This is a genomic window from Paraburkholderia ginsengisoli NBRC 100965 (genome assembly GCF_000739735.1).
GTDB lineage: Bacteria > Pseudomonadota > Gammaproteobacteria > Burkholderiales > Burkholderiaceae > Paraburkholderia > Paraburkholderia ginsengisoli.
This window is the reverse complement of sequence record NZ_BBJF01000005.1, coordinates 740,191-851,389: the sequence shown is the minus strand read 5'-3', so window position 1 is coordinate 851,389 and position 111,199 is coordinate 740,191. Positions and strand designations below refer to the sequence as shown.

90 protein-coding genes and 1 pseudogene (1 of these 91 cut by a window edge) are annotated in these 111,199 nt (G+C 62.4%); 56 read left to right on the top strand and 35 right to left on the bottom strand.

What is annotated here, in order from left to right:
- Window positions 1–2: 2 nt before the first annotated feature.
- Genes BGI01S_RS12995 through BGI01S_RS12985 form a run of 3 tightly spaced genes read right to left on the bottom strand, consistent with a single transcriptional unit; the run spans window position 3 to window position 4,679 of the window.
- Window positions 3–1,370 (bottom strand): lipocalin-like domain-containing protein, encoded by a 1,368-nt coding sequence (locus BGI01S_RS12995; protein WP_232624464.1) that lies wholly within the window; start codon window positions 1,368–1,370, stop codon window positions 3–5.
- The gene (locus tag BGI01S_RS12990) at window positions 1,370–3,940 is read right to left on the bottom strand and encodes an FtsX-like permease family protein (RefSeq protein WP_042325873.1); all 2,571 of its coding nucleotides are present in this window, start codon (window positions 3,938–3,940) and stop codon (window positions 1,370–1,372) included. Before BGI01S_RS12990 ends, BGI01S_RS12995 begins: the two co-directional genes overlap by 1 nt.
- On the bottom strand, window positions 3,930–4,679 hold the full coding sequence (locus BGI01S_RS12985) for an ABC transporter ATP-binding protein (protein WP_042325872.1): 750 nt from the start codon (window positions 4,677–4,679) through the stop codon (window positions 3,930–3,932). Before BGI01S_RS12985 ends, BGI01S_RS12990 begins: the two co-directional genes overlap by 11 nt.
- A 685-nt stretch (window positions 4,680–5,364) precedes the next feature.
- On the opposite strand from BGI01S_RS12985, the gene BGI01S_RS12980 reads away from it, so the two are divergent.
- The 5 genes from BGI01S_RS12980 (at window position 5,365) to cyoD (ending at window position 11,133) form a co-directional block, all read left to right on the top strand.
- The gene (locus BGI01S_RS12980; protein ID WP_042326040.1) at window positions 5,365–6,924 is read left to right on the top strand and encodes an NADH-quinone oxidoreductase subunit M; all 1,560 of its coding nucleotides are present in this window, start codon (window positions 5,365–5,367) and stop codon (window positions 6,922–6,924) included.
- A gap of 368 nt (window positions 6,925–7,292) precedes the next feature.
- On the top strand, window positions 7,293–8,186 hold the full coding sequence (cyoA, locus tag BGI01S_RS12975) for a ubiquinol oxidase subunit II (RefSeq protein ID WP_042326038.1): 894 nt from the start codon (window positions 7,293–7,295) through the stop codon (window positions 8,184–8,186).
- A 2-nt stretch (window positions 8,187–8,188) separates the two neighbouring features.
- Entirely contained in the window at window positions 8,189–10,174 is a 1,986-nt protein-coding gene (gene cyoB / locus BGI01S_RS12970) for a cytochrome o ubiquinol oxidase subunit I (protein WP_042325870.1), read from the top strand.
- Entirely contained in the window at window positions 10,174–10,791 is a 618-nt protein-coding gene (gene cyoC / locus BGI01S_RS12965) for a cytochrome o ubiquinol oxidase subunit III (RefSeq protein ID WP_042325869.1), read from the top strand. Before cyoB ends, cyoC begins: the two co-directional genes overlap by 1 nt.
- Window positions 10,792–11,133 (top strand): cytochrome o ubiquinol oxidase subunit IV, encoded by a 342-nt coding sequence (gene cyoD, locus BGI01S_RS12960; protein ID WP_042325866.1) that lies wholly within the window; start codon window positions 10,792–10,794, stop codon window positions 11,131–11,133. It begins immediately after the preceding gene.
- A 150-nt stretch (window positions 11,134–11,283) separates the two neighbouring features.
- Here cyoD and BGI01S_RS12955 read toward each other — a convergent pair whose 3' ends face one another.
- Both BGI01S_RS12955 and BGI01S_RS12950 read right to left on the bottom strand, forming a co-directional pair.
- Window positions 11,284–13,341, bottom strand: a complete 2,058-nt coding sequence (locus BGI01S_RS12955) for a capsular polysaccharide export protein, LipB/KpsS family (protein ID WP_042325864.1) — start codon at window positions 13,339–13,341, stop codon at window positions 11,284–11,286.
- 5 nt (window positions 13,342–13,346) lie between these two features.
- Entirely contained in the window at window positions 13,347–14,495 is a 1,149-nt protein-coding gene (locus BGI01S_RS12950) for a glycosyltransferase family 4 protein (RefSeq protein ID WP_042325863.1), read from the bottom strand.
- Window positions 14,496–15,010: 515 nt separating this feature from the next.
- On the opposite strand from BGI01S_RS12950, the pseudogene cysC reads away from it, so the two are divergent.
- Window positions 15,011–15,604: pseudogene (cysC, locus tag BGI01S_RS12945) on the top strand (adenylyl-sulfate kinase); the annotation flags it as partial.
- 278 nt (window positions 15,605–15,882) lie between these two features.
- Window positions 15,883–17,043 (top strand): polysaccharide biosynthesis/export family protein, encoded by a 1,161-nt coding sequence (locus BGI01S_RS12940; protein WP_042325861.1) that lies wholly within the window; start codon window positions 15,883–15,885, stop codon window positions 17,041–17,043.
- 329 nt (window positions 17,044–17,372) lie between these two features.
- Here BGI01S_RS12940 and BGI01S_RS12935 read toward each other — a convergent pair whose 3' ends face one another.
- The 8 genes from BGI01S_RS12935 to BGI01S_RS12900 form a co-directional block, all read right to left on the bottom strand.
- Window positions 17,373–18,410, bottom strand: a complete 1,038-nt coding sequence (locus BGI01S_RS12935; protein WP_157004159.1) for a sulfotransferase family 2 domain-containing protein — start codon at window positions 18,408–18,410, stop codon at window positions 17,373–17,375.
- A 68-nt stretch (window positions 18,411–18,478) separates the two neighbouring features.
- On the bottom strand, window positions 18,479–19,498 hold the full coding sequence (locus tag BGI01S_RS29550; protein ID WP_084585350.1) for a WavE lipopolysaccharide synthesis family protein: 1,020 nt from the start codon (window positions 19,496–19,498) through the stop codon (window positions 18,479–18,481).
- Window positions 19,499–19,590: 92 nt separating this feature from the next.
- On the bottom strand, window positions 19,591–20,307 hold the full coding sequence (locus BGI01S_RS12925) for a glycosyltransferase family 2 protein (RefSeq protein ID WP_042325858.1): 717 nt from the start codon (window positions 20,305–20,307) through the stop codon (window positions 19,591–19,593).
- Window positions 20,264–21,877, bottom strand: coding sequence for a glycosyltransferase family protein (locus BGI01S_RS12920; RefSeq protein ID WP_042325856.1), 1,614 nt, complete (start codon window positions 21,875–21,877; stop codon window positions 20,264–20,266). Before BGI01S_RS12920 ends, BGI01S_RS12925 begins: the two co-directional genes overlap by 44 nt.
- Complete coding sequence (locus BGI01S_RS12915) at window positions 21,871–22,245, bottom strand: HAD family hydrolase (RefSeq protein WP_042325854.1); 375 nt, start codon at window positions 22,243–22,245, stop codon at window positions 21,871–21,873. The genes BGI01S_RS12920 and BGI01S_RS12915 overlap by 7 nt, the downstream gene beginning before the upstream one ends.
- A gap of 151 nt (window positions 22,246–22,396) precedes the next feature.
- Window positions 22,397–23,047, bottom strand: coding sequence for an ABC transporter ATP-binding protein (locus BGI01S_RS12910; RefSeq protein WP_042325851.1), 651 nt, complete (start codon window positions 23,045–23,047; stop codon window positions 22,397–22,399).
- A complete protein-coding gene (locus tag BGI01S_RS12905; protein ID WP_042325850.1) occupies window positions 23,044–23,835 on the bottom strand; it encodes an ABC transporter permease in 792 nt (263 codons plus the stop codon). The genes BGI01S_RS12910 and BGI01S_RS12905 overlap by 4 nt, the downstream gene beginning before the upstream one ends.
- Before the next feature lies 1 nt (window position 23,836).
- Window positions 23,837–24,967 carry a hypothetical protein gene (locus BGI01S_RS12900; RefSeq protein ID WP_174447406.1) on the bottom strand — a complete coding sequence of 377 codons (1,131 nt, stop codon included), beginning with the start codon at window positions 24,965–24,967 and terminating at the stop codon, window positions 23,837–23,839.
- A gap of 489 nt (window positions 24,968–25,456) precedes the next feature.
- Between BGI01S_RS12900 and BGI01S_RS12895 the strand changes: the two genes are divergently transcribed.
- The 8 genes from BGI01S_RS12895 to BGI01S_RS12860 all read left to right on the top strand — a co-directional run bounded on the left by BGI01S_RS12895 (window position 25,457) and on the right by BGI01S_RS12860 (window position 40,187).
- Window positions 25,457–26,665 carry a capsule biosynthesis protein gene (locus BGI01S_RS12895; protein ID WP_042325846.1) on the top strand — a complete coding sequence of 403 codons (1,209 nt, stop codon included), beginning with the start codon at window positions 25,457–25,459 and terminating at the stop codon, window positions 26,663–26,665.
- On the top strand, window positions 26,658–27,443 hold the full coding sequence (locus tag BGI01S_RS12890; RefSeq protein WP_042325844.1) for an SDR family NAD(P)-dependent oxidoreductase: 786 nt from the start codon (window positions 26,658–26,660) through the stop codon (window positions 27,441–27,443). Before BGI01S_RS12895 ends, BGI01S_RS12890 begins: the two co-directional genes overlap by 8 nt.
- Window positions 27,444–28,976, top strand: coding sequence for an LTA synthase family protein (locus BGI01S_RS12885; protein WP_042325842.1), 1,533 nt, complete (start codon window positions 27,444–27,446; stop codon window positions 28,974–28,976).
- Window positions 28,976–36,691, top strand: coding sequence for a type I polyketide synthase (locus BGI01S_RS12880; protein ID WP_042326029.1), 7,716 nt, complete (start codon window positions 28,976–28,978; stop codon window positions 36,689–36,691). The genes BGI01S_RS12885 and BGI01S_RS12880 overlap by 1 nt, the downstream gene beginning before the upstream one ends.
- Complete coding sequence (locus tag BGI01S_RS12875) at window positions 36,691–37,605, top strand: UDP-3-O-acyl N-acetylglycosamine deacetylase (protein ID WP_042325841.1); 915 nt, start codon at window positions 36,691–36,693, stop codon at window positions 37,603–37,605. The genes BGI01S_RS12880 and BGI01S_RS12875 overlap by 1 nt, the downstream gene beginning before the upstream one ends.
- Window positions 37,606–37,645: 40 nt before the next feature.
- The gene (locus BGI01S_RS12870; protein ID WP_042325839.1) at window positions 37,646–38,983 is read left to right on the top strand and encodes an aminotransferase class I/II-fold pyridoxal phosphate-dependent enzyme; all 1,338 of its coding nucleotides are present in this window, start codon (window positions 37,646–37,648) and stop codon (window positions 38,981–38,983) included.
- A 27-nt stretch (window positions 38,984–39,010) separates the two neighbouring features.
- Complete coding sequence (locus tag BGI01S_RS12865; RefSeq protein ID WP_042325837.1) at window positions 39,011–39,694, top strand: GNAT family N-acetyltransferase; 684 nt, start codon at window positions 39,011–39,013, stop codon at window positions 39,692–39,694.
- A gap of 100 nt (window positions 39,695–39,794) precedes the next feature.
- Window positions 39,795–40,187, top strand: coding sequence for a carboxymuconolactone decarboxylase family protein (locus BGI01S_RS12860; RefSeq protein WP_042325836.1), 393 nt, complete (start codon window positions 39,795–39,797; stop codon window positions 40,185–40,187).
- Window positions 40,188–40,278: 91 nt separating this feature from the next.
- Here BGI01S_RS12860 and BGI01S_RS29545 read toward each other — a convergent pair whose 3' ends face one another.
- From BGI01S_RS29545 to BGI01S_RS12845, 4 genes are all read right to left on the bottom strand, one after another.
- Window positions 40,279–40,551: a hypothetical protein gene (locus BGI01S_RS29545; protein ID WP_084585349.1), complete on the bottom strand. Its 273-nt coding sequence runs from the start codon at window positions 40,549–40,551 to the stop codon at window positions 40,279–40,281.
- 264 nt (window positions 40,552–40,815) lie between these two features.
- The gene (locus BGI01S_RS12855) at window positions 40,816–41,508 is read right to left on the bottom strand and encodes an HAD family hydrolase (RefSeq protein WP_042325834.1); all 693 of its coding nucleotides are present in this window, start codon (window positions 41,506–41,508) and stop codon (window positions 40,816–40,818) included.
- A gap of 104 nt (window positions 41,509–41,612) precedes the next feature.
- Window positions 41,613–43,055: a cytochrome-c peroxidase gene (locus BGI01S_RS12850; protein WP_042326027.1), complete on the bottom strand. Its 1,443-nt coding sequence runs from the start codon at window positions 43,053–43,055 to the stop codon at window positions 41,613–41,615.
- A 188-nt stretch (window positions 43,056–43,243) separates the two neighbouring features.
- Complete coding sequence (locus tag BGI01S_RS12845) at window positions 43,244–45,052, bottom strand: phospholipase C (protein ID WP_042326025.1); 1,809 nt, start codon at window positions 45,050–45,052, stop codon at window positions 43,244–43,246.
- 430 nt (window positions 45,053–45,482) lie between these two features.
- On the opposite strand from BGI01S_RS12845, the gene BGI01S_RS12840 reads away from it, so the two are divergent.
- Complete coding sequence (locus BGI01S_RS12840) at window positions 45,483–46,448, top strand: ribose-phosphate pyrophosphokinase (protein ID WP_042325832.1); 966 nt, start codon at window positions 45,483–45,485, stop codon at window positions 46,446–46,448.
- A 261-nt stretch (window positions 46,449–46,709) separates the two neighbouring features.
- Here BGI01S_RS12840 and BGI01S_RS30550 read toward each other — a convergent pair whose 3' ends face one another.
- Window positions 46,710–46,937: a hypothetical protein gene (locus BGI01S_RS30550; RefSeq protein WP_167335646.1), complete on the bottom strand. Its 228-nt coding sequence runs from the start codon at window positions 46,935–46,937 to the stop codon at window positions 46,710–46,712.
- Window positions 46,938–46,958: 21 nt separating this feature from the next.
- Here BGI01S_RS30550 and BGI01S_RS12835 point away from each other — a divergent pair, with 21 nt between their 5' ends.
- From BGI01S_RS12835 to BGI01S_RS29540, 6 genes are all read left to right on the top strand, one after another.
- The gene (locus tag BGI01S_RS12835; protein ID WP_167335645.1) at window positions 46,959–48,542 is read left to right on the top strand and encodes an HAD-IIIC family phosphatase; all 1,584 of its coding nucleotides are present in this window, start codon (window positions 46,959–46,961) and stop codon (window positions 48,540–48,542) included.
- Complete coding sequence (locus BGI01S_RS12830) at window positions 48,539–48,796, top strand: acyl carrier protein (protein WP_042325830.1); 258 nt, start codon at window positions 48,539–48,541, stop codon at window positions 48,794–48,796. The genes BGI01S_RS12835 and BGI01S_RS12830 overlap by 4 nt, the downstream gene beginning before the upstream one ends.
- A gap of 41 nt (window positions 48,797–48,837) precedes the next feature.
- Entirely contained in the window at window positions 48,838–50,391 is a 1,554-nt protein-coding gene (locus tag BGI01S_RS12825; RefSeq protein WP_042325828.1) for an MBOAT family O-acyltransferase, read from the top strand.
- 19 nt (window positions 50,392–50,410) lie between these two features.
- Window positions 50,411–51,427, top strand: coding sequence for a hypothetical protein (locus tag BGI01S_RS28975; protein WP_052400462.1), 1,017 nt, complete (start codon window positions 50,411–50,413; stop codon window positions 51,425–51,427).
- 140 nt (window positions 51,428–51,567) lie between these two features.
- Window positions 51,568–52,932, top strand: a complete 1,365-nt coding sequence (locus BGI01S_RS12815) for a glycosyltransferase family 87 protein (RefSeq protein ID WP_042325826.1) — start codon at window positions 51,568–51,570, stop codon at window positions 52,930–52,932.
- 30 nt (window positions 52,933–52,962) lie between these two features.
- A complete protein-coding gene (locus BGI01S_RS29540; protein WP_084585347.1) occupies window positions 52,963–54,513 on the top strand; it encodes an SDR family NAD(P)-dependent oxidoreductase in 1,551 nt (516 codons plus the stop codon).
- A 122-nt stretch (window positions 54,514–54,635) separates the two neighbouring features.
- Here the strand turns inward: BGI01S_RS29540 and BGI01S_RS12805 are convergent, their stop codons facing one another.
- The gene (locus BGI01S_RS12805; protein WP_042325825.1) at window positions 54,636–55,178 is read right to left on the bottom strand and encodes a flavin reductase; all 543 of its coding nucleotides are present in this window, start codon (window positions 55,176–55,178) and stop codon (window positions 54,636–54,638) included.
- An 81-nt stretch (window positions 55,179–55,259) separates the two neighbouring features.
- Window positions 55,260–56,654 (bottom strand): LLM class flavin-dependent oxidoreductase, encoded by a 1,395-nt coding sequence (locus tag BGI01S_RS12800; RefSeq protein WP_042325823.1) that lies wholly within the window; start codon window positions 56,652–56,654, stop codon window positions 55,260–55,262.
- Between the two features lie 184 nt (window positions 56,655–56,838).
- Here BGI01S_RS12800 and BGI01S_RS12795 point away from each other — a divergent pair, with 184 nt between their 5' ends.
- On the top strand, window positions 56,839–57,408 hold the full coding sequence (locus BGI01S_RS12795; protein WP_042325821.1) for a helix-turn-helix domain-containing protein: 570 nt from the start codon (window positions 56,839–56,841) through the stop codon (window positions 57,406–57,408).
- A 115-nt stretch (window positions 57,409–57,523) separates the two neighbouring features.
- Here the strand turns inward: BGI01S_RS12795 and BGI01S_RS12790 are convergent, their stop codons facing one another.
- Window positions 57,524–57,895, bottom strand: a complete 372-nt coding sequence (locus BGI01S_RS12790; protein WP_042325819.1) for a BON domain-containing protein — start codon at window positions 57,893–57,895, stop codon at window positions 57,524–57,526.
- Between the two features lie 438 nt (window positions 57,896–58,333).
- Here BGI01S_RS12790 and BGI01S_RS12785 point away from each other — a divergent pair, with 438 nt between their 5' ends.
- Window positions 58,334–59,128 (top strand): IclR family transcriptional regulator, encoded by a 795-nt coding sequence (locus tag BGI01S_RS12785; protein WP_042326016.1) that lies wholly within the window; start codon window positions 58,334–58,336, stop codon window positions 59,126–59,128.
- A gap of 18 nt (window positions 59,129–59,146) precedes the next feature.
- Here BGI01S_RS12785 and BGI01S_RS12780 read toward each other — a convergent pair whose 3' ends face one another.
- Window positions 59,147–60,952 carry an acyl-CoA dehydrogenase gene (locus tag BGI01S_RS12780; protein WP_042325816.1) on the bottom strand — a complete coding sequence of 602 codons (1,806 nt, stop codon included), beginning with the start codon at window positions 60,950–60,952 and terminating at the stop codon, window positions 59,147–59,149.
- Between the two features lie 263 nt (window positions 60,953–61,215).
- Here BGI01S_RS12780 and BGI01S_RS12775 point away from each other — a divergent pair, with 263 nt between their 5' ends.
- From BGI01S_RS12775 to BGI01S_RS12755, 5 genes are all read left to right on the top strand, one after another.
- On the top strand, window positions 61,216–61,989 hold the full coding sequence (locus BGI01S_RS12775; RefSeq protein ID WP_042325814.1) for an SDR family oxidoreductase: 774 nt from the start codon (window positions 61,216–61,218) through the stop codon (window positions 61,987–61,989).
- Between the two features lie 99 nt (window positions 61,990–62,088).
- Window positions 62,089–63,312 (top strand): acyl-CoA dehydrogenase family protein, encoded by a 1,224-nt coding sequence (locus BGI01S_RS12770; protein ID WP_042325813.1) that lies wholly within the window; start codon window positions 62,089–62,091, stop codon window positions 63,310–63,312.
- A 184-nt stretch (window positions 63,313–63,496) separates the two neighbouring features.
- Complete coding sequence (locus BGI01S_RS12765; RefSeq protein WP_042325811.1) at window positions 63,497–65,230, top strand: long-chain fatty acid--CoA ligase; 1,734 nt, start codon at window positions 63,497–63,499, stop codon at window positions 65,228–65,230.
- Window positions 65,214–66,770, top strand: coding sequence for a class I adenylate-forming enzyme family protein (locus tag BGI01S_RS12760; RefSeq protein ID WP_042325808.1), 1,557 nt, complete (start codon window positions 65,214–65,216; stop codon window positions 66,768–66,770). Before BGI01S_RS12765 ends, BGI01S_RS12760 begins: the two co-directional genes overlap by 17 nt.
- Before the next feature lie 39 nt (window positions 66,771–66,809).
- Window positions 66,810–67,715: an SDR family oxidoreductase gene (locus BGI01S_RS12755; RefSeq protein WP_042325805.1), complete on the top strand. Its 906-nt coding sequence runs from the start codon at window positions 66,810–66,812 to the stop codon at window positions 67,713–67,715.
- Between the two features lie 182 nt (window positions 67,716–67,897).
- Here the strand turns inward: BGI01S_RS12755 and BGI01S_RS12750 are convergent, their stop codons facing one another.
- The 6 genes from BGI01S_RS12750 to BGI01S_RS12725 form a co-directional block, all read right to left on the bottom strand.
- Window positions 67,898–68,095: a hypothetical protein gene (locus BGI01S_RS12750; protein WP_042325803.1), complete on the bottom strand. Its 198-nt coding sequence runs from the start codon at window positions 68,093–68,095 to the stop codon at window positions 67,898–67,900.
- 363 nt (window positions 68,096–68,458) lie between these two features.
- Window positions 68,459–69,643 (bottom strand): ABC transporter substrate-binding protein, encoded by a 1,185-nt coding sequence (locus tag BGI01S_RS12745; protein WP_042325801.1) that lies wholly within the window; start codon window positions 69,641–69,643, stop codon window positions 68,459–68,461.
- A 93-nt stretch (window positions 69,644–69,736) separates the two neighbouring features.
- Window positions 69,737–70,444 carry an ABC transporter ATP-binding protein gene (locus tag BGI01S_RS12740; protein WP_042326014.1) on the bottom strand — a complete coding sequence of 236 codons (708 nt, stop codon included), beginning with the start codon at window positions 70,442–70,444 and terminating at the stop codon, window positions 69,737–69,739.
- Window positions 70,431–71,195 (bottom strand): ABC transporter ATP-binding protein, encoded by a 765-nt coding sequence (locus BGI01S_RS12735; RefSeq protein ID WP_042325799.1) that lies wholly within the window; start codon window positions 71,193–71,195, stop codon window positions 70,431–70,433. Before BGI01S_RS12735 ends, BGI01S_RS12740 begins: the two co-directional genes overlap by 14 nt.
- Entirely contained in the window at window positions 71,188–72,204 is a 1,017-nt protein-coding gene (locus tag BGI01S_RS12730) for a branched-chain amino acid ABC transporter permease (RefSeq protein ID WP_042325797.1), read from the bottom strand. The genes BGI01S_RS12735 and BGI01S_RS12730 overlap by 8 nt, the downstream gene beginning before the upstream one ends.
- 8 nt (window positions 72,205–72,212) lie before the next feature.
- Window positions 72,213–73,076, bottom strand: coding sequence for a branched-chain amino acid ABC transporter permease (locus tag BGI01S_RS12725; RefSeq protein WP_408638639.1), 864 nt, complete (start codon window positions 73,074–73,076; stop codon window positions 72,213–72,215).
- 551 nt (window positions 73,077–73,627) lie between these two features.
- On the opposite strand from BGI01S_RS12725, the gene BGI01S_RS12720 reads away from it, so the two are divergent.
- The gene (locus BGI01S_RS12720; RefSeq protein ID WP_042325794.1) at window positions 73,628–74,395 is read left to right on the top strand and encodes a class II aldolase/adducin family protein; all 768 of its coding nucleotides are present in this window, start codon (window positions 73,628–73,630) and stop codon (window positions 74,393–74,395) included.
- A gap of 113 nt (window positions 74,396–74,508) precedes the next feature.
- On the opposite strand, the gene BGI01S_RS12715 is transcribed toward BGI01S_RS12720, so the two are convergent.
- Entirely contained in the window at window positions 74,509–75,600 is a 1,092-nt protein-coding gene (locus BGI01S_RS12715) for a porin (RefSeq protein ID WP_052400460.1), read from the bottom strand.
- 698 nt (window positions 75,601–76,298) lie between these two features.
- On the opposite strand from BGI01S_RS12715, the gene BGI01S_RS12710 reads away from it, so the two are divergent.
- A complete protein-coding gene (locus tag BGI01S_RS12710) occupies window positions 76,299–76,598 on the top strand; it encodes a hypothetical protein (protein WP_174447405.1) in 300 nt (99 codons plus the stop codon).
- Between the two features lie 43 nt (window positions 76,599–76,641).
- On the opposite strand, the gene BGI01S_RS12705 is transcribed toward BGI01S_RS12710, so the two are convergent.
- Complete coding sequence (locus tag BGI01S_RS12705; protein WP_042325788.1) at window positions 76,642–77,553, bottom strand: LysR family transcriptional regulator; 912 nt, start codon at window positions 77,551–77,553, stop codon at window positions 76,642–76,644.
- A gap of 114 nt (window positions 77,554–77,667) precedes the next feature.
- On the opposite strand from BGI01S_RS12705, the gene BGI01S_RS12700 reads away from it, so the two are divergent.
- The 5 genes from BGI01S_RS12700 to BGI01S_RS12680 all read left to right on the top strand — a co-directional run bounded on the left by BGI01S_RS12700 (window position 77,668) and on the right by BGI01S_RS12680 (window position 83,574).
- The gene (locus tag BGI01S_RS12700) at window positions 77,668–78,765 is read left to right on the top strand and encodes a tartrate dehydrogenase (RefSeq protein WP_042325784.1); all 1,098 of its coding nucleotides are present in this window, start codon (window positions 77,668–77,670) and stop codon (window positions 78,763–78,765) included.
- Window positions 78,766–78,863: 98 nt separating this feature from the next.
- The gene (locus BGI01S_RS12695; RefSeq protein WP_042325781.1) at window positions 78,864–80,159 is read left to right on the top strand and encodes an MFS transporter; all 1,296 of its coding nucleotides are present in this window, start codon (window positions 78,864–78,866) and stop codon (window positions 80,157–80,159) included.
- Between the two features lie 335 nt (window positions 80,160–80,494).
- A complete protein-coding gene (locus BGI01S_RS12690; protein WP_042325779.1) occupies window positions 80,495–81,673 on the top strand; it encodes a quaternary amine ABC transporter ATP-binding protein in 1,179 nt (392 codons plus the stop codon).
- A complete protein-coding gene (choW, locus tag BGI01S_RS12685) occupies window positions 81,666–82,568 on the top strand; it encodes a choline ABC transporter permease subunit (RefSeq protein ID WP_042325777.1) in 903 nt (300 codons plus the stop codon). Before BGI01S_RS12690 ends, choW begins: the two co-directional genes overlap by 8 nt.
- Before the next feature lie 7 nt (window positions 82,569–82,575).
- Window positions 82,576–83,574 carry a GlxA family transcriptional regulator gene (locus BGI01S_RS12680; protein ID WP_042325775.1) on the top strand — a complete coding sequence of 333 codons (999 nt, stop codon included), beginning with the start codon at window positions 82,576–82,578 and terminating at the stop codon, window positions 83,572–83,574.
- Between the two features lie 31 nt (window positions 83,575–83,605).
- Here the strand turns inward: BGI01S_RS12680 and BGI01S_RS12675 are convergent, their stop codons facing one another.
- Window positions 83,606–84,688 (bottom strand): GlxA family transcriptional regulator, encoded by a 1,083-nt coding sequence (locus BGI01S_RS12675; RefSeq protein WP_042325773.1) that lies wholly within the window; start codon window positions 84,686–84,688, stop codon window positions 83,606–83,608.
- A gap of 332 nt (window positions 84,689–85,020) precedes the next feature.
- On the opposite strand from BGI01S_RS12675, the gene BGI01S_RS12670 reads away from it, so the two are divergent.
- From BGI01S_RS12670 to BGI01S_RS12640, 7 genes are all read left to right on the top strand, one after another.
- Complete coding sequence (locus BGI01S_RS12670) at window positions 85,021–86,442, top strand: L-serine ammonia-lyase (protein WP_042325772.1); 1,422 nt, start codon at window positions 85,021–85,023, stop codon at window positions 86,440–86,442.
- 16 nt (window positions 86,443–86,458) lie between these two features.
- Entirely contained in the window at window positions 86,459–87,703 is a 1,245-nt protein-coding gene (locus tag BGI01S_RS12665) for a sarcosine oxidase subunit beta family protein (protein WP_042325770.1), read from the top strand.
- Between the two features lie 12 nt (window positions 87,704–87,715).
- Window positions 87,716–88,027 (top strand): sarcosine oxidase subunit delta, encoded by a 312-nt coding sequence (locus BGI01S_RS12660; RefSeq protein ID WP_042325768.1) that lies wholly within the window; start codon window positions 87,716–87,718, stop codon window positions 88,025–88,027.
- Window positions 88,024–91,026, top strand: coding sequence for a sarcosine oxidase subunit alpha family protein (locus BGI01S_RS12655; RefSeq protein ID WP_042325765.1), 3,003 nt, complete (start codon window positions 88,024–88,026; stop codon window positions 91,024–91,026). Before BGI01S_RS12660 ends, BGI01S_RS12655 begins: the two co-directional genes overlap by 4 nt.
- The gene (locus BGI01S_RS12650; protein WP_042325763.1) at window positions 91,016–91,672 is read left to right on the top strand and encodes a sarcosine oxidase subunit gamma; all 657 of its coding nucleotides are present in this window, start codon (window positions 91,016–91,018) and stop codon (window positions 91,670–91,672) included. Before BGI01S_RS12655 ends, BGI01S_RS12650 begins: the two co-directional genes overlap by 11 nt.
- Window positions 91,673–91,754: 82 nt before the next feature.
- Window positions 91,755–92,018 (top strand): hypothetical protein, encoded by a 264-nt coding sequence (locus tag BGI01S_RS12645; RefSeq protein ID WP_042326011.1) that lies wholly within the window; start codon window positions 91,755–91,757, stop codon window positions 92,016–92,018.
- A gap of 151 nt (window positions 92,019–92,169) precedes the next feature.
- On the top strand, window positions 92,170–93,588 hold the full coding sequence (locus tag BGI01S_RS12640; protein ID WP_042325761.1) for an MFS transporter: 1,419 nt from the start codon (window positions 92,170–92,172) through the stop codon (window positions 93,586–93,588).
- Window positions 93,589–93,656: 68 nt separating this feature from the next.
- Here BGI01S_RS12640 and ampC read toward each other — a convergent pair whose 3' ends face one another.
- From ampC to BGI01S_RS12625, 3 genes are all read right to left on the bottom strand, one after another.
- A complete protein-coding gene (gene ampC / locus BGI01S_RS12635) occupies window positions 93,657–94,829 on the bottom strand; it encodes a class C beta-lactamase (RefSeq protein WP_042325759.1) in 1,173 nt (390 codons plus the stop codon).
- A gap of 153 nt (window positions 94,830–94,982) precedes the next feature.
- Window positions 94,983–95,624: a DUF1109 domain-containing protein gene (locus BGI01S_RS12630; RefSeq protein ID WP_042325757.1), complete on the bottom strand. Its 642-nt coding sequence runs from the start codon at window positions 95,622–95,624 to the stop codon at window positions 94,983–94,985.
- Window positions 95,621–96,193, bottom strand: a complete 573-nt coding sequence (locus BGI01S_RS12625; RefSeq protein ID WP_042325755.1) for a sigma-70 family RNA polymerase sigma factor — start codon at window positions 96,191–96,193, stop codon at window positions 95,621–95,623. The genes BGI01S_RS12630 and BGI01S_RS12625 overlap by 4 nt, the downstream gene beginning before the upstream one ends.
- 266 nt (window positions 96,194–96,459) lie before the next feature.
- Between BGI01S_RS12625 and BGI01S_RS12620 the strand changes: the two genes are divergently transcribed.
- The 4 genes from BGI01S_RS12620 to BGI01S_RS12605 all read left to right on the top strand — a co-directional run bounded on the left by BGI01S_RS12620 (window position 96,460) and on the right by BGI01S_RS12605 (window position 98,729).
- Window positions 96,460–96,711, top strand: coding sequence for a pentapeptide MXKDX repeat protein (locus BGI01S_RS12620; protein ID WP_042325753.1), 252 nt, complete (start codon window positions 96,460–96,462; stop codon window positions 96,709–96,711).
- A gap of 71 nt (window positions 96,712–96,782) precedes the next feature.
- Entirely contained in the window at window positions 96,783–97,409 is a 627-nt protein-coding gene (locus BGI01S_RS12615; RefSeq protein WP_042325751.1) for a cytochrome b/b6 domain-containing protein, read from the top strand.
- Between the two features lie 17 nt (window positions 97,410–97,426).
- Complete coding sequence (locus BGI01S_RS12610; protein WP_042325749.1) at window positions 97,427–98,203, top strand: molybdopterin-dependent oxidoreductase; 777 nt, start codon at window positions 97,427–97,429, stop codon at window positions 98,201–98,203.
- Window positions 98,204–98,327: 124 nt separating this feature from the next.
- Window positions 98,328–98,729 carry a hypothetical protein gene (locus tag BGI01S_RS12605; protein WP_042325746.1) on the top strand — a complete coding sequence of 134 codons (402 nt, stop codon included), beginning with the start codon at window positions 98,328–98,330 and terminating at the stop codon, window positions 98,727–98,729.
- Window positions 98,730–98,913: 184 nt separating this feature from the next.
- Here BGI01S_RS12605 and BGI01S_RS12600 read toward each other — a convergent pair whose 3' ends face one another.
- Window positions 98,914–99,909: a GlxA family transcriptional regulator gene (locus BGI01S_RS12600; RefSeq protein ID WP_042325745.1), complete on the bottom strand. Its 996-nt coding sequence runs from the start codon at window positions 99,907–99,909 to the stop codon at window positions 98,914–98,916.
- Window positions 99,910–100,355: 446 nt separating this feature from the next.
- Here BGI01S_RS12600 and BGI01S_RS12595 point away from each other — a divergent pair, with 446 nt between their 5' ends.
- From BGI01S_RS12595 to BGI01S_RS12555, 9 genes are all read left to right on the top strand, one after another.
- On the top strand, window positions 100,356–101,630 hold the full coding sequence (locus BGI01S_RS12595; protein WP_042325743.1) for a serine hydroxymethyltransferase: 1,275 nt from the start codon (window positions 100,356–100,358) through the stop codon (window positions 101,628–101,630).
- Between the two features lie 18 nt (window positions 101,631–101,648).
- The gene (locus BGI01S_RS12590) at window positions 101,649–102,620 is read left to right on the top strand and encodes a dipeptidase (RefSeq protein ID WP_042325741.1); all 972 of its coding nucleotides are present in this window, start codon (window positions 101,649–101,651) and stop codon (window positions 102,618–102,620) included.
- Window positions 102,621–102,662: 42 nt separating this feature from the next.
- Window positions 102,663–103,205 (top strand): DUF5943 domain-containing protein, encoded by a 543-nt coding sequence (locus tag BGI01S_RS12585; RefSeq protein ID WP_042325738.1) that lies wholly within the window; start codon window positions 102,663–102,665, stop codon window positions 103,203–103,205.
- Between the two features lie 51 nt (window positions 103,206–103,256).
- Window positions 103,257–105,320 carry an NADH:flavin oxidoreductase gene (locus tag BGI01S_RS12580; protein ID WP_042325736.1) on the top strand — a complete coding sequence of 688 codons (2,064 nt, stop codon included), beginning with the start codon at window positions 103,257–103,259 and terminating at the stop codon, window positions 105,318–105,320.
- A 2-nt stretch (window positions 105,321–105,322) separates the two neighbouring features.
- Window positions 105,323–107,236 (top strand): (Fe-S)-binding protein, encoded by a 1,914-nt coding sequence (locus BGI01S_RS12575; protein WP_042325734.1) that lies wholly within the window; start codon window positions 105,323–105,325, stop codon window positions 107,234–107,236.
- A gap of 4 nt (window positions 107,237–107,240) precedes the next feature.
- The gene (locus tag BGI01S_RS12570) at window positions 107,241–108,410 is read left to right on the top strand and encodes an electron transfer flavoprotein subunit alpha/FixB family protein (protein ID WP_042325732.1); all 1,170 of its coding nucleotides are present in this window, start codon (window positions 107,241–107,243) and stop codon (window positions 108,408–108,410) included.
- Window positions 108,407–109,207: a drug:proton antiporter gene (locus tag BGI01S_RS12565; RefSeq protein WP_042325729.1), complete on the top strand. Its 801-nt coding sequence runs from the start codon at window positions 108,407–108,409 to the stop codon at window positions 109,205–109,207. The genes BGI01S_RS12570 and BGI01S_RS12565 overlap by 4 nt, the downstream gene beginning before the upstream one ends.
- Window positions 109,208–109,280: 73 nt before the next feature.
- Window positions 109,281–110,594 carry an aromatic ring-hydroxylating oxygenase subunit alpha gene (locus tag BGI01S_RS12560; protein ID WP_042325726.1) on the top strand — a complete coding sequence of 438 codons (1,314 nt, stop codon included), beginning with the start codon at window positions 109,281–109,283 and terminating at the stop codon, window positions 110,592–110,594.
- A gap of 33 nt (window positions 110,595–110,627) precedes the next feature.
- Window positions 110,628–111,199, top strand: the 5' portion of a protein-coding gene (locus tag BGI01S_RS12555; protein WP_042325724.1) for an FAD-binding oxidoreductase. The gene runs 682 nt beyond the window's last position; only the first 572 of its 1,254 coding nucleotides appear in the window; its start codon is at window positions 110,628–110,630; its stop codon lies beyond the right edge, outside the window.

The window sequence follows — 111,199 nt, the reverse complement described above, 5'->3', positions numbered from 1 at the left end:
CTTCAGCGCCTGCCGGTCCGCAACGCGTCCGCGTAACCCGTCAGCTCCAGATAACCCCGTCCCACCTCAGCCCCTTCGCGATTCACCCGCACCGCGCCTTCCCAGTACACCGCCCCCGTTGATTGCCGCGAATCGAGCTCCTGATCGTCCATTAACGGATCGAGTCGCCACATCAGCGCGCCCGTTTTAACGCTCATCGATACGGGATACGACGTGTTCGTGCGCGGAGAGCGCCATGTGCGAACCGGCGTAAAGTCGACCTGATTGGGGTCGAACGTAGTCACCCGACCCATAGCGTCGCGAAGGGCTGCATGCGCCCACATCGAGTGTCCGTTGCGTCCGCGTACCTTGAATGCCATCAGGGCCGAGCCGTCGACGAGGTTGGCGCCCAGCCAGTCCCATCCGACCGCATCGGCGTCGAGCAGCGTGCTCGACCACTCATGATCCAGCCACGCCATTCCGGTCACAGTGGTCTCTCCATGCGACGATGAACTCCCTCCGGCATTCGGGCGCACCACATTGCCACTCACGCGCAATTGGGGTTCGCTGTAGTAATAGCTCGCCTGTTCCGGTCGCGGACCTTTGCGCGAATAGCCACGCTCGCCCTGGATCAGCGGCGCTTGCGTTGGCGTCAGTGTGAGATGTAGCGAGAATCCGTTCGTATCGACATTGACGTTGTAGTGGCCGTCCGCAGCGCGAATGATTTTCCATGCGTCGAGCTTGACGTCGGTATTGGCCGGCTGCGCATAAGCGAGCCCAAATCCTTGGCGGCCGATGCGCTGATCATGGGCCAGGTGCCCAACCACGGGATCGCTCAACGCGGCGTGCGCAATGATCAACTGCGACGGCGCGAAAGCGCTCGGATCGGCGGCGTCGTGGCCCGTTGCAGAGCGAAAAAAAGTGATCTGGAAGCCCAGCGGCTGATGGTCCGGTGTCGTGAGCCAACCCGTCGCATACCACCACTCGGTGCGAAAAGCCGCATGTGCGCCGCTGTCTTGCGACAACGTGATCGGATGGTCCGGCGTGACAGCGGCGAATCCGGCGGCCTCGCCGAATGCGGACACGGACCCGGCCGACGCAGCGAGCACGCCGATGCCAAGCAAGCGGCGAAGGCGAGGGCTGAACCGGTGCAGATCCCTCGCACTCGCGCGAACAATCGACGTCCCGTACGCGGGGATCGCCTTCGCAGCGCAAGACGCACTCATCTTCCGCATCACAATTGCAAACGGAGGCACAAGTCGGCGCAGCACGACGCTAGGCGCACCGGCCGCATCAAGGCGCGCTACTGCCGCGCAGGTCGCCTCCTGTGCTGACTCAAGCACCGATTCCCGTACCGCCTCCTGCGCCGACTCATGCACTAACTCCCCCATCACCAATCCTCCTTCACCGCACGCACCGCATCCACCGACACCGCGCTGCGACCCGCGATCACTGCCGTCGAGCACGACGAAGCCAGCATGACGAGCGCAACCGTGCCCAGCACCGTCCAAGGCACGTGCAGCGACATGCTCCAATGGAACGACTGCGGATTGACGACGAACACCAGAATCAGACTGATCGCAAAACCGAGCACGAAGCCCAGCGCGATGCCGCACGCCGTGAGCATGCCGCCTTCGAGCGCGAGAATGGCGAGAACCTGCGCGCGGGTCACGCCGACATGCCGCAGCATGCCGAACTCGCGGGCTCGCGCGAGAGTCTGCGCGGAGAACGTCGCCGCGACGCCGAACAGTCCGATGACGATAGCGACCGCTTCGAGCAGATAAGTGACCGCGAAACTCCGATCGAAGATCACCAGAGTTCGCGCGCGAATCTCGCCCGGTTCGGACAGATCCAGCGACGCGCCGAAGGGCAGCGCGCGCAGCGCGGCAATCACACTTTCGACGCGCGTCCCCGGCACGACGGTCACGGCGACATCCGTCGCGCCCGTATCCGCGCTCAGGCGCCGGTAATCGGCGAGCCGTATCTGGATCGCGCCGCTCTGCCGCACATAATCGCGCCATACGCCGGCCACGACGAACACATGGGCATCACCACCGAGCGGCAACTTCACACGCTGACCGAGCCGGTATCCGTACAGGTCGACCATGGCTTCGGATACCCAAACAGGTATTTCACCGCTGCGCAATTCGGAAGGCGGCAATACCGCGCCGGTCATCTGCAGATTCGCGCCCGGATCGGCAGCGTCGATTTCGCGCGCGAGCACGGCGATCTCGGGCCGTGCCGGATCGAGCGTCAGATGCGAGGTACGGGCAAACGCGGCGCTCCGGATACCCGGCACGGCGGCCAGCAGGCGTTGCTCGTCGGGCCGCAAGCCGGCCGTGTCGCCGTTCGGCGCCACGCGCACATAGAGATCGGCGGAAAGCAGATGGACCAGCCAGTCTTCAACCGACACCCGGAAGCTCGCCACCATGATCGCCATCGCGACGATCAGCGCGAAGCTCGACAACACGCCGCCCATGGCAATCGACGCGTGACCCGGCGCATTCGCCAGACGCGCCAGTGCGAGCGTGCTCGCGGCGCCCGCGTGCCGGCGCCTCGCGAACAGACGGTCCGCCGCGCCGAATATCAGCGCGGTGACGCGCGGCATGAGCGCGATCCCGCCGACCAGCAGTAACGCGACGGCGCAATAGCCGCCAATCGGCGCGTCGAACAAGGGCGGCAACTGCGTGAGCACGCCGGCGGCCGCGAGGCATAGCAGCGCAGGCCAGGGCGTGGCCAGCCGCGCCAGCGCGCCTTCTTCCGCGCCCGCCTTGAGCGCCGCCGCGGGCCGCGCGCGCGCCGCTTCCAGTGCGGGCGCGAGACTTCCCAACACCGCCACCGCAATGCCGAGCGTCAGAAACAACGCACTAGCCAGCGGTTCGAGACCGACTTGCGGCTGCACGCCGGGAAAATAACCGCCGCCGAGATCGCTGCCGAAAAAATGCAGCGCGCCGCTCGCCATCGCATAGCCAATCGCGAGCCCCGACAACGAACCGAGCAGCCCCAGCAGTGCGCCTTCAAGCAGGATCTGTCGCAACAGTTGGCCGCGTGTCAGTCCAAGCACGCGCAACATGGCAAACTGCGCGCGACGCCGCACGACGCCCAGCGCCTGCGTCGAAAACACGAGGAAAGCGCCGGTAAAGAGCGCCACCAGCGCGAGCACGTTCATGTTGATCCGATAGGCTCGCGACAGGCGATCGGTGCGGCTTTCAGCGTCGCGCGTTTCGGCGACCACCCACTGGTCGCCAAGCTGCGACTGAAGTTCGCGCTTGAAGCGTTGCCGGTCGATGCCGCGCTCGAGTTGCACGTCGACCCGCGACAGCTTGCCGACCTTGTCGAACTTCCACTGCGCGGCGGCAATATCCATCACCGCGATTCGCTGGCCCGGACGGGTTCTCACGAGGCCGCCCGCCACGCGCAGATGCACGATGGACGTGCCGCTTTGGAGCGCGACGTCGTCGCCGGCTTTGACGTTCAGCCATTGCTGCGCGGCCGACGATAGGAACACGGTGTCGGATGCGAGCGTATCGAAAGGCCGATCCGGCGACGGCACGCCGGTCAGGTCCGGCGCGATCCGGCTTGCCTTGAACACGTCGATGCCGAGGACCGGCAACGCCGCGTTGCGGCCCGGCACGCTGACATCGAGGGCGAGCACGGGGCTCGCCAGCGTCACGCCGGCTTGCGTCGCGAGGCGCGGATAGACGGACTCGTCGAACACAGGCTGCGCGCCGCGCACTTGCAGATCGGCTTCGCCCGAGAGACTGCGAGCCGCCGCCGAGAATTCGTTGAAGGCCGCGCTGTTGATCAGCTGCACCGCGTAACCGAGCGCGACGCCGAGCGTGATCGTCGCAACGGCGACCAGTGCGCGTCCGCGATGGCTGCGCCATTCGGCGCCCAGAAGCCAGCGCGCAAGCACGCGCTGTCCGCGCATGCGCAGCAGGGGGCGGACATCAGCGCGCATTGTCGGCCGAGCGGGCGGGGGTGTCGCGCGAGAAAGGATCGGCGGAAAGCGCGTGCTTCGCGGGCGACGCATGCAAGCCGCCGTCGCTCAGGATCAGGATGCGGTCGGCCACGGCCGCCGCGGCTTCCGAGTGCGTCACCATGATCGTGGCCGCACCGGTCGCCTTGCTTTGCGTGCGGAACAGGCTGAGCACTTCGTGCGCGGTATCGGGATCGAGGTTGCCGGTCGGTTCGTCGGCGAGAATCAGTTTCGGACGATGCACGAGCGCTCGCGCAATCGCCACGCGTTGCAGTTCGCCGCCCGAGAGTTGGCGCGGAAAGTCGTCGCCGCGACCGCCGAGGCCGACCGCCGCGAGCATGTCGAGCGCGCCGGCAGTCGGCAATTCATTGAGCAGCAGCGGCAGCGCAACGTTCTGGGCGAGTGTCAGATGGGGCAGCACGTGAAAAGCCTGGAACACGAAGCCGAGTTTTTGCCGGCGCAGACGCGTTGCCGCGTTGTCGTCCAGTTGTGCGACCGGACTGCCGTCGATGATCACGTCGCCGCTATCCGCGCTGTCGAGTCCGGCGATCAGGTTGAGCAGCGTTGACTTGCCCACGCCCGAATCGCCCATGATCGCGACGAATTCGCCCGGCCCGAGAGTGAAGTCGAGGCGCGCGAGTACGACGCGTCCCGCGCCATATTGCTTGCTCAGCCCGCGGCATTCGAGTGCGGGAACGACAGCTTCGTCACGAAACGCCATGCGGTATCCGAAAAGTGTGGCCGGCGAAGGGCGGTGTCTGGCGGCGTATCGAGTGTGCGTTGTCGGACGAAGATTCGCCGGGAATTCGCCGAAGTATATTCGGCTTCTGTAAGCGATGCGGAAGCAGCGCATGTCGCTCGGACGCGATGAATCGCTACCGGCAGGCATCGAATCCCGCCAATTTTCCAGCGCGACGATAAGGCTTATTTAGAGTGTCGGACCAAAAAAATTTCCTGCTCGTAAACGGGCGAAATTTTTGCCAAATCCTCCGGAGTTCGATTCCGCAGACAGTTGGCATACGCACGATCCGTTCCACCGCGGTGGGCGATTGGACTCGTTGCGGCAAGAGTGGCTAATTTGCCGGTAATTGTTAGCTTCTGTTTATAAAATTCGCCGCTCGGAAAGCACGTAGACGTGCTTGTGCAAACGCACATTTTTATGCGATTCGCAAGCCTGTGTTGGGCAACAATGTATTGCCAAGGGCATTGCAGCGTTGTTGCGCTGCAAAAGTGTTCTTATCTTGGTAATCTCCCACCCTTGGTCATTCGACTGCGGGTAAACGTGAAGCGGACGCCACCGTTTCCACGTCAATTTCAGCGAAATCAAGCTTACATATCCATTTCAATGCTTTCTCTTTTGAAGGCGTTGATGCGGCGTTTTGTACTTCAAGTTTTTGACAGAGCACATGCCATTGCCTCTTCTAAGCCTTCTCATCTGGATCCCTATTGTCGCCGGGCTTGTCGTTTTGCGTGCCGGATCCGACGCGGCACGTAGTCGCACCCGTTGGCTCGCGCTCGTCGGCGCGGTCGCAGGTTTTCTGCCGGTGATTCCGCTGGTCGCGAATTTCCGCAACGACGTCACGTCGATGCAATTCGTCGAAAACGCCCGCTGGTCGCCGACGTTCGATATCGCCTGGCATGTGGGCGTGGACGGGATTTCGTTGTGGCTGGTCGCGCTGACCGCGCTCACCACGATCATCATCGTGGTCGCGTCGTGGCAGTCGATCACCGAGCGAACCGCGCAGTACTTCGGCGCGTTCCTGATGTTGTCGGGCTTCATGCAGGGCGTCTTCACGTCGATGGACGGCATGCTGTTCTTCATCTCGTTCGAAGCGACGCTGATTCCGCTGTATCTGCTGATCGGCACGTGGGGCCATTCGAACCGCTCGTACGCCGCGGTGAAATTCTTCTTCGTGTCGTTCCTTGGCTCGCTGATGATGCTGATGTCGATGCTTTATCTGTACAGCCAGACGCACAGCTTCGACCTCGCGCTGTGGCGTGAAACGCAACTCGGCACCGTGCCGCAGATGCTGATCTTCCTCGGCTTCCTCGCCGCATTCGGCGTGAAGGTACCGATGTGGCCGGTGCACACGTGGCTGCCCGACGTCCACCTCGACGGCCCGACCGGCGCCGCGGTGATGATCGGCATGTTGAAGTTGGGCGGCTACGGCCTGCTGCGTTTCGCGCTGCCGATCGCGCCGCAAGCGAGCCACTTCTTCGCGCCGATGATGATCACGCTGTCGCTGATCGCGGTGATCTATTCGAGCCTGCTCGCGCTCGTGCAAACCGACATGCGCCGCCTGCTCGCGTATTCGACGATCGCGCACATGGGTCTCGTGACGCTCGGCCTGTTCGTGTTCAACCGCATTGGCCAGGCCGGCGCGATCGTGCAGATGCTGTCGTACGGCGTGGTATCGGGCGCGATGCTGCTGTGCACGGGGATGCTCTACGACCGCACGAAGACCGCGTCGATCGCCGAATACGGCGGCGTCGCCAACACGATGCCGCGCTTTGCCGCGTTCGTGATGCTGTTCTCGATGGCCAACATCGGCCTGCCGGGCACGTCGGGTTTTGTCGGCGAGTTCATGGTGCTGATGGGCGCGATCCGCTTCAACTTCTGGATCGGCGCGATCGCCGCATCCACGCTGGTGCTGAGCGCGGCCTACACGCTGTGGATGTACAAGCGCGTGATCTTCGGCGCGATCGCCAATGCGCGCGTCGCCAAACTGAAGGACCTCGGCAATCGCGAGTTCGCGCTGCTCGGCGCAATGGCCGTGCTGGTGCTGGCGATCGGTCTGTATCCGAAGCCCTTCACCGATGCGATCGATCCGTCGGTCGGCACGCTGCTCGCGCAGTCGGAGCGCCCGGCTCATCCGTCGGACGACGCTGCGCCGGTTGACGGCGGCGAGCATCTGCAGGCGGCTGCACCCGCACCGGTCGCGACGGCGGTTCGTACGCCGGGCTGATCTCAGGAAGTGTGGTGCGGTTGCAGCATGCGCGGTGGCGGATGCGGCAACCGCTCATGCGCCTCACGCGCTGCATGCATTCCCTGAGCACATCTCGCGCGGCGTAGCCAATTAGGCCGCGTCGCGTTTCAGTGCTTATTTAAAGGGACTTTTCTGGTGCGTCAATTTCTTAGTGCTTTGTAGTCGGAGCATTTCAACCCCCGCTTGCGCACAGGTGTGCGGCAACGTGTCGCACCGTGGTGCGACGCAATAGATCGTTGCGAAATCGAGGGTTTATCGCCGATCAACGTGCCCCTATTATGCGAGCGCTTATTAATGGAGAGCGGTCGAATGACGTTCGTTGAAGTCGTAAAAAAGAGGCAATGGATATGAAAGGAAAGACTCTGCGAGGGTCGATCAGTTTCCTATCCGTCGGCCTCATGTTGCTGCTTTCGGGTTGCAGCAACCTCGATATCCTGAATCCGAAGGGGAGTGTGGGTCTGGCGGAGCGCGATCTGATTGCGACGTCCACCTGGGCCATGCTAATTGTCGTCGTTCCGGTGATCTTCCTCACGCTGCTGTTCGCGTGGCGTTATCGCGCATCGAACAAAAGCGCCGAGTACCGTCCGAAGTGGGTTCACTCGACCGGTATCGAAATCGCCGTCTGGACGATTCCGACGCTGATCATTCTGTTCCTGGCCGTGTTGACGTGGAAGAGCACACATGAGCTCGATCCGTATCGTCCGCTCGAGTCGCAGGTCAAGCCGATCAACGTCGAAGTCGTCGCGCTCGACTGGAAGTGGCTGTTCATTTATCCCGACCTCGGTATTGCGTCGGTGAATCAGCTCGCGATCCCGGTCGGTACGCCGGTGAACTTCCGGATTACCTCCGACACGGTGATGAACTCGTTCTTCATCCCGCAGCTCGGCGGCCAGATCTATGCGATGGCAGGTATGCAAACGCGTCTGCATCTGATCGCGGACGAAGCCGGCGACTACGCCGGTACCGCGGCCAACTTCAGCGGCAAGGGCTTCTCGGACATGAAGTTCCGTACGCTCGCCAAGTCGCCGGAAGAGTTCAACGCATGGGTTGCGAAAGTGCGCGCGTCATCGGACACGCTCAGCATGGACCGTTACCACGCGGTCTCGGCGCCGAGCGAGAAGGATCCGGTGCGCTACTTCTCGTCGGTCGATCCGAAGCTCTTTCACAACATCATCGCCCGCTACAACAACGGTAACGTCATGGACAACATGAAAGACGCCAATTGCGGGCCGAAGGGATAAGCATGTTCGGAAATCTCTCACTAGAATCGATCCCGTACCACGAGCCCATCATCATGGTGACCGCTGCCGGGATCGCCCTCGGCGGTGCGCTCGTTCTGGGTCTGATCACCTATTTCGGCAAGTGGCGCTACCTGTGGACCGAATGGCTCACATCGGTCGACCACAAGAAGCTGGGCGTGATGTACATCATCGTCGCGCTCATCATGCTGTTCCGCGGCTTCGCGGACGCGATCATGATGCGTACCCAGCTGGCGCTGTCGTATAACGCGCCAGGCTTCCTGCCGCCGCACCATTACGACCAGATCTTTACCGCGCACGGCGTCATCATGATTTTCTTCATGGCGATGGCGTTCATGGTCGGCCTGATGAACATCATCGTGCCGTTGCAGATCGGTGCCCGCGACGTCGCGTTCCCGTTCCTGAACTCGTTGAGCTTCTGGATGACCGCGATCAGCGCGATTCTGATCAACATCTCGCTGGTGATCGGTGAATTCGCGCAAACGGGCTGGCTCGCCTATCCGCCGTTGTCCGAATTGCAGTTCAGTCCAGGCGTCGGGGTCGACTATTACCTGTGGAGCTTGCAGCTCTCCGGTATCGGCACCTTGCTGACGGGCGTGAACTTCTTCGTGACGATCGTCAAGATGCGCGCGCCGGGCATGACGTTCATGAAGATGCCGGTGTTCACGTGGACCGCGCTGTGCACGAACGTGCTGATCATGGCGGCGTTCCCGATCCTGACCGTCACGCTCGCGCTGCTCGGTCTGGACCGTTACCTCGGCATGCACTTCTTCACGAACGATGCCGGCGGCAATGCGATGATGTACCTGAACCTGATCTGGGCATGGGGTCACCCCGAGGTGTACATCCTGATCCTGCCGGCGTTCGGTATTTTCTCGGAAGTCGTGGCGACCTTTGCCAAGAAACCGCTGTTCGGCTACAAGACGATGGTGTGGGCGACCTGCGCGATCATGGTGCTGTCGTTCCTCGTGTGGCTGCACCACTTCTTCACGATGGGTTCGGGCGCTGACGTCAACGCGTTCTTCGGTATCGCGACGATGGTCATCGCCATTCCGACCGGCGTGAAAGTGTTCAACTGGCTGTTCACGATCTACAAGGGTCGTCTGAAGTTCACGACGCCGATTCTGTGGACCATCGGCTTCATGGTCACCTTCACGATCGGCGGTATGACCGGCGTGATGATGGCGATTCCGGGCGCTGACTTCGTGCTGCATAACAGCCTGTTCCTGATCGCTCACTTCCACAACGTGATTATCGGTGGCGTGCTGTTCGGCTACCTGGCCGGTTTCAACTACTGGTTCCCGAAGGCTTTCGGCTTCAAGCTGAACGAGGCGTGGGGCAAGGCATCGTTCTGGTTCTGGCAGATCGGTTTCTGGGTTGCGTTCACGCCGCTGTATGTGCTGGGCTTCATGGGCATGACGCGTCGTCTGAATCACTACGACAATCCGGATTGGCATCCGTGGCTGATGTTCGCGTGGGTCGGTGCGGTGCTGATCGCAATCGGTATCGCTTGCCAGGTGGTGCAACTGGTGGTCAGCCTGCGTGACCGCAACAAGCCGGAAAACCGCGACCTGTCGGGCGATCCGTGGGACGGTCACACGCTGGAATGGGCCACGAGCTCGCCGCCGGCGTCGTACAACTTCGCGATCATTCCGGACGTGCGTGAACTGGACGCCTTCGCTGAAATGAAGTCGCGCAAGGATCAGCCGAAGCCGGTCTATCGCGACATTCACATGCCGTCGAACACGTCCGCGGGTCTGGTCGTGGCCGTGTTCTCGCTGGTGCTGGGTTTTGCCGCTGTGTGGCACATCTGGTGGCTCGCGATTGTCGGTCTGGTCGGCTCGATCGCTACCGTGATCGTCTACAGCTGCCAGAAGAACGAAGGCTTTTACATCCCGGCCGCCACGGTCGCGGCGATTGAAGAGAAACGCTCCGGTGCCGGTGCGCCGGTCGCGTTGGAGGTGGATTGATGTCAAACAACACGCTTACGGCCGACGCGCATCACCACGATGCGCATCACGCCGATCACCCGCCGTCGCATTCGGTATTCGGCTTCTGGCTGTACCTGATGACCGACTGCATCATCTTTGCGTCGCTGTTCGCGGTGTTCGCGGTGATGAGCCACCAGTTCGCCGGTGGCCCGACCGGTAAGGATCTATTCGAGATTCCAGGCGTGGCGCTGGAAACGACGATGCTGCTGCTGAGCAGTATCACGTACGGTTTCGCGATGCTGGGCGCGCACAAGAACCGCAAGGGCGCATTGCTCTTCTGGCTCGGCGTGACGTTCCTGCTGGGTCTCGCGTTCCTGGTACTGGAAATGCGCGAGTTCTCGCACCTGATCGCCGAAGGTGCAGGTCCGAGCCGCAGCGCGTTCCTGTCGTCGTTCTTCACGCTGGTCGGCACGCACGGTCTGCACGTCACGTTCGGCCTGCTGTGGATGGTCGTGCTTGCCGTCCAGGTGATGGGTCACCGCGACCTGACCGAACGCGACATGATCCGTCTGACGTGCCTGAGCCTTTTCTGGCACTTTCTGGACGTCGTGTGGATCGGCGTCTTCACCTTTGTCTATCTTGCGAGCGTGATCTAAATGGACCATAGCCATAACGCACACTCAGCACACTCGGGTGGAAGCCACGGCAGCTTCGGCAGCTACATGACGGGCTTTGTGCTGTCCGTCATTCTGACGGTCGCGGCGTTCGGCCTCGTGATGACGGGGACGTTGACGGGGCAGAACGCGCTGTTCGCGATCGCGGCTCTCGCGCTCGTGCAGATCGTCGTGCACCTGGTGTTCTTCCTGCACATGAATACGTCGTCGGAGCAGCGCTGGAATGTGACGGCGTTTGCTTTTACCGCGTTGACCGCTGTTATTGTGATCGGCGGGACGTTGTGGGTCATGCATAACGTTAGTATGAATATGATGTCGCGGTAAGCGGAAAACGCTTTAGCCGCAAATGAAAAGCCCCGCGAGACGGAAGTCTTGCGGGGCTTTTTCATGGCTGTCTGAAACCGTTCCGGGATCCGTGGTTGGCCGCAAGTTGTGCCGCACACGCATTCGCCGTGGGTGAAGGTTTTGGTTGTCTCACTTCGAGTATGACGTGAATCTTTGCTGGAAACGCCATACCGCATGCAGGAGCCCGTTGCGGGTCCAGCGAAGGGCTTTCAGTAACGGCCGCATCCGGTTGCCGCGCACCTTTTTGAGCGGCCGGGCGGCTTGCGGTGCGAGCTGCTCAACCACGGCTTCCGGCGTCGTGAAAAGCCGCGTATTCCAGTCGAAGTAGAGCGGGTAGCGCAGCAGCACGCCCGCGCACAACATATCCAGCGTCAGCGTGCGATGCCGCCACGGCACCGGCGCGAGCGCGTCATGTGTGAGCCCCCAGCCTGCGTAGAACGGCAGGCCGTAGGTGAAGACCGTCTTGCCGCGCAACAACGCATCGAAGCCCGCGAGCGACGACAGCGTGTGGACTTCGTGCGCCGCATCGACGAGCGACAGCAGATCCGCTTCGGTGTCGACGACATCCGCGAGTAACTGCGCGTCGATCAGGCCGTTGCGATTGCCCGACAGAACATCGGGATGTGGCTTGTAGACCACGAATGCATCGGGACGCAGTCTGCGCACTTCGCGAAGTAGTGCGTCGGCAGTGCCGATCGCGCGCGTGCCGAGGCGAATCGAGGCGTCGTCGGCGACTTGCCCCGGAACCAGCACCACGTGCTGGCCCGCCGGAGCGCTCCAGCTCGGGCGGCGTCGGCCAAGGTTGTATTTGGTGACACCGAGTTGCACGACCTTGCTGCGCAACGCCGCGGCGCGAGCCAGCTCGGCTTCGCTGAACTCCGTTTCGTTGAGCAGTACGCTCAGATCGCTCGGCTGGCTGGCGTCGAAATAAAGGCCGCGACGATCGATCACCTGACTGCGCGGCGCGATCATATCGGAGCCGAGACCCGTCGAATGAAAGAAGCCGTCTTCGATTCTGACGCGGCGTACGTCCGGGGCGAGACCGTCGGCGCTGCGCGCGCCCCATAGCACCGCGCATTCATTCGCTCGCACGGATTGCGGCGCGTGCGTCCAGCGCAGTGCGCCATCACCAGCGCCGATGTACGGCGTCGCAAACGGACGCTTCCACCACTGGAAGCGCAGCGCCGCGACCTGTCGAAGATCGCTGAAACATTGCTGGACCGCTTGCTGCAGTTCGATGCTGTCGAGCAGATCGTCGAGCGTGCCGGGTGCGTGCGTGGCTGGATTCAGGTAGCGCGTGAAGCGCACGAATACCGTTTCGAATAACGCTGAGAGCGTGGGGCGGGCGGTGCGCTCTGGAAAACGCAACTCGTCGTGGGTCAAACCCCAGCCTGCGTAATACGGCGCGCCGAACACATGCAGTGGCACGCCGGCCAGCAATGCCTGCATGCCTTCCGATGCGGCTAGCGTATAAACGTGATCGACGTGGGGTAGCGCCGCGCACAACGATTCATTTTTGGCGATACGGCGGGTGCCGGACGGGATATCGTCCGCGAGTTCGGAAAGCCAGCGCCCGCGGCCAGCGGCGTCCGATCGCGCGAGCCAGAATTCGGCTTGCGGATGAGCTTCGCGCGCAGCTTGCAGCATCCGCGTAAAGGCTTGCGGTGAGTGGCGAGTGGGAATGGCGCAGAGCCGGTTGGAGCGCATGCGCTCGTCGATCAACAGGACGCGCGTTGTGTGGCTCGCTTCGAGCAATGCGACCGGGCAAGCGGTGTGCGATCGACGAAGTGTCGATGCACGGCTGCGCGCAAACCGTTTCATCAGTCGCTCGATCTCGACCGTGCGCAAATCGCCGCTCGGGGAGTCGTGCTCGATTGACGTGGCAAGCGCTGAATTTAGTGCCGAAGCGAATGCTTCGGCGCTGGCGTCGAGCAGCGGCATGGCGAGCCATGACAGCAACGGCGAGCCGACGGGTCCGCGCGACCACACCGGCCCGGGCCACGCGGCACGCATATTTTTTCCGCACGGACGCGCGAAGCGCAACGCGACGCGCCCGTGCCAACGATCGATCCACAGATATTCAGACCGCTTGCTGAACGTGCTGAGTGTGCGCCAACCGCGCGTGATAGCGCGCAGATCGATCGCCCGACTTTCAAGTACCCGTTCTTCTGCGCCGCGTTGCTTCATTTCATTTAACGCAACGTCTCGAGAAAGCCGTCGACGCGCTCGAAATGCTCCGCCCAGGTCGGCTCTCGAAAGCGTTCGATGCGCGTCAACTGGGCAGCGCGCTCGGGGCTATCCGCGCGAGCGTAGGCGTGAATGCGCGCGCGCCAACCGGGGCCGTCGAGCGGGTCGAGGTAGTCGGGAATGTCGTCGGCGATTTCGTGGAAGACGTCGAGATCGCTCGCGAGTACCGGCACTTTCAGCGCGAGTGCTTCAGCGAGCGGCATGCCGTAGCCTTCGACGAACGACGGGAATAACAACGCCTGTGCGTGCTGCAGATAAGTGTGAAGCTGCTCGTCGGAGCAGTGTGCTTCTTCTATCACGACGCCTTTCAGACTTTCGCAACGCTCCAGCATATCGACGACGTTTTCGCATTCCCAGCCGCGGCGGCCGATGATCAACAGCTTGGGTGCGGCCGCGCCTAGCTGTTCTATCAGACGGCGCCACACGTGCAGGATGAACCAGTGGTTCTTGCGCGGCTCGATGGTGCCGAGCATGACGAAGTAGGGGGCGGGGAGCGGGCGTGGTGTGGGATGACTATGACTGACGCCTGACGCCAGGTGCGCGACCACGGTGGGAGGGAGCGGAAGGCTGGCGCGTTGCGCTTCGACCGCGAGCGAGTCGAGGGTGGCCTGGGAGTTGGCGATCAGGCCGCTGGCGTGCTTCAGCGCGGTCTGGATGCGGTGACGATGCGTTGCGTCGACGCCTGGGCGGCAATATTCGGCGTGGGTCAGCGGGATCAAGTCGTGAACCATGAACACGGGACGAATCTGGCGTCGTGCCATCGCGCGGTAATAGCGGCTGAATTCCATCCCGTTGTGACTTGTGTGCAACAGAATTCCGTTGAGTCTTGTTTCTCGCAGACGATTAAAGCAGGCGCGGGCGATTAATGCGCGGATTGAAGTTTTATTTCGAGTGGATGAAAGTACAGCATCAAACGTTTGCTGTGAACTGCGTTCCGTTAAAACGGTGGAGAATCCGCGTTCGCTCAGGACTGCGCGTGCTCTGGCGCCGTATTTTTCTATGTAAGCGAGGCCGACGCGATCTACGCCGGTGGGCAAGAGGCCGTCATATAGGCGATTGACGAGTCGCGTGACGTCCAGGAAGATGGTTGACACTGAAGTAGTTGCGGTAGTAGCTTTCGCGACGACCGGATGGTCGCTTTAATGGGGGCTTTTTTATTGCAGCGTCCCATTCTACCCGACTGCGTGAGACAATTCGCGCCGGCGTCTTGTAACAACTGGGTAATGCTGGGGGCGGCTACCACTGCACGACATTATTGTCGTTGTGTCTGCTCAGCTAAGGAGCTTATTGGGAGGCGTGAATTCGTCTCTTATCGACGATCGCATGCACGATTCTGTGAAAAGCGCAGCAGCACAAAGCGTTTTGATGAGGATGGGGAGGCCGCCGTGCAGGCTGGCCGCGATACCATCAGGTGGTCAAGCCGGGGGGCCACGATGCCGACCTCTGATATCTGGCCTGGAGATCATGTCGAACCAAAGTAAAGCCTGAAAGACTGACCATGCTTACGCGACGTGTACTTCGGATACAACTATTAATATATCTGAGAATGATGGAAACGAGTTCTACCGGTCCCGTAGTCCCGATGTCAGCGTTGGTGCCCGGTGCACATCGGGCATCCATGAAACAGCAGCGTCCGTTGGTCGTTTGGCTTACTGGCATGTCCGGCGCGGGCAAATCCACTCTGGCGTGTCTTCTCGATAGCGAGTTGCACGCTCTCGGATTTCACACATTTCTTCTCGACGGCGACAATCTGCGCCTTGGTTTGAACAACGATCTGAATTTCTCCGACGCGGGGCGTAGGGAAAGTATCCGACGGGCAGCCGAGGTTGCCCGCTTGATGGTCGACGCTGGGCTGATCGTGATCGCTTCGTTTATTTCCCCGTTTCGAGCGGACCGGGACGCCGCCCGGGCGTTGTTCGCTAGCGGTCAATTCTTCGAGGTTCATGTGGATGCGCCGCTTGAGGTGGTCGAGGCACGTGATACCAAGGGTCTTTATAAAATGGCCCGCAGCGGTTTGCTGGCAAAGTTTACGGGAATCGATTCGCCCTATGAGGCGCCCATCAATCCTGAGCTACGTCTGAATACGGATAAACTGAGCCCGGAAGATGGGCTGCGGCAAATTCTGGCCGCACTTGGATCGCTCAGCACCGTGGCGGACGAGGCGCGCGCTGGCCACAAGCCGGGGCATGCAGGTCACATGTGAATATTGCCGCATGTGCCTGCATGTGGCTCGTGTTTTCAGGTGGCATTAACTGAAAGATGGAATAGCGGCTATCTGAAAAAGGTCATGTGCCAATGCGACGCGAGGATTTCTCATTGCTCATGTCGCGCTATGGCAAATCGCCTGGCGCACCAACACCATACGCTTGGCAGCGATGTTTTTCGGGCTCAACTGCGCGAAATTTTCGACGCATTGTGCTATTCAGCCCGGCAGCGTGAGACAATTTGTGCCGAACTTAATTACTAACTCGTGCAATAAAAATGTCGCGTCTGTACTGTCATGTTTTTTTTGCTGCGGTTACTCTGGCTTCGCTTGGCGGTTGCTCGAGTATTCCGACTTCCGGCCCCAGCAGTTCGCAGATCAACAGGGCTGCCGCCCCAGCTAATCCTGCAGGCATCCAGATCGTCGATGTTACCGACGACGTTGCTCGCAAGCTCTTTGCTGAGCGAAACGTAGGCGATTTCTCCACTAGTCTGGGCACTAATACATCATTCCAGCAACAACTTGGCGTAGGCGACACGATTGAAGTGTCGATCTGGGAGGCGCCGCCCGCAACGTTGTTCGGTGCCTCTCAAGTGGATTCAAGGGGCGGTGCGAGTAACGCACGCGTGACAGTACTTCCGGATCAGACCATCGACGGCGATGGCAAGATCAACGTGCCGTTTGCTGGCGAATTGAGAGCGGTGGGACGCACGCCGTCTGAACTGCAACGCGATATTGCAGCGCGGCTGAAGAACCTCGCGCACGATCCGCAAGTGCTCGTAAAGCTTTCGCGCAACGCAACATCATACGTCACCGTGGTGGGCGATGTAACGACCAGTAACCGGATGCCGTTGAGCGCGCGAGGTGAGCGCCTGCTCGATGCATTGGCTGCGGCAGGTGGTGTTAATCAGCCAGTCGACAAAATCACAATTCAAGTTACGCGTGGCGATACGGTTGTTTCGTTGCCGCTCGAAACGGTGATTCGCGATCCTCGCCAGAATGTTCCGCTGCATGCCGGCGACGTTGTCACGGCGCTGTTCCAGCCGTTCAGTTTCACCTCGCTTGGTGCGACTGGCAAGAATCAGGAAATCAACTTCGAAGCCCAAGGCATTACGCTTGCGCAGGCCTTGGCACGGTCGGGCGGGCTGGAGGACTCCCGCTCGGATGCCCAAGGTGTGTTCATTTTCCGTCTCGAAGACGCCAAGGCTCTCCAGTGGCCTAACTCGCCTGTGCGCACAACCGCAGATGGCAAGGTTCCTGTGGTGTACCGCGTGAATCTACGCGACCCGAATTCGTTCTTCGTCGCGCAGAGCTTCATGATGGACAACAAGGACTTGCTGTATGTATCGAATGCGCCGATTGCCGAAGTTCAGAAGTTCCTGAACGTAGTGTTCTCGGTTGCCTATCCGGTTATTACGGGCGTTCAGACGTTCCGATAATTTTTGTTATAGACGGAAGGCGCGAGGCGAGGAGTGGGCGTACTTCCTCGAACTTGCTCTGTCTGCCGAACTTGCGGCTATTCATCCGGAGATCTTCTCTCCACCATGTCGGGATGCCGTGTACCCCGTTTCAAACCGAAATGTTGACTCATCAGCGGTGAGGCAACATTTCATCCGCGCCGCCATCTCAATTCAGAGGCGCAAGGGTACCCCTTTGGAATCGCGGTCGCGGCTCGGGTCCGACCTTCAACATCAGACCGAGACATTGGATCGCGTCATCAGTTATCCGAGGCAACCTGGCCCATGCCTCGGACGAACTCGGCAAAAACTTAAGCGTCTCTCCAACTGTCGCGCTCGTAGTTGAAGAATTCGAAGTCGCGCTTATAGGTTTCATAGACAAGTTGCGCTAGTGCCTCGTCGTACTGCAACGACTCGGCGCCATGCAGTCGGTCTTTGCTCGTGTTCTGCTTCGACTCGGACGACCACTGAACGCCGAGATCATCAGCAAAGACTCTTGTCAGATCGTCGGTGAAACTTTCGAGTCGTACGAGTTTGAGGTTGGGTACGATGTCAGCGGCATTCATCGCCAACTGCGGCCGCCAATGTGTATCGGAAGGCGCGGTCGGACTGCAGACGAAACGAACGAATGCACTGAACGATGCTACGCCATTGTTGCTGAAGTCTTCCCGGCGATAGTTTCCGCTCCGCATCTGATGGAACAGAATTTCCCGACGGATGAAGTTCGTGTATTCCCGCTCGCTCGCTCGAGACGCGGCGACTTTGTCCCGATAGCAGGACTTGAGACGCTCATACGGGTTGCGGCAAAAGGTCACCCACAAGCAGTCGCCAAGGATGTGCTCAGTAATATCCGTGCGCAGAACGTCGAAGGAGACATTGTGCGTCCAGTCGAATTCGGATGCGCGCGCATCGTGGTGGTAACGCTCAACTGGCAACTCAAGTACGCCAGGGTACATCAGATCGATCAACGCCTTCTTTAATGAAGTGCAACCAATCTTTTCAACATGCTTGAAAAAGACGTTCGGCCGTGGTGTGCGCAGCACACCCGCGCTGAAAAGGTCGTCGGCGAACGGTTGGCTTGAGATCAGTCGCATCGCCTCAGCACCCTGCGAAAGCCGGCGTCTTTCCGGCATGACGCGAATGATTTCGCCGATGGTCGGGACCGGTTGCGCGACAAAAGATGCTGCCAATGCGGGTGCGGGTTCTGGCACAGCGGCAATTTGATCGGGCGCCTGCTCGATGTATCCGGGCAGCACGATCTCAGACGAACCCGGCTCATGCGCATGGAGTTGCGGGTTTCCTGCCGCTTCTGGTGCGGATTGACTCGATGAATTTGACGATGTATTCACGGATTTAGATGGAGTGGAGCATGCGAGGAAAACCGCTTGTTAACTTTGGAGAGATTGGTAGCCCGGGCTTACTGCATCGCCCAGCGAAGCGCCCGGCCGGCGATAGCGTCGAACTTGTGTGAGTACCAGATCGAACCGAACGGATCGATGAGCTTCGCGCCAGCCCGCACGCGTGCTTTTTGCCGCACTCGCCTCATGCCGGCCTCATATAGTGCAGAGTCGACTTTTGTCGGGTTGAACTTGTCGACATACATGCGATACCAATCGAGAAACATGATGCAATTCATCCACTGCATCTTGGATTCGTACGCCCAGAAATATTTCGGGAAACACAGACCCGACTGCCACGGATCCAGCACGAGTAGGTGCCGGGCCACAAAATCATCATGCCCGGCGAGTATGTGCTGGGGGGTGTCATTGTGAAACTGGGGAATCGAATAGCCGAACTGTTTGGCGTACGTCGCGCCGAGATATTGCTCCACAGCGAGTCGGGCACGAAACTTCTTGTCGAGATACGACGAGTGTTTCGCAAATTTATGCGTCTCGTAATAAGCCGCATCTGCAACTGTCATGTTGGGTGCGGACCAGTACTTGAGCAACTGTTCGGTCGTCGAAAAATGAAACCAGTCGCTCACGTGATACGGCATATGCTCGAACACGGTCGGATCCAGCGTGAAGAAAGCGCTCGTCACGATGCGATCCGCTGCGTTCGGATCGGAGGCGTACGTATTATATGCCTCAAGAAAACCAGCATGTTCTAGAGAACAGTCGGTGCGCAACTTGATCGCGTAGGGTGTCTTGACCTGCTCCAGGCCGGCACGTGAGCTGACTAGTTGCCGGTTCAGATTGCTTGGCTTGTCATCGAACTTGACGCCCGGCAGCGAGCCAGGGTCTTTTGAACGGACTACCAGGTCGATGGGCGCTCCATCTGGAATCTCCGTCCCTTCCCATGTCGATAGAATGATCTTTGCATTCGGAAGCGTGGAGCGAGTCACATTGGCGAATTTCAGAAACGAGTCACCATTTGCTGACGTGAAGGGGGTGACGCTTCCCTGAAAGACGATCGTGATATCTGACGTTGTAATCATGCTGAGGGCGCATAAGAATGTCGAAGCGATTCATAAGGTGTGTGGGATCAGCCGCACTTACAGAATCGGAAAAATTGGAGCGAAGCAGAATCTTATTTTTGCCAACGCTTTCGCAATACCTCAAACTCATCGGGCGTGCCGCAAAAATCGATATCCGCCGGGCCGATCAAGTCGTACTTGATAGTCGCGCCAGATCCGATCAGGTGGTTGTACAGCGGAGCAATGTAGAACTCTCCTTTTACCGTTGCATCGCTTTTCATCGCGTGCTCAAGGGCTGCGTCAAAATCGCTGCGGCGCTTGAAGTAATACAGTCCATCGCTGCAGAGGTTTGAGATTCGTTGCTTCTCCGTGGTGCGAGTGACATTTCCGTTCTCCCCCGCTTCGACGAATGACCAGTGATCACCTTCACCTTCGAATACTTCGAGGTATCCATCGCAGGCTTCGGTAAATTCGGGCTTGCGGTACCCGTGGCGAAACGTGTCGATATTGAAGATGTACAAAGGTTCTTCGTCGGCGGTGTCGCCAAGACCCAACGACACCGTTTCGGCCTGGCCGCGCGTGTCGCGCGGCAAAGCCACGATGCGATAGTCCGCGACGTCGAGCCGCTTCAGCTCACTTTCCACGAAAGCCGGCGTGTCGTAGTCCTGCCGCGTGACGAACGTGAAACGATCACTCTTGAAATAGTGTTCGAAGCTTTTTACAGCGCGGGAAAATACCGACTCCCCCGCGAGTTCGAGTTGGAACTTGGGTTTGGTGAAACCAGCCTTAAAGAACCGACTGCTCAGTCCGACCATGGGGATGACGATCAAGACTTACCTCCGAGGGAATTTCCAAATATTGGCTATACAGGCGCAATGCATTGACGAAAAGCGCTTGCTGTCTTTGCGGTTGATCCGCGTGAAGCGGCAGCATGGACAGGAAGAGCAGTACCGTATGCGGCATTACTTCGGCAAACGACACACCAGGAATCAGTTGGGCGTTGACAAATAATCGTTGAATCGCAATCAGGCGGTCATCAAGGTCAAACTCGATCTTGCTGCCGCCGTCTTTGTTGATCAGTCGGTAACGTCCCGCGATGATAAAGTCGTAAAGGCCGATAAACGAATGACACAACTTCGCCAGATCGTACTTCTGGTCTCCGTAGACGGTCAATTTTTGCGTTTGGCTCAATCCGCGCGGATCGACAACCTTAATGCTGTCTCCACGTGAGTCAAAGAGCACGTTGCTGAAGCAAAGATCGCCGTGTCCGATCGCCAGCACGGGGTTCGACGCGCAGGCTAGATCGATACATTGATTGGCGATCTCGCTAACGGAGGGAAGCGTAAGCAGGCCGTATTTCATTGGCACGTCTAGCTGAATGCCGCTAACCTTCGAAAACTCACTCAGGCGTGCGAGTGTTTTCTCGCGATAGAGCATCCGAGCGTCTTCAACGACTCTCGCCGAATCACTATCGGTCTGGCGGCTTTCGCGTGCGGTACGAAAGAACTCTTCGAGCAACGCCACAATGCGAGACCAGAAAAATACCGGATTGTGCCCGTGAACGAATATTTCGTTCAGTGGCGTCATCGGCAAGTATTCCAGCGTGTAGTACGTTGCGCCGTCGGCGTCTGTGCCGGAGTCGATTAATTGCGGAGCAAAGCGGCGCATGCTGACCGGTAGATTGGCGAACCAGTGCGCCTCCGCCTCGATTTTGATCGCTGGCTTTCCACGCTTGGTCAGTACGCCCGAGCGGATATCGAGCGAATTGAACGAGCGTTGTGTCGTAATGCTGGCGCGCGACTTGAAATACGTGTTCACGTGACCAAGGTCGTGCCACTGTCGAATAATGCGGAGCGGCAGGTTGTGCGTTTCAGCGTAGATGCGGACTGCGCGTACGAAATCGCCCTTTGAGAGCGCTAAAGCCCTGACGAATGAACGGATATTCGAGAACGCGAAATAACCACACCATACAACCTCGTTGCCTTCAGCGACACTTTCCGTTTCCCACGCGTAGTCATCGTGTGTTTCAGCGACTCCAACTATGTCGGTTTCCGGGGGAAATTCGCTGATTAGCGTGTCGCCGTGCAGCAGGGCGACTGTGTCGCCGAGTGTAGGGGCGCTGTTCAACACGTAGAGCAGCGAGTCGACGAGTCCGAATGTCTCTGGCACGGCAACGCAATCGATGTTCAGCGAGTTCAACAACGCTCGTTCATTGATGGCCGGGCGAAATGTATCCGGCAAGGTCAGCGTGATCTTCTTGTCAGGGAAGGCTTCCCGCAGCCGGGCGACCTGATGCTCGATCAGCTTGCGGTTTCCGATCGGCAGCATGCATGGGGGAATTTTGCCGAACTCGACCTGAAACTCGGGCGTGACGTAACCTCCGGAGTTGATGATCAGCATTTCGTGACTCCCACAATGCGCTTTATCTCTTCGTACGATTTGTTGATAAATTCGTCGGGGCGGATTGCCTTGTCATCAACATAAAAGCCTTCAGTACCGCACCAGGGTTTGCCGACGTAGATTTCGTCGTAGGGCACCGCATGCTGATTCAGCCATGCGACGATGATCGGCAGGGTCACGGCGGTAATCTTGCCGACGTTGCCCTCGAATGTGCGCATGTTGCGGCTTGTCGAAATGGCGATCTGAAAACCCATATCCCGATATTCGCGAAGGCGTTGGATGACTTCAGGATTTGGGGCCGAGTCGGTGTAGTTGCCGTCACGAGTCGAGCAGATCGTGTCATCGAGGTCCATGATGATTCGTCGCATGTGGTCGAATATCTCGCTTTAATCGTTGAGTGATATGGTTCTTAACCAGGTCGCCGTGTGGTGGACTACTCTGCCTGCCCAGTGACGCCGCGTGTCTTTTCTTAACTTGAGGAATTCGCACGAATGATTTGAATATGCGGGTAGCGTTGATTCACATCATTGCGTTGTATGCATGATATGCATCGTCGACATTTTCATAACTCGTCAGCTCACCGTTTGAGAGCACGGCGGCGCTATCGCAATGTTCGCGGATATAGCCGGGGTCGTGCGAAACAATGATCATGGCGCGGTCTTTTCGCTTGTCAAACAGTTCGTAATGGCACTTCTCGTGAAAGCGCTTGTCGCCGACCGCGACAATTTCGTCGATGAGGAAGCAGTCGAATTCGACCGCCATCGAGATCGCGAACGCAAGCCGCGCGCGCATCCCGGACGAGTACTTTTTTACTGGTTCCCGCAAATACGGTCCTAACTCGGAAAAGGCTTCGACAAACGGAATAGCGGGCGCGATCGGGGCGCCATAAATCCGGCATACGAAACGCAGATTGTCCAATCCTGTGAGACTGCCCTGGAATGCGCCACCGAAGGCGAGGGGCCACGAGATCGACATGCCACGGTGTACGTGTCCGCGTGTAGGTAGCTCTGCCCCGCTGATGAGGCGGATTAGTGTCGATTTTCCGGCACCGTTGCGCCCAAGCACGCCGACTTTCTGGCCTCGCCCAACTTTGAGGTTCAACGCTTTCAGAACCTCGCGTGGACCGCTGCGCGTTTGGTACGTTTTGTGGATGTTGGTGAGTGAGATCATTGCGGTTCAACTCGCTTCCCGGCTTCGCGTGCCAGGTAAAGACCTATGAGCACCAGCACAATGTCGACGCAGGCGAAATAGACCCAGTCATAGTGAAATTTGAGTGGCGGTCCGAAATACCCTTCCCGAAGCATTTCGACGCCGTTCACCATGGGCATGTAAGTCGCGAGATGCTGAAGCTTCTGGGGTAGCCAGTCAACCATGAAGGCTGCGCCTGAGAGCGGGAACGTCAGGTAGGTGATCGTGTGCCAAACGCGGTCAATGGTTTCTGAGCGCTCCGATAGCGAGCCTATCGTCAACCCGAGGCCGGTCGCGTATCCGATTAGCAGGAACCATCCTTCGAGGATTCGGAGTACATCGTGCGGTGGCTTCACCCATCCTACCGAAATGAATGCTGCGGCAAGAACGATGAACGAAATAGTCGCACCGGCGACTTCCAGAAGAATGCGTGCCGCAAATATGTCGATTACTCGAACATTGCGGTGATACAGAAGACTGAGGTTCGGTTCAACAGCGAGGTTGCAGCGATTGACTGGGTTACGCCAGACGAGAACGGACGAATAGCCGGTTAGTGCGAATGCCATAATAGGTACATTCGAGACGTGCTCGACCTTTACCAGAGACCACAGCAAAGTGATCCCAAGGGTGAAAAGCATCGGCTCGAAGAACAGCCACATGAATCCTATGTTGTGACGGCCATAGCGAGTCAGTATTTCGCGCATCAGCAGTGCGCCGATTACGCGACGCTGAATTTCGAAGGAGCGTCCCAGTGTAGTGCCGGTTTCCATTTCAGTCCCGGTGCTCCTTGACACCAGCAATAAGCAATGTCAGTACGCCCCAGCTAATCAGTCCGAGAATGAACGTTGCCAGAATGGAGCGCAATCGATGGGGCTCAAGCGCAGCATCCGGGCTGCTCGGCTGGACAATGCGTTCAAGATACAGCTGCTTGCGCTGAGCTTCCGCCCGCGCGAGTTCAAGCGCACCCAATGCGGATGTCAGTTGTTTTTGCGCAAATTGGGCGTCTAGCTGAAGTCTTTCATACGCAATTGCCTTCTCGGAAAGCGAGCCTTTATCGCCCGCGACTCCGTTGGTGGCGCTTTCGATCTGCTTTTCTATCGTAGCGATATTTGTCTTCAGCGCGCTTACCTGAGGGTTTGCCGGCGAAACCGACTGGATTTGCGCGAGTTGTGCCTGTGCGGCGAACAGCTGTGCCTGCAGGCCTGCTACCTGTTGGAGCTGCAACGCCGACTGCCTGTCCGGATCAAACACCGTATGGGTGTTCCGGTACTTTGCGAGTGCGGCGGCTGCGGTTTTCACTTTCTCCGCTGCCAGGTCGGCCTCGCGCTGCGCGAACTGAATAGAGTCCTCAGCAGCGCGCGCGTTCATCTTGTTCACCAGGCGTTCGCTCAGTTCGAGCAACCGCTCGTTGATCTGATGAGCGTCCCTGGCTGTGAATGCCCGCACTTTCAGCGTGGTGATGGACGATGTGGTTTCAAGTTCAGGATCAACAATCTCCTTCTGATAGTAGCGAAGGAGTGCCTCAAAGCTGTCGTCCGGGATCAATCCAGGGAAACGGCCAAACAGGTCGCCCCGCTCGCCAAATGATTTGCCAATGTAGTCATTGGCATTCAGTTCGGCCAGCGCATCACGTGACTGAATGTAGTCGATCACCGAATATGCGTCGTCGGACGCATGAGACAAACCGGTACCTTGCAGCAAAGCGCCGATCGCGCTTGTAGGAACTTGCCGTGCTGGACTGCGCACGACAAACCGCGACTCCGACACATAAACATCGGAAGCAATCAGGCCAAAGTAGGCGATGGCGATGGTGGTCGGTACAACAACTGTTAAAGCGAAGAGTCGGTTGATTTTTTTGAGACGTTCAACCACGCCTTTGCCGTTCCCCGAGGGTGGCAACATCGTATTGCTGTTAGATGCAGTGTCCAACGTCTTGTCCAAGCTTGAGGGTTCTTTTCAAATTCCTCCCGTTTCCGCCGACACGACGCATTAGGGGAGAGCGAAAACGGTCGCAAACCTTTCTGCCGAGGAGGTCGCAAACGATTTACATGGGGTAATGCGAGTACTTACGAAAAGAAATGCTGTAAGTTAAATAGATAGAACCCGTAGTCTATTTCTTACGAGGCAGTTGCAAGCTCGCACCCACGCAAAACACGATGGGCGGCTGATTATAGCTACCCGACGCGAACTGCGCCATCGATCGCATAGTGTTTCAAGATATTTATAGAATTTGGCACACATTCATCATTCTTCCGGTCCGTAATGTTGTATTCTTCGAGCCTGCCAAGAGTCACCCGCCACCCCACCAACTGTTATTAAGACCGGGTTTGCACAGGGAGGAGCCCGCCACTAGCGGTGTCCCGTCGGCAAGCATCGGCTAGACGTTCACATATGTACCGCTCCTTCCTCGCCTTGCAAGGCCCGGCTTCTCCTTTTTTTAGTCGGCTTGCCGCAGCTCTGCGCGAGCGCGGTCATGCGGTGCGTCGGGTTAATTTTTGCGGAGGCGATCTGGTCTACGGTGGAAGTGGCGGTGCATGGAATTTTTGCGGTCCCTCGAGCGAGTTATCGAGCTGGTACGCCAATCGCGTAAATATCGAGAACTTCACCGACGTAATAATGTTCGGTGACTGTCGTGAAATTCATTGCCATATGCATCAGGTCGCGCAGGCGAGCGGGCTGCGGCTGCACGTCTTTGAAGAAGGCTACGTTCGTCCGCATTGGCTGACACTGGAAAAACACGGGGTGAATGGCCGCTCCCAACTGCCACGCGATCCCGCCTGGTATATCGAGCAGCGTCGCTTTACGCCGCTCAGCCCGATGACGAATGCCACCGGCTACAACCTCTACGAACGCGCTTTTCACGATATTCGCTATCGCAGTGCCAATACGCTCTTTGCAACCCGGTTTCCTCATTACCGCAGTCATCGTCCGCGAAACGGCTTCTTTGAATACGCCGGTTTAGCCGCACGCGCATTGCGGCAAGGGCAGCGTCACCACGACTCCGATCAGGTCACTCGTGATTTGCTGGACGCCGGCCGCAAGTACTACATCTTTCCACTACAACTGAATTCAGATGCGCAGGTCGTCGTCCATTCGCCGTTCGGCAGCGTGTGCGAGGCGATCGACAGAGTCCTGAACTCTTTCGCACGCCATGCCCCCGTCGAGTCGTGGCTGGTTATCAAGAATCATCCGCTCGATACCGGACTCATTGACTACCGTCGCCACTCGGAGAGACTCGCGCGCGACCTGGGGATTGAAGACCGGTTGCGCTTTATCGATGGCGGTCATTTGCCGACTCTTCTTGATCACGCATGCGGCACCGTGGTTGTTAACAGCACGGTTGGTCTGTCGGCCTTGCATCATCGCTGCCCGGTGATTGCACTTGGTACGGCGATCTACAGCCTACCCGGTCTGACCTGGCAAGGCGCGCTCGACGATTTCTGGCTGCACGGTGAGCCACCGGATACGCACCTGTACCACTCCTTCCTTGACTACGTCATCCACCACACCCAGATCAACGGCGACTTCTACACGAAGACCGGCATCGCGATGGCGGTAGCCGGCGCGGTGCAACGTCTCGAAGCGGTGGCACATGCGTAACGCCGCGCCGCGCCCCATCGTCATCACCGGCGCGAGCGCCGGCCTCGGCCGCGCGCTCGCTTCGGCGTACGCGGCGCCGGGCGTCGCACTTGGCCTGATCGCGCGCGATGCGCAACGTCTCGAAGCCACCGCGCAAGCCTGCCGCGCCAAAGGCGCAACGGTGCAAACCGCCCTGATCGACGTGCGCGATGCACAAGCGATGCAAACCTGGCTACACCATTTCGACGACGCGCATCCCATCGATCTGCTAATCGCCAACGCGGGCGCAGCAAGCACACTCGCGTGCGCGACAGATTGGGAAGAACTGGAGCGCACGGCCGCGATCGTCGACACCAATTTCTACGGCGCGATGCACGCGGTACTGCCGGTGATCGCCCGCATGCGTGCGCGCAAACAAGGCCAGATCGCGCTAATCAGCTCGCTCGCCGCACTGCGCGGGATGGCAATCTCGCCGGCTTATTGCGCCAGCAAAGCGGCCATCAAAGCCTATGGCGATTCGGTGCGTCCGATCCTGTCGCGCGACGGCATCCGCATGTCGATCGTCTTGCCCGGCTTCGTCAAGACCGCAATGAGCGACGTATTCCCCGGCGACAAACCGTTCCTCTGGTCCGCTGACAAAGCCGCCCAACACATCCGACGCAAACTGGAAGCAGGGCGCGCGGAAATCGCCTTCCCCGGTTTGCTCGCATTCGGCATGCGTCTTCTGCCGTTGCTGCCCGCTGTGCTCGCCGATGCGATTCTCGGCGGCCTGTCCTATCTGCCGCGTGAGGAGCATTGAGTGAACGCGCCGCTCGCGCTCAGCTTCGTGGCCGCAGCCGGCCTCGCGCTTCTGCCTGAAGCGCTCGCGTTGCCGCGTGCGTCGTTGCGCCGTGCGCCGCTTGCTTTCGCGTTACACGTCAGCGCGATCGCGTTCATCTGTGCGTGCATGCTGCTGGTCACCGGGCGCGTGAGGTTCTCGGCCTTCGTCGCGATCGCGCTGGTGGCGCTGCTGGCCGGCGTGAGCAACGCCAAGTACGCGTCGCTGCGCGAGCCGTTCGTGTTCACCGATCTGAGTCTGTTCAGCCAGCTGTTTGCGCATCCGCGTCTGTATCTGCCGTTTCTCAGCGTGGGCACGGTGGCGGCGATCGTGCTCGGCGTCGTCGGGGTGGTCGCGGGCTTCATCGCCGACACGCCGCTCGCGCAAAGACCGGTCGGCGCGCTGCTCGCGCTTGCGGGCGCGTGCGTCGCCACGGCCTACCTGTGCGCCGCACATCTGCCGCTCACGCTGAATGCCGTCGACGATCAGAAACGACACGGCTTCTTCGCGGTGTTCGTCGCGTATCTGCTGAACGGGATGAAGCCGGCCACCTCGCGACAGCTACGCGACGTATTGGCCGCCGGTCCTTTCGCGAGCAGCGCGCCGCCATCGGCACCCGACGTGATCCTGATCCAGAGCGAGTCGTTCTTCGACGCGCGGCGTCTGACCGGCAAGATCGCCCCCACCGTGCTGAAACACTTCGACAGCGCGCGCCGCGAGTCGCTGCAGCACGGCGAGCTGACGGTGCCCGCATGGGGCGCGAATACGATGCGCACGGAGTTCGCGGTGCTGACCGGCGTCGATCCGGCGCGACTCGGTTACGCGCGCTTCTATCCGTACGCATTCATCCGTCAAACTTGCGCGTCGCTGGCTTCGTGGTTCAAGAACGGCGGTTATAGAACGCTCGCGATTCACCCATATTTCGCGGACTTTTTCGGCCGCGAGCGGGCCTTCAGGCACTTGCAGATCGACCGCTTCATCGACATCGCCGCCTTCGCCGACGCGCCGCGCGCCGGCCCCTATGTGTCGGACCTGGCGGTCGCGGACGCAATCATCGAAGCACTCGACGCGCCGCGCGACAAACCCGCGTTCATCTTCTCGATGACGATGGAGAACCACGGTCCGCTGCATCTCGAATCCGTGCAGGAAGGCGAGGGCGCCGCGTTCCACGCGCTCGGCGACGACCCGCGCTGGCACGACCTGACCGCTTACCTGCGCCACCTCGCCAATGCCGATGCGATGCTCGGCCGGCTGCTCGCGGCGTTGCGCGCGCGACGCCGCGACACAGTGCTGTGTTTCTACGGCGATCACGTGCCGGCGCTGCCGCACGTGTACGCGGCGCTCGGTTGCGAGCCGGAGCAAAGCGACTACTTCATCTGGCGCAACTACGGTGATGCGCCCGCGACTCGACAAGATTTGTGCGCCGAACGACTTGGCGTAGCCCTCGTTCAAGCTCTCGAGCCAGCTATGCCGCGCGGGACGCCCGCGCGCGCGCTGCACCCAACAACAGAATGATGACCAAACAGATTGCGATTGTGGGGATGGCGTGCCGCTTCCCCGGCAACGTAGAGAGCCCGGAGGATTTCTGGGCGCTGCTGCGCGATGAAAAAGACGCGGTAACCCAGGTGCCGGCAGATCGTTTCGGCACGGAGTTCTATCAGCATCCGTCCAAACGCGAAGCGGGCAAGAGCTACACGTTCTCCGCCGGCGTGCTCGACGACGTCGCCGGTTTCGACGCGGACTTCTTCGGCATTTCGCCGCGCGAAGCGCAGCAGATGGATCCGCAGCAGCGCCTGTTGCTCGAACTCGCCTGGGAAACCTTCGAGGACGCGGGCGTGCGTCCGCGCGACATGGAAGGCAGCAATTGCGCGGTGTATATCGGCGTCGCGAGTCCGGACTACGGCAATCGTTTCGTCGACGACCTGAACGCGGTCGATCCGTATTCGGCAACCGGCAACACGCTGAGCATCGCGTCGAACCGTCTGTCGTATCTGTTCGATCTGCGCGGGCCGAGCGTGTCGGTGGATACGGCCTGCTCGTCGTCGCTGGTCGCGTTGCATCAGGCGTGTCAGGCACTGCAGGCGGGTGATGCGGAGGTGGCGCTCGCTGGCGGCGTCAATCTGCTGTTGCATCCGTTCGGTTTCGTGACGTTCTCGAAGGCGTCGATGCTCTCGCCGCGCGGCCGTTGCCGTGCGTTCGACGCAAGCGGCGACGGTTATGTCCGCTCGGAAGGCGGCGCGCTGGTGATGCTCAAAACGCTGGAGCGCGCGCTGGCCGACGGCGACACGATTCACGCGGTGATCGCCGGTTCGGGCGTCAATTCGGACGGCTACTCGCAGGGCGGCATCAGCGTGCCGGGCGCGGCCACCCAGGCGGCGTTGCTGCGCACCGTGTACGATCGCGCGGGCGTCGATCCGCGCTCGCTCGCTTATCTGGAAGCGCACGGCACGGGCACGGCGGTCGGCGATCCGATCGAAGCGCGCGCGTTGATGCAAGTGGCGTCGGCGGGCAGGCCGGTCGACCGGCCGTTGCTGATCGGCTCGGTAAAGACCAACGTCGGCCACCTCGAAACCGCGTCCGGCATGGCGGGTTTGATGAAGGCGATCCTGTGCCTCAAGCATCGCGCGGTGCCGAAGACGCTGCACTTCGAAACGCCCAATCCGGCGATCGATTTCGTCGGCGGCCGGCTGCGCGTCGTGGATCGGCTGACCCCGCTCGACAACGGCCCGGACCCGCTCGTGATCGGCGTGAACTCGTTCGGCTTCGGCGGCACGAACGCGCACATCGTATTGCGCGAAGCGCTGGCGAACGTGGCCGCTACGGGCAGCCCTGCTGCGCTCACGCAGCAAGTGGAAAGCGCAACGGCGCCGCTGTCGCCGCTCATTCTGTCGACCCGCGCCGCCGCCGCGTTGCCGGAACTCGCGGCGCGCTATCTGTCCGCGCTCGACGGCGGCACGCCGTGGAATGCGCTGGCTGCCAACGCGGCGCATCGACGGCAGTGGCTCAAGCATCGCGCGATCGTCGCGGCGTCGACATTGCCCGAAGCACGCGCAGCACTCGGTGCGCTGACCGCGCCGACGCCGGATCAAACGGAACCGGCCCTCGTGCAAGGCGAGGCGCCCGGCGACGACACGCGTCTCGCGCTGGTGTTTTCTGGCAATGGCTCGCAGTGGGCCGGCATGGGCAAGCAGTTGCTCGAACAGGAGCCGGTATTCTGCGCCGCGCTCGACGAACTTGACGCGTTGTGGCGTGCCGACGGTAGTCCGTCCCTGGTCGATGTGCTGCGCGAAGGGGTGAGCGCCCGGTGTCTGGCGGCTACCGAGCATTCGCAGCCATTGCTGTTCGCGATCCAGGTCGGCGTGGTGCGCGTGCTCGAAGCACGCGGCGTTGGCTATGACGTATGTCTGGGCCACAGCGTCGGCGAAGTCGCGGCGGCGTGGGCATCGGGAGCGTTGACGCTGGTGCAGTCCGTGCACGTGATCAAGATCCGCAGCCGTGCTCAAGCGAGCACACGCGGCACTGGCCGGATGGCCGCCGCCGGTCTCGGCGAAGCCGCGATGCGCGTGCTGCTGGTGCAATTGGGCGTGGATGCGGCGGTGGAAATCGCTGGCGTGAACAGCCCGCAAGCGGTGACGCTGGCCGGTCCGTTCGGCGCATTGCAGACGATCGAAGCGGCGATGCAGGAGAGCGGCCGCTTCTTCCAGATGCTCGACCTCGACTATGCATTCCACAGCCGTCAGATGGATCCGATCGAGCCGGCCGTGCTGGCAGGCCTCGCGGATCTTGCACCGAACGCGGCGGTATGCAGTTTCGTGTCGACGGTTACCGGCGCCGAGATCGCCGGCACCGAACTCGACGCGCATTACTGGTGGCGCAATATTCGCGAGCCGGTTCGTTTCGGCGATGCGATCGCGCAGGTCGCGCAGATGGGCGTGCGGCTGTTCCTCGAAATCGGCCCGCATTCGATCTTGCGCACCTACGTGACGCAAACGCTCGACGATGCGCGCGTCACCGGCCGCTCGCTGCCGACGCTCAAGCGCAATCACGACAGCGCACACATGCTGGATCACGCGATCTACACAATGATCGCGAGCGGCGCGCGGGTCGACGCCGACTGCTTTGCACCGGCAAGCGCACGGGTGCCGCTGCCGTCCTATCCGTGGCAGCACCAACGTCACTGGCTCGGTCCGACACCGGAGGCGTACAACCTCGTCTATCGACGCCGCGAACATCCGCTGCTCGGCTATCGTCTGCGCGAACATGCGCTCGCGTGGGAAAATCAGCTCGATCCCGCTGGCTTGCCGTTGCTGGCCGATCACGTGGTGGACGGCGGCGTCGCGTTCCCTGGGGCGGGTTATGTCGAGATGGCGCTGGCTGCCGCGCGCGTGCATTTCGGCACGGCGAGCTGCGCGGTCGAGAACCTCGAAATCCGTTTGCCGGTCGTGTTCCAAGCGCAGCATTCGAAGCTGTTCCGTTTCACCGTCGACGTGCGCACTGCGAGTTTCATGATCGAAACGCGCGACCGCATGTCCGACGAAGCCTGGTCGCTGAACGTCACCGGCCGTTTGCTCGAGAGTGGTTGCGCGCTGGGCACCGATGCCGAAGCGGCAATGCTGCCGCCCACGACGCTGATCGATTTCCTCGCCCAACCCGCCATGTCGGGCGACACGCTGTATCAGAATACCGCCGCGATCGGTCTGAGCTACGGGCCCGCGTTCCGATGGGTACGCTCGGTGCACGTCGATGCCGAGGCGGACCTCGCGCTCGCTGAAGTAGAGATGCCCGCAGTGGTCGCGCAATCCGCAACGGCTCAGGATGCGTATACATTGCACCCGGCGTTGATGGATAGTGGTTTCCATCCGCTGTTCGCGTTGCTCGCGTCGCCAGATCAGGCGGAGATCGAACATGCGGCGTATGTGCCGGTTCAACTTGGCCGCATCGACTATTTGCGCGGCGACGCGATCCGCTACGTAATGGCGAGGATCGAGCGGCGCAGTCCGCACTCGGTGGTCGCGTCGTTCGAGTTTGCCGATGCGCAAGGCGCGATTGTCGCGCGGCTCGGCGCCTGCCGCTTCCGCCGCGTCGATCTGATGGGCCGGCGCCAGCAGGCGCCCGGACGTTACGCGTATATCGTCGAAGCGAAACCGCTCGCCGGCGATATCGACGCGCGCACGTTGCCCGACCCCGTTGCATTGCTCGACGAGGCCACTGCTGCATTGGCCGCCCATGAAGATCAGCCGCGCCGGCAGTCGCATCTGACCGAGATGCTGCCGCTTCTGGACGTGCTCGCCGGCGCGTACGCATTGCAGGCGCTCGACGCGCTGGACGTTTTCGCGCAAGCGTCGCTGCCGGACTGCGCGCATCCGGCGCTGCTCGCGCGGCTCGCGCAGATCGTCGTCGAAGACGGTCTCGCGCGTCGCGATGGCGCGCGTCTCGTGCGCGATGCCGAAGCGTGCGCGAGCTTGCCGGGCATCGATGAATTGTGGCGCGAACTACTCGCGCAATCGCCCGCGCACGTCGCCGAACTGACGTTGCTCGCGCATTGCGGCGCGGCTTTGCCCGCTGTGCTTCGTGGTGACGTGAGCGGCGCGCAGATCCTGCCGTCATCGCGCAGCAGTCTGATCGAGCATTTCTTCGAGGCGTCGCCGACGTGGGCACACGTCAACGCGCTGACCGGTGCGTGCCTGCATCGCGCGATCGAAGGGTGGAGCGAGCCGCGCCGTTTGCGTGTGCTCGAACTGGATTCGCCGATGAGCGACGTTCTGCAACCGCTCGCGATTCATGTGCCGGTGTCGCGCTGCGACTACACGATCGCGGGTACGCGTGAGCAGTTGAGCGGTTTCGACGCGAGCGAGCATCCGTTGATTCATATCGCCACCGTCGAGTTCGGCGAGACGCCGCGCCTGTCCGGCATTGAGGAAGGCGAACGCTACGACGTCGTGGTCGCGAGTCACGTGCTCGCCGCGCAGAGCGAGCCGCGCGCGTTGCTTGCCGCGCTGCGCGACTGGCTGACGCCGGGCGCGCTGGTCGTGATCGCGGAGCCGCGCAATAGCCGCTTCGCCGATCTCGTGTTCGATCTCGACGCGGACGCCGCCTACGCCAATGCGCGCCGCGCGGCATGGCTGTCGCCACAAGCGCTGACGAGGCACCTCGAAGAGGCTGGCTTCGAACAGATCGCGCGGCGCACGGAGCAGGGACTGGATCTCGAAGGCGCACCGACGCTGGTGGTCGCGCGCGAGCCGCTCGCGAATGCAGCGGCGACCGCGGAGGTGAGCGCGGAAATGCCCCATATGGTGGACGTGACCGAAGCAGCTGATGCGTCCAGGGCGGTAAGCGCAGCGCGAACGCCGCCGTCGCATTGGTCGTTGCTCTTCGCCACGCAGACCACGCCCGACGATACGCTCGCCGCTGCATTGCAGGCCGCCGGCCACACGACGTCGAACAGCACGCTGCATGCGTTGCATCACGACATGAGCAAGCTGGTCGCACCGGCCGGGCGGGCGCATCACGTGGTCTTCATCGCGCCGGACCCGCACCTGGACGCCGACGCGGACGGCGCCGCAGTCATGCACGCGCAGCAGCAGACCACGCTCGCACTTGCGCAGCTCGTGCGCGATCTGGCGGCAGTGGCCGGCGTGATGCAGCCACAACTGTGGATCGTTACGCACGGCGGCGCGCCGGTCGCGACGCCGTTCGCCCAGGCCGCTTCGCTGCATCCTGAGCAGGCCGCGATGTGGGGCCTCGGCCGCGTGCTGGCCAACGAACATCCGGAACTGTCGTGCCGTCTGATCGACGTATCGGCGACGGGGCGTGACGCGGCGGTCCTGCTCGCTCGCGAACTGCTCGGGTCCGATGGCGAGGAAGAAGTGCTGTTGACGCCGCACGGTCGCTATGTGCCTCGCATGTTGTCCGCGGCGAGCGCGGCTCTGCGGTGCACGGCGGCTGCGCCGGTGCGCGCGCAGAACGAAGCCGCGGTGCTCGGTTTCGCATCGCCGGGTTCGCTGCGCAACCTGGAATGGTTCGCACTGCCGCAACGCGACCTCGCTGCGGACGAAGTCGAAATCGAACCGGTCGCCACCGGTCTGAATTTCCGCGACGTGATGTATGCGATGGGCCTGCTGTCCGATGAAGCCGTGGAGAACGGCTTTGCAGGCGCAACGATCGGCATGGAGCTGTCCGGACGGATCGCGCGCGTCGGATGCGACGTGCACCGTTTTGTACCAGGCGATGCGGTGCTGGGTTTCGCGCCCGCGTCGTTCGCGAGCCACGTGCGCACAAAGGCGGAGGCCATCGCGCACAAACCCGCGCGGCTCACGTTCGAAGAAGCGGCCACCGTGCCGACCACTTTCTTCACCGCGTACTACGCGCTGTGCGAGCTGGCCCGCCTGCGGCGCGGCGAGCGCGTGCTGGTGCATGGCGCGGCCGGTGGCGTGGGCATCGCGGCGATTCAGCTTGCGCGGCACCTCGGCGCGGAAGTGTTCGCGACCGCGGGCAGCCGCGAGAAGCGCGAGTTCGTGCGCCTGCTCGGCGCGGATCACGTGTTCGACTCGCGCAGCCTCGCATTCGCCGATGAAATCCGCGAGCGCACTCAGGGCGCCGGCGTCGATATCGTGCTTAATTCGCTGGCAGGTGAAGCGATGGTGCGCAGTATCGATACGTTGCGTCCGTTTGGCCGTTTTCTCGAACTCGGCAAGCGCGATTTCTATGAAAACAGCCGCATCGGGCTGCGGCCGTTCCGCAACAACATCAGCTACTTCGGCATCGATGCGGACCAATTGATGAGCGCGCTGCCGGAGCTGACCGCGCGTCTGTTCGAACAGGTGATGCAGCTTTTCGCCGACGGTGTGCTGCATCCGCTACCGTATCGCGCGTTTCCGGCTGAGCGGGTCGAAGAAGCGTTCCGCCACATGCAGCAGGCGCGGCAGATCGGCAAGATCCTCGTGACATATCCGGACGGCACGCCGAGCGCGGCGCGTCCCACTGGTGTCGGCAACATGCTGCAACTCGATCCGGCCGCGGTATATCTGATCGTCGGCGGCACGGGCGGGCTCGGCTTTGCCACCGCGCGCTGGATGATGTCGCGCGGCGCCCGGAATTTGACGCTCGTGAGCCGTTCCGGCACGCTTGCGCCGGAGTTCGCACACGAAGCCGCGCAATGGCACGAAGCGAACGGCACGCAGGTGCATACGGCCGCTTGCGACATCACCGACGCCGCCGCGCTCGACGCGCTACTCGCCGCGATCGCGCAACGCGGCGCGCCGCTTAAGGGCGTACTGCATTCGGCGATGGTGATCGACGACGGCCTCGTGCGCAATCTCGACGACGAACGCTTTGCCGCTGTGCTCGCGCCGAAACTGGCCGGCGCGTGGAATCTGCACCAGGCCACCCGAGGCTCGAAGCTGGACTTCTTCGTGGTCTATTCATCCGCGACGACCTTCCTCGGCAATCCAGGGCAGTCGAGCTACGTGGCGGCCAACTGTTTCCTCGAAGCGCTGATCGCCCAACGGCGCGCCGCAGGACTGCCGGGCACGTACATGGCATGGGGGCCGCTCGACGACGTCGGCTTCCTCGCGCGCAATGCCGAAACGCGCAAAGCGTTGCAGGCACGCATCGGCGGTCTGTCGATCACGTCGGCCGAGGCGCTTGCCGCGCTCGAACGCGCGCTCGTCGACATGAGCGCGGGCGAGGCGGTGGTTCGGCTCGACTGGCAGGAGCTGTCGCTCGGGATGCCTGCGGCGCGTGCGCGCCGTTACACCGAGTTGCACGCGCGCGGCAGTCACGAACCGGCGCGCCAGGGCAGCGTGCAGATGCGCGAGCAGATTGCCGGGCTGCCGTTCGCGGACGCGCTGCATCTCGTCGAAGAAACGTTGCAGGCGCAGATTGCCCGCATCCTGCACATGTCACCGGAAAAAATCGAAACCAGCCGCTCGATCCTCGACATGGGCATGGACTCGTTGATGGGGATGGAGCTCGGGATGGCCGTCGAAGAGAGTTTCCAGGTCAAGCTGTCGATCATGACGATGGCCGAAGGCGCGACGGTGCATTCGCTCGCGCAGCGGATCGTCGAATCGATCCAGACGCAGGACGAGGCGGCTGAGCCGAATGGCATGGCGGCGCAGGTGGCCGCGGTCGCCGCGCAACATGCGCTCGATGTCGGTATGCACGCGCTGGCGGATGTGGCCGATGCGTTGTCGGCAGGGGCGCAGCCGGTTTCAACGGAGTTCGCCTGATGCGCGCGCCCGCGGGCTGGAATCCTCGCGAAGGCACGCTTGCGCGGACGTTAACGCTGAGTGGTCACGGCCTGCATACAGGCCGGCGCGTGAACGTGCGGATTCTTCCGGGCGCCGCGAATAGTCCGCGCGGCATCGTGTTCCGGCGGGTGCAGAATGGCCGCGTGCTCGCCGAACTGGCCGTGAGTCCCGCGCTGCGGCGCGGCCAGCCGCTATGCACAATGCTCGAAGCCGAGGGTGGTGTGCGTGTGCGTACGGTCGAACATTTGCTGGCGTCGTTGCTGACTTGCGAAATCGATCGCGCGACGGTCGAGCTCGATGCAGAGGAAGTGCCGATTCTCGACGGCAGTGCTCAGCCGTGGATCGACGCGATCCGCGCATGCGGACGGATCGAGTTGCCGCATGCCAAGCGTTTCATTCGCGTGCTACGTCCCGTGCAGATCGCTGACGGCGCAGGCACACGCGATGAACGCAGCATTTTGATCGAGCCGTCCTCCTCATATGAAATGGACGTGCGCAACGACCTTAAAGGCTTTGGCGATTTGCGCTGGGACGGCGCGCTAACGCCCGCCAGTTTCGCTGACGAGATTGCGCCGTCGCGTTCCTATGGACGCGTCAAATGGGCGATCCCCGCGATCCTCGCGGGCTATGTGCGTGGCATGCCGATTCTGCGCGGCGCACGTCTGTCGTGCACCGCCGCGATCGTCGGTAACCGGGTGCTGGGCGGCATGCGCGTCCCCGACGAATTCGTGCGGCACCGTGTGCTCGACCTGGTCGGCGACATGGCGATGGCCGGCGCGCCATTGCTAGGGCGCGTGAGCGCCTTGCGGCCAAGTCACGAAATGAACTACCGGCTCATCGCCAAACTGCTCGAGACGCGCGACGCGTGGGAATGGGCGGAATTTCCGGGCTGACCGTAGAGGTCGGTCGGGCACACAGGATTATCGGAACACTATGGGATTGGGCGATCACTTCCGCCAGCAACTCGCCGCGAAGGCGTTGATGCGGCAATTGGACCGCGTCTCCGAAGAGACGCAAACGCCGGGCGCGCCGCTCGCGGCGAACGGCGCACGCGCGGCTCAGGACGCCGAGCGCGCCGCGCTGTGCAGCTTCGAGACGATGCCGGGTTATCAGCAGGTCGAAATCCTGCGGCAGATGGGCGAGACGCTGCAGGTGCAGTCGCCGTTCTTTCGCGTGCACGAAGGGATTGCCGGGGCGACGACGCGCATCGGCGGCGCCGAGTATCTGAACTATGCGAACTACAACTACCTGGGACTGGCGGGCGATCCGCAGGTCAGCGCGCGTTCGAAAGAAGCGATCGACCGCTACGGCACGTCGGCGTCGGCGAGCCGGATGGTGGCGGGCGAACGGCCCGTGCAACGCGAGCTGGAAACGGCTCTCGCGTCGTTCTACGAGGTCGACGATTGCGTCGTGCTCGTGAGCGGCCACGCGACGAATGTGACGGTGATCGGCTCGCTGTTCGGTCCCGGCGATCTGATCGTGCATGATTCGCTCGCGCACAACAGCATCGTGCAAGGCGCGCAACTGAGCGGCGCGAAGCGCCTCAGCTTCGCGCACAACGACTGGCAGGCCCTCGACGCGCTGCTTGCGCGCGTCCGGCACGACTACCGGCGTGTGCTGATAGCGATCGAGGGCCTGTACAGCATGGATGGCGACATTCCCGATCTCGCGCAGTTCGTCGACATCAAGCGCCGCCATGCGGCATTTTTGATGGTCGACGAGGCGCATTCGCTTGGCGTGCTGGGCGAGCGGGGCAAGGGCGTGCGTGAGCATTGCGGCGTCGCGAGCGGCGACGTCGATATCTGGATGGGCACGCTCAGCAAGACGTTGGCTGGATGCGGCGGGTTTATCGCCGGCTCGCAGACGTTGGTCGACATTCTGCGTCATCTCGCGCCGGGCTTTCTGTATAGCGTCGGGCTCGCGCCGGCGCTGGCAGCGGCGTCGCTGGCCGCGCTGCAGCGCCTGATCGCCGAGCCAGAACGGGTGGCGCTGCTGCGTGCGCGCGGCAAGCAGTTTCTCGACGAAGCGCGCGCTGCGGGCCTTGATACCGGCAAGAGCGCGGGTTATGCGGTCGTGCCGATCATCACCGGCAGCACGCTGAAGGCGGCGCAATGGGCCAACGCGATGTTCGCCGATGGCATCAACGTGCAGCCGATTTTCTATCCGGCAGTTGAAGAGAAAGCTGCACGCCTGCGCTTTTTCATCTGCTCGACCCACGAACCCGAACAGATCAGCCGGACTGTTGCGGCACTCGGGCGCCTGCGTCGCTAACGACAAAATAAAGAAGAGCATCCTGCCATGTACGCCGATCAACCTGCACACGCCGAGACGTTTTACCCTGACCACCAACCCGGCGCGTTGCGCTTCCGTCCCGCGAGAGCGGAAGACGCAGAGGCTTGCGCGCCGCTGATCTTCGCATCGGGCGTGCGGGAGTTCGGCTTCTTTCTCGGCGAACCGGCCGAAGCGTGCATCGCGTTTCTGGCGTTCGCGTTCACGTCGAAATTCGGGCGCTTCTCGTACCGACGACATCGCGTTGCCGTGACCGGCGACCAGCAGGTGGCGGCGGTGCTCGCCGTACATGATGGCCGTGGCACATGGTTCGACGATCTGCATGTCGCGCTGATGCTGCTGATGTTTTTCAGTGTGGGCCGCACGGTTCGCATGCTGTTGCGCGGGCTCGTGCTGGAGAGCGAATTGCCGGCGCCCAAGTTGACGCAAACGCTGATCGCGCATTGCGCGACGCTCGAGACGATGCGGGGCACCGGGGTGTTTAGCGCGCTGTTCGGCAACTTTTTGCGCGTGGGCTCGATGGGTAGCGGCGGCGGGCGGCAGATCGTGCTGGACGTGCTGGTGAGCAACACGCGCGCATACGATCTGTATCGACGCCTGGGGTTTGTCGAATTGCCGCGACGTGCGCCGGTTTCGTCGCGTTTGCCGCGCGAACTCGAATCGGTGCGGATGGAGTTTCTGGGCCGGGCGTGAGGGCGGCTGTCGGCATCCCGGTGCACAATGGGGGCGATCAACCGGTCGCGCGCATGATTCGCCAATTGCCACTAGCACCGCTAGCTCGAATGGAGGCCCCATGACCCAGTCCAATCCCGTCGACTACCCCACCGCCCCACCCGAAGTCCAATCCATCTACGACGACATCAAACAAACCCGCCAGGTCGACGACGTCAACAATTTTTGGAAGTACATCGCGCAGCACCCACCGACTCTGGCTCGCACATGGGACAGCCTGAAAGAGGTGATGCAACCCGGCGCGCTCGATCCTTTAATCAAGGAACTCCTCTACGTCGCGGTAAGCGTGACGAACAACTGCGGGTACTGCGTCGCGAGCCACACGGCGGCGGCGCGCAAAGCCGGCATGACCGACGAAATGTTCGGCGAATTGATGGCAGTAGTTGGCATGGCTAACGAAACCAACCGACTCGCGATCGGCTACCGCGTACCGATCGACCCGGCATTCGAATAGTGCAATAGCACGCTACATCGCGGAAAAAAACGAGGCAGGCACCGAACCGCCCGGCGCCTGCTTGTCCACAACGACTTGCGGCGCACCGCGCTTACAGCGGCACCACATGTCCCGGATACGGGTTGCAGTGCGGAGCAGGCGGTTCGCAGCCGAGACGGATGGGCGGGCAGCCTCCCCAGACAGGCGGACGGACCACCACGGGCGGCTTGTAGCCGCCGTGGCAGCCGATGGGTGGTTCGTATCCGCCGTGGCATCCAACGGGCGGTTCGTACGGCTGACACGAATGGCCGCCGCGCACAGATTGCGAAGCAGCTTCGCCGAGTTCGTCGAAACGGGGCAGGTCTTTGAGAGTCAAGGTGGTCATGATGGATCTCCGACAAGGGTGGTTTGAGAGTGAGCCCGGTTTGCCGCGCTCACGCCTTGTCGTGCACACACCATGCCATGTGTTGTCGGTCGCACGTGAGCTTGAGCCTGCGCGCGTGCAGCGCGCCTGCAAACCACACCGACCCGCGACGACCCGCGCGAGAAGTGATCGTCACAGCCCAACTTGCGATGCACCAGTGTCGTCGCACCACCCACTTCTCATACTAACGAACGCTCACCCAAGGCGAGCCGGGATCGATGCGCATCAACGCGTGCGTTGAGTCCAATCGGCCAGCAGTCGCGGCAACTCCGCCATGTCTCGAAACACCTGCACCGCGCCCGCGCCACGCAACGCGGTCGCGCTGCTATGTCCGAGTTCCGCCGGGCAATAACCGAACACCGTAGCGCCGGCCGCCACGCCCGCAGTCGCACCCGTCACCGTATCTTCCACCACCGCGCAACGCTTCGGGTCCACGCCCAATGCTTCGGCCGCGGCCAGGTACACGTCGGGAAACGGCTTGCTGCGCGGCATTTCGTGGCCGCTGAAGATGCGTCCGTCGAAGCAGTCGAGGATGCCGGCCTTGGCCAGTTGCAATTCCACCTTGATGCGGTCCGCGCCGGACGCGACCGCAATGCGTCCATTCAAGGTCGCGTGAAGCGCACGCACCGCGGACGCCGCGCCGGGAATCGCCTGCAACTCGCGATCGAGTGCAACATTGCGGCGCTCGCGAAACCGCATGAGCCAGGCGGTGTCGATCGCGAAACCGGTGCGCGCTTCGATCAGCGCAGCTTCGTCCTTGACGGCTTTGCCGACGAAGATACGCATCGTCTCTTCGATGCTCAATTGCCAACCCAGCTCGCCGAGCATCTCGGTGAGCACGCGGTTGGTGATGGGTTCGGAATCGACGAGCACGCCGTCGCAATCGAAGAGTACGGCGTCGAAGGGGAAGTCGGCCATCGGGTAGGTCAGGATAAGGGTCGCGGACCGGCAAGGATACCTCACCGGCTCGCGCGCCGCAGCGTAGAGGCGATGAGAACAGCCCCCACGCGAAGCTCGAAACCTCAATCCTTATACCCGTCGCTCAGCGTCTTCATGAACGCGATGATGTCCTGGATATCCTGATCGGTCATCGCGGGTTTGTCGCCGAACTTGCGGTCGAACGGCGCGTCGGCTTCATCCACGTTCGCGTGATATTGCGGCGGCAGATCGTTGTACTTCTGCACCTTGCCCGACGCATCTTTCGGATAGATCTTCCCGGGCGACGTATTGCGCAGGTTGTAGAAGTCCATCACCTGCTTGAGGTCGTGATAGACGCCGTTATGGAAGAACACCTTGCGTTCGGCCACATTGCGCAGCGTCGGCGTGAGGAACATCCCACAGTACTGCGTCTGCTGCGCGAGGTCGTCGCGGAATGGGCCACACACGCCCATATCGAAGTACTTCGCATCCTTGTTGGCCGGAATCGCCGGATTGCGCGGCACGCCGAGCGCTTCATACTGCGTGTCGGTGAAGACCGGCGGCAGGCCGTCGCGGCTCGGCTGGCTCAAGTGGCAGCCCGCGCAATTGGCCTTGTCCTTGTCGTTGAACAGTTGCAGACCGTGCAGCTCGGCATGCGTCAAACGCGCTTTGCCTTCGAGCCAGTAGTCGTATTTGCTGGTGAACGCATGGAACGACTGGTCCTCGATCTGATAGCGGCCCACCGCGAACATCGCCTCCGAAATCAGCAGGCTCGGATTGCTCACGATCGAAGGGCCGAAGATTTGCTTGAACTGCTCGACGTACTTCGTCTGCAGCAGTTTGTGCGCGACGTCTTCTTCGCTCGCGTTGGCCATTTCGACCGGATTGGTCAGCGGACCGAGCGCCTGGATCTGCAGCGTATCGGCGCGGCCGTCCCAGAACAGGCCGCCTTGCGGCACCATCGCCGGCGCGGCGGGCGAGGCGAGAGCGGTCTTTTGCGCGCGCTGCATGCCGGCGGCCTGGCTCGCAAGCTGGGTCATGTCGACGGGCACGTCAGTGTCGCCCTGATCGGGGCCGATGCTGAACGGCGCCTGGCGATACAGATACGCGAGCGACGGCGGCGGCCGGTAGCCCGCCTGGGACAGATGTTCGCCGCCGAGTTGAATCGGGAACGCGTTGTCCGGCGCATACGAATGCTGCGGCGAGTGGCACGACGCACACGACTGCTTGCCGGAAGCGGACAGCGAAGGGTCGAAGAAAATCTGTTTGCCGAGTACGGCGACCGCGCTTAGCGGCGCGTTTTGCGGGCGCATCAATGCGACGGGATGAGGATTCGCGCCGGTGATCTCCTCGACGATCTCGCCGACGGCGGGCGGCATCCGCTCCGGATGCACGAGCGCATACGCGCTGGCCGCGCCGAGCGCGAGCACGAGGCCGGCCGCGCTCCACGCGAGCAGCCTGAGCCGCGCGCGGCGGGTGATGACAGGACCCGGTTCGCCGCCGGCGGGCAGGGTCGGCCGCATGACGGCGTCTGACGGATGGTTCATGGCGTTGACAGATATTTCGATCGGATGCGTAAACACGAAAATCGAGCCGGCGCGTCGGCACTGGCTCGATCCCAACTACAGGTGCTTCACGGCGTGCATCGCGCGTTCTTCATTGCGCGATGCACGCCGACAACTCGTGCGTCGCGCGAGAGCAAACTGAAGAAAAACGCGCTCGCCACGTTTGCCGCTTAGTTAGCCGGCGCTGCCGACAGCTTGATGCCGAGGTTCTGATCCAGATACAGCGTCGGCGCGTCGCCCTTACCCGCGAAGTCGAACATGTTCATGATGCTGCCGGCGCTCGCGTCGAACGAACCGTTGCCGAGGCGTTGACCGCCGAGCCAGTTGTCCTCGATGAACTTCACGACGGACGCCTGGGTGATCGGCGTGTCGTCGACGAAGTTGACCTTCGCCCACGGCGACACCACGATGAACGGCGTGCGCGTACCCGGACCGCAACGGCCGTTCACCGCACCACCGTTCACGCCTTGCGGCTGCACTGCACCCGCTGCCGTGCACTGGCCAGGACCGCTGAGGTTGTCGCTGCCCGCCACCGTCTTGCCGCCGGCCGATTGCGCCGTGGTGGAATCGAACGACGAACTCGTCGGTGCCTTGTAGCGATGGTCGTACCAGCCGTCCGAATCGTCGTAGGCGATGATCACGGCGGTGTTCTTCCAGTCAGGCTGTTGCTGGAGGAAGTTGATCACCTTCGTGACGAAAGCCTGTTCGTCGATCGGGTCCGAGTTGCCCGGGTGGCCGTCGCTGACTGCTGGCGCTTTCAGGAAGCTCACCGACGGGAAGTTGCCGGCCTTCACGGCGGTGAAGAAATCGTCGGTGTCGTACTGGTGATGCACCGGCGTCGCGCTGTTGTCGAGCGGATCGGTCGCGCCGATTGCCGCCACCGACGACGGACGCGTATGCGCGAAGTTCGCCGTGCTCGGGTAGTACTGGAACCACGCGTGATGCTGCACGTAGTCGGCCTTGGTCGCGTTCAGCACCTGCGAGAAGGTCGAGCGTGCGCAGCCGGTCGTGCCATTTGCGTTGACGGTCTGCAGATTGAAGCCGCCCATGAAGCCGCCCCACGTGAGGCCCTTCGCGTTGAGCAGGTCGCCGATGTTCTTGTTGTTCGACGACATCAGGCCCGTTACCGTGCTGCCTGCCGCGATCGTGCAGACGTCGCCGGTCGGGTCGAGGTCGCCGACCATCGTGAAGCCGCCAGCCGAGTCGGGGATCGCGTTGACCGAACTGCCGCCCGTCACGACCACGCCGTTGTTCTGACCGGACACCACTTCGAGCGCGCCCGGCGTCGATGGACCGAATGTGTCCGTGTACGCGTTCTGGTTCATCGCGAAGTTCTGCGCGTAGTTCCACATCGCCGTGACCGTGTTGCCGTCGAAGTAGCCGAGCACCTGGCCCTTCGTCGCGAACGCGCCGGTGCTGCCGGCGATGGTCGAGCCCGCTGCCGTGAACAACGGGAACGAGTCCATCGCGCCGTTGTTGTACGCGAGCTGTTCGGCGGCGTACGCGTGATTCTGGCTCGACGTGTTCGCCTGCGAGCGGTCCAGACGGAACGGCAACAGATCGGCGGCGGGCAGGCCGAGGCCCGGAATCGCCACGAGACCGACCGTGCGGCCGGCCGTATTCGGCGATGTGGCCAGCGCGTTCGGGTTCGCCGTGATCAGGTTGTTGCTGCTCAGGTTGTTGACTGCCGGTGTGCCTGCGGCCGCGGTGAATTGCGGTTCGCCGACCGGGTTCGACGCCTGCGGGTAGGTCGCGAAGTAGTGATCGAACGAGACGTTCTCGCCGAAGATCACCACGACGTGCTTGATCGGCGTGGCGGTTGCGACGGCGTCCTGCGCCGACACGGCCGGCGTGGATGCGCCGGTCGGTGCCGACGCGCCCGTCGCCGGGGCCGCCGGCGAGCTATCGTGATTGCTGCCGCATGCGGCGAGCGTCAGCAGCGCGGCAAACGGAATGGGTAAGAGGGTTCTACGGAACATTTGACTGGCTCCAGATTCGACTTCGCCGTGCAGCGTTTCCATCGACAAGCGTGTGGAGATTCGCTGGGGGATATTGTTAGAAATACAGCTAATGGTCGTACCGCTTAAAACTGCGCGCATTGGACCATTCGATGATTAAGATTTCGGGGCGCGAACATTACGTTGGCTCTCGATCGCCATTCAGTTGCATAACCGTTGCTGTCGTTCGGCTGACATCCGGCTGATTCGAGAGGGATTTGCGGTGGGATACGGCGCGACTGCACAAGCGTTTTATCTCTTCCGTTTTGTAGAAATACGCTGGTGTGTTTGATCCATAACGGTGATCGACGGGATTCCGGGTTCAGATGGTGATCACCAGGGGCAAAGCCGATCGTCCCTGACCGGGGCGACCCGGCCGCTTTCGTTCGGCCCAACCTGGCATAGGTGCACCATGAACAATGACGGTCTGATGGTTTTTACTGGCAACGCGAACCCCGCGCTCGCGCAGGAAGTCGTCAAATTCCTCGAAATCCCGCTTGGAAAAGCGATGGTCAGTCGCTTTTCCGACGGCGAGATTCAGGTCGAGATTCAGGAGAACGTGCGCGGCAAAGACGTCTTCGTCCTTCAGTCCATTTGCCCGCCGACGAACGACAATCTGATGGAATTGATGATCATGGTCGATGCGCTCAAGCGCGCATCCGCCGGCCGGATCACGGCAGCCATCCCGTACTTCGGCTATGCCCGCCAGGACCGCCGGCCACGTTCGGCGCGCGTTGCGATCTCGGCGAAGGTCGTGGCGAACATGCTGGAAATCGCCGGCGTCGAGCGGATCATCACGATGGATCTGCACGCGGACCAGATCCAGGGCTTCTTCGACATCCCCGTCGACAACATCTATGCAACGCCCGTGCTGCTCGGCGATCTGCGCAAGCAGAACTACGAGAACCTGCTGATCGTGTCGCCCGACGTGGGCGGCGTGGTGCGTGCGCGCGCGCTGGCGAAGCAGCTGAATACAGATCTCGCGATCATCGACAAGCGTCGCCCGAAGGCGAACGTCGCTGAAGTGATGAACATCATCGGTGAAGTCGAAGGCCGTACCTGCGTGATCATGGACGATATGGTCGACACTGCCGGCACGCTTTGCAAGGCAGCCGAAGTGTTGAAACGGTGCGGTGCGAAGCAGGTTTTTGCCTACGCGACTCATCCGGTCCTTTCGGGCGGCGCAGCCGACCGTATCGCGGCGTCGGAACTCGACGAACTTGTCATCACCGACACGATCCCGCTCTCGCCCGAATCGATCGCCTGCAAAAAGATCCGGCCGCTCTCGAGTGCGAGCCTGCTCGCCGAAACCTTCCTGCGGATCCGGCGTGGCGACTCCGTGATGTCGCTATTTGCCGACAGTTATTCCCATTCCTGAACGGCAAAAAAAGACAATCAAGGACCGGCGGGGCGCTTTCGAACTGGTTGAAAACGGTTTCGGTCCGGCTTTAGCTCACCTCTGTGTGCCAACGAACGTTGCTGGGCGCGGACTCGCGATACCGTGCTTCGTAGGCTTCGGGTCCTGTGTGCGACCCACTAGCGCGTCCGATATACATGAACCGTGGAGCCACATCGTATGCATTGGTTACCGGAATCATCTGACTTTTCCGTTCAGCTGGCCTCCCTCAACGCCGCCCCTTCACACGACACGCGCTGGCACGACTTCGTAAGGCTGGCGAACCATCGACTCGATTTTGTTCAAACGAATCGTCTTGACCGCGCGTATCAGAAGGCATTCCCGGAAGTTGCGCGGGAAGCCACCGGCGAGCCGGTCCGGCTGGCGGTGTTCAGCGGCTCGACTACCGATCATCTGTTGGCTGCGCTGCGAATTGGATGCCTGCGCCGCGGCATGTGGTGCGAAGTCCATGCGGGCGATTATGGTCAATACATGCAGGAGCTCAACGAACTCGAGTCGGCGTTTCATGCGTTCGGCGCGAATGTGGTTCTGTTTTCGTTCGACGCACGCACGCTGCTCGGACAGCCCGACTCCGGGATGGACGCGGCCGCCGCCGACGCTCTGGTCGAGCATACGATCGACATGCTGCGCGGGCTTTGGCGCCGGGCGGCGCACTCGAGCGGCGTGCACGTGATCCAGCAGGCCGTTCTGCCGATCGCGCTGCCGCTGATCGGCAACAACGAGCATCGGCTGCCGGGATCATTGCGCACGCTCATCGATCGGGTCAACCAGCGCATGCGTGCCGCTGCGGACGAGGACGGGGTCGACATTCTCGCGCTCGATGCGCGAGTGGCGGAAGATGGTCTTACCGCATGGCACGACCCGATGCTGTGGCATCGCGCGAAGCAGGAGATCTCGCCGGCCGCCGGGCCTTTCTATGGCGAACTCGTTGCACGGCTAATCGCCGCGCGGCGCGGCCGTTCGTACAAATGCCTGGTACTCGACCTCGACAATACGCTGTGGGGCGGCGTTATCGGCGATGACGGCCTCGCCGGCATTGTCATCGGGCAGGGCAGCGCGCTCGGTGAAGCGCATGCGTCATTCCAGCGCTACGCAAAGGACCTGTCACGGCGCGGGATCATCCTGGCCGTCTGTTCGAAGAACGACGAACACAACGCGTGGGAGCCTTTCGACCAGCATCCTGAGATGGTGTTGAAGCGCGCCGACATAGCCTGTCTCGTCGCCAATTGGGAAGACAAGGCGTCGAACCTGCGCCGTATCGCGCAAGCGCTGAACATCGGCCTCGACGCGCTGGTGTTTGCGGATGACAACCCATTCGAACGTAATATTGTGCGGCGCGAGCTGCCGATGGTCGCCGTGCCCGAACTGCCTGCCGACCCGGCGCTCTATGACCGCTGCATCGCGGATGCCGGCTATTTCGAATCCATCGGGGTCACGTCGGAGGACCGCGAGCGTACCGCGCAATATCAGGGCAACCTGCAGCGTGAGGCGTTGCGCTCCGCGGCCACCGATCTGGCCGGGTATCTTGCGTCGTTGGAGATGCGGCTCGAATGGCAGCCGTTCGATCTCATCGGCCTGCAGCGCATCACTCAATTGATCAACAAGACCAATCAATTCAATCTGACCACGCGACGCTACACCGACGCGGAAGTGACCGCCGCGATGCAGGAAAAAGGCGTAGTCACCCTGCAGTTGCGATTGACGGATCGATACGGCGACAACGGGATCATCGGCATCGTCATCGCGCGGCCGCGTGAACCCGGCAGCGGTGAGTTGTTCATCGATACCTGGCTGATGAGTTGCAGGGTGCTTGGCCGCCAGGTCGAGCAGGCGACAATGAATCTGCTGGTCGCGCGCGCGAGGGACGCGGGCGCGCGGACACTGATCGGGGAGTACCGGGCCACCGCGAAAAACGGCATGGTGCGGGAGCATTACCAGAAACTCGGCTTCACGCGAATCGCCGAGCATGAAGACGAAAGGACGATGTGGCGATGCGTCACCGCCGAATTCACGCCTTTCCAGACACACATCGAACCCGTAAGGACTGGATCATGACGGACACCGTTAGCACCGACGACATCCTCGGCAAATTGACCGAGATATTCCGCGAGATCTTCGACGACGACGATCTGGTCCTGACAATGGACAGTACCGCCGACGACATCGACAAATGGGATTCGTTGAATCACATCAGCATCATCATCGCGTGCGAAATGCGTTTTAAGGTGAAGTTTCAGACGGCTGAAATCGAAGGTCTGAAAGATGTCGGCGAACTGGTCGATCTGATCCGCAGCAAGCAGTCGCAATAAACATTCTAACGACGACGCGAAAATTTCTGTGACGGGCCGACATGCTATTCAACTCGTACATCTTCCTGTTTGCGTTTCTGCCGATCAGCGTCGTCGGCTACTATGCGCTTGCCCGCGTCGCGGTGCGCGCGGCGGCAGCCTGGATTGCCGTCACGTCGATTGTTTTCTATGCATGGTGGAATGTCAGTTTCGTGTTCCTGCTGCTCGGCTCGATCGCGTTCAACTTCGGCTGCGGGCTCGTGCTACAACGGCTCGCGAACCGGCCTCGCGTGCAGCTCGCGGCGCTGACGGGCGGCATCGCGGCCAACCTCGGACTGCTGTTCTTCTACAAGTATTTGTTCCCACTGCTGGACTGGCTGGCGCAGATCGGCATCGCGCCGCATCTGTCCACGACCAGTGTGATCCTCCCGCTCGGCATTTCGTTCTTCACGTTCACGCAGATCGGCTATCTGGTCGATTGCAAGTCCGGCATTGCCAAAGGCAAGAACCTGCTTGAATACGTGATGTTCGTCACGTTCTTTCCGCATCTGATCGCCGGACCAATTCTGCACCACCGCGAAATGATGCCGCAGTTCGAAAACCGCGAGACCTACCGGCTGAACCAGGAGAACCTCGCGGTCGGCATCAGCATCTTCACGATCGGTCTGGCGAAGAAGTTGATCCTTGCCGACGGACTATCGGAGACGGTCCAGTTCGCGTTCGGATTCCGCGACGCATTGCCGGCTCAGGCCGCATGGTGCGGCGTGCTGGCTTATTCGATGCAGCTCTATTTCGACTTTTCGGGCTATTCGGACATGGCTGTCGGGCTCGCGCGGATGTTCGGAATCCGCTTCCCCGCCAATTTCAACTCGCCGTACAAGGCGACGTGCATCATCGATTTCTGGCAGCGCTGGCACATGACGTTGACCCGCTACCTGAACCTGTACCTCTATAACCCGATCGCGCTCCTGATCATGCGGCGGCGCGCGGCGCGCGGCGCACTGGTCTCCCGCAAGGCGACGGCGACACCCGCCGGCTTTGCGACGATGGTCGCGCTGCCGCTCTTCTTCACGATGACGCTCGCCGGCATCTGGCATGGTGCGGGACTCCAGTTCCTGGTATTCGGGCTGCTGCACTCGGCCTACCTGACGATCAATCACGCATGGCGGATTTTTGGACCCAAGACTCCGGCTGAGCCGCAACCGTGGTTGCGCAGGGCAAGCGTCGTCGCGGCGCAATGGCTTATTACGTATCTTGCCGTGCTGCTCGCGCAGATCATGTTCCGCTCGGCATCGGTGCCCGATGCGATGCACCTGATCACGGGCATGTTGGGATTGCATCATCCGACGGCCGCACCGACCTACGAGCTCGAGTCACTGCTCGCCTTCAAGAACTGGGTGAAGATCGGAATCGCATTCGCTATTGCACTGCTGTTGCCCAACTCGAACGAGATCATGGCGCGCTATTCGCCAGTGCTCGACAAGGTCCGCACCAGCCTGCCGGCGGCGCTGCAGTGGCGCCCGCAAGCGGGGTGGGGCGTCGCGATCGGTGTGCTTGCGGCGGCGGCGGTGCTGCATATGGCCGGTGCGACCGAGTTCCTGTATTTCCAATTCTGAATGCAAGGGATCGTGACCCGTGAAAACGTCGGAGTTTGGCAGTTTCTTCCGCGCAATCGGCCTCGTGTTCGTGCTGCTGATCGGCGCGTCATGGGTGTGGGCCGCGCGAGGACCCATGTGGTTTCTCGATCCGGAATACCCGATGTGGGTGGCGAAGAACGAGATGATCGGCGAATGCCGCAAGAACGCGACTGTGATCATCGGCGACTCGCGTGCCGTCGCCGGCCTGATACCGGCGCGTCTCGACCCATCGACCGTCAATCTCGCGCTCGGCGGCGCCACGCCCGTCGAGACCTACTATGTCGCGCAGCGCATTCTGAAGTGCCCGGACCTGCCGCGCAAAGTCATCCTGTCGATCTCGCCTTATCACTTCGCTACGGCCGATTCGTACTGGACCCGTGCCGCGCTGTTCAGCTTCCTGAGCTTCAGCGAAATGGAGGAAGTCCGCAGGCTGTCGGAATCGCTTCATGACCGATCGCTGTACTCGGTGTCGCAGACGGGATCGATCGAGGACCGCTTGACCAATTTCCTGTATGCGTCGCATTTTCCCGCGTTCTATACGGGCAGCATGAAGGCGGGGATGGTGTACCGGCGCAAGCACACCAATGACGAATGGCTCGACGAGGTGAAGCGCCAGCGTGGCTACCACAGCTTCGGCACCGACGACGGTTCGACCGCACTGAGCTTCGAAGTCACCGCAATGTCGGGCTTTCACAGCAGACCCATTTTTGACGCGTACTTCGATCGCTTGCTGACACTGTTTGCGGACAAAGGAGTCGAGGTGGATTTCGTCCCGATGCCGATGAGCGACCTGAGCTACAACGGACTGCCAGCAGGGTTCCGGCAAGACTACACCGCCTATATCGATGGCTTCAGGCTACGGCATCCGAATTTCCATGTAACGGGCGACCTGATTCCCGTGCTGCCATGGAAGTACTTCGGCGACCGTAATCACCTGAACCGGGCCGGCGCGGAAGTATGGACGGGCACGGTCGCGCGAACACTCGGCATCAACGATCAGATCGCGACCGAGTAGTCCGTCACGGGGGCAATGTGCAGCGGCGCGTGCCATGCAATGAATGAACGTGACGCCACCGATTTCTTCGGAAAGCGCGCTGGGAGAAACGGCGGGAATCGGCGCTTCGACGGTCCAACACATAGATGAGTGAGGGCTCCATGAATCAGACGGGTTCGTTGCGACGAACAGTGTGGGCTGCACTGATCTTTGTCGTCGTCAGCACGGTCGTGTTGAGCGTGCTTCAATCGCGTCTCGGCTTTCAGAATACGTTGACCACGATGCGCCAGATGCCGGTCATCAGCGACGGCCACGATTGGTATGGCAAAGATTCCTGGCAATTCATGATGAAAGCTTATTTGCAGGTTCATCAGCATCCGGGCCAGGATCTTTACGATGCGGTGTTCTTTACGCAGCACGAAAAATTCCAGTATCCGCCGACGTCGCTGCTGTTCTTCGAGCTGTTCGACAAGTTGCATATGCTCGACTACTGGCATCTCAACCTGTTCAACCACCTGATCGTTCTGCTCACCGCGCTTGGTATGGCTCGCCTGTCCGTCGTGATGGCCAGCGAGCTCGGTCTCGAATCACTGACCGCCGACACTCGCTCACGCGTTGCATTGATGGCGCTCGGCTTCGTGTCCACGTGGTTCTTCTATCCGGTGATCTGGACACTGTACCTGGGTCAGATTCAGGCCTGGATAACCTGCGCGACGATCTTCGCGTGTATTGCCTATGCCAGCGGCCGGCGTGGGTGGGCTGGCGTGCTGATGGGCATTTGCGCATTGATCAAGCCGCAGTTCGGGCTGTTCCTCATATGGGGCCTGTTCCGGCGCGACATGCGTTTCGTGACGGCATGGCTCGGCGTCGTCGTGCCGGCCACACTGCTTGCGATCTCGACGTACGGCTTCGAGCAGTTCGTTGGGTACCGGCACGCGCTTGACTACATGGGCTCCCGAGGAGAAGCGTACTTCGGCAACACGTCGATCAACGGCGTCATGCATCGACTTTTTCAGAATGGCAATGACCAGATCTTCTTCGAGGATCACTTCGCCGACTATCGGCCGATGGTCTATCAGGTAACGGTGGCCTCCGCACTGGTATTGATCGCAATCGGGCTGTGGTGGAGCTTTCGCACCAGGAAAGACCCTCCGCTGCCGTCGTTCCTGATCGCCCAGTTGTGCTTCACGGCAGCGTCGCCGATCGTCTGGGTGCATCACTACGGCGCACTGCTGCCGTTGTTCATGCTGACGTTCCTCACGATTCTCCGGAACACCGCAAAATTGGGCGGTCAGGTGATCTCGAAGCCGCTGATCGTCCTGGCACTCACGTATCTGGTCGTCGCGAACGACAATCGCATCCTCAATCTCGCGCAAGGGCCCTTCAACCCGATCCAGGTCTGCTTCCTGGTGGCCGCGGGAGTCGCCGCATGGCTGCTGATTCGCGAAACGACACGCGCGGAGCCGGCAACCGGCACCGAGCCGCGAACGCGGAGCCGACGCTGGTTTGGCATGTCACGCGGTTGACCCGGGCGAGCGCTTTGCGTCACGCAGCGGATGGCAGGCGACATCGCCGTGCCTGTTTGCGGGACTGCCTTGTCTGACGGAACGCTGTGCTACCGATGCGCGGGAAATACGCGGGTCGAGGATTTGACGATTATGGGGAGTTCCAGCATGCCTGCATCGCGACGTTTCAGGATCGAAGACCAGAATTGTTTTGCCCTCCTGTCGGGCGACAGCAATCCTGTGCATATAGATGCATTAAAAGCCCGCCGTTCGCAATTCGGTCGTCCCATTGTGCATGGAATGCATCTGTTGCTATGGGCGATCGAAGAAGGGTTGGCAAACACACCCCAAACAGCCCTGGCCAAAGTGTCAGGCGTATTCCGGAACCCCGTCCGGGTCGATGAAGAAGTGTTCTTCCGTTTAGTGCAGGACCACGACCAGTATAAAAAAATTGTTCTTGAATGCAACGGCGCAGAATGCGCAACCGTTCATTTCGAGCTTTCTGCAAATGAAATGGACATGGCTTTTATAGACCAATCACCCGGCGTACAGGATTGTCACGAGCGAAGCGAACCCTCGCTAGAGAATGCCCAGGGGAGCATTCCGCTTGAAATGGACACTTCGGATGTGCGCGAGCTATTCCCTGTTCTTGCACAGAAAGTCCCCTTGGGACAGATCTCCCTTATTCTGGCAACCACTCGGTTGGTAGGAATGGAATGTCCGGGATTGCATTCGATTTACTCCGGGCTAACAGTCAATTTTTCGCCGTCGTCCTGCACAGAAGGGAGCCCAGGAAGATTGGACTGGAAGGTCGTCAATTACGATGACCGCTTCCGACGTTTGTCTATCGACATCGTGGCGGATGGTGCAACTGGCGTTATTCAGGCGATGTTGCGTCCCAGTCCGAGCAAGCAAAAAACTTGTGCGGAACTCAAGACGCTGATTCCGAACGCTGAAATGTTCGCTGGACAGCGCGCGCTTGTAATAGGTGGGTCGCGTGGACTGGGCGAATTGTGCGCGAAGATCCTGGCGGTGGGCGGAGCTGACGTGCGTGTCACGTATCATCGCGGCAAGGAAGATGCGGAAGCGGTCGTTGCGGATATCAACAACGGCGGAGGACAGGCGCTCAGCCTCGCTTACGATATGTTCGATCCGCCAGACGATCTTCAGAATTGTCTTGGCGATGGATGGGCGCCCACCCACGTTTACTATTTTGCAACTCCGCCGATTTTCGTCGCAGCTCGCGGCAAATTTTCATCTGACTTGTTCGCGCGTTTTTCGCGGTACTACGTCGAAGGGTTTTATACGTGCTGGCAATCCATACGCCGGATCACGACAGAAAAATTCACCATGTTTTATCCTTCTTCGGTCGCTGTCGAAACGGCATATCAGAACATGGGCGAATATGCCGCCGCCAAAGCAGCCGGGGAAAATCTCTGCAATTATCTTTGCGCGTGCGACAAGAAGCTGACGGTTAAAGTTGTACGTCTGCCTCGTCTGCCATCCGATCAGACGCTTAGCGTCGTCGAAGTCGCAACACCTGATCCGGTGGAAACCCTTTTGGGTGCGCTAGGCGAATTCAGGAGCGAGCAGGTCGCGTAACTCGTGATGGTGAAAAAGACGAGATCGCTTGACCAGGGCCATCAATTTCCGGCAGTCGTATCATCAACCGTGCCGGGCACTGGTGCGATCAGTCGCGTCTACACGGCTTGATCACCGTTGCCTTAACGCGCCGGCACAGCCGCCACCACATCGGCTTCGATCCGATGCGCGGCATGCACCGACCGCTCGCCAACCCGGTGATACCGCCGCCCGAAATAAATCAGCGCATCCCCGGCGCCATGCGTGCGCGCCGCTTTCACCGCGCAGAAGAACACCGTATGTGTGCCGACCTCGGTTACTGATTCGATCTCGCAGTCGAGCGACGCAAGCGCGCCGCACAGCACGGGCGCACCGGTCGCGAGACTTTCCCATTGCGCGGCGGCGAAGCGTTCCGCGATCGGCAGCGAGCTGGTCGCGAAGTGCGCCGCGAGCGTCTGTTGTTCCGCGTTCAGCACGTTGACACAAAGCTTGCCGTTAGCGCGAAAAGCGGCGTTGTTGCGGCTGCTGCGATTGATGCAGACGAGCAGGGTAGGCGGCTCGTCCGTCACGCCGCAGACCGCCGACGCGGTGCAGCCCGCAAGTCCCTCGGCGCCATCGCTCGTGATGATGTTGACGGCCGTGCCGAGTCCGGCCATGGCGTCGCGGAAGGTATTCCTGTCAAGCATGAGGGCCTCTCGCTGGAAGATCGGTGTGTCATGAATGCGCGGGCATTCAAGACACCGGGTAAAAGGCGTGCTTCGGCGAAATCAGTTCGCTACGTCGCCCGTGGACGCCGCTGCGCAAGCCGGCGAGCGATACCGTGCCGCCGAGTGAGTCGAAGGCAGCCGAGCATGACCGAAGAGCTTCTCGCGCAACGTGCCGTCGCGATACGCGCGTTTGTACGCGCCGCGTTCCTGCAGGATCGGCACCACCAGTTCGATGAAATCGCCGAAGCACTCCGGCGCGACCGTGCGCGACAGATTGAAACCATCCACGCCGGTTTCCTCGGTCCACGCGATCAGTTCGCTCGCGATCCGTTCGGCCGATCCGACGAGCGGTGCCTGCCGGCTGCCGAGCACCATCTGTTCGAGCAGCTTGCGTTTGGTCCATTGCGGACCGGCCGCGCGCGTCATTGCTTCGACGTTCGACACGATCGCCTGGCTCTTGCCGGTGTCGATCGGCTCGTCGAGATCGTAGCGCGCGAAGTCGATGCCGAGCGACGCCGCCGCATGCACGAGCGCCGCCTCCGAACTCGCGTAGCGCCGATACTCCTCGTACTTCTCCTGCGCATCGCGCTCGGTGCGGCCCGTGATGACGGTCTGCCCGAGCAGCACCTTGATGGCGTCCGCTTGCCGGCCGCCCGCGACGGCATGCGCGCGAATGTCATCGACGATCGCTTTCACCGCTGGCTTCGCCTGGCCATTGACGAACACGCACTCCGCGTGCGCCGCGGCGAAGCGCTTGCCGCGCGCCGACGAACCGGCCTGATAGAGCACCGGCGTGCGCTGCGGCGACGGCTCGCTCAGATGCATCGCATCCACACGATACTGCTTGCCGTGATGATGGATCACATGGACCTTCGCCGCGTCCGCATAGACGCCGCGTGCTTTGTCACGCAGCACCGCGTCGTCTTCCCAACTGCATTCCCACAGTTTGTAGACCAGTTCCATGTATTCGTCGGCGAGGTCGTAGCGGTCGTCGTGCGCCATCTGTCCGGCGAGGCCGATCGCGCGCGACGCGCTGTCCAGATAGCCGGTGACGATGTTCCAGCCGACCCGGCCGCGCGTCAGATGATCGAGCGTCGACATGCGCCGAGCGAACAGATACGGCTGCTCGACCGACAGATTCGCCGTGACGCCGAACGACAGATGACGCGTGACCGCGGCCATCGCCGGAATCAGCAGCGTCGGGTCGTTGACCGGCACCTGCACGGCGCCGCGAATCGCCGCGTCCGGCGTGCCGCCGTAGACGTCGTAGACGCCCACCACGTCGGCGAAAAAGATGCCGTCGAAGAGGCCCGCTTCCAGCGTGCGCGCGTACTCGGTCCAGTACTGAAGATCGGTATAGCGGCTGGACTGATCGCGCGGATGCGTCCACATGCCTTGCTGGATGTGGCCTACGCAGTTCATGTCAAATGCGTTGAGAACGATTTCCTTCGGCATGGTGTCTTCCGGCTGAGGTGGACGAATGCTTACGCCTGGTGCTGCTGTTTGTTTAATATAGTGGACGAAAAACTACTATGCAAGACATTGCTTTTGCCTTTTAATGGCCGGCAGCGCGTGCGTGGAAAGCGGCGGCGCGTCGATATAATTTTGCGGTGTTCACTTCACTCACGACGATCCCTCCATGTCCGACTCCGCCGCCATCGATCTGACCCAGGCTATCTCCGCGCGCGTGAAGGCCGAACGCGAAGCGCGCAACTGGTCGCTGAGCGAGCTGGCGGAACGCTCGGGTGTATCGAAGGCGATGATCAGCAAGATCGAACGCGGCGAGGCGAGTCCGACCGCGACGGTGCTCGGGCGTTTGTCGGGCGCGTTCGGGCTGACCTTGTCGACCCTGCTCGCGCTCGCCGAGCAGACCGGCGAGCGGCTCGTGCGCCATGCGGACCAAACGCTCTGGCAGGACCCCGAAACGGGCTACACGCGACGGCGCATTTCACCGCCGACCGGCGGTGTGCTGGAGCTGCTTGAAATCGAATTGCCGGCGGGCGTGAAGGTGCCGTACCCGTCGGATGCATTCGTGTTTCAGCATCAACAGATCTGGGTCACGCAGGGAGTGTTGACGTTTCGCGAGGGCGGCCAGACTTACCGGCTCGAAGCGGGGGACTGTCTGCAACTCGGCGCGCCGGTCGAGTGCGAGTTCTTCAATGCGGGCGACGAACTGTGCCGCTATGTGGTCGGTCTCGTGCGACGCTGAGCCGAAGCCAGCCAGAAGCTAAGGATTCCAAATACCAGGACAACGGGTGGCGCCTCATGCGCGGCGTTCGCGGCAAGCGGCGCCACCCGTCGTCATCCGATCAGGCTGTGGACGCTCAACCCCCACCGCCGCTTTGCACGCCGAGGGTGATCCGGTTGTTCACCGAGGTCACGCCGGGAACACCCTTCGCGACATCTCCCGCCTGCTGGATCTGATTGCCCTCGGGCACCGAGCCAGTCAAGGTCACTGCACCGCTGCGCGCCCGCACGAACACGTTCGACACATTGAAGCCCGGCGTCCTCGCCAGCGCGCGCCGGACGTCACGGCCCAGCTTGCGGTCGGCCGTGCGCGTCGATTTGGCGTTAGCGGCCGGGGGAGCAGCCGTGCCTGCCGGCGGCGCAGCGTCGCTGGCCTGGGCGTAGGCGCTGGATGCGGTTGCTACACACAATGCAATACCGAGCGCCTTCAAAAGATTGACTTTTTTCACGTTTTCTCCATCCTCGATAAGTTGATGTCGCTTCGTTGCATGCAATAAAACCGCGCGCTTGCGAGCATGACCTGGCTCACGGGGAGCGGCTGTCTTGTAGAAGATTGCCGTACCGCGCTCCCGGCGCGCTTAAACAATACTCCAGCGCACGCTGTCATGCTCGAAAAACTGGTGCCGGTGTTGCTTCGTGCAACGCGGCAGTCGCCGCGGGCTTGACTCGTCAACAGTCCGCATTAAATGCGTTCCACATTTCAGACTATAATTTCGCAGCCCGGATCGGCCTCGATCCGGGATCACGCTTTGTCCTTCAGATGCCGCCGTTTCGCGGGAGCGCGTTCCGTTTTGAGCAAAACCCAATACAGCCCGATCGACGATCCGGTCGACGGCCCAGGCGTCGACGACACGGCGCAGAGCACGGCTTCATCGGCGCGGACGCCGATCCTCGCGAGCCGCACCGCGCATGAGGCGCACAAGGACGACCGGCACTTCGTCACGGCGCTCGCCCGCGGACTCGAAGTGCTGGCCTGTTTCCGCTCCGGCGACAAATCGCTCAGCAACCAGGAACTGGCGCTGCGTTGCCGGCTGCCGAAATCGACGATCTCGCGCCTTACTCACACGCTGACGCTACTCGGCTATCTGATCCATCTGAAGGAGAGCGGCAAGTACCGGCTGGGCACCGCGTCGCTCGCGCTCGGCAGCGCGATGCTGGCGCGCCTCGACGTGCGCAAGATCGCGAGGCCGGTGATGCAGGAACTGGCCGACATCTCCGGCGCAACGGTTTCGCTGGGCACGCGCGACCGGCTGTCGATGATCTATGTGGAAAACTGCCGGGGCTCGGTGGCGCTCACGCTGACGCTGGAAGTCGGCTCGCGCATTCCAGTCGCGACCTCCGCGATCGGCCGCGCATGGCTCGCGGCGATTCCCGAACACGACCGTCTCAGCTTCATGGAGCAGGTGCGCGAACTCGATCACGTCGCGTGGCCGAAGACGCGTCGCGGCATCGAGAAGGCGTTGGACGATTACCGCACGCTCGGCGTGACGACGTCGTTCGGCGACTGGCAGAAAGACGTGAACGGTATTGCCCGCGCGTTTCAGCCAGGCGGCGAATTGCCGATCATGGCGATCAACGTGGGCGGCCCGTCGTTCAAACTCTCGAAGGAGTTTCTGCTGGAGGAAGTGCGGCCACGTCTGATCGACGTGGTCACGCAACTCGAAATCGCGCTGTCGCATTGAGCGGCGGCGCGAGTTCGGCTAGAACCATTGCGGCGCCATCGTGAGGGTAGTGTCGTCGAGGCCGCGCAGCGTCGCGAGCATCAACTCCACGCGCGGCAGCTCCCAACGAAAGAACCACTGGCACGCGTGCAGCTTGCCGCGATAGAAGTCCGAGTCCGCTTCGCTAACCGCGTTGGGTAGCGCCGCGCTGGCGACGATCGCCTGCCTCAGCCACGTCCACGAAATCACGATATGGCCGAATGCTTCGAGAAAAGCATTCGCATTGGCGAGCGCGCGTTCGGTTTCATGCGCCAACGTGGGCAGCAATGCTTCGACCGTCGCGGCGAGGTCGTGCCATGCGTGGCCGAGCGCGTCAGCGTGAGCGTGCAGCGCTTCGTGAGCACGCGCCGCGTCGATCGTGCGCTGGATCTCGCGCGCGAGCAACGCGAGCGCCGCGCCCTGTTTCATCACGACTTTACGGCCCAGCAGATCGATTGCCTGAATGCCGTGCGTGCCTTCGTGGATCATGTTCAGGCGGTTGTCGCGATAGAACTGCTCGACCGGGTACTCGCGCGTATAGCCGTAGCCGCCGTGAATCTGGATCGCGAGGCTGTTCGCTTCGAGACACCATTGCGACGGCCACGATTTCACCACCGGCGTCAGCAGATCGAGCAGCAGGCCCGCGTCGGAGCGCGCGGCGTCACTCTCGCCGGTGTGCTGTTCGTCGACGAGCCGCGCCGCGTACAGGCATAACGCGTAAGCGCCTTCCACATAGGCCTTTTGTGCGAGCAGCATGCGGCGCACGTCGGCGTGTTCGATCAGCGGCAATTGTGGATCGAGCGGATTCTTGTTGTCGGGCCGGCGTCCTTGCGGCCGCTCGCGCGCGTAATCGAGCGACGCCAGATAGCCGCGATAGCCGAGCATCACCGCGCCGAGACCCACGCCGATACGCGCCTCGTTCATCATATGGAACATATACGCGAGCCCGTGATGCGGTTCGCCCACCAACTCGCCGATACATTCGCCGTGCTCGCCGAACGACAACATCGTCGACGTCGTGCCGCGCCAGCCCATCTTGTGAATCAGCCCCGCCAATGCAACGTCGTTGCGCGCGCCGAGGCTGCCGTCGTCGTTGACGTGGTACTTCGGCACGGTGAACAGCGAAATCCCTTTGACGCCCGGCGGGCCGCCCGGAATACGCGCGAGCACGAGATGCACGATGTTCTCGCTCAACTCGTGATCGCCGGCCGAAATGAAGATCTTGTTGCCGCGAATCGAATAGGTGCCGTCCGCATTCGGTGTAGCCGTGGTGACGAGGTCGGAGAGGCTGGAGCCCGCTTGCGGCTCGGTGAGTGCCATCGTGCCGAACGCACGGCCTTCGAATAGCGCCTGCAGATACTTGCGCTTTTGCGCCGCGCTGCCGAAGCGTTCGATCACGTTCGCGTTCGCAGTGGTCAGCATCGCGTAGGAGGACGTGGCGATGTTGGCGCTCTTGAACAATGACAGGCACGCGAAAGCAATCACCGACGGCAACTGCATGCCACCCCATTCGTAGTCTTTGCCCGCAGCGAGAAAGCCGGTGGCGCGCAATGCGTCGAGCGCGTCTTTCACTTCCGCTGGCAGCGTGACCCGTTGCCCGTCGAATTGCGGCTCATGCTCGTCGAGCAAACGGTTATGCGTCGCGAACTTTTCGACGGCTACCGCGTGCGCCGTTTCGAGCGCGGCATTGAAGGTTTCGCGGCTGTGATCGGCATGGCGAGCGCGCTGCGTCAACGTCTCGACTTCGAGTACTTCGAATAGCTGGAAATCCAGATCACGCGCGTTGATGATCGGCGCATCTTGCATGAAAGAAGTCCCGTCCAAAGATAAGCCGCTATGCAGAACACGTGACAAAGCCCGGCAAAAAACGGCCTCGTGTATCGGCACAGCGCAATTGAAAAAGGCGGTATGCGGGTAAGTCCTGATGCTCCGCCTCGTCGATGATGCGTGCCAGTTTATAACGAAAGTGAATGAGCGTGCTTTTATTTACACGCCGAATTTCGGCACGTATGATGGTCGGAAAATATGGAATCCAAATCTGCATAGCGGAACACATGGAGGAGCGACACATGTCTGTGAAGGAACTGTTTCAACTGGACGGCAAGGTTGCCTTGATCACCGGCGGTTCGCGTGGACTCGGCCTGCAAATGGCCGAAGCGCTCGGCGAAATGGGTTGCCGCATTGCGATCACCGCGCGCAAGGCCGATGAACTCGCCGAAGCGAAAACGCATCTGCAAAGCCGCGGCATCGAAGTACTGACCGTCGTGAACGATCTGCAGCGCTTCGAGGGTATTCCCGGTCTCGTCGACGAATTGCTGGCACTGCATGGCCAAATCGACATCCTCGTGAACAACGCGGGCGCGACGTGGGGCGCACCTGCCGAGGACTATCCCGACGAAGCGTGGCACAAGGTGATGAACCTGAACGTCAACGCGCCGTTCTTCGTCGCGCGCGAAGTCGGCAAGCGCAGCATGATTCCGCGGCGCGCGGGCAAGATCATCAACATCGCGTCGGTGGCGGGGCTCAAGGGCTCGCCGCCCGGCATGAACACGATTGCGTACAACACGTCGAAGGCCGCCGCGATCAATTTCACGCGCGCGCTGGCGGCGGAATGGGGCAAGTACAACATCAACGTCAACGCAATCTGCCCGGGCTTTTTCCCGTCGAAGATGTCAGCGGGATTGCTCGACAAGCTCGAAGACACGATCGTGTCGCGCACGCCGTTGCAGCGGCTCGGCGGCGACGAGGACCTGAAGGGACCGGTCGTGTTTCTCGCAAGCGAAGCGTCGCGGCACATCACGGGCCAGCACTTCGCGGTGGACGGCGGATCGATCATCGTCTGAGTCGAGGCGTACCGTTCCGTTTCATTTCAGAACGCAGCGCGATCGGCACGCCGCTCGCGCGACCGCGCTGCGCTTACGTATAAAAGAAGGAGACGCCGCATGGATTTTCAGCACTCGGACAAGGTCAAGAGTTTGCAGAAGCGCCTGAACGCTTTCATGGACGAGTACGTCTATCCAGCCGAGGCGGTTTTCGACGAGCAGATGGACGCCGCGCGCGAAGCCGGCAATCGCTGGCAACCCGCGCCGGTGATCGAGCAGCTGAAAGAGAAGGCGAAGGCCGCCGGTTTGTGGAACCTGTTTCTGCCCGAGTCGAAATACGGCGCAGGATTGACGAACCTCGAATACGCGCCGTTGTGCGAAATCATGGGGCGCTCGCACATCGGCGCGGAGCCGTTCAACTGTTCCGCGCCTGACACCGGCAACATGGAAACGCTGGTGCGTTACGCGAGCCCGGAGCAGCAGGAGCAATGGCTGTTGCCGTTGCTCGACGGCACGATCCGCTCCGCGTTCGCGATGACGGAGCCGGAGGTGGCGTCGTCGGATGCGACCAATATCGAGGCGCGCATCGTGCGCGACGGCGACCACTACGTGATCAACGGCCGCAAATGGTGGACCTCGGGCGCGAACGATCCGCGCTGCCAGATTCTGATCTTCATGGGCAAGTCGAACCCCGATCATCCGAACCGGCATCAGCAGCAGTCGATGATTCTGGTGCCGATGGCCACGCCCGGCGTCAAGGTGCTACGCCACCTGCCGGTATTCGGTTACGACGACGCCCCGCACGGCCACGCCGAAATCGCTTTCGAGAACGTGCGCGTGCCCGCGAGCAACATGCTGCTCGGCGAAGGACGCGGCTTCGAGATCGCCCAGGGCCGGCTCGGACCAGGACGCATCCATCACTGCATGCGCCTGATCGGGCGCGCCGAACGTGCGCTCGAAGCGATGTGCCGCCGCTCACTGGAGCGGGTCGCATTCGGCAAGCCGATCGCGGATCAGGGCGTGACGCGCGAACGGATCGCCAACGCGCGCATCATGATCGACCAGACGCGCTTTCTCGTGCTCAATGCCGCGCACAAGATGGACACGGTCGGCAACAAGGACGCGCGCCAGGAGATCGCGATGATCAAGGTCGCCGCGCCGAGCATGGCCTGCCAGGTGATCGACTGGGCGATGCAGGTTCACGGCGGTGGCGCGGTCAGCGACGACTTCGGCCTCGCGCGCGCATACGCGAGTTCGCGCACGCTGCGTTTCGCCGACGGCCCGGACGAGGTGCATCGCAATGCGATCGCCAAGGTCGAGTTGGGGCGTTATCTCGCGCGCTGAGACGCCCATCCGGTCCAGCACGTGCCGTGTATCGAAAGGCACGCGAGCAGACGTATCAACCGATGTACAAGCCGACGCATGAGCGGAACGCCTCGCGCAGCGAAGCGCATCCGCCGCGCGGCGCACATGAACGACGCGCGCGCCCGCAGCGACGCGCGCGACGACAGTCAAGCAGGAGACGCCTATGAACGAACGCCATCATCCGCATTGGCCGCCGCAAGTGCCACTGCATCTGACGCTGCCCGAGACCAATATCTTCTATAACGCCGAAGTGTCGGCGGCGCGCTTTCCCGACAAGCCGTTTATCGTCTTCTACGACACGCCGGTTTCGTTCGCCGAATTCAAGGACGAAGCCGAGCGCATTGCCGGCTTCCTGCAGCACGAGTGCCGCGTGAAAGCGGGCGACCGCGTGCTGCTCTACATGCAGAACAGCCCGCAATGGATCATCGCGTACTACGGCATTCTGCGGGCCAACGCGGTCGTGGTGCCGGTCAACCCGATGAACATGAGCACCGAGCTCGCGCACTATGTCGAGGACAGCGGCGCGACCACGATCATCGTGCCGCAGTGCCTGTTCGCGAACGTCGAGCCGCTGCTCGGCAAGGGGGAGGGGCGGGGGCTTGAACACGCGATCGTCGCGACGTATAGCGATTATCTGAAGCGGCCGTCGCCGATCGCGGTGCCCGAGTTTGTCGCCGCGCCGCGCAGGAGCTTTAATCTCGACGGCGTCACGTCGTGGCAAGCCGTGCTCGATCGCAAGCTCGCGCCCGGCCCGCTCACCACCGGCGCCGACGATCTGTGCGTGATGCCGTACACGTCCGGCACCACCGGCAAACCGAAGGGCTGCATGCACACGCATCGCAGCGTGATGAGCACGGCGCTCGGCGGCTGCGTGTGGTTCGCGGCGCCGGCCGACGGCGTTTATCTTTCCGTACTGCCGTTCTTTCACGTGACCGGCATGCAGGGCGGCATGAATAGCGCGGTCTTTTCCGGCGCGACGATCGTCGTGCTGCCGCGCTGGGACCGCGACGCTGCCGCGCTATGCATGCAGAAATATCGCGTGACCGCGTGGCAGTCGATCTCGACGATGATGGTCGACTTCCTGTCGAATCCGAAGCTCGGTGAATACGATCTATCGAGCCTGAGCGGCGCGCGCGGCGGCGGCGCGGCGATGCCGGATGCGATCGCGAAGAAGCTCAAGACGCTAACCGGCCTCGATTACATCGAAGGCTACGGCATGTCGGAGACGATCGCCGGCACACACATCAATCCGCCGCATCGTCCGAAGCCGCAGTGCCTGGGCATCCCCGTGTTCGACGTGGACTCGCGTGTGATCGATCCGGTCACACTGCAGGAGCTGCCGCAAGGCGAAACGGGCGAGATCGTCGTCAACGCTCCGCAGGTGATGCAAGGCTACTGGCGCAATCCGAAGGCGACCGCCGAGGCGTTTATCGAACTCGACGGCAAGCGTTTTCTGCGCACCGGCGATCTCGGACATATCGACGAGGACGGCTATTTCTTCATGACCGACCGCCTCAAACGGATGATCAACGCATCCGGCTACAAGGTCTGGCCGGCCGAGGTCGAAGCGCTGATGTACCGGCATCCGGCGATTCACGAGGTGTGCGTGATCGGCGTGAAGGACGAGAAGCGCGGCGAGACCGTGAAGGCACTCGTGGTGCCCGACGCCGCGCATGCGGGGAAGATCGGCGCGCAGGAGATCATCGACTGGGCGCACGAACAGATGGCGGCGTATAAGGCGCCGCGCATCGTCGAGTTCGTCGCGTCGTTGCCGAAGTCCGGCAGCGGCAAGATTTTGTGGCGCGTGTTGCAGGAAGAGGACGCGGCGCGCACGGCCGCCGCTGCTAACAACGCAAACGCGGTAACGGAGGCGCTGCGCGATGACGACATGGCTTGACGCTCTACTGGACGAACCCTTCGTCTGCATCACCGACATGCTGCGTCGCTTCGGCAAGGAGCGCGGCGCACATCCGGCGTTGATCTGCGGCGATGAAGTGGTCAGTTACGCGACGCTCGATGCGCGCGTCGACCGCTTCGCCGCGGCGTTGCAACGCGACGGCGTTCAGCCGCGCGATGCGATTGCGTTGTGCGCGAGCGCATCGGTGGACTACGTGGTCGCGTTTCTCGGCGGACTGCGCGCTGGGGCGGCGGTCGCGCCGCTCGCGCCTTCGTCGAGCGCGGCGAGTCTCGTCGGCATGATCGGCAACTCGGGCGCGCGGCTGCTGTTCCTCGATGCCGACGTCAAGCGTCTGCTCGAACCGGTCGCTGTGGAAATCAGCGCGACGCCGATCGCGCTCGACGCTCACGCGGGCAGCACCGCGCTCGACGCGTGGCTCGCGCCGCAGGGCGCCATGCCCGCAGTAGTGATGATCGATCCGGCCTGGCCGTTCAACATCATCTATTCGTCCGGCACCACGGGCACGCCGAAAGGCATCGTGCAATCGCACGGGATGCGTTGGGCGTACGCCGTGCGCAGCATCCAGCGCGGCTACGGACCCGATGCCACGACGCTGATCTCAACTCCGTTGTATTCGAACACGACGCTCGTGAGTTTCATGCCGACACTGACCTTCGGTGGCACCGTCGTGTTGATGCCGAAGTTCGAGACCACGCGTTACCTGGAACTCGCGCAACGGCATCGCGCGACGCACACGATGCTCGTGCCGGTTCAGTATCAACGGTTGATGGCGCATCCGGATTTCGACCGCTACGACCTGTCCAGCTTCCAGGCGAAGTTCTGCACCAGCGCGCCGTTCGCGGCGAGCATCAAGGCGGACGTGGTGCGCCGTTGGCCCGGCAAGCTGACCGAGTACTACGGGATGACCGAAGGCGGCGGCTCGTGCCAGTTGGAGGCGCACGAATGGCCGGACAAGCTGCATACGGTCGGCCAGCCGATGGAAGGGCACGATATCCGGTTGATCGATGAACTCGGCCGCGAGGTGGCGATGGGCGAGGTGGGCGAAGTCGTCGGTCATTCGCCGGCGATGATGACCGGTTACTACCGGCAGCCCGACAAGACTGCGGAAGCGGAGTGGTACGACCCGAGCGGCAAGCGCTTCATTCGCACCGGCGATATGGGGCGCTTCGATGCGGACGGTTTTCTGACGCTGCTCGACCGCAAGAAGGACATGATTATTTCGGGTGGGTTCAACGTCTATCCGAGCGATCTGGAAGCGGAAATGCGCCAGCATCCGGAGGTTGCGGAGGTGGCCGTGGTCGGCGCGCAATCGGAGCAATGGGGCGAGACGCCGGTGGCGTTCGTGGTGCGTCGTCCGGATGCGCAAATCGATGCGGACACGCTGCTCGCCTGGGTCAATGCGCGGGTTGGCAAGATGCAGCGGATTTCGGCGCTCAGCTTTCTCGATAGCTTGCCGCGTAGTGCGATTGGGAAGGTATTGAAGCGGGAGTTGCGTGAGCGGTTTTATCCGGGCGCGTGACAGAAGCTACGCCAATTCAATTCACCAACGGGACAACGCATGGACAATTTCGCAGACAAGGTTACGGTGATCACCGGCGCGGGCTCCGGCTTCGGCCGCGAGTTCGCGAGGCTCGGCACAAAGCTCGGCATGCGGCTCGTGCTGGCGGACGTGCAACAGGATGCGCTCGACGAAACCTTCGCCGAAGTGAGCGCGGCCGGCGCGCAGGCGATCGCGCGTCGTGTGGATGTGGCGAAGGGCGATGAAGTCGACGCGCTGGCGCGCGCTACGCTCGATGCGTTCGGCGGCGTGCATCTGGTGTTCAATAACGCGGGCGTGGGCGGTAGCGGCGGGCTCGTGTGGGAGAACACCGAGCGCGATTGGCAATGGCTGCTCGGTGTGAATCTGTGGGGCGTCATTCATGGGGTGCGAGCGTTTACGCCTTTGATGCTGGAGGCGGCGAAACGCGATGCGGGGTATCGCGGGTACATCGTCAATACGGCGTCGATGGCGGGTCTGCTCAATCCGCCGATGATGGGGCCGTACAACGTGTCGAAGCACGCAGTGGTGTCGTTGACGGAATCGCTGTATCAGGATCTCTCGCTGGTTACGCAGCAGGTCGGCTGTTCGGTGCTGTGTCCGTACTTCGTGCCGACGGGGATTGCGCACGCGCAGCGGAATCGGCCGGCCGAGCTTGCTAACGATGCGCCGCCGACTTTGTCGCAGAAGGTATCGCGTGCGTTGAGTGAGAAGGCGGTGAGTTCGGGGAAGGTTAGTGCTGAGCAGGTCGCTGCGCTGACGTTCGACGCGATCCGGGAGGAGCGGTTTTATGTGTTTTCTCATCCGCATGCGTTGGGGGCTGTGAAGACGAGGTCGGACGATATTGTGATGGTCCGGAATCCTACTGATCCGTTTGCGGAAAGGCCGGGGGTTCGGGAGAGGATTGTGGGGGAGTTGAGGGGGTGAGGGACGGGGCTCATCGCGCCGCATGCGCGTCGGTCGGTGAAACGCGCCAGAGGTCACCAGACTGGCGCCGGCAAAGAAACATAAGGGCCGGTAATCCAGCCCTTATGACAGACGCCTATCCGGACGCGCATCCGCGTCTTCTACCGCCGCCGTTCGTCATCGTCCGATAACGAGTCCGACAACTAAGCAGGCAACTTCATCGACACGTGGGGCGGAGCCGGGTCAGGTGTATTTGCCGTTACGTCCATGCTGTGGATAGCAGCGTAGAGTTCAACGAGTGCCCTTTCCTTATCGATATCGTGTCCACCCACGACACGGCTCATCTGGGAACGGGACAGTTCCTCCGCCTGATGCAGATCAACAATAGTCAGCGTGTTCATTTCGATTCACCTATCAAAAGTAGTTGGGTAGCAGGATCTGGCCGTCATTGAGCGCTTTGATTTGCGCTCGCTAAACTACTACTCACGATCTGTGCCACGCTCGCTTCCGCCGCGCGAAGCGGCCGTAACACGCTGTCTGGAAGGGAAATCTATGCGTTGCCTCTCTATTCGAGCAATTCAAGGCATGCGGCATGTGGGCTCTCTTCCAACACACGACAATCCTCTGTCGGTTATCTGAAAACACAGAGCGATCGGGCAAGGGAGACCGATTGAACACACAGAGCGTGCGTTAGAAGATGTCTGCCCGCAAATAAAAACAGGCGTCACCAGGACGCCTGACTTTTCACCGCCCCGGAAAACCCCTCACTTTGCGGCGGTCAACGAACTCAACGTCGCCGCCTTCAACTGCCCGCCCTGAACTACCGCCGCCAACGGATTCCCGATTACAAACCCGCCCTGAGCATCGACCCCGGTGACACTCTGCGGATTATTCTGCGCCGGCAGCGCCTTTACCGCCTTATCGAACTGACCACGAATCGCGGTGGCATCACTAACGCTCCCGGCCAGCTTCATGGCGAGCGCCGTCGCATACACCGCCGTGTAGTTCAGCGACACTTCCTGGCTAGGATCGCGCCCGCCATGACTCTTGCGAAAACGTTCGACAAAACCCCTGGCATTCGGCGTGTCTTCGTTAGCAAGCGGCAGCACCCCAATCGCGCCATTCAACGGCGCATAGCCGCTAGTCACCTTCGCGACCTCGTCGAGCTTGGCCTGATCCATCACGATGAAGCCGCCCTTGAATCCCAACTCGCGCGCCTGCTGCGCAACGAGGCCGGTCGGCTCCGAAGGTCCGCCAATAAACATCACATCCGGCTTGGCCGCCAACACACGACTCACGCCGCTATAGAAATCCGTCGCCCGGTTATACGACATGGCGTTGTCAGCGACGATCGTACCGCCTGCCGCTTCCCACGCCGGCTTGAACGCCGCGACCCAGACCTTCCCATAGTCGGTATCAGTCGCGGCGAGGGCCGCTTTCTTGCCGTAAGTCGCCATCTCATACTTGATGAACGAATTCAGATACGACGTAAAAGCGGGTGGAATCCGCACGGTCAGTTTGTTGCCGCGTTCACTGATCTGCGGGACGCTGGTGTAAGAGAGCAGCAACAGCTTCTGCTGCTCGTTGCTGGTCTGCACCGCGAAGCCGCCCCCCGAATGCGGCACGAGCACCACGGCGGCCTGCTGTTCCTGCGCGAGACGTCGCGCGTTGATCGCGGTTTCGCTGGGGTTGTACTTGTCGTCGAGCGCGACCACTTCGAATTTGATCTTCTTGCCCGCCACGTCGATGCCTGCCTGATTGACGTCGGCGGCGGCCATCTGCATGCCGTCGAGCACTTCCTGGCCGTACTTCGCCGCGCCGCCGCTCAACGGCCCCGAGAAGCCGATGTGCACCACCTGCTGCGCCATCGCGGCGCCCGCGCTCATCAATGCGGTCGTCGCGACGGTTGCTACCAGTCCGGCGCGGCCGCGCAAGCGTTTGTTCGTCATACGTGTCTCCTTTGCTTTGTCGACCAGCAAGTCAATTGCCGGCAATGTTGCAATGCGCCGCAGCCAACCAGGCGCGGCACATCATCGAATACGTCACCCGCCGACATACGCGCGGCGAATCGCTTCGTTGTTCATCAGGCTCGCGTGATCGCCTTCGAGCACGATGCGCCCGTTCTCGATCACATACGCGCGGTGTGCGATCTTCAGCGCGGCGAACGCGTTCTGTTCGGCAAGCAGCACCGTCGTTCCCGCGCGATTGATCTGCTGGATCACGTCGAACACCTGCTTGACCACCAGCGGCGCAAGACCGAGCGAGGGTTCGTCGAGCAGCAGCACCTTGGGCCGCGCCATCATCGCGCGGCCGATCGCCACCATTTGTTGCTGTCCGCCGGAGAGCGACCCGGCCGGATGGTCCTTGCGTTCGGCGAGCAGCGGAAACAGCGCGAACACCTGGTCGAGATTGCGCCGATTGCCGGCCTTGTCGCCGCGATGCACGTAAGCGCCGAGCGTCAGGTTCTTCAGTACCGACATGCCGGGAAACAGCTTGCGTCCCTCGGGACACTGAATCACGCCGCTACGCACGATCTGCGCGGGCGTCATGCCGAGCAGTTCGCGATTGCCGAAGCGCAGGCTGCCGCCCGCGGCGCGGCGCAGGCCGCTCGTCGCGAGAAAGATTGAACTCTTGCCTGCGCCGTTCGCGCCGAGCAGCACGACGAGTTCGCCGTCGTCGGCGTGCAGGTTGATGCCGTCCAGCGCGCGGAAACTGCCGTAGTCGAGCGACACGTTGTCAAACTTCAGCATGCTCGCTCCCCAGGTAAGCGTCGATCACGGCCGGGTTCGCGCGAATCTCGGCAGGCGTGCCCTCGGCGATTTTCTTGCCGTAGTTCAGCACCATGATGCGATCCGCGAGCTTCATGATCATGTTCATCTTGTGTTCGACGAGGCACACGGTCACGCCGTGTTTCACCAGCTTGCGGATCAGATCGGCGAGGCCTTCGGTCTCCTCCGGATTCACGCCGCCGGCCGGTTCATCGAGCAGCATCAGGCTCGGTCCGGTGGCAAGCGCGAGCGCGACGGCCGCGCGTTTGCGTTCTTCCTGCGAGATGTCGCCGGCCATCCGGTCGGCGATCGCCGACAGACCGACGAAGTCGAGCGCCTCACGCGCCTTGTCGCGGCAGATGCGTTCCTCGCGTTTGAGCCGCTGCGAGTTCGTGAGCACGTCCCACAGCCCGGAGCGCGTGCGCAGACGGTGGCCGACGATCAGGTTGTCGAGCACGCTCGCGCGGTCGAACAATGCGGTCGACTGAAACGTGCGCGCGACGCCAAGGCGTGCCATCTGATCCGCGCCGAGCTTCGTCACGTCCTCGCCTTTCAAGACGACGCGGCCCGAACTCGGCAGATGTGTGCCGCTGATCAGATTGAAGAAGGTGGTCTTGCCCGCGCCGTTCGGCCCGATGATCGCGTTGACCTTGCCGGCTTCGATGTGCGTGCTGACGTCGTCGACCGCGACGAGGCCGCCGAAGTGCTTGCTGAGCGAATCGATTTCAAGCATGGCCGTCGCCTCCGGTGGGTTGCGGCAGAGGCGGGCGCGTCGCGTTTGCGGCCGCCAGCGCGCCGTGTTGCGCGCGCCGAACCTTCCTCGCCTGGTACAGACCGACGATCCCGTTGGGCAGGAAGATCACCAGCAGAATCAGGATCGGCCCGAACACGACAAAGCGATATTCCTGCAGGAACTGCAGATACTGGGTGAGACAAGGAATGATCAACGCGCCGACGAGCGGACCCGCGAGCGTGCCGATGCCGCCCACCAGCATGTACATGGTCATATCGAACGTGTGTTCGACGCCGGCGAGGTCTGGGCCGAGAAAGCGCACCGCGCCCGCATACAGTCCGCCGGCGAGCCCCGCATACACGACCGACAGCACGAAGGCCAGCACCTTGTTGCGCATCAGGTTGATGCCGAGCGATTGCGCGAGTCCATCGCTATTGCGGATCGCCATGAACGTGCGGCCGAGCAGCGAGTGGACGATGCGTTGCATCAGCCACACGCCGAGCACGAGGAACGCGAACACGAGGTAGTAGAGCGCGCGGGGATTTTCGAACGAGACGAGCCCGAAACCCGAAGGCGCGGGAATGCCGATGATGTCCGCGACGCCATGCGTGAGGCTGTCCCACTTCTCGATGACGAGAAACATGATGTAGCCGACGCACAGCGTGAAGATCGAAAAGTAATGGCCACGCAGACGCAGCGACACGAGCCCGACCAGCGCGCCGAGCACTGCCGTCACGACGCCCGCCGCGACGAACGCGAGCCAGAATGGCACCTGATGATCGACCGTCAGAATGCCGACCGTATACGCGCCGACCGCCATGAAGCTGCCGTGCGCGAGATTGAACTGGCCGGTGTAGCCGGTGATCAGACTCAGGCCGACGGTGGCCAGCGCGAAGATGTACGCGGTGGACATCACGGTGAGCATGTAGTCGTTGGCGGCGACGAACGGAAACAGCAGTCCGAGCACGAACAGCAACGCCCATCCCCGTTTGCGCTCGAATAGTTGCATGAGTAATTTCATGACGCACGCAGTTCCCTGGTGAAGAGCCCCTGAGGACGAACCGACAGAATCACCACCAGCAGCACGAACGCGATGATGTCCTTGTAGTCGGTCGAGATGTAGAACGCGCCGAAGCTCTCCGCGAGGCCGATGATCAGTCCGCCGACGATCGCGCCCGGTACGCTGCCCATGCCGCCGAGAATGATGATGACGAACGCCTTCAGGATCACCAGTTGGCCCATTGCCGGATAGACGAGGTTGATCGGTGCATACAGCGTCGCGGCCACCGCGGCCAGCAGGCCGGAGATGCCGAAGGTGAGCATGGTCACCTTGTTCGCGTCGATGCCCATCAGCGATGCGCCTTCGCGGTCCTGCGCCATCGCGATGATGCTGGAGCCGATCACGGTGAATCTGAGGAACAGTTGCAGCAGCACCACTAGCGCGAACGCGGCGCCGATGATCAGGAGGCGCTGCAACGGCGCGCTCACGCCGCCCAGCTCGACGATGCCCGCATAGGGCGTGGGCATGCGATGAAAATCGGCGCCCCAGACGGCTTGCGCGCCGGCTTCGAGAAAGAGCAGCAGGCCGATCGCGGCGATCATCGGATGCAACTCGGAAGACTTGCGCAGCGGATGAAACACCAGCCGCTCGGCGAGAATCGCAAGCGCTGCGACCGCGACGCCGGACCCGATCATCGCGAGCCAATAGTTAAGACCGAGCCGGTTCATCAGGTAGAACGACACGAATGCGCCGACCATGTAGAACGCGCCGTGCGCGAAGTTCGGCACCGCGAGAATGCCGTAGACCAGCGTGAGGCCGAGCGCGACGAGGCTGTAGATGCCGCCCAGCGTCAACCCGTTGAGAACCTGCTGCAAGAACATATCCACGCTTTGACACCCTCCAACTCGGCACCTCGCGAGCGCGGCCCTGGCTTCAGGGATTGCCGCGCGACGTGCCTGACTTGCGGACGGGACAACCGCCGCTGCTCGAACCAGACGACGGGTGCCAACGGTTTAAAACGCGCCATGAAGGCGCAGACTTCTGAACGCGATGTGGGTGGTGCGGGAGAAATTTGGCACGAGCGTTCGCTTTGCGTCAATAGGGTTTTGTATTTGCATGTTCTGCATTGCAGATTTTCAGGGAAGTCACTGAGATCTTTGTCGAGATGTGTCGGCGTATTCGCCGGGCGCGGGGTGAATGCGTGAGAAGGCGCAGCGTGACTTGCGTTACGCATGGATCGCTCATTCGCGGGCGAGCGCTTCATATCTCGTAATGGCGACGCCTGCTAACTATCTTGACACTGCTTCATTCGCGCCAGTATTCTGCAATGCAGAAATTCAACTCTCCAGCCGATGACGCGCTTCGTTTCGTACTCACGCGCGACTCCACCGTGATGCGGCTGTGTCCGCGCGCGCTCTCTTCAAGGTCCGTCATGAATCCCGCACTCGACATTCCCAGCGTTCGTCACATGGTGTCGCCCGAAGAGTGGCAAGTCCGCGTCGATCTCGCGGCCGCGTACCGGCTGGTCGCGTTGTTCGGCTGGGACGATCTGGTGTTCACGCATATTTCGGCGCGCGTGCCGGGGCACGAGCATGAGTTCCTGATCAATCCATACGGCCTTTTTTTCGAGGAGATTACCGCGTCGAGCCTGGTCAAGGTGGACCACGAAGGGCGTCCCGTGATGCCGACAACCTTCGACGTGAATCCCGCCGGCTTCGTGATTCATAGCGCCGTGCACGACGCGCGGCCCAACGTCAATTGTGTGCTGCATACGCATACCGCTTATGGCGTCGCCGTCGCCGCGCAGCAGGACGGTCTGCTGCCGCTATCGCAGCAGTCGGGCTTCGTGTTGACGAACCTCGCGTATCACGACTACGAAGGCGTCGCTTTGCGTGACGCCGAAAAGGCGACGCTCGTCGCCGACCTCGGCAACGCCAATTACATGATGCTGCGCAATCACGGCTTGCTGACCTGCGGTCGTTCGGTGGCCGAAGCATTTCAGGCGATGTACCTGTTCGAGACGTCATGCCGTATCCAGATCCTCGCGCAGGCGGGCGGCAAACTGATCGACGTGCCGCAATCGATCATCGCAACGATGGGAGAGCAGGCGCGCGAAGTGAGCAAAGGCAAGGGCGCCGATCTCGTGTGGCCCGGCTTGCTGCGTCGCTTGACGCGGCGCAATCCCGGCTTCGATCAGTAGCCCGCCGGGCGCATGCATAGACGGCCGCGCGCATGACGCGATGCGCCGCTCAGCGGCGCATCGGTCGGTTGCTTCTGGCGCTTCGATCGGAACACGCGGCCACCACGTTTGCGCTAGAACGTATGGCGAATGCCGACATTCACGCCGGCCGTCGTGCCGGTCGCGAGATTCAGCGCGTTGTTGACCGAGAGTCCGGTGTGCATGCCGCCGTGATTCGTCACGAAGCCGACCTGTCCATACGTGACGGTGGCCTTCGACAGCGAATACGTGAGTCCGGTCGACGCCAGTATCGAGTTGTTCGACGATTCGTTCGCGTCGCGCGTGACCCACACGCCGGCGTCGACGTTCAGCGCCGGCGTGATGCGGTAGCTCGCGCCGCCTGAATAGACACGATTGTTGAACGAGCCCGCGACTTTGTACTGCACGTACGACGCTTTCACCGTGAGGTCGTTGAACACGTAGCTCGCGCCGAGCGCGCGGCCGTTGAACTCGACCACGCTCGGCACCGGGATCGACGCCGCGCTGCCGCCGGCGTTGCCGCTGTAGAGCGCGGCATCGACCGTCAGCGAACCGAGGTGATAGCGCAGGCTGGCCGAGTACTGGCGGCCCGCCTGAAAATCGCCGGCAGCGCCGCCGAGCGCCAGCATCGCACTGGCCTGCAGCCCCGCAATTTCCGGCGACGTGTATGAAATGCCATTGGGATTGAACAGGCCCGTCACGTAGACATTGTCCAGATAGGTGACGAGGCCGCTGCCGAAGTACGACATATCGCGCGGATCGAAGTCGTACACCGCGAGAAAGAACGGCGAGAACTGCAAGCCGGCCTTGACCGTGCCGAAGCGGCTCTCCACGCCGACATAGGCCTGGCGGCCGAACAGGTTGTCGTTCGAATTGCCGAGCGCGCCGGTGGCGACGCTGATGCCGCTTTCCAGCTGGAAGATCGCCCGCATGCCGCCGCCGAGGTCTTCGGCGCCGCGCATGCCGAAGCGCGAGCCGGACAGGCCGCTGTCGGTGAACGCGTATTGATGACCGGCGCTCTGGCCGGTCGCGGGGTCGAGCGTTTTATTGGTGTAGAGCAGCGACGCGTCGAGGATCCCGTACAGCGTGACGCTGCTTTGCGCATGTGCGCAGTGGGCCGCGCCCAATGCGCACGCACCCATCAATCCGAGAATGACACCAATCCGATTGCGACGACTTGTAGGCATGCTGCGTGTCTCCTTGTTTTTTTGGAATCGAATGAACTGGCGGGTACGGCGGGTGCTACACGGTTCAGGCGATCTGCTGCGCACGGCGATTTCGACGGAGGAAAGCGTTCCTTCGCAAACCGTTAAGGGGTGCGAAATATCGGGTCGGCAGGTGCGCGCCTGAGTTGAATGCGTTTTCGCTTGCGGCTGTCGTGATCGACGGACGCGCCGTCGTTATGACGCGCTCATCGCTTGCGTGCTCGCGCGTAAGATGCAGGCGCAATTTGGCACGACCGTTCGTGCGGTGTCAACGGGGAAAATCATGAGGTGGACTGCAATGCAGGCTGAAATAGGGAAAACACCTGGCGCGGGCTGCGCTGCGCAATTTTCAGATAAGCGTCTCTAATCAAGGGGTAGAAGTCGAGTAAGCGAGTGTTAATCGTGTCGTTATGCTCACTCCAATATTCTGCATTGCAGAACCACGACCCGAGCGGCCGAAAACAGCTTGAACGAGCATCGGCGACTACCATTGGCCATCCGATCACGCAACCTTGGACTGACGCTGCAATGCGACAACGCCTCGCTCAGATCGCGCCGTTTGCCTGTAAGCTGCTATGCAGCGAGCCCATGCTGAACATTGCGTGCCGCTCGCCGTGATGAACGACATCTCGCAGACAGACTTCAGTGTTATTGCCAACTCTCCAGAGGGGATATCAGTTATGAAGAGCTTTGCCATTAAACGAATCATGCTTGGGGTTTCGGTCGTCGCCATGATGGCAGGCAGCATTTCGCTCGCCGTGGCGCAGGACAACGGCACCCCCAACGCTGCTCCGTCCAGCACGACGCCCGCCAAGCCGACCAAAGCCGAGCGGAAGGCGGCACACAAGGAAGCCCGCGCGAAGAAGAACGCCGAGTTGAAGAAGCTCGAAGACGCGGGCTACCAGCCGGCCGCGAACGACCCGAGCTATCCGAACAAGCTCCAGCAGGCGGAGAAGAAGGCCGCGGGCGCAAGCCAGTAAGCGGTAACGGCAGGCAGAGAGGCTCGGCGCGAAGCAATTCGGTTCAACGCGCGCCGAGCGTTTCGACCAGCATGTCGACGAACGCCTTGACCCGCGCGGTCATCTGTAACTGCTGCGGATAGACCGCATAGATGTCGGCGCCCGGCGTGCGGTAGTCGGGCAGCACATGAACGAGCCGGCCATCGGCGAGATACTCCACAATATCCCACTCCGCGCGCATCAGGAGCCCCAGTCCGTCGAGCGCCCACTTCACCGCGATTTCACCGTCGTTGGTCGTGAGGTTGCCGCGCACACGGACCGTCTCCGTTTTTTCGCTTGCGCCGCGTCCGCTCGTCAGACGCCATAGGCCGTAGCCGTCGTCGCCCTGGCGAATACCGATGCAGTTGTGCTGCGCTAACTCCGCCGGGCTGCGCGGCGCACGCCGTTCCGCAAGATAGGCCGGCGACGCGCACAGCAAGCGCCGGTTCGGCGCGACACGGCGCGCGATCACGCGTGCATCGGGCGGCTCGCCGAAACGCACGCACACGTCGAAGGCGTCCTCGCTGATCGGCGGCGGGTCGACCGAAAGTTGCAACTGCACGTCCACCTCGGGAAAGCGCCGCACGAACTTCGAGATCAGCGGAGCCACATGGCTGCGGCCGAAACCGAGCGTCGCGTTCACGCGCAGCAGGCCTTTGGGCGTCGCCTGCGAGCCGCCGAGCAGTTGCGCGAGGTCGTCCATTTCGCCGAGGATGCGGCGCGCCCGCGTCAGGTACAGATCGCCTTCCGGCGTCAGGCTCATGCGGCGCGTCGTGCGATTGACGAGCGACACGCCCGCGCGCGTTTCCATTTGCGCGAGGTGCTTGCTCACCGCCGCCGTGCTCAGGCCGAGCTCGCGCGCGGCCGCCGTGAGACTGCCGCTGGCGGCGAGCGTGGAGAAGAACGCGAGATCGTCCGGTTGTATCGACGCGCTCATGGAAGCCGGTCCATTGTTAATCTGCGGTTAAGGATGGTTTGAGTCTAGCAGCGTTTTCGCGGGCGGTCGCCGTTCTACGATGCAGCCATGCATTCAACACGAAGGAGACACTCGATGAAGACCTACCGCATTGCAACCATTCCCGGCGACGGCATCGGCAAGGAGGTCGTACCGGCCGGCCAGCGCGTGCTCGAAGCGATCGCCGCGCGCAGCGACGCGTTCGGTTTCGAGTTCGAGAGCTTCGATTGGGGCGGCGACTACTACCGCGAGCATGGCGTGATGATGCCGGCCGACGGCCTCGACGCGTTGCGCGACAAGGACGCGATCCTCTTCGGCTCGGCGGGCGATCCGCATATTCCCGATCACGTGACGCTGTGGGGTCTGCGCCTGAAGATCTGCCAGGGCTTCGATCAGTACGCGAACGTGCGGCCCACGCGCATCCTGCCCGGTATCGACGCGCCGTTGAAACGCTGCACGCCGCAGGATCTGGACTGGGTGATCGTGCGTGAAAACTCGGAGGGCGAGTATGCGGGCGTGGGCGGCCGTGCGCATCAGGGCCATCCGATCGAAGTCGCGACCGACGTCTCGATGATGACCCGCGCCGGTGTCGAACGGATTCTGCGCTTCGCGTTCCGGCTCGCGCAATCGCGGCCGCGCAAGCTGCTGACGGTGATCACCAAGAGCAACGCGCAGCGTCACGCAATGGTGATGTGGGATGAGATCGCATTGCAGATTTCGAAAGAGTTTCCCGACGTGCATTGGGACAAGGAACTGGTCGACGCGGCGACCGCGCGCATGGTGAACCGGCCTGCCACGCTCGACACGATCGTCGCCACCAACCTGCACGCCGATATTCTCAGCGATCTCGCGGCCGCGCTCGCGGGCAGCCTCGGCATCGCGCCGACGGCCAACCTCGATCCGGAGCGCCGCTATCCGTCGATGTTCGAGCCGATTCACGGCTCCGCGTTCGACATCATGGGCAAAGGTCTCGCGAATCCGGTCGGCACATTCTGGTCGGCGGTGATGATGCTCGATCATCTCGGCGAGCACGACGCCGCGCGCCGCTTGATGGCGGCGATCGAACGCGTGACCGCGGATGCGTCGCTGCATACCGGCGACCTCGGCGGCAACGCGACCACTGTGCAGGTGACCGACGCGGTCTGCGCGTTGCTCGCCTCGCCAGCGAACGTGGCGACCGCGCAGGCGGCCTGAAGCGTCGCCCGCAATCTCACACAAAAAACATAAACGCCCGGGCGGACCCGTCACGGGCGATCTCACTGCACCCATGCAGAGATTGAGTGGAGACAGGCATGAACAATGAATTGCAAGCCCGTGTGGTTCGCAAGCTGACCTGGCGCATTTTGCCGTTCGTGATGCTGTTGTATTTCGTCAGCTTTCTCGATCGCGTGAACGTCGGCTTCGCGGCGATGACGATGAACCAGGACCTCGGCCTCACGCCGACCATGTTCGGCCTCGGCGGCGGCATCTTCTTTCTCGGCTATTTTCTGTTCGAGGTGCCGTCGAACCTGATACTGCACAAGGTCGGCGCGCGCATCTGGATTGCTCGCGTGATGGTCACGTGGGGGCTCGTCTCCGCGGCTTCGGCGTTTGTGACCGGGCCGAACTCGTTCTATACGCTGCGCTTTCTGCTCGGCGTCGCCGAGGCCGGGTTCTTTCCCGGCATCATTCTCTATCTGAGCCAGTGGTTTCCGGCGCGTCAGCGTGCCGTGGCCGCTGCCGCGTTCATGGCGGCCGCGCCGTTGTCGACGGCGATCGGCTCGCCGATTTCCGGCGCGATCATGCAGATGCCCGCGCTGTTCGGCCTGAAGGACTGGCAATGGCTGTTCATTATCGAAGCGATTCCAGCCGTGCTGCTTGGCTTCGTGGTGCTGAAGGCGCTCACCGATTCGCCGGAAAAGGCGAAGTGGCTCGCCGCGGATGAAAAAGCGTGGCTCATTACCACCTTGCGCGACGAGCGCCGCGGCCGCGAATCGCAAGCGGGACATGCCGAAGGCGCGCTCGCCGCGTTACGCGATCTGCGTGTGTGGATACTCGCGATGATCTACTTCGGCACGTCCGCGGGTCTCTACACGCTGGGCTTGTGGGCGCCGCTGATCATCCGGCAATTCGGTTTCAGCGCACTCGGCACCGGCGCGTTGAATGCGATTCCGAGCGTGCTCGCGGTGCTCGGCATGGTGTGGTGGGCGCGCCGTTCGGACCGCCGCGGCGAGCGCACCTGGCACGTGGTGATTCCATGCGTGGCGGCGGCGCTCGGACTCGCGTGGGCCGGTGTCGCGAATACGGCGCTTGCTGTCGTGATGGCGCTGGTGGTAGTGAACGTCGGCATCAGCGCGGCGAAGGCGCCGCTGTGGGCAATGCCGAGTACGTTCCTGTCCGGCGCGGGCGCGGCGGCCGGCATCGCGATGATCAACTCGATCGGCAACCTCGGCGGCTTCGTCGGCCCGTTCGCGATCGGCTGGTTGAAGAGCGTGACCGGCGGTTATGCAGCGGGGCTTTATGTGGTGGCGGCGAGTCTCGCCGTGTCCGCCTTGCTGACCCTGGCGATTGGGCGGCGAGGTTATCGGGCGGCGCACGCGCCGCAGTGATCGGGTGGTTGACGGGAGCGCATGATTCGCGCTTCCGCTTTTTTCGTTTTTCTCTTCCCGCATCCGCCACCACCGCGCTTTCCCCGCACCGCGCCACGCCTGCTTGCTCTTACGCGACATCCTCGCGAATCCCTCACAATCTCCGCCAAACCCTTGCGCCACAAGGCTCCCGCCGTCCGGCGCCGGCACGCGCGCCGCGCAGGTGTCGTATTTCCTCATGTGGTTGTCGCAAATAGTCGGCAACGCGCACTTTTTTCTGGCAACTATGTAGGCACAGCGCGGACGCACGTCCGCCGTGCAGCACTGTCGTGCGTTTCGACACAGGAGAGCATTCGATGAATTCCCCGAAAGTCGTGGTCGAAGGGCTGTGCAAGGTGTTTGGCACCAGCCCGAAAGAGGCGGTCGCCATGCTGGCCGCCGGCGCAACGAAAGAAGAGGTGTTCGCGCGCACCGGCCAGATCGTCGGCGTCCATAACGTCTCGTTCGACGTGAAGGAGGGCGAAATCTTCGTGCTGATGGGCCTGTCCGGCTCGGGCAAGTCGACGCTGATTCGCCTGATCAATCGGCTGGTCGAACCGACGGCGGGCAAGGTGCTGATCGACGGGCGCGACGTAGCCAGCGTGCCGCGCAAGGAACTGATCGCGCTGCGCCGCAAGGACATGAGCATGGTGTTCCAGTCGTTCGCGCTGATGCCGCAACGCACCGTGCTGTCGAACGCGGCGTTCGGGCTCGAAGTGGCGGGCGTCGGCCGCAAGGAGCGCGAGACGCGCGCGATGACTGTGCTCGAACAGGTCGGCCTCGCGCCGTTCGCAGAGAAGCTGCCGGCCCAGCTGTCGGGCGGCATGCAGCAACGCGTGGGACTCGCGCGGGCACTGGCGGTCAACCCGTCGCTGATGATCATGGACGAAGCGTTCTCCGCGCTCGATCCGCTCAAGCGCAAGGAAATGCAGAACGTGCTGCTCAATCTGCAACGCGAGCAGCAGCGCACCATCCTGTTCGTGTCGCACGATCTGGAGGAGGCGATGCGCATCGGCACGCGCATCGCGATCATGGAAGGCGGCCGGGTCGTGCAGATCGGCACGCCGCAGGAAATCATCACCAATCCCGCCGACGATTACGTGCGGGCTTTCTTCGAAGGCATCGACACGAGCCGCTATCTGACCGCCGGCGATCTGATGCAGACCGATGCCGTGCCGTTGATGCAGCACTCGCCGCAGATGGACGCGTCGAGCGTCGCGGCCACGCTCAACGGCAGCGCCGACTACGCATTCGTGCTCGATAGCGAGCGCAGGATTCGCGGCTTCGTGGGCCGCGATGCGTTGGGCAGCGCGTCGCCGCAACTCAACCAGATCGAGTGCATCCGCCGCAGCACGCCGCTCGACGACGTCGTCGAACGCGTGGTGGCGAGCCGCGCGCCGCTGCCGGTCGTCGAAGCGGACGGCTCCTACTGCGGTTCGGTCAACAAGACGAACGTGCTGAACGTTCTCACGCGCCATCGAGGTTCCCATGTCTGAAATCATTCCGCTTGGCGCCTGGGTCGATCACGGCGTTCACTATCTGCTCGACCACGACGCGAAGACTTTCGACGCGATCGGCAAGGTCATCGAGAGTTTTGCCGCGCTCGTCGAACACGGCTTGCAGGCGGTGCCGATGTGGGCGCTGATGGCGTTCTTCGTCGGCATCGGTTTGTGGCGGGTGGGCTGGCGCTTCGCGCTGTTCACGCTGCTGGCGATGCTGCTGATCTACAGCACCGGCTTCTGGGATCAGATGGTGATTACGCTCGGGCTGACGTTGTCGTCCACGTTGATCAGCCTGCTGCTCGGCGTGCCGCTCGGCATCTGGACCGCGAAGAGCCGCACCGTCGAGATGATCGTGCGCCCTGTGCTCGATCTGATGCAGACCATGCCCGCGTTCGTCTACCTGATTCCGGCCGCGATGCTGTTCGGCCTCGGCCGCGTGCCGGGCATTCTGTCGACGGTGATCTTCGCGATGCCGCCCGCGGTGCGGCTCACGTCGCTCGGCATCAAGCACGTCAATCGCGAGATCGTCGAAGCGGGGCAGGCATTCGGCTGCACGCCGTGGCAGTTGCTTTACAAGGTGCAATTTCCGAATGCGCTGCCATCGATCATGACCGGCGTGAACCAGACCATCATGATGGCGCTGTCGATGGTGATCATCGCGTCGATGGTCGGCGCGGGCGGGCTCGGCAACGACGTGCTGGCGAGCATTCAGCGGCTCGATATCGGCTTGGGCTTCGAGAGCGGCCTCTCGGTGGTGATGCTCGCGATCATTCTGGACCGCATCACGGAGAGCTTCGGCCGTGCGCCGGGCATGGCCCGCGCGCCGCTGCTGTCGGGCCTGCGCAGCGTAATGAAAGTGCGCCGCGAGCCGGCCGCGCAACACGGTTGAGCCGCCGATGAAGCGCGACGCGCTCACCCCGGTCGAGCCCCACGCCGCAGCGCCGCTGGCCGGGCTCGCGCATGTCGGCTTTCTGACGCTGCCGAACTTTTCGATGATCGCGTTCACGAGCGCGGTCGAGGTGTTGCGCATGGCCAACTACGTGGGCCGCGCGCAGTACTACCGGTGGTCGGTCATCACGCCGGACGGCGAGCCTGCGTGCGCCAGCAACGGCATCACGGTGAAGCCGACCACGACGCTCGCCGAAGCCGGCATGCCCGACGTGCTGTTCGTCTGCGCGGGCTGGCACGTGCGCGATTACGTCGACGATACGGTGATCGCATTGCTGCGCGACGTGGCCGCGCAAGGCGTTCCGCTCGGTGGCATCTGCACGGGACCCTATGCGCTGCTGGCCGCCGGCCTGCTCGACGGTTATCGCGCGACCGTGCATTGGGAGGACATGTCGCCGTTGCACAAGAGCTATCCGCATGTGCGTTTCGCCGACGAACTGTTCGTGATCGACCGCGATCGCATGACCTGCACCGGCGGCACCGCGCCGCTCGATCTGATGCTGAACCTGGTCGGCATGCGGCTCGGCCATGCGGTCGCGGCGCAGGTGTCCGAGCAGTTCATTGTCGAACGGATTCGCGGCTCGACCGACTATCAGCACATTCCCGTTGATGCGCGCGTGGGCTTTTCGCGTGCGGAACTGATCGAAGTAGTGCGGCTCATGGAAGCGAATATCGAGGAGCCGTTATCGCTCAACGAACTCGCGCGGCTCGTGCATCTGTCGCAACGCCATTTGCAGCGTATGTTCAAGATGTTCCTGAACGTGTCGCCGACGCACTACTACCTGACGCTGCGTTTGCGGCGCGCGCGTGAACTGCTGCGCAATACGGACGCGTCGATTGCGCGGGTCACGGCGGTGTGCGGCTTTCATTCGCCGTGTCATTTCAGCAAGGCCTATCGTGCGCAATTCGGGCATGCGCCGAGTGTCGAGCGGCGACTGTCGGCGTGACGGCGGTGGTGCCGGCACCCGGGCTCCCGCGTCAAATCGCCTGCGCCCGCCCCGGAAACGTCTCGTCGTAACCGTAGCCGTCTTCCACTTCCGCCGCCGTGCCGCGCTGCTCGCGGTACATCACCGGCGGCAGGCCGAACTGCTTGCGAAACTCGCGGCCCAGATGCGACGCGTCGGAAAAGCCGCAACTCGACGCGATGTCCGCGACAGTTTTGTCCGAACTCGTCAGCAGCCACGCAGCGGTACGCAAGCGCACCTGCTTCGCGTAAGCCTGCGGCGCCTTGCCGGTTTGCGCCTTGAAAAGCCGTTCCAACTGGCGCGGCGACAAATCGAGCTTGCGTGCCAGTTCGTCGAGCGGCAGCGAACGGCCCACGTGCTGCTCCATCAGCAGGATCGCGCGCTTGACCTTCGGATGCGTGGCGGGCGCAAGTCCCGGCGGATGCGGCTGCGGCGCGTTGCCTTTCTGCATGTCGTCGACCAGCAGGATGCGCAGCGCCTTCTGCACGGTCGCGGTTTCGAAGTGACGTAACAGGATCGCGGCGGCCACGTCGATCGACGCGCGTCCGCCGGAACACGTAATACGCCGCCGATCGATCACGAACAGCCGATCCGCGACCAGCGCTTCTTCATTCACCGACGGAAAGCGCTCGATGAAATCCCAGTAGTGAAACCAGCTCACGCAGATGCGATGGCCGTCGAGCACGCCCGCGCGCATCAGCGAGAACACGCCGGTGCACATGCCGACCAGCGTCGCGTCGGTGGCGGCAGCGCGGCGAATGAACGCGAGCGTCGCGTCGCTCGCGGCCGGTCCCGAATGCAGCAGCCCGCCGACCACGACCACGTAGTCGAACGGCTCGGCGTTGTCGAAGGTTTCCCACGGCGTGATCTGGATGCCGCAACTCGCGCGCACCGGAGCGAGGGTTTCCCCCAGCACGCTCCACGAGCAGCGCACCGGCTTGCTGAAATCGCCTTCGTCCGCGGACAGACGCAGCAGGTCGACGAAACCCGAGAACGCCGTTAGCGTGAAGTTCGGCAACAGGATGATGCCGAAGCGGATGCGCTGCTTCGGCGTACCGTCGCTCGATTGAAGCGGAAGCGGTTCAGCGGAATTCATGCGTGCAGCCGGCAAGGGAAAAATGGATTCAAGCATAGCATCGGGATCGTGGGCGCTTTAACGCGAGCCTTATGGGTGCTAGCCGGAGGCCGTGCAGGGCGCTGCAGGCGATGCCCCGGCGTGATGTCAGCATCGCCAGCCGCAACCGGTACGCCTGTCGCAAATGCGTCAGAAGTCATCGCAAATGCGCCGCCGCGCTTGGCGGGCCGCGTCCTTGACGCCACTATCCCACTGTCATGCCGTTTTTATTCTATCGATTCAATTTGCCTTGCGGTGCAATACGGACTACTCCACCCAAGGCAGCTTAGCGCCCGCCACATAGAAGGCACGCCATGAACGTCAGCGTTTTCGATCTGTTCAAGATCGGCATCGGTCCTTCGAGCTCGCATACGGTCGGGCCGATGATCGCTGCGTGCCGCTTCGCGTCGCATATCGAAGACGCGAACCTGCTCGGCTTCGTGCGTCGCGTGAGAGTCGAACTGTACGGCTCGCTCGGCGCAACGGGCAAAGGGCACGGCACGGACAAGGCGGTGCTGCTCGGGCTCGAAGGCAATCTGCCCGATACGCTCGACCCTGACCTGATCGAGCCGCGTTTGCGCGCGATCCGCGAGGCGAAGCAACTGGCGCTGCTCGGCAAGAATCCGGTCGCGTTCGACGAGCGCGAGCACCTCAGCTTTTTTCGTCGGTTGATGCCGGGCGCGCCAGGTGCGTTGGGTGCGTTGGGTGCATCGGGTGCCAGCTTCGTGCATCCGAACGGCATGCGTTTTCAGGCCTTCGATGAAAGCGGTCAGTTGCTGGTGGAGAAAGAGTATTACTCGATTGGCGGCGGCTTCGTGGTCAATCGCGAAGGCGATCGCGTGAACGGCTTGCGCGTTGGCGCTGAAGTGCCGTATCCGTTTCGCACCGGCGACGATCTGATGCGTGTGTGCCGCGAGAGCGGCTTGTCGATCGCCGAGGTGACGCTGCGCAACGAATGCGCAACGCGGCCCGAACACGAAGTGCGCGAAGGCCTGCTGACGATCTGGCGCACGATGGCCGCGTGCGTCGAGCGCGGCTGCAAGGTGCGTGGCGAACTGCCCGGCCCGATGCACGTGAAGCGCCGCGCCGCCGACCTGTGCGCGCAACTGCGCGCACGCTCGGAAGAGTCGCTGCGCGATCCGCTGTCGATGCTCGACTGGGTCAATCTGTACGCGATGGCCGTCAACGAAGAGAACGCGGCCGGCGGGCGCGTCGTCACCGCGCCGACCAATGGCGCGGCCGGCGTGATCCCGGCGGTGCTGCATTACTACGTGAAGTTCATGCATGCATCGAGCGATGCGGGCATCGTCGACTTCCTGCTGACCGCCGCCGCGATCGGCATCATCTACAAGGAAACGGCGTCGATCTCCGGCGCGGAAGTGGGCTGCCAGGGCGAGGTGGGCGTCGCGTGCTCGATGGCCGCCGCGGCGCTCGCCGCCGTGATGGGCGGCACGCCGACCCAGGTGGAGAACGCCGCCGAAATCGGCATGGAGCACAACCTCGGCATGACCTGCGATCCGGTCGGCGGGCTCGTGCAGATTCCGTGCATCGAACGCAATGCGATGGGCGCGATCAAGGCGCTGAACGCCGCGCGCATGGCGATGAAGGGCGACGGCAAGCATTACGTATCGCTCGACAACGTGATCAAGACGATGCGCGAAACCGGCGCGGACATGAAAACGAAGTACAAGGAGACGTCGCGCGGCGGGTTGGCCGTGAACGTCATCGAGTGTTGATTGACAAGGACCGACGATGAGCCGCTATTCGATATTCAGCCTGTTGCGCAACGGGATGTCGTATCACGAGAATTGGGAGCGACAGTGGAAAAGTCCCGAGCCCAAACGTGAATACGACGTCGTGATCGTCGGCGGCGGCGGGCATGGGCTCGCCACCGCGTATTACCTCGCGAAAGAGCATGGCGTGCGCAATGTCGCGGTGCTGGAGAAGGGCTGGATCGGCGGCGGCAATACGGCGCGCAATACGACCATCGTGCGTTCGAACTACCTGTGGGACGAATCGGCCGCGTTGTACGAGAAGGCGATGAAGCTGTGGGAAGGGCTCTCGCAGGATCTGAACTACAACGTGATGTTCAGCCAGCGCGGCGTGATGAACCTCGCGCACACGTTACAGGATGTGCGCGACACGGAGCGCCGCGTGAACGCAAACCGTCTGAACGGCGTGGACGCCGAGTTCCTCACGCCCGCGCAGATCAAGGAAATCGAGCCGACCATCAATCTGAACAGCCGCTATCCGGTGCTCGGCGCATCGATCCAGCGGCGCGGCGGCGTGGCCCGCCACGATGCGGTCGCCTGGGGTTTCGCGCGGGGCGCGGACCAGGCGGGCGTCGACATCGTGCAGAACTGCCAGGTCACGGGGATTCGTCGCGACGGCAGCCAGGTGATTGGCGTGGATACCACGAAGGGCTTCATCAAGGCGAAGAAGGTCGCCGTGGTCGCGGCGGGCAATACGTCGACGCTCGCCGACATGGCCGGCGTGCGCCTGCCGCTGGAAAGCCATCCGCTGCAGGCGCTGGTGTCCGAGCCGATCAAGCCCGTGGTCAATACGGTCGTGATGTCGAACGCGGTGCATGCGTACATCAGCCAGTCCGACAAGGGCGATCTCGTGATCGGCGCGGGCGTCGATCAGTACACGGGCTTCGGGCAGCGCGGCAGTTTCCAGATTATCGAAGGCACGCTCGAGGCGATCGTCGAAATGTTCCCCGTGTTTTCGCGGGTGCGGATGAACCGGCAGTGGGGCGGCATCGTGGACGTGTCGCCGGATGCGTGCCCGATCATCAGCAAGACCGACGTGAAGGGGCTTTACTTCAATTGCGGTTGGGGCACGGGCGGCTTCAAGGCGACGCCGGGTTCGGGGTGGGCCTATGCGCACACCATCGCGCGGGACGAGCCGCATGAATTGAATGCGCCGTTTTCGCTGGAGCGGTTCTATACCGGCCATCTTATCGACGAGCACGGCGCTGCGGCCGTCGCCCACTAAGCGAGAAACAACATGCTGCTGATCGAATGCCCGTGGTGCGGACCCCGAGCCGAAACCGAATTTTCCTGCGGCGGCGAAGCGGATATCGCGCGACCGCTCGACACCGATGCGCTCACCGATCGCGAATGGGGCGACTACCTGTTCATGCGCAAGAACTCGCGCGGCGTGCATCGCGAACAATGGCTGCACACGCAGGGCTGCCGCCGCTGGTTCAAGGCGCAACGCGACACGGTGAGCTACGAGATCCAGGGCTACGAGACGTTCGAACGTCCGCTGCTCGCGCTGGATGGCAGCGACGCCAGCGCACAGGAGGGCAAAGCATGAGCCAGAAAGACCGACTGCCCAACGGCGGGCGCATCAATCGCGCGATTGCACTGAGCTTCACGTTCAACGGCGTCAAATATCAGGGCTTCCAGGGCGACACGCTCGCGTCCGCGCTGCTCGCGAACGGCGTGCACTTCGTCGCGCGCAGCTGGAAGTATCACCGGCCGCGCGGCATCGTGACGGCGGGCGTCGAAGAGCCCAATGCGGTCGTGCAACTCGAAACCGGTGCGTACACGGTGCCGAATGCGCGCGCGACCGAAGTGGAGCTATATCAGGGGCTCGTCGCCACCAGCGTGAACGCGAAGCCGAGCATCGAGAAAGACCGCATGGCGATCAACCAGAAGATCGCGCGCTTCATTCCCGCGGGCTTCTACTACAAGACCTTCATGTGGCCACGCAAATTCTGGCCGAAGTATGAAGAGGCGATCCGCGACGCGGCCGGTCTCGGCAAGGCGCCCGAGCAGCCCGACGCCGACCGCTACGACAAGTGCTTTGCTCATTGCGACGTGCTGGTGGTCGGCGGCGGCCCGACCGGCCTTGCGGCCGCGCATGCGGCGGCGCTCTCAGGCGCGCGCGTGACGCTGGTCGACGATCAGCCGGAACTCGGCGGCTCGCTGCTGTCGTGCCGCGCGGAGATCGACGGCAAACCCGCGCTGCAATGGGTGCAGAAGATTGAAGACGAATTGCGCCAGATGCCCGACGTGAAGATCCTGTCGCGCAGCACCGCGTTCGGCTATCAGGATCACAACCTCGTGACGGTGACGCAGCGGCTCACCGAGCATCTGCCCGTCTCGCAACGCAAGGGCACGCGCGAACTGCTGTGGAAAATCCGCGCGAAACGCGTGATTCTCGCGACCGGCGCGCATGAACGGCCGATCGTGTTCGGCAATAACGATCTGCCGGGCGTGATGCTGGCGTCGGCGGTGTCGACTTATCTGCATCGCTATGCGGTGCTGCCGGGGCGCAACGCGGTGGTGTTCACGAACAACGACGACGGCTATCAATGCGCGCTCGACCTGAAGGCGGCCGGCGCGCAGGTGACGGTGATCGATCCGCGTGCGGGCGAATCGAAGGGCACGCTGCCCGCGCTGGCGCGCCGCTATGGCGTCAAGGTGATGAGCGGCGCAGTGGTGACGGCGGCGCATGGCAAGCTGCGCGTCGCATCGGTCGACGTGGCGTTGTATTCGAATGGACAGCTCGGGGCGCAGCAGGGCGCATTGCCGTGCGATCTGCTCGCGATGTCGGGCGGCTGGAGCCCGGTGCTGCACCTGTTCGCCCAATCGGGCGGCAAGGCGCACTGGCATGACGACAAGGCCTGCTTCGTACCCGGCAAGGCGATGCAGGCGGAGGCGAGCGTCGGCGCGTGCGCGGGCGACTTCACATTGGGCCAGGGCATCCGCTTCGCGGTCGATGCGGGTGTCGAGGCGGCGCGCGCCGCCGACTACATCGTCGCGCGACCGAATCCCGTGCAGGTGGCCGAGCTGACCGAGACGAAGCTCGCGCCGCTATGGCTGGTCGGCGGTCGCGAGATGGCCACGCGTGGACCGAAGCAGTTCGTCGATTTCCAGAACGACGTGTCGGCGGCGGATATTTTTCTCGCCGCGCGCGAGGGCTTCGAATCCGTCGAGCACGTGAAGCGCTATACCGCGATGGGTTTCGGCACCGACCAGGGCAAACTCGGCAACATCAACGGCATGGCGATTCTCGCGCAGGCGCTCGGCAAGACGATTCCCGAAACCGGCACGACGACTTTCCGGCCGAACTACACGCCGGTGACGTTCGGCACGTTCGCCGGCCGCGAGCTGGGCGAGTTTCTCGACCCGGTGCGCAAGACGGCGGTGCACGAATGGCATGTCGAAAACGGCGCGGCGTTCGAGGACGTCGGCAACTGGAAGCGTCCCTGGTACTACCCGAAGGCGGACGAAGACATGCACGCGGCGGTCGCGCGCGAATCGCTCGCGGTGCGTACGAGCGTCGGCATTCTCGACGCGTCGACGCTCGGCAAGATCGACATTCAGGGCCCCGATGCCGCGAAACTGCTGAACTGGGTCTACACGAATCCGTGGAGCAAGCTGGAAGTCGGCAAGTGCCGCTACGGCCTGATGCTCGACGAAAACGGCATGATCTTCGACGATGGCGTCACCGTGCGTCTCGCCGACCAGCACTACATGATGACGACCACCACCGGCGGCGCGGCGCGCGTGCTCACGTGGCTCGAACGCTGGCTGCAAACGGAGTGGCCGGACATGCGCGTGCGGCTTGCGTCGGTCACGGATCACTGGGCCACGTTCGCCGTGGTCGGCCCGAACAGCCGCAAGGTCTTGCAGAAGGTCTGCCACGACATCGACTTCGCGAACGCGGCATTTCCGTTCATGAGCTATCGCGAAGGCACGGTGGCGGGCGCGGCGTCGCGTGTCATGCGCATCAGCTTCTCCGGCGAACTCGCGTATGAAGTGAACGTGCCGGCGAATGTCGGGCGCGCGGTGTGGGAAGCGTTGATGACCGCGGGCGCGGAATTCGACATCACGCCGTACGGCACCGAAACGATGCACGTGCTGCGTGCGGAGAAGGGCTACATCATCGTCGGTCAGGATACGGACGGCTCGATGACGCCGTACGACCTCGGCATGGGCGGGCTCGTCGCGAAGTCGAAAGACTTCCTCGGCAAGCGCTCGTTGACGCGCTCGGATACCGCGAAGGCGGGGCGCAAGCAGCTGGTCGGATTGCTGTCGGACGATCCGTCGTTCGTGATACCGGAGGGCTCGCAGATCGTCGCCGGTCCCTTCCAGGGCGACACCGCGCCGATGCTCGGGCATGTCACGTCGAGCTACTACAGCCCGATCCTGAAGCGCTCGATTGCGATGGCGGTCGTGAAGGGCGGTCTCGACAGGATCGGCGCAACGGTCACGATCCCGCTTTCCAGCGGCAAACAGATCGCGGCCAAAGTCACCAGTTCGGTGTTCTACGACAGCGAAGGAGCACGTCAACATGTGGAATGAAACAGGCGGGACGGTATCAATCGTGGATCGCGCTGTCGGCGGGCAAACGGGTGTGTGGCAGGAGTCGCCGCTGGTCGGCGCGGGTGCGCTGCTGAAGAAGCATCAGGCGAGCGCGTCCGCCGCGTTCAGGTTGAGCGAGCGGCCGTTTCTCGAACTCGTGAACGTGCGCGGCGATACGCGCGACGCGGCGTTCGTGAATGCGGTGCAGAGTGTGATCGGTTGCAAGCCGCCGGAGAAGGCGAACACGGTTGCGCGTGGCAACGGCTATGACATGCTGTGGCTCGGCCCGGATGAGTGGCTGGTGCGCTCGGCCACCGCGCATGACGCAGCGCGTAGCGCGCCGTTGCAGGCGAAACTCGGCGCGGCGTTGAACGGTGTGTTCGCATCGGCAGTGGATGTCGGCAGCGGCTATACGGTGCTCGAAATCAGCGGCACGCGGGTGCGCGACGTGCTGGCGCGCGGCTGTCCGCTCGATCTGCATCCGAAACTGTTCGGCGATGGGCAATGCGCGCAGAGCCACTATTTCAAGGCATCGATGACATTGCTGCATACGGGCGCGGACAGCTTCGACATCGTCGTGCGCCGCAGTTTCGCGGACTACTTCGTCAAGATCATGCTCGACGCCGCCGAGCCGCTGATGTCGTAACGCGCGGCGAGCGGTGGCCGTATGCACCGCTTGCATGCATCGCTTGCGGCTCGTTCGACCTCATCCCAACTTCGCCACCGACATGCCGTCGACGCGTCTAGCCACCGCGCGCCTCACCGAGCGCGCGTGCCACGAAGGCGATGCCGCCGCCGCGCTCGCGCTGCTCGATCAGAGCATCGTGCTGCGGCACCGGCGCATCGCGCTGATCCGCTATCTCCTCGCGCAACGGCTCGGTGCGCCATTGCAGGCGCGCCATCATCAATACGTCGAGAAAATCGCCGCCCGCCTGAGTGCGGACACGCTCGCACGCATCGCCGGCGCCGCGCGTGCGCGACTACGCACATAGCACGCCGGCCGCGTGAACTTGGCGACAAGGCGACGCCCCCGTTCCATTCCGATGACGCATTCCTTCTATGTGGACGATTTATGTCGACGTCTACTGAAAACACCTGATCGGAACACTCACGCGGCAGCCGCCACATTCACGAGGGGATGACATGTCTACCGCTTTTCAGCCGCGCGCGAGCGCAGCCGCCCGGCTCGAACGACTGCCGTTCTCCGGTTATCACCGGACCATCTTCGTCATCATCGCGATTGCGTTTTTCTTCGACTCAGTCGACCTCGGCACGATGACCTTCGTGCTCGGTTCGATCAAGAGCGAATTCCAGTTGTCGACCGCGACGGCGGGGCTGGTCGCGAGCGCGAGCTTCTTTGGCATGGTGCTGGGCGCGGCGGTGGCCGGATTGCTCGCGGATCGCTTCGGACGCCGTCCGGTCTTTCAATGGAGCATGGTGCTGTGGGGGCTCGCGTCGTATCTGTGTTCGACCGCGCAGAGCGTCGAAGCGCTGATCTTCTATCGCGTGCTGCTCGGTTTCGGTATGGGGATGGAGTTTCCGATCGCGCAGACCCTGCTGTCGGAGTTCGTGCCCGCAGCGTCGCGCGGCCGCCTGATCGCCTTGATGGATGGCTTCTGGCCGCTCGGCTTCATCGCGTCGGGCGTGGTGTCGTACTTCGTGCTGCCGGCTTTCGGCTGGCGCACCGAGTTCGCGTTGCTGGCGATTCCCGCAGTATTCGTGCTGATCGTTCGGCGTGTCGTGCCGGAATCGCCGCGCTGGCTCGAACATCGCGGACGTCATGCGGAAGCCGACCGGATTCTCGCCGACATCGAAGTGAAGGTGATGCGCGCCGAGGGTCTGAGCCAGTTGCGCGCGCCCGCGATGCTGGCGGAACCGGTCGCCGCGAAAGGCGGCGGCGCGTTCCGCGAAATCTGGAGCCTCGCCTACCGGCGCCGCACGATCATGGTGTGGACGTTGTGGTTCTTCGCGTTGCTCGGCTTTTACGGACTGACGTCGTGGCTCGGTGCGCTGATGCAGCAGGCCGGTTTTGCGGTGACGAAGTCGGTGCTGTACACGGTGCTGATTTCGCTCGGCGGGATTCCGGGCTTCATTTGCGCCGCGTGGCTGGTCGAACGTTGGGGGCGCAAGCCGACCTGCATTGCGTCGCTTGCGGGCAGCGCGGTGATGGCGTACGTCTATGGACAGACCGCGCTGCACGCGCAAACGCCGACGTTGCTGATCTGCGCCGGCCTCGGCATGCAGTTCTTCCTGTTCGCGATGTGGGCGGTGCTGTACACGTACACGCCTGAGCTTTACGGCACGGGAGCGCGCGCGACCGGCTCGGGATTCGCTTCGGCGATCGGCCGGGTGGGTTCGTTGATCGGGCCGTATGTCGTGGGCGTCGTGTTGCCGATGTTCGGCCAAGGCGGCGTGTTTTCGCTCGGCGCGATGTGCTTCGTGATCGCCGCGGCGGCCGTGTGGATTCTAGGGATCGAAACGCGTGGGCTGGCGCTGGAGACGCTCGTATCGGAAGCGGTCGAAACGGAAACGCACGGGGCGTTGAGTCCGGTGCGGGAGTGAGCGTTGGCGGACGGTGAACGCGGTATGACGCGCTCACCGTCCGCACTTGCCCGTGCTTGCGCGTGCATTCAATGCCCGCTGCCGGCCAGCGTCGTCAGGATCTGATAAGCGGCGCTCACGCGTTCTTCGTTGGGGATGTTGCGGTTCGCGAGCATGACGATGCCGAGACGCTTCTCCGGAATGAACGCGACATACGCGCCGAAGCCGTTCGTCGAACCGGTCTTGTTGATCCACACGTCTTGCCTCGGCGCTTGCGGCGGTTCGATTTCGGCAGCGGGCGTAGCGTGCAGGACCATCGTCGATGAATTGCCCTGCTCGAGGGTCTTCAACGCGGCCGGATAGGGATACTGTTCCCAGATCAGGTCCTGTGTCAGCACGCCCGCGTTGAAGTAGCCGGTGTGGGTCGCCGTGATCGCACGCTGAAGCTTGTCGTCGAGCGGAATCAGATTCATGTTCGCCGCGATGAAGCGCAGCATGTCGGCGGCCGTCGACTTGATGCCGTAGGCTTCGGCGGACAGCACGCCGGGGTTCACGCGGACCGGCGCGTCGTCCTTCGTATAGCCTTGCGCGTAGTCCCGCATTCTCGCTGGCGGGACGTCGATGTAGCTGTTCGTCATGCCGAGCGGGGGAAACACGCGCTGCTGGATCAGCGCGGTGAAGTCCTGGCCCATGCTCTTCGCGGTAATCAGCCCGAGCGTGCCGATGCCGGGATTCGCATAGGTCCGCTGCGTACCCGGCGCATAGGCGGGGTGCCATGCGCGGAAGTACTGCATCAACTGATCGTTGTTATGGATGTCGTCGGGCACCTGCAACGGCAGCCCGCCTGGCGTGTGCGTGCCCAGGTTGAGCAGGCTCACGTTGCCGAACGGCGTGCCGCGCAGTACCGGCAGGTACTTGCTCGTCGGGTCCGACAGGGACAGTTTGCCGTTCAACTCCGCATAAGACGCGAGCGTCGCGGTGAAGGTCTTGCTGACGGAACCGAGCTCGAACAACGTATCGCGCGTGACCGGCTTGCCGGTTTGTGTCGACGCGACGCCGTAGTTAAGCACATACGGCTTGCCCTCGACGATGACGCCGACCGCCATCCCCGCAATGCGGTATTTCGCCATGAGGGGCTGAACGGCTGCGTCGACGGTGGTCCTGATCTGGGCCTGGATGTCGTCGGCGGCGTGACTGACGGACGGCGTCGCGCCCAGCGCAAACACCGCGCTCGCGATGAGACTGATGACTCGGGACTTCATTGCCTGCGTTTCCTTGAATGTCGGCGGCGGAATGGCCGAGTCGCACTATCCGGCTTTTATGCCGCGCTGACAATCGAGGATAAGTTGCGCGAGGGAAAAGAAAAAGTTGTAGCGGGTGGGCCGCCGCGGCAACACGATGCGCGACCCACGCCGTTACCAGCGCAGCAACCGTGGGCCGAGCACCGCACCGATCACCGTCGGCACCAGCATCCCAAGCAGATACCACGCGCCCCAGAACGGAATGCCCATCTCGGGGCAATGCAGGCAATACGCGAGCGTCGCGGTCGAGCCCGCCAGCAGGCCGCCCGCCGCGCCGCTCAGCGCGAGCCGGGTCGGCGCCAGTCCCTTGAGCGCCCAGAACACGGCGACAAAGCCGGGCACCGACAGCAGCGCGATATTGAACGGACAGACGCGCCAGGTTTTGCCGAGCACGAGCGCGAGCCGGGCGTCGTCCGGTGCGGCTATCAATACCAACGCGCCGGCCAGCCAAACCACCGCAACCGGCGCGGCAATCAAACAGCCGCTACCGCCCGCTCGCACACCGGGCCGCGCGAGCCGTGTCGACATCCACAGCGAGCCGATCATCAGACATGAAGGCAGCGCAATCTTGGCCCAGAAGATCGGCGTGAGTGCGACGTCGGCCAGGTCGCGCCGCACGCCGAGCAGCGTGGCCATGAGCAGTGTCGCGCCCACGGCGCCAATCAGTATCGCGACACCGAAGCGTTTCGGGAGCGCGTGGCGATCCACCGGCGCGACGCCGGTCGCAAGCAGGGAAATGAAGTCGTCCGTTTTCATCGCGTTCCTCGAATCTTTGCGGCCAATGCCTTGAGTCCACGATGCACGCCAATCTTGACCGCGGACTCCGACAAGCCGGTCAACTTCGCGGTCTCCGTCACGGACAGCCCTTCGAGCTTCACATGCATGATCGGCAGACGCTGACGGTCAGGCAACTGTTCGAGCAGTTTGCCGACGTCGCGCTTTGCTTGCGCCGGTTCGAGATCGGGTGCGGCGAGCAATTCGAACGCATCGTCGAGAGGATCGTTGAGCGCTTCGCGGCGGGCGCGCGTCCGAAAGAAATCCGTCAGCTTGTAGCGCGCGATCGCATGAATCCAGGCGGTCAGCGGCTCCTCGGCACGATACGTGTGCCTCCCGTTGTGAACAGCCAGCAGGATTTCCTGCACGAGGTCCTCGACATCGGCCGCATTGTCGTGAAGCCGCCGCCGCAGGAAGCCACGCAGATGCGCGCCCAGTTCTGCCAGGAATTGCCGGTATCCGGCGGCATCGCCGTCGAGCCCGCGCAGGAACAGCGCGCGCAGATGCGCCTCTTTGGCCTGCGCTGCGGTGATATCGGTAGTTCGATTCATCTGGGGCGTCGGTTACAGGAAACAGGAGTTTATTCCATCGCTCCGCGCGGCGGCATGGGGGACTGCGTCGCTCGTTCCTTTTTCAGGGCGAACGAAAAATTTTTCGCATGCTGTAACCGCGCCGGGGCGCGCGGCGAACTACCTCACAGATGCGGGATGACGACGCATCGGTAGTTGCCGGAAAGCAGTCTTATCTGATGCACGGGCCTTCCGCGAGCGACAGCGAGAGCCGCGACGGCCCGGCTAACAACACTTCAGGAGTTGCCATGAAACGCATTGCAATCGCAGCAGTTGCCGCCGCCTTGCTGGTCAGCGGTGGTTCGGCGTTCGCTCAGGCGAGCGGCGCGATGTCCAACGATTCGATGTCGAAGGACTCGATGGCCAAAGACTCGATGGCCAAGGGTTCGATGTCCAAAGACTCGATGGGCAAGGGCACGATGTCCAAAGATTCGATGAACAAGGACGGCAGCAAGATGAAGCCCGACGCGATGAAAAAAGACGACGCGATGAGCAAGTAAGGCCCACAGGTGCGCTCACGGCATGCTGCGACGGGCGCACCTACGCGGTCGGTGTTTGATGGAGATTCGGCATGAACGCGATCCCCCAGGCCGGTGCCTCGCCCGACGCGCCGCGCACGATTCAACCCGCGTGGGTGCGCATCGCGCACTGGCTCAACGCGGTGGCCGTGGTGCTGATGATGCTGTCGGGCTGGCGCATCTACGATGCTTCGCCGGTGTTCCCGGGGCTCACGATTCCGACCGGCATCACGCTCGGCGGCTGGCTCGGCGGAGCGCTGCAATGGCACTTTGCGGCGATGTGGCTGCTTTTTTTCAACGCGCTTTTTTATCTCGCGATGAACCTCGTCACGGGCCGCATGCGGTCGAAGTTCTTCCCGTTGTCGCCGCGCGCGATTCTGCACGATCTCGGCGAAGCGCTGAAAGGGCATCTGTCGCACGCGGACCCGAGCCGCTACAACGCGGTTCAGAGGTTCGCGTACCTGTTCGTCATGCTCGACATTGCCGTGCTGATCGTATCGGGGCTCGCGATCTGGAAGTCGGTGCAGTTTCCGGTGCTGCGCGAACTGATGGGCGGATATGACAGCGCACGCGTCGTTCACTTCTGCGCGATGGCGCTGCTGGCCGGCTTCATCGTCGTGCATCTGGCGATGGTCGCGCTCGTGCCGCGCTCGTTGCTCACGATGATTCGTGGCCGCTAACCCGAGGGGATACGCTTGTGAAGCCAATCAAACCGCCGCCTTCGGGCGTGGATCGCGCGGCGCTCAGTCTCGACGTGCGTCGCGAACTCGATATGCCGTCACGGCGTTTGTTCGGCAAACGCATCATCACGCTGGGCGGCCTTGCGATGCTGACCGGGTGCAGCCTGTCGGACGACAAATCGGTCGAGACGTTTCTGTCGCGCGTGTCGCGCATCAACGACCGCGTGCAGGGCTGGCTCTTCGACCCGAACCGCCTCGCGCCGACTTACACCGAAGCACAGATTACGCGCCCATTCCCATTCAATGCGTTTTACGGCATCGACGATGTGCCGCACGTGGATGGCAGCGATTTCCGTCTGAAAGTGAGCGGTCTCGTGCAGGACCGGAAAGCCTGGACGCTCGCGGACCTTTACGCGTTGCCGAAGGCCGAACAGATCACTCGGCATATCTGCGTCGAAGGCTGGAGCGCGATCGGCCGATGGGGCGGCACGCCGTTCCGCGAGTTTCTGAAGCGTGTCGGCGCGGACACATCGGCGAAGTACGTCGGATTCAAATGCGCCGACGATTACTACGAAAGCATCGACATGCCAACCGCGCTTCATCCGCAGACGCTATTGACCTTTACGTATGACGGTCAGCAATTGCCCGCAAAATACGGCTATCCGATGAAGCTCAGAATGCCGACGAAACTCGGCTATAAGAATCCGAAGCACATCATGGAGATCTTCGTCACCAACACGTTTCCGGGTGGCTATTGGGTCGATCAGGGTTATAACTGGTTCGGGGGATCGTGAGTGCATGCTTGATCGCGGTGCCGCTCGAAATGCGCAAGCGGTGACCGCCATCAAGGTCCGACGGCGACCATTCATTACGGAGTAGTATCGCTAGCAGGTGTCGGCCGAGACGAGGTCATTGATCATGTCAAGCGAATGGAAACGCCGCCTGAGACTGTTTATCCAGCGTTTCTGGCAGCCGACCAGCGCGTGCATGACCTGTATGCCCGGAAGCTGGGGCAATATCATGAGCCTCGCGCACTGGACGATCGCATTGCACACCGGTCTGCTGACCGGGCTTCTCGCGGTATTGCTGACATTCACGCCTGCGCGAAGATTCTATGGGCATCGATATGGCAATGCGCTGCTCGTCGGTCTGTTGACTGCGATAGGTGACGCATACGCTCACGAGAGCCACTACCGCATCCCCTATGTGGAGCACATCCTGACCGGTGCGATTTCCGCGCTCATCACGTTGGCCGCTTCATATCTCTTCGAGGACCGCGCGCGACGCGTTCGCGCGGCATGGGCGCGGGTGTTCGGGTAGTCTGCGTCGCCGCGCTTTTGCCAGGCGGACGCCGGGGCGAGCGACAATACGGCGGCGATTCTTTTGAGGAGCGTCGGCGGCGCGGGGCGTTGACGCGCTTCACGCGAAGTCTGAGGGTGTGCAGTAAGCGGGGAAACGCGAAGGTGCCGCAGCTTGCCGTCAGCAGCGCCAGGCCGGCGTCGCCTCACGCAGCCATCACCGGCACCACCGCCAGCGACGGCGCCTGTTTGCGCCGCTCACGCGTCGGCGCCGTGCCGAACGCATCGCGATAGCTCTTCGAGAAGTGGCACGCGGACTGGAAGCCGCACGCCATCGTGATGTGCATGATCGACATGTCCGTTTGCAGCAGCAGCTCGCGCGCGCGCCGCAAACGCAATGTCAGGTAGTAATGCGTGGGCGTCATCCCCAGATGCTCGCGGAATAGCCGCTGCAATTGCCGTTGCGACATACCCGCAAGTCGCGCGAGTTCTTCGCGCGACAGCGGCTCTTCGATGTTGTTCTCCATCAGCGAGATCACTTCGAACAGCGACTTGTTGGCCGAGCCGAGCCGAGCGACCAGCGGCATCTTCTGTTGTGCGCTGGTGTCGCGCACGTGTTCGACGATGAACTGCTCTGCGATCTGCGTGACGCGCGCGGTGCCGACGCGCGGCGCGATCAGGTTCAGCATCATGTCGAGCGGCGCGACGCCGCCCGTGCAGGTGACGCGATCGCGGTCGATCACGAACAGCTCTTTCAGAAAGCGCGTATCGGGAAACTCCTCCTTCAACGCCGACATGTTCTCCCAATGAATCGCACATGCATAACCGGCCAGCAAACCCGCACGCGCGAGCGCATAAGTGCCGGTGCACAAACTGCCGAGCACGCTGCCCATGCGCGCGAAGCGGCGCAGCGCGGAGAGATGAGCGGGCGTGGTAGCGCGCTGCACGTCGATGCCGCCCACCACGAACACGATATCCGGTTGACCGACGCATTCGACCGGACCGGTGTCGACCGACAGACCATTGCTCGCGGCCACCGGGCCGCCTTCGGGACTCACGATCGACCAGCGGTACAGCGTTTGTCCTGTCAGGTAGTTCGCCATGCGTAGCACTTCGATTGCGTTGGTGAACGCGATCATCGTGAAGTTGGGAAGCGGCATGAATGCGAAATGCGACAACGATGCCGTGCGATCGGTGGACATGGGAGGAGTGATTCCTTCGAATCGATGTAATGTCGCGTCGCCGTGGGGAGCGGCGACTCATGCAATTTTGAGTACTAGCGCAACTACCATGCCATCAGGCTAAACCCTCGGTGCTGCGTGGTGGCCGGTCAAGAAGTGTCAATAAAGAATTAAACGGGCACCACAACGGCGCCGGCAGGTCCGTCCATCGCACCCGAACGGCGCACGACGATCGACCGCAGTGCAGCAAATGCACGGCCGTCTTAAGCGCTTGCCGGGCGAGTACGCACACTTTGCATAGGCCGACTTGTCGAAAAAGGACGCGTATGGCGGAAAAGGTAAAGAACGCGTCTGAATTCGTAAATTGGCGCGGGGGGCGAGCGTCAAGAATAGACGCCATACACACCGAACGCGGCAGCGTATCAGCGCCGCTCCCGGCCCTCCGTCAACGCCCACTCGGACCTTCCATGTCGAACCCGGATCCCTTCTTCGAAGACTCGCTGGCCACGCGCGATGCGGCGGTGCGCGGCGCCGTTCTGAAAGAACTCGAGCGTCAGCAGTCGCAAGTCGAACTGATCGCGTCGGAAAACATCGTGTCGCGCGCGGTGCTCGAAGCGCAAGGCTCGGTGCTGACCAACAAGTATGCGGAAGGGTATCCGGGCAAGCGTTACTACGGCGGTTGCGAATACGTCGACGTAATCGAGACGCTCGCGCTCGAACGCATCAAGCAACTGTTCAACGCGAAGTTCGCCAACGTGCAGCCGCATTCGGGCGCGCAGGCCAACGGCGCGGTCATGCTCGCGCTGACGAAACCGGGCCACACGGTGCTCGGCATGTCGCTCGACGCGGGCGGCCACCTGACGCACGGCGCGAAGCCTGCGCTGTCGGGCAAGTGGTTCGACGCGGTTCAGTACGGCGTGAATCGCGACACGATGCTGATCGACTACGAGCAGATCGAGGAACTCGCGCAGCAGCACAAGCCCGCGTTGCTGATCGCCGGCTTTTCCGCTTATCCGCGTGCGCTGGATTTCGCACGGCTGCGCGCGATTGCCGACAGCGTCGGCGCGATGCTGATGGTCGACATGGCGCATATCGCCGGCGTGATCGCGGCGGGCCGCCATGCGAATCCGGTCGAGCATGCGCACGTGGTTACGTCGACCACGCACAAGACCTTGCGCGGTCCGCGCGGCGGCTTTGTGCTGACGAATGACGAGGACATCGCGAAGAAGATCAACTCGGCGGTATTCCCCGGGTTGCAGGGCGGCCCGCTGATGCACGTGATCGCGGCCAAGGCGGTCGCGTTCGGCGAGGCGTTGCAACCGGGCTTCAAGACCTACATCGACAACGTGCTCACGAACGCGCAGGCGCTGGGCGAAGTACTGAAGGAGGGCGGCGTCGATCTGGTTACCGGCGGCACCGACAACCATCTGCTGCTGGTCGATCTGCGGCCCAAGGGGCTGAAGGGCAATCAGGTCGAGCAGGCGCTGGAGCGCGCGGGCATCACCTGCAACAAGAACGGCATTCCGTTCGACACCGAGACGCCGACCATCACGTCGGGCATTCGCCTCGGCACGCCGGCGGGCACCACGCGCGGTTTCGGCGCAAGTGAGTTCCGCGATATCGGGCGGCTGATCGTCGACGTGCTCGACGCGCTGCGCGAGCACCCGGAAGGCGACGCCGCCACCGAACACCGCGTGCGCCGCGAGATTTTCGCGCTGTGCGAACGCTTTCCCATCTACTGAATACGCCTGGAGCAAACGATGAGTACTTTGCACGAGAACAGCATCATCATCGACGGTCTGAATATTTCGAAGTTCGAGCGCTCGGTGTTCGAGGACATGAGAAAGGGTGGCGTGACCGCGGTGAATTGCACGGTGTCGGTCTGGGAGAGCTTCCAGAAGACCGTCGACAACATCGCGGAAATGAAGCAGCAGATTCGCGAGTACGGCGAGATTCTCACGCTGGTGCGCACCACCGACGACATCTTCCGTGCGAAGAAAGAGAACAGGACCGGCATCATCTTCGGCTTCCAGAATGCGCACGCGTTCGAGGACAACCTCGGCTACATTGAAGCGTTCAAGGACCTCGGCGTGAACGTGGTGCAGCTTTGCTACAACACGCAGAACCTCGTGGGCACCGGTTGCTACGAGCGCGACGGCGGCTTGTCCGGTTACGGGCGCGAAGTGATTCAGGAGATGAACCGCGTCGGCATCATGGTCGATCTCTCGCATGTGGGCGGCAAGACTTCGTCGGAAGCGATCGCGGCATCGAAGAAGCCAGTGTGCTACTCGCATTGCTGCCCGTCGGGACTGAAAGAGCATCCGCGCAACAAGAGCGATGAGCAACTGAAAGAGATTGCCGACGCGGGAGGTTTCGTCGGCGTGACGATGTTCGCCCCGTTCCTCAAGCGCGGCCCGGACGCGACGGTCGACGACTATATCGAGGCGATCGAGTACGTGGTGAATCTGATCGGCGAAGACCAGGTCGGCATTGGCACGGACTTCACGCAAGGCTACAGCACCGAGTTCTTCGACTGGATCACGCATGACAAGGGCCGTTATCGCCAGTTGACGAACTTCGGCAAGGTCGTGAATCCCGAAGGCATTCGCACGATCGGCGAGTTTCCGAATCTCACGGCGGCAATGGAGCGCGCCGGCTGGAGCGAGACGCGCATCAAAAAGATCATGGGCGAAAACTGGGTGCGGGTGTTCGGCGACGTCTGGAAAGTCTGAGTTTGACAACTCAATCGCAACCATAAAAAGCGGAGCCTCGTCATGCAACCCCAACTGCCTATCGACGTCGACGCGAACACCGGCGTCTGGACCACCGACGCGCTGCCGATGCTCTACGTGCCGCGTCATTTCTTCACCAACAACCATACCGCCGTCGAGGAGGCGCTCGGCCTCGACACCTACGCGGAGATTCTCTACAAAGCCGGCTACAAGTCCGCGTATTTCTGGTGCGACAAGGAAGCCAAACAGCACGGCATCAGCGGGATGGCGGTGTTCGAGCACTACCTGAAGCGTCTTTCGCAACGCGGCTGGGGCATCTTCACGATCACCGAAGCCGATCCGGCGAGCTCGCGCGCGCGCATCGAACTGCATCACTCGTCGTTCGTGCTCGCGCAGCCGGATAAGGTCGGCAAGCTCTGCTACATGTTTGCCGGCTGGTTCGCGGGCGCGATGGACTGGGTCAACGACACCGTACCGGAGGGCGCGCGCAAGGGTCCGCCGTCGCACTCGAAGGAAGCGCGCTGCGCGGCCGAAGGCCACCCGCATCAGCATTGCGTATTCGAAGTGTCGCCGCTCAAGGCCTGACGGCAAGCAAGGCAAAGCGCAACAAGCCTATCCATTCCGAGGTCGATCGCGATGCGTTACCCGAACCTTTTCAAGCCTCTCACGCTGAACAAGCTGACGCTGCGCAACCGCATCGTCAGCACGGCGCACGCGGAAGTTTATGCGGAGCCGGGCGGCTTGCCCGGCGACCGTTATATCCGTTACTACGAAGAGAAGGCGAAAGGCGGCGTCGGGCTTGCGGTGTGCGGCGGTTCGAGCCCGGTGTCGATAGACAGTCCGCAAGGATGGTGGAAGTCGGTCAACCTGTCGACCGATAAGATCATCGATCCGCTCGCACGGCTCGCCGAAGCGATGCACACGCACGGCGCGAAGATCATGATTCAGGCCACGCACATGGGACGCCGCTCGGCCTTTCATGGCGAACACTGGCCGCATCTGATGTCGCCGTCCGGCGTGCGTGAACCGGTGCATCGCGGCAACGCGAAGATCATCGAAGTGGAAGAGATTCGCCGCATCATCGACGACTTCGCGGCGGCCGCGAAACGCGTGAAGGATGCGGGTATGGACGGCATCGAAATTTCGGCGGCGCACCAGCATCTGATCGATCAGTTCTGGAGCCCGCGCACCAACTTTCGCACCGACGAATGGGGCGGCTCGCTTGAAAACCGCCTGCGTTTCGGCACCGAAGTGTTGCAAGCGGTGCGCGCGGCGGTCGGCGCGGATTTCTGCGTCGGCCTGCGCATGTGCGGCGACGAGTTTCATGAGGACGGGCTCGATCACGAGCAACTGAAAGAGATCGCTCAGGCGATGAGTGAAACCGGCCTGATCGATTACCTCGGCGTGATCGGCTCGGGCGCGGACACGCACAACACGCTCGCCAACTGCATGCCGCCGATGGCGTTGCCGCCCGAGCCGTTCGTGCACCTCGCGGCCGGCATCAAGTCGGTCGTGAAACTGCCGGTGATGCACGCGCAAAGCATTCGCGATGCGGGCCAGGCCGAGCGGCTGCTCGCGAGCGGCATGGTCGACCTGGTCGGCATGACGCGCGCGCAGATCGCCGATCCGCATATGGTCATCAAGATTCGCGACGGCCGCGAGGATGAAATCAAGCAGTGCGTCGGCGCGAATTACTGCATCGACCGTCAGTACAACGGACTCGACGTGCTGTGCGTGCAGAACGCGGCGACCTCGCGCGAAGCAACCATGCCGCATGTGATCGCGAAGACGCGCGGGCCGAAGCGCAAGGTTGTCGTGGTCGGCGCGGGTCCTGCGGGACTCGAAGCGGCGCGGGTCGCGAAGTCGCGCGGGCACGACGTGGTGCTGTTCGAGAAGAACGATTATGTGGGCGGCCAGATCATGCTGGCCGCGAAAGCGCCGCAGCGTGAGCAGATGGCGGGCATCGTGCGCTGGTTCGACATGGAGACCAAACGCCTCGGCGTCGACCGTCGACTTGGCGTCGCCGCCGACGAGAAGACCATCATGGCCGAGAAGCCCGACATTGTCGTGCTGGCGACCGGCGGCTCGGCGTTCACGTCGCAAGTGGCCGAGTGGGGTGTCGACGAAGGCCTCGCGGTGAGTTCGTGGGACGTGCTGTCGGGCAAAGTGGAGCCGGGCAAGAACGTGCTCGTGTACGACGGCGTGAGCACGCACGCCGGCGCGGGCGTCGCCGATTTCATGTCGAGCCGCGGCTCGAACGTCGAGATCGTGACGCCCGACGTGAAGGTGGCCGACGACGTCGGCGGTACCACGTTCCCGATTTTCTACCGGCGCCTTTACGCGCAGGGCGTGGTCCATACGCCGAACTATTGGCTCGACAAGGTCTACGAGGAAGACGGCAAGAAGATCGCGGTGATCCGCAACGAGTACACCGAGGAGCAGGAAGAGCGCGCGGTCGATCAGGTCGTGATCGAAAACGGCAGTATACCGAACGATCGGCTTTACTGGACGCTGAAGCCGGAGTCGGTGAATCGCGGTCAGGTCGATGTACACAAGCTGTTCGCGTCCGAGCCGCAGCCGTCGCTTGCCGAGGAACTCGGCCATGGCCGCTTCCTGCTGTTCCGCGTCGGCGACTGCATTTCGATGCACAACATTCACGGCGCGATCTACGACGCGCTGCGCCTTTGCAAGGATTTCTGACGATGAGCCCCGTGTTTGTCATCACCGTCCTGCTGTGGATGTCGGTCGCCGGTCTCGCGTTCGCGCTCGCCAGGCGCGCCGCGTACTGGCGCGAAGGTCGCGCGACCGCGGCGGGCGCTTATGGATGGACCAATCTGCTGGCGATTCCGAAACGCTACTTCGTCGATCTGCATCACGTGGTTTCGCGCGATCCGTATATCGCGCGAACGCACGTCGCTACTGCCGGCGGTGCGCTTCTCGCGATGGCGTTGGTGTTCGTCAACTACGGGCTCGCGATTTATTCGCCGTGGCTCGACAAGTTGATCTTTCTTGCCGCGCTTGTGATGCTGGTGGGGGCGGTGTTTGTCTGGCGTCGCCGGCATGGCGCGAAGGCGGTGCCCGCGCGGCTTTCTCGAGGGCCTTGGGATCATCTGCCGCTGCTGCTCGGCTCATTCGCGCTCGGCCTGGCACTGTTCATCGTGTTGCCGGCGGCTGCGATGTCCGGCGCTCTGGCGGTGGTCGTCGCGGTGTTGATCGCGGCGGGCGCCTTTGCGATGACGTTCGGCGCGGCGCGCGGCGGCCCGATGAAGCATGCGCTCGCCGGCTTGTTGCACCTCGCGTTTCATCCGCGTCAGGAGCGTTTTGCGGCGCGCAATGACAACGACGTCGTGCCGCCCACCGCGTTGAAGGTGCCCCTGCTCGACGCGAAGGAATACGGCGTCGCCAAACCGGTCGAATTTCGCTGGAACCAGCTGCTCAGTTTCGACGCGTGCGTGCAGTGCGGCAAGTGCGAGGCCGCGTGTCCCGCGTTCGCCGCCGGTCAGCCGCTGAATCCGAAGAAGCTGATCCAGGACCTGGTGACAGGCATGGTCGGCGGCACGGATGCCGACTACGCGGGCAGCCCGACGCCCGGCATCGCGGTCGGCAAGCATGCAGGTGGACCGGGCAAGCCGCTGATTTCGAGCCTGATCGAGGCGGACACGTTATGGTCGTGCACGACCTGCCGCGCGTGCGTGCAGGAGTGCCCGATGTTGATCGAACACGTCGATGCGATCGTCGACATGCGGCGCAATCAGACGCTGGTCGAAGGCGCGGTGCCCGGCAAAGGGCCGATCACGCTCGCGAATCTGCGCGAAACCGGCAGCGCAAACGGCTACGACATCGGCGCGCGTTACGACTGGGCGGTCGATCTGCAGGTGCAGGTCGCGCAGCCGGGACGTCACGTGGACGTGCTGCTGATCGCCGGAGAAGGCGCATTCGACATGCGCTATCAGCGTACGCTGCGCGCGCTCGTCAAGGTGCTGAACCGCGCGGGCATCGACTACGCGGTGCTGGGTGGCGTCGAAACGGATACCGGCGACACGGCCCGGCGTCTCGGCGACGAAGCGACGTTCCAGCAACTCGCGCACAAGCTGATCGGCACGTTGGCGCAATACTCGTTCGGCAAGATCGTCACCGCCGATCCGCACGTGCTGCATAGCCTGCGCAACGAATATCGCGCGCTGGGCGGCTTCTACACGGTGCAGCATCACACCGCGTTGATCGACGAACTGGTTGCGAGCGGCAAGCTGGCGCCGAAAGCGGTTGCCGCGTACACCGAGCGCAAGATCACCTATCACGACCCGTGCTATCTGGGCCGCTATAACGGTGAGACCGACGCACCGCGTCGTCTGTTGAAGAGCATCGGCATCAAGGTGGTGGAGATGGAACGTCACGGCCTGCGCGGGCGCTGTTGCGGCGGCGGTGGTGGCGCGCCGTTGACCGACATTCCGGGCAAGCGGCGCATTCCCGATATCCGCATCGACGACGCACGCGCGAGCGGCGCGGAAATCGTCGCGGTGGGCTGCCCGAATTGCACGGCGATGCTCGAAGGCGTGGTGGGGCCGCGTCCGGAAGTGCTGGACGTCGCCGAACTGTTTGCTGCGGCGTTGGAGTAACGCGATGAACACGCTCAAACGAATCGATCCGCGCCGCCCGTTCACGCTGACGGCGCAAGGGCTCAAGCGCATCACACTGGGCGCAACCGGCGCCGTGGCCGCAGCAGAATTGAACGCGCCGTTCGCCGCGCATCGCGAGCAGCCGAAACCGCGCCGCACGACGGCCGTGCCGCAACGCGCGCTGCTGGTCGCCGCGCACGCGGACCGTGGCGCACTGGACGATCATGCGCGCCAGGCTCTTGCCGCCGCAGCGTTGATTGCCGACGCGAACACCGAAGTCGTACTGCTCGTGTTCGGCGAGTTCAGCGGCGACGCCGCCGCGCTCGGCGCCGACAGGCTGATCGTGTTGCCGATGTTCGACCGTCGCACGTTCGCGCCGCTCGACGAACTCGACGCGCTGGCCGCATGCGTCGCCGCTTACGCACCGGCGCATCTGTTCATGCCCGACAACGCGACCGGCGACGGCGACCTCGGCCGTCGCTACGCGGCGGCCGCCAACGCCAGCATCGCGACGCATGTCGTCGAGATCGACGCGGCGCATGTAGCCGCCTATATCCACGCGAATACGGCGCTCGCCGCGCGCGCGTTGCCCGACGTGGTGCTGCTCGCGCCGAATGCGGTCGAGCCGAAGCTGCCGTTCGTCGGTGCGGGCGAGCGGGTCGCGTGGCACGTCGAAGGCGACGCCGCCGCGTCGAAGGGCGTGGTGCGCGATCTCGGCGTCGAGGAAATCGACGCGGCGCAACTGGCGCTCGAAGAAGCGGATTTCATCGTGTCGGCGGGCAACGGTGTCGCCGACGTGCCTGCGTTCGAACGGCTCGCGGCGACGTTGGGCGCGGCGATCGGCGCGAGCCGCGTCGCGGTGGACGACGGCAAGTTCACGCGCGACAAGCAGATCGGCGCGACCGGCAAGACCGTCGAAGCGAGCGTGTATATCGCGTTCGGGATCTCGGGCGCCGTACAGCATTTGCAAGGCATCAAGGATTGCCGCCACGTAATCGCGGTGAATCTCGACGCCAGTGCGCCGATTGCGAAGCGCGCGAATCTGACCGTGATCGCGGACGCGCGCGAAACCATCGCGGCGCTCAACGAAGCGGCTGCCGCAGCGCGCTCCGCACGGGGCACCGGTGCCGCGTTGCTCAATTCAACGGCTGTCGCTGAAGGAGCGCTCGCATGAAAATCGCCGTGCTGGTTTCGGTGGGCCGTCATCCGGTCAGCGGCACCGCGCGCTACAGTCGCAATGACGCGGCGGCATTGACTATCGCGCTGTCGCTCGCGAAAGCGCATGACGCGACACTTGACGTGCTGCACGTCGGCGATCCATCGAACCCGGCGTTGCAGGAGTATCTGGCGCTCGGCGCACGTTCGGTCGAGGTGCTTGAAATAGGCGCCGACACGACACAAACCCACGCGCAACCAGACGCCGCAACTCTGTTCTCCGCGCGTCTGCAAGGCTACGACGTCGTGTTGACCGGCACGCGTGCGGAAGGCGCGTTCGACAGCGGCATGCTGCCGTATCGCGTCGCGCATGCATTAGGGATGCCGCTAGTCGGCGCAGCGGTCGACCTCACCGTGCGCGACGGTTGTGCGCAAGTTCGGCAATTCATGCCGAAGGGCTTGCGCCGCCGTGTCGAAGTTCAATTGCCGGTGCTGATCGCCGTGCATCCGCTCGCCACCGCCGCGCCGACTTACGCGTATGCACGACTGCGCGAAGGCACGATCAAAAGGGTCGCGCCGCAAACCATTTTGGATCCGCACGCGGGCGAATCCGACGCACTCGCCTGGCGCGTCGGTCCCGCGACCGCCAAACCGGTGCGCCTCGCCGCTGCCGAGAAGCGCTCGGGGCACGCTCGCATGCTGTCGGCGACGACCACCGAGAGCCGTGGCGGCAGCGTCGTAATTGAAGGGAGTTCCGTCGAAAAAGCACAAGTGATCCTCGCGTATTTGCGCGAGCATCAACTTGTGGATTACTGAATTCGGGTTCGGGCCAGCATGCGTCCAGGAGGGCCTGGCGCGGCGCCAGACGTGACATGCAACGGAGCACACAATGAAAGTTTCGGCAGACGTTCGCGCGATGATCGAACGCCGCAAAAAGAATCACACGCTGGAAGCACCGTTCTATACGAGCGAATCGATCTTCGCGCTCGACATGGCGGCGATCTTCCGCCAGCACTGGATTCAGGTGGCGGTGGAACCGGACGTGCCCGAACCGGGCGACTACATCACGGTGGAACTCGGCCACGATTCGATCCTGATCGTGCGCGACGACGACATGCAGGCCCGCGCGTTTCACAACGTCTGCCGCCATCGCGGCGCGCGTCTGTGCAATAACGACAAGGGCTCGCTCGGCAATATCGTGTGCCCGTATCACAGCTGGACCTATAACCTGAACGGCGACCTGATGTTCGCCGAACACATGGGCGAACAGTTCGATCGCTGCAAACATAGCCTGAAGGCGGTGCACGTCGAGAATCTGGCGGGCCTGATTTTCATTTGCCTCGCCGACCAGCCGCCCACCGACTTCGCGGTGATGCGCGCCGCGATGGAACCGTATCTGCTACCGCACGACCTGGCCGGCTGCAAGATCGCGGCGTCGATCGACATTGTCGAAGACGGCAACTGGAAACTCACGATGGAGAACAATCGCGAGTGCTATCACTGCGTCGCGAATCATCCGGAGTTGACGATTTCGCTGTACGAGTACGGCTTCGGTTACCAACGCACGCCCGCCAACGAAGAAGGCATGGCCGCGTTCGAAGAGACCGTCGCGCGCCGCACCGCGCAATGGGAGGCGATGAAGCTGCCGTCGGCTGAGATCGAGCGGCTGGCGGACCTGGTCACCGGTTTTCGCACACAGCGCCTGCCGCTCGATCGCGACGGCGAATCGCAGACGCTGGACGCGAAGGTTGCATCGAGGAAACTGCTCGGCGGTTTCGAGCAGGCCGATCTCGGCGGGCTGTCGTTCTGGACCCAGCCGAATTCGTGGCATCACTTCATGAGCGACCACATCGTCAGTTTTTCGGTGATCCCGCTGTCGGCCGGCAAAACGCTCGTGCGCACCAAGTGGCTCGTGCACAAGGACGCGCGCGAGGGCATCGATTACGACGTCGGCAACCTGACCGCCGTGTGGCGCGCGACTAACGATCAGGACCGCGCGCTCGTCGAGTACTCGCAACGCGGCGCGGCCAGCAGCGCGTACGAGCCGGGTCCGTATTCGCCGTTCACCGAGGGACTCGTCGAGAAGTTCTGCGAGTGGTACATCGGGCGTCTCGCGGAGTATGGCAACGCCCCGCAAATCGATGACGCCTGCGCCACCGCGCCGGTTTCGCACGGCGAAAAAGTCGTGTCCTTCATGCGCTGAGCGCGACACCGCAACCCGGAGCGGGAGAAAAACATGATGCGCGATCAGGCGACGTTCCAGCTCAGCACCGAGCCGCCCCTCTCAAGCGCGGCGAGCCGTGTCACGCAGCCGCGCTTCTGGGAGGCGCTGCCCGCGCGCTGGAATAGCGATGCCGACGACACGCTGGTGTGCTGCCAGGTCCGCGATGAAACGCATGACGTGAAGAGCTTTTTCTTTCGCGCGCCGTCCGAACGGGCGTTCGTGTTCGAGCCGGGCCAGTTCATTACGCTGGAACTGGAGATAGACGGCGAAGCGATCAATCGCTGTTATACGATTTCGTCACCGCCCACGCGGCCGCATACGATCTCGATCACGGTGAAGCGCGTGCCGGGCGGCAAGGTGTCGAACTGGTTGCACGACAATCTGCATGCGGGGATGCAAGTGCGCGTGCTGGGACCGTCCGGCGAGTTCACCTGCGCGCGGCATCCGGCGCGCAAGTTTCTGTTTCTGTCGGCGGGCTCCGGCATTACGCCGCTGATGTCGATGAGCCGCGCGCATCACGAACTCGGCGAGGATAGCGACATCGTGTTCGTGCACAGCGCGCGTACGCCCGACGACATCATCTT

Coding starts and splice junctions, on each gene's coding strand:
- BGI01S_RS12640 (WP_042325761.1), top strand. CDS start 92,170: ATGTCTACCGCTTTTCAGCCGCGCGCGAGCGCAGCCGCCCGGCTCGAA.
- BGI01S_RS12620 (WP_042325753.1), top strand. CDS start 96,460: ATGAAACGCATTGCAATCGCAGCAGTTGCCGCCGCCTTGCTGGTCAGC.
- BGI01S_RS12600 (WP_042325745.1), bottom strand. CDS start 99,909: ATGTCCACCGATCGCACGGCATCGTTGTCGCATTTCGCATTCATGCCG.
- BGI01S_RS12570 (WP_042325732.1), top strand. CDS start 107,241: ATGAACACGCTCAAACGAATCGATCCGCGCCGCCCGTTCACGCTGACG.
- BGI01S_RS12830 (WP_042325830.1), top strand. CDS start 48,539: ATGACGGACACCGTTAGCACCGACGACATCCTCGGCAAATTGACCGAG.
- BGI01S_RS12595 (WP_042325743.1), top strand. CDS start 100,356: ATGTCGAACCCGGATCCCTTCTTCGAAGACTCGCTGGCCACGCGCGAT.
- BGI01S_RS12730 (WP_042325797.1), bottom strand. CDS start 72,204: ATGCAACTATTCGAGCGCAAACGGGGATGGGCGTTGCTGTTCGTGCTC.
- BGI01S_RS29540 (WP_084585347.1), top strand. CDS start 52,963: ATGGCAGGCGACATCGCCGTGCCTGTTTGCGGGACTGCCTTGTCTGAC.
- BGI01S_RS12590 (WP_042325741.1), top strand. CDS start 101,649: ATGAGTACTTTGCACGAGAACAGCATCATCATCGACGGTCTGAATATT.
- BGI01S_RS12770 (WP_042325813.1), top strand. CDS start 62,089: ATGGATTTTCAGCACTCGGACAAGGTCAAGAGTTTGCAGAAGCGCCTG.
- BGI01S_RS12905 (WP_042325850.1), bottom strand. CDS start 23,835: ATGGAAACCGGCACTACACTGGGACGCTCCTTCGAAATTCAGCGTCGC.
- BGI01S_RS12795 (WP_042325821.1), top strand. CDS start 56,839: ATGTCCGACTCCGCCGCCATCGATCTGACCCAGGCTATCTCCGCGCGC.
- BGI01S_RS12980 (WP_042326040.1), top strand. CDS start 5,365: ATGCCATTGCCTCTTCTAAGCCTTCTCATCTGGATCCCTATTGTCGCC.
- BGI01S_RS12940 (WP_042325861.1), top strand. CDS start 15,883: ATGTCGCGTCTGTACTGTCATGTTTTTTTTGCTGCGGTTACTCTGGCT.
- BGI01S_RS12915 (WP_042325854.1), bottom strand. CDS start 22,245: ATGCGACGAATCATCATGGACCTCGATGACACGATCTGCTCGACTCGT.
- BGI01S_RS12860 (WP_042325836.1), top strand. CDS start 39,795: ATGACCCAGTCCAATCCCGTCGACTACCCCACCGCCCCACCCGAAGTC.
- BGI01S_RS12580 (WP_042325736.1), top strand. CDS start 103,257: ATGCGTTACCCGAACCTTTTCAAGCCTCTCACGCTGAACAAGCTGACG.
- BGI01S_RS12845 (WP_042326025.1), bottom strand. CDS start 45,052: ATGTTCCGTAGAACCCTCTTACCCATTCCGTTTGCCGCGCTGCTGACG.
- BGI01S_RS12780 (WP_042325816.1), bottom strand. CDS start 60,952: ATGCAAGATGCGCCGATCATCAACGCGCGTGATCTGGATTTCCAGCTA.
- BGI01S_RS29545 (WP_084585349.1), bottom strand. CDS start 40,551: ATGACCACCTTGACTCTCAAAGACCTGCCCCGTTTCGACGAACTCGGC.
- BGI01S_RS12665 (WP_042325770.1), top strand. CDS start 86,459: ATGAGCCGCTATTCGATATTCAGCCTGTTGCGCAACGGGATGTCGTAT.
- BGI01S_RS12775 (WP_042325814.1), top strand. CDS start 61,216: ATGTCTGTGAAGGAACTGTTTCAACTGGACGGCAAGGTTGCCTTGATC.
- BGI01S_RS12645 (WP_042326011.1), top strand. CDS start 91,755: ATGCCGTCGACGCGTCTAGCCACCGCGCGCCTCACCGAGCGCGCGTGC.
- BGI01S_RS12565 (WP_042325729.1), top strand. CDS start 108,407: ATGAAAATCGCCGTGCTGGTTTCGGTGGGCCGTCATCCGGTCAGCGGC.
- BGI01S_RS12695 (WP_042325781.1), top strand. CDS start 78,864: ATGAACAATGAATTGCAAGCCCGTGTGGTTCGCAAGCTGACCTGGCGC.
- BGI01S_RS12910 (WP_042325851.1), bottom strand. CDS start 23,047: ATGATCTCACTCACCAACATCCACAAAACGTACCAAACGCGCAGCGGT.
- BGI01S_RS30550 (WP_167335646.1), bottom strand. CDS start 46,937: ATGGACTTCGCACCACATGCCGCGGCGCAGGCATCCAATTCGCAGCGC.
- BGI01S_RS12955 (WP_042325864.1), bottom strand. CDS start 13,341: ATGAAGCAACGCGGCGCAGAAGAACGGGTACTTGAAAGTCGGGCGATC.
- BGI01S_RS12865 (WP_042325837.1), top strand. CDS start 39,011: ATGTACGCCGATCAACCTGCACACGCCGAGACGTTTTACCCTGACCAC.
- BGI01S_RS12990 (WP_042325873.1), bottom strand. CDS start 3,940: ATGCGCGCTGATGTCCGCCCCCTGCTGCGCATGCGCGGACAGCGCGTG.
- BGI01S_RS12720 (WP_042325794.1), top strand. CDS start 73,628: ATGAATCCCGCACTCGACATTCCCAGCGTTCGTCACATGGTGTCGCCC.
- BGI01S_RS12675 (WP_042325773.1), bottom strand. CDS start 84,688: ATGAATTCCGCTGAACCGCTTCCGCTTCAATCGAGCGACGGTACGCCG.
- BGI01S_RS12715 (WP_052400460.1), bottom strand. CDS start 75,600: ATGCCTACAAGTCGTCGCAATCGGATTGGTGTCATTCTCGGATTGATG.
- BGI01S_RS12680 (WP_042325775.1), top strand. CDS start 82,576: ATGAAGCGCGACGCGCTCACCCCGGTCGAGCCCCACGCCGCAGCGCCG.
- BGI01S_RS12670 (WP_042325772.1), top strand. CDS start 85,021: ATGAACGTCAGCGTTTTCGATCTGTTCAAGATCGGCATCGGTCCTTCG.
- BGI01S_RS12760 (WP_042325808.1), top strand. CDS start 65,214: ATGACGACATGGCTTGACGCTCTACTGGACGAACCCTTCGTCTGCATC.
- cyoA (WP_042326038.1), top strand. CDS start 7,293: ATGAAAGGAAAGACTCTGCGAGGGTCGATCAGTTTCCTATCCGTCGGC.
- BGI01S_RS12705 (WP_042325788.1), bottom strand. CDS start 77,553: ATGAGCGCGTCGATACAACCGGACGATCTCGCGTTCTTCTCCACGCTC.
- cyoD (WP_042325866.1), top strand. CDS start 10,792: ATGGACCATAGCCATAACGCACACTCAGCACACTCGGGTGGAAGCCAC.
- BGI01S_RS12735 (WP_042325799.1), bottom strand. CDS start 71,195: ATGCTTGAAATCGATTCGCTCAGCAAGCACTTCGGCGGCCTCGTCGCG.
- BGI01S_RS12900 (WP_174447406.1), bottom strand. CDS start 24,967: ATGTTGCCACCCTCGGGGAACGGCAAAGGCGTGGTTGAACGTCTCAAA.
- BGI01S_RS12920 (WP_042325856.1), bottom strand. CDS start 21,877: ATGCTGATCATCAACTCCGGAGGTTACGTCACGCCCGAGTTTCAGGTC.
- BGI01S_RS12835 (WP_167335645.1), top strand. CDS start 46,959: ATGCAGGAGCTCAACGAACTCGAGTCGGCGTTTCATGCGTTCGGCGCG.
- BGI01S_RS12655 (WP_042325765.1), top strand. CDS start 88,024: ATGAGCCAGAAAGACCGACTGCCCAACGGCGGGCGCATCAATCGCGCG.
- cyoC (WP_042325869.1), top strand. CDS start 10,174: ATGTCAAACAACACGCTTACGGCCGACGCGCATCACCACGATGCGCAT.
- BGI01S_RS12825 (WP_042325828.1), top strand. CDS start 48,838: ATGCTATTCAACTCGTACATCTTCCTGTTTGCGTTTCTGCCGATCAGC.
- BGI01S_RS29550 (WP_084585350.1), bottom strand. CDS start 19,498: ATGATTACAACGTCAGATATCACGATCGTCTTTCAGGGAAGCGTCACC.
- BGI01S_RS12700 (WP_042325784.1), top strand. CDS start 77,668: ATGAAGACCTACCGCATTGCAACCATTCCCGGCGACGGCATCGGCAAG.
- BGI01S_RS12710 (WP_174447405.1), top strand. CDS start 76,299: ATGAAGAGCTTTGCCATTAAACGAATCATGCTTGGGGTTTCGGTCGTC.
- BGI01S_RS12805 (WP_042325825.1), bottom strand. CDS start 55,178: ATGCTTGACAGGAATACCTTCCGCGACGCCATGGCCGGACTCGGCACG.
- BGI01S_RS12870 (WP_042325839.1), top strand. CDS start 37,646: ATGGGATTGGGCGATCACTTCCGCCAGCAACTCGCCGCGAAGGCGTTG.
- BGI01S_RS12985 (WP_042325872.1), bottom strand. CDS start 4,679: ATGGCGTTTCGTGACGAAGCTGTCGTTCCCGCACTCGAATGCCGCGGG.
- BGI01S_RS12850 (WP_042326027.1), bottom strand. CDS start 43,055: ATGAACCATCCGTCAGACGCCGTCATGCGGCCGACCCTGCCCGCCGGC.
- BGI01S_RS12880 (WP_042326029.1), top strand. CDS start 28,976: ATGACCAAACAGATTGCGATTGTGGGGATGGCGTGCCGCTTCCCCGGC.
- BGI01S_RS12895 (WP_042325846.1), top strand. CDS start 25,457: ATGTACCGCTCCTTCCTCGCCTTGCAAGGCCCGGCTTCTCCTTTTTTT.
- BGI01S_RS12755 (WP_042325805.1), top strand. CDS start 66,810: ATGGACAATTTCGCAGACAAGGTTACGGTGATCACCGGCGCGGGCTCC.
- BGI01S_RS12615 (WP_042325751.1), top strand. CDS start 96,783: ATGAACGCGATCCCCCAGGCCGGTGCCTCGCCCGACGCGCCGCGCACG.
- BGI01S_RS12740 (WP_042326014.1), bottom strand. CDS start 70,444: ATGCTGAAGTTTGACAACGTGTCGCTCGACTACGGCAGTTTCCGCGCG.
- BGI01S_RS12765 (WP_042325811.1), top strand. CDS start 63,497: ATGAACGAACGCCATCATCCGCATTGGCCGCCGCAAGTGCCACTGCAT.
- ampC (WP_042325759.1), bottom strand. CDS start 94,829: ATGAAGTCCCGAGTCATCAGTCTCATCGCGAGCGCGGTGTTTGCGCTG.
- BGI01S_RS12840 (WP_042325832.1), top strand. CDS start 45,483: ATGAACAATGACGGTCTGATGGTTTTTACTGGCAACGCGAACCCCGCG.
- BGI01S_RS12575 (WP_042325734.1), top strand. CDS start 105,323: ATGAGCCCCGTGTTTGTCATCACCGTCCTGCTGTGGATGTCGGTCGCC.
- BGI01S_RS12605 (WP_042325746.1), top strand. CDS start 98,328: ATGTCAAGCGAATGGAAACGCCGCCTGAGACTGTTTATCCAGCGTTTC.
- choW (WP_042325777.1), top strand. CDS start 81,666: ATGTCTGAAATCATTCCGCTTGGCGCCTGGGTCGATCACGGCGTTCAC.
- BGI01S_RS12630 (WP_042325757.1), bottom strand. CDS start 95,624: ATGAAAACGGACGACTTCATTTCCCTGCTTGCGACCGGCGTCGCGCCG.
- BGI01S_RS12890 (WP_042325844.1), top strand. CDS start 26,658: ATGCGTAACGCCGCGCCGCGCCCCATCGTCATCACCGGCGCGAGCGCC.
- BGI01S_RS12585 (WP_042325738.1), top strand. CDS start 102,663: ATGCAACCCCAACTGCCTATCGACGTCGACGCGAACACCGGCGTCTGG.
- BGI01S_RS12750 (WP_042325803.1), bottom strand. CDS start 68,095: ATGAACACGCTGACTATTGTTGATCTGCATCAGGCGGAGGAACTGTCC.
- BGI01S_RS12725 (WP_408638639.1), bottom strand. CDS start 73,076: ATGTTCTTGCAGCAGGTTCTCAACGGGTTGACGCTGGGCGGCATCTAC.
- BGI01S_RS12855 (WP_042325834.1), bottom strand. CDS start 41,508: ATGGCCGACTTCCCCTTCGACGCCGTACTCTTCGATTGCGACGGCGTG.
- BGI01S_RS12650 (WP_042325763.1), top strand. CDS start 91,016: ATGTGGAATGAAACAGGCGGGACGGTATCAATCGTGGATCGCGCTGTC.
- cyoB (WP_042325870.1), top strand. CDS start 8,189: ATGTTCGGAAATCTCTCACTAGAATCGATCCCGTACCACGAGCCCATC.
- BGI01S_RS12745 (WP_042325801.1), bottom strand. CDS start 69,643: ATGACGAACAAACGCTTGCGCGGCCGCGCCGGACTGGTAGCAACCGTC.
- BGI01S_RS12815 (WP_042325826.1), top strand. CDS start 51,568: ATGAATCAGACGGGTTCGTTGCGACGAACAGTGTGGGCTGCACTGATC.
- BGI01S_RS12560 (WP_042325726.1), top strand. CDS start 109,281: ATGAAAGTTTCGGCAGACGTTCGCGCGATGATCGAACGCCGCAAAAAG.
- BGI01S_RS12875 (WP_042325841.1), top strand. CDS start 36,691: ATGCGCGCGCCCGCGGGCTGGAATCCTCGCGAAGGCACGCTTGCGCGG.
- BGI01S_RS12690 (WP_042325779.1), top strand. CDS start 80,495: ATGAATTCCCCGAAAGTCGTGGTCGAAGGGCTGTGCAAGGTGTTTGGC.
- BGI01S_RS12625 (WP_042325755.1), bottom strand. CDS start 96,193: ATGAATCGAACTACCGATATCACCGCAGCGCAGGCCAAAGAGGCGCAT.
- BGI01S_RS12800 (WP_042325823.1), bottom strand. CDS start 56,654: ATGCCGAAGGAAATCGTTCTCAACGCATTTGACATGAACTGCGTAGGC.
- BGI01S_RS12995 (WP_232624464.1), bottom strand. CDS start 1,370: ATGGGGGAGTTAGTGCATGAGTCGGCGCAGGAGGCGGTACGGGAATCG.
- BGI01S_RS12660 (WP_042325768.1), top strand. CDS start 87,716: ATGCTGCTGATCGAATGCCCGTGGTGCGGACCCCGAGCCGAAACCGAA.